Source organism: Nocardia ninae NBRC 108245, from assembly GCF_007990755.1.
In the GTDB taxonomy this organism is placed as follows: Bacteria; Actinomycetota; Actinomycetes; order Mycobacteriales; family Mycobacteriaceae; genus Nocardia; species Nocardia ninae.
In genome coordinates, this window is the sequence record NZ_BJXA01000013.1 from 1 (window position 1) to 115,343 (window position 115,343).

General features: G+C 67.7%; 93 protein-coding genes and 2 pseudogenes (1 of these 95 running past the window's edge). 42 read left to right on the top strand and 53 right to left on the bottom strand.

The genetic code is table 11. From position 1 onward, the window contains the following. A partial coding sequence (locus NN4_RS12265) for a class III lanthionine synthetase LanKC N-terminal domain-containing protein (RefSeq protein WP_222595033.1) occupies positions 1-1,346 on the bottom strand: 1,346 nt, incomplete at its 3' end. A 273-nt stretch (positions 1,347-1,619) separates the two neighbouring features. Between NN4_RS12265 and NN4_RS12270 the strand changes: the two genes are divergently transcribed. The 7 genes from NN4_RS12270 (at position 1,620) to NN4_RS12300 (ending at position 12,263) form a co-directional block, all read left to right on the top strand. Further along, positions 1,620-3,557 carry a potassium transporter Kup gene (locus NN4_RS12270; protein ID WP_147130048.1) on the top strand — a complete coding sequence of 646 codons (1,938 nt, stop codon included), beginning with the start codon at positions 1,620-1,622 and terminating at the stop codon, positions 3,555-3,557. A gap of 60 nt (positions 3,558-3,617) precedes the next feature. Next, on the top strand, positions 3,618-6,851 hold the full coding sequence (locus NN4_RS12275) for a CHAT domain-containing protein (RefSeq protein ID WP_147130049.1): 3,234 nt from the start codon (positions 3,618-3,620) through the stop codon (positions 6,849-6,851). Between the two features lie 269 nt (positions 6,852-7,120). Beyond that, the gene (locus NN4_RS12280) at positions 7,121-7,597 is read left to right on the top strand and encodes a Pycsar system effector family protein (RefSeq protein WP_486348124.1); all 477 of its coding nucleotides are present in this window, start codon (positions 7,121-7,123) and stop codon (positions 7,595-7,597) included. A 28-nt stretch (positions 7,598-7,625) separates the two neighbouring features. Then, entirely contained in the window at positions 7,626-7,991 is a 366-nt protein-coding gene (locus NN4_RS12285; protein ID WP_147130051.1) for a CATRA system-associated protein, read from the top strand. Positions 7,992-7,999: 8 nt separating this feature from the next. Next, on the top strand, positions 8,000-9,712 hold the full coding sequence (locus NN4_RS12290) for a CATRA conflict system CASPASE/TPR repeat-associated protein (protein WP_246180843.1): 1,713 nt from the start codon (positions 8,000-8,002) through the stop codon (positions 9,710-9,712). Further along, entirely contained in the window at positions 9,709-11,628 is a 1,920-nt protein-coding gene (locus NN4_RS12295) for a CHAT domain-containing protein (protein ID WP_246180844.1), read from the top strand. Before NN4_RS12290 ends, NN4_RS12295 begins: the two co-directional genes overlap by 4 nt. Before the next feature lie 59 nt (positions 11,629-11,687). Continuing rightward, positions 11,688-12,263, top strand: a complete 576-nt coding sequence (locus NN4_RS12300) for a TetR/AcrR family transcriptional regulator (protein ID WP_147130054.1) — start codon at positions 11,688-11,690, stop codon at positions 12,261-12,263. Positions 12,264-12,347: 84 nt separating this feature from the next. Here NN4_RS12300 and NN4_RS12305 read toward each other — a convergent pair whose 3' ends face one another. Then, the gene (locus NN4_RS12305) at positions 12,348-12,944 is read right to left on the bottom strand and encodes an HD domain-containing protein (protein ID WP_147130055.1); all 597 of its coding nucleotides are present in this window, start codon (positions 12,942-12,944) and stop codon (positions 12,348-12,350) included. A 142-nt stretch (positions 12,945-13,086) separates the two neighbouring features. Between NN4_RS12305 and NN4_RS12310 the strand changes: the two genes are divergently transcribed. Then, positions 13,087-13,854, top strand: a complete 768-nt coding sequence (locus tag NN4_RS12310; RefSeq protein WP_222595034.1) for a ferritin-like domain-containing protein — start codon at positions 13,087-13,089, stop codon at positions 13,852-13,854. Positions 13,855-13,931: 77 nt separating this feature from the next. After that, on the top strand, positions 13,932-14,270 hold the full coding sequence (locus NN4_RS12315) for a hypothetical protein (RefSeq protein ID WP_147130056.1): 339 nt from the start codon (positions 13,932-13,934) through the stop codon (positions 14,268-14,270). 50 nt (positions 14,271-14,320) lie between these two features. Here the strand turns inward: NN4_RS12315 and NN4_RS12320 are convergent, their stop codons facing one another. From NN4_RS12320 to NN4_RS12380, 13 genes are all read right to left on the bottom strand, one after another. Then, positions 14,321-15,850, bottom strand: a complete 1,530-nt coding sequence (locus NN4_RS12320) for a condensation domain-containing protein (RefSeq protein ID WP_147130057.1) — start codon at positions 15,848-15,850, stop codon at positions 14,321-14,323. 23 nt (positions 15,851-15,873) lie between these two features. After that, positions 15,874-17,172: an ATP-grasp domain-containing protein gene (locus NN4_RS12325; RefSeq protein ID WP_147130058.1), complete on the bottom strand. Its 1,299-nt coding sequence runs from the start codon at positions 17,170-17,172 to the stop codon at positions 15,874-15,876. Positions 17,173-17,200: 28 nt separating this feature from the next. After that, entirely contained in the window at positions 17,201-19,009 is a 1,809-nt protein-coding gene (locus NN4_RS12330; protein WP_147130059.1) for a non-ribosomal peptide synthetase, read from the bottom strand. Positions 19,010-19,035: 26 nt separating this feature from the next. Next, positions 19,036-19,293 carry an acyl carrier protein gene (locus NN4_RS12335; protein WP_135236392.1) on the bottom strand — a complete coding sequence of 86 codons (258 nt, stop codon included), beginning with the start codon at positions 19,291-19,293 and terminating at the stop codon, positions 19,036-19,038. Beyond that, positions 19,286-21,175 carry an HAD-IIIC family phosphatase gene (locus NN4_RS12340; RefSeq protein ID WP_147130060.1) on the bottom strand — a complete coding sequence of 630 codons (1,890 nt, stop codon included), beginning with the start codon at positions 21,173-21,175 and terminating at the stop codon, positions 19,286-19,288. The genes NN4_RS12335 and NN4_RS12340 overlap by 8 nt, the downstream gene beginning before the upstream one ends. A 24-nt stretch (positions 21,176-21,199) precedes the next feature. Further along, entirely contained in the window at positions 21,200-22,201 is a 1,002-nt protein-coding gene (locus NN4_RS12345) for a 3-oxoacyl-ACP synthase III family protein (protein WP_147130061.1), read from the bottom strand. Between the two features lie 21 nt (positions 22,202-22,222). After that, positions 22,223-23,695, bottom strand: coding sequence for a M28 family peptidase (locus tag NN4_RS12350; RefSeq protein ID WP_222595035.1), 1,473 nt, complete (start codon positions 23,693-23,695; stop codon positions 22,223-22,225). After that, positions 23,692-29,355 carry a condensation domain-containing protein gene (locus NN4_RS12355; protein WP_147130062.1) on the bottom strand — a complete coding sequence of 1,888 codons (5,664 nt, stop codon included), beginning with the start codon at positions 29,353-29,355 and terminating at the stop codon, positions 23,692-23,694. Before NN4_RS12355 ends, NN4_RS12350 begins: the two co-directional genes overlap by 4 nt. After that, positions 29,352-30,569: an MFS transporter gene (locus NN4_RS12360; protein ID WP_222595036.1), complete on the bottom strand. Its 1,218-nt coding sequence runs from the start codon at positions 30,567-30,569 to the stop codon at positions 29,352-29,354. Before NN4_RS12360 ends, NN4_RS12355 begins: the two co-directional genes overlap by 4 nt. Beyond that, complete coding sequence (locus NN4_RS12365; RefSeq protein ID WP_222595037.1) at positions 30,566-31,339, bottom strand: thioesterase II family protein; 774 nt, start codon at positions 31,337-31,339, stop codon at positions 30,566-30,568. Before NN4_RS12365 ends, NN4_RS12360 begins: the two co-directional genes overlap by 4 nt. Positions 31,340-31,405: 66 nt before the next feature. Beyond that, positions 31,406-32,635 carry a cytochrome P450 gene (locus NN4_RS12370; protein ID WP_222595038.1) on the bottom strand — a complete coding sequence of 410 codons (1,230 nt, stop codon included), beginning with the start codon at positions 32,633-32,635 and terminating at the stop codon, positions 31,406-31,408. Beyond that, positions 32,632-34,404 carry a non-ribosomal peptide synthetase gene (locus NN4_RS12375; RefSeq protein ID WP_222595039.1) on the bottom strand — a complete coding sequence of 591 codons (1,773 nt, stop codon included), beginning with the start codon at positions 34,402-34,404 and terminating at the stop codon, positions 32,632-32,634. The genes NN4_RS12370 and NN4_RS12375 overlap by 4 nt, the downstream gene beginning before the upstream one ends. A gap of 503 nt (positions 34,405-34,907) precedes the next feature. Continuing rightward, positions 34,908-35,681 carry a hypothetical protein gene (locus tag NN4_RS12380; RefSeq protein WP_147130063.1) on the bottom strand — a complete coding sequence of 258 codons (774 nt, stop codon included), beginning with the start codon at positions 35,679-35,681 and terminating at the stop codon, positions 34,908-34,910. A gap of 26 nt (positions 35,682-35,707) precedes the next feature. On the opposite strand from NN4_RS12380, the pseudogene NN4_RS12385 reads away from it, so the two are divergent. Beyond that, positions 35,708-36,958, top strand: a pseudogene (locus NN4_RS12385) (APC family permease); the annotation flags it as partial. Between the two features lie 42 nt (positions 36,959-37,000). On the opposite strand, the gene NN4_RS12390 reads toward NN4_RS12385, so the two are convergent. Beyond that, a complete protein-coding gene (locus tag NN4_RS12390; RefSeq protein ID WP_147130064.1) occupies positions 37,001-37,396 on the bottom strand; it encodes a DUF6223 family protein in 396 nt (131 codons plus the stop codon). Positions 37,397-37,609: 213 nt separating this feature from the next. Between NN4_RS12390 and NN4_RS12395 the strand changes: the two genes are divergently transcribed. Together NN4_RS12395 and NN4_RS12400 are read left to right on the top strand one after the other, a co-directional pair. Next, positions 37,610-38,716 (top strand): sensor histidine kinase, encoded by a 1,107-nt coding sequence (locus tag NN4_RS12395; protein ID WP_147130065.1) that lies wholly within the window; start codon positions 37,610-37,612, stop codon positions 38,714-38,716. Beyond that, positions 38,713-39,375, top strand: a complete 663-nt coding sequence (locus NN4_RS12400; protein WP_147130066.1) for a response regulator — start codon at positions 38,713-38,715, stop codon at positions 39,373-39,375. The genes NN4_RS12395 and NN4_RS12400 overlap by 4 nt, the downstream gene beginning before the upstream one ends. A 7-nt stretch (positions 39,376-39,382) precedes the next feature. Here the strand turns inward: NN4_RS12400 and NN4_RS12405 are convergent, their stop codons facing one another. After that, a complete protein-coding gene (locus NN4_RS12405; RefSeq protein WP_147130067.1) occupies positions 39,383-40,624 on the bottom strand; it encodes an oxygenase MpaB family protein in 1,242 nt (413 codons plus the stop codon). Positions 40,625-41,029: 405 nt separating this feature from the next. Between NN4_RS12405 and NN4_RS12410 the strand changes: the two genes are divergently transcribed. Both NN4_RS12410 and NN4_RS12415 read left to right on the top strand, forming a co-directional pair. Continuing rightward, positions 41,030-41,479, top strand: a complete 450-nt coding sequence (locus tag NN4_RS12410; protein ID WP_147130068.1) for a protealysin inhibitor emfourin — start codon at positions 41,030-41,032, stop codon at positions 41,477-41,479. A gap of 153 nt (positions 41,480-41,632) precedes the next feature. Further along, positions 41,633-42,097: an SRPBCC family protein gene (locus tag NN4_RS12415; RefSeq protein WP_186818379.1), complete on the top strand. Its 465-nt coding sequence runs from the start codon at positions 41,633-41,635 to the stop codon at positions 42,095-42,097. Between the two features lie 23 nt (positions 42,098-42,120). Here NN4_RS12415 and NN4_RS12420 read toward each other — a convergent pair whose 3' ends face one another. The 5 genes from NN4_RS12420 to NN4_RS12440 form a co-directional block, all read right to left on the bottom strand. Next, positions 42,121-42,933, bottom strand: coding sequence for an MBL fold metallo-hydrolase (locus NN4_RS12420; RefSeq protein ID WP_147130070.1), 813 nt, complete (start codon positions 42,931-42,933; stop codon positions 42,121-42,123). A gap of 246 nt (positions 42,934-43,179) precedes the next feature. Beyond that, complete coding sequence (locus tag NN4_RS12425) at positions 43,180-44,700, bottom strand: FAD-dependent monooxygenase (protein WP_147130071.1); 1,521 nt, start codon at positions 44,698-44,700, stop codon at positions 43,180-43,182. Between the two features lie 176 nt (positions 44,701-44,876). After that, positions 44,877-45,542: a VC0807 family protein gene (locus tag NN4_RS12430; RefSeq protein WP_147130072.1), complete on the bottom strand. Its 666-nt coding sequence runs from the start codon at positions 45,540-45,542 to the stop codon at positions 44,877-44,879. A gap of 18 nt (positions 45,543-45,560) precedes the next feature. After that, on the bottom strand, positions 45,561-46,184 hold the full coding sequence (locus NN4_RS12435; RefSeq protein ID WP_147130073.1) for a TetR family transcriptional regulator: 624 nt from the start codon (positions 46,182-46,184) through the stop codon (positions 45,561-45,563). 132 nt (positions 46,185-46,316) lie between these two features. Further along, positions 46,317-46,655 carry a hypothetical protein gene (locus NN4_RS12440; protein WP_147130074.1) on the bottom strand — a complete coding sequence of 113 codons (339 nt, stop codon included), beginning with the start codon at positions 46,653-46,655 and terminating at the stop codon, positions 46,317-46,319. A 328-nt stretch (positions 46,656-46,983) separates the two neighbouring features. Between NN4_RS12440 and NN4_RS12445 the strand changes: the two genes are divergently transcribed. After that, positions 46,984-47,865, top strand: a complete 882-nt coding sequence (locus tag NN4_RS12445) for a hypothetical protein (RefSeq protein WP_147130075.1) — start codon at positions 46,984-46,986, stop codon at positions 47,863-47,865. A 13-nt stretch (positions 47,866-47,878) separates the two neighbouring features. On the opposite strand, the gene NN4_RS12450 is transcribed toward NN4_RS12445, so the two are convergent. Together NN4_RS12450 and NN4_RS12455 are read right to left on the bottom strand one after the other, a co-directional pair. Further along, positions 47,879-48,676, bottom strand: coding sequence for a class I SAM-dependent methyltransferase (locus tag NN4_RS12450; protein WP_222595040.1), 798 nt, complete (start codon positions 48,674-48,676; stop codon positions 47,879-47,881). Positions 48,677-48,752: 76 nt separating this feature from the next. Then, positions 48,753-49,892 carry an LLM class flavin-dependent oxidoreductase gene (locus NN4_RS12455; RefSeq protein WP_147130076.1) on the bottom strand — a complete coding sequence of 380 codons (1,140 nt, stop codon included), beginning with the start codon at positions 49,890-49,892 and terminating at the stop codon, positions 48,753-48,755. Positions 49,893-50,105: 213 nt separating this feature from the next. Here NN4_RS12455 and NN4_RS12460 point away from each other — a divergent pair, with 213 nt between their 5' ends. Together NN4_RS12460 and NN4_RS12465 are read left to right on the top strand one after the other, a co-directional pair. Continuing rightward, positions 50,106-51,992 carry a S9 family peptidase gene (locus NN4_RS12460; protein ID WP_147130077.1) on the top strand — a complete coding sequence of 629 codons (1,887 nt, stop codon included), beginning with the start codon at positions 50,106-50,108 and terminating at the stop codon, positions 51,990-51,992. A gap of 72 nt (positions 51,993-52,064) precedes the next feature. Continuing rightward, positions 52,065-52,811, top strand: coding sequence for a MerR family transcriptional regulator (locus tag NN4_RS12465; RefSeq protein ID WP_147130078.1), 747 nt, complete (start codon positions 52,065-52,067; stop codon positions 52,809-52,811). 9 nt (positions 52,812-52,820) lie between these two features. Here the strand turns inward: NN4_RS12465 and NN4_RS12470 are convergent, their stop codons facing one another. Then, positions 52,821-53,174 carry a VOC family protein gene (locus NN4_RS12470; protein ID WP_147130079.1) on the bottom strand — a complete coding sequence of 118 codons (354 nt, stop codon included), beginning with the start codon at positions 53,172-53,174 and terminating at the stop codon, positions 52,821-52,823. A 206-nt stretch (positions 53,175-53,380) separates the two neighbouring features. Between NN4_RS12470 and NN4_RS12475 the strand changes: the two genes are divergently transcribed. The 3 genes from NN4_RS12475 to NN4_RS12485 all read left to right on the top strand — a co-directional run bounded on the left by NN4_RS12475 (position 53,381) and on the right by NN4_RS12485 (position 55,399). After that, on the top strand, positions 53,381-53,815 hold the full coding sequence (locus tag NN4_RS12475) for a hypothetical protein (RefSeq protein WP_147130080.1): 435 nt from the start codon (positions 53,381-53,383) through the stop codon (positions 53,813-53,815). Positions 53,816-53,995: 180 nt separating this feature from the next. Then, positions 53,996-54,871: an alpha/beta fold hydrolase gene (locus tag NN4_RS12480; RefSeq protein ID WP_147130081.1), complete on the top strand. Its 876-nt coding sequence runs from the start codon at positions 53,996-53,998 to the stop codon at positions 54,869-54,871. 30 nt (positions 54,872-54,901) lie between these two features. Next, the gene (locus tag NN4_RS12485) at positions 54,902-55,399 is read left to right on the top strand and encodes an SMI1/KNR4 family protein (protein ID WP_147130082.1); all 498 of its coding nucleotides are present in this window, start codon (positions 54,902-54,904) and stop codon (positions 55,397-55,399) included. An 81-nt stretch (positions 55,400-55,480) separates the two neighbouring features. Here NN4_RS12485 and NN4_RS12490 read toward each other — a convergent pair whose 3' ends face one another. After that, the gene (locus tag NN4_RS12490) at positions 55,481-55,864 is read right to left on the bottom strand and encodes a hypothetical protein (protein WP_147130083.1); all 384 of its coding nucleotides are present in this window, start codon (positions 55,862-55,864) and stop codon (positions 55,481-55,483) included. 301 nt (positions 55,865-56,165) lie between these two features. Between NN4_RS12490 and NN4_RS12495 the strand changes: the two genes are divergently transcribed. After that, positions 56,166-56,678: a DinB family protein gene (locus tag NN4_RS12495; protein ID WP_147130084.1), complete on the top strand. Its 513-nt coding sequence runs from the start codon at positions 56,166-56,168 to the stop codon at positions 56,676-56,678. Between the two features lie 274 nt (positions 56,679-56,952). Beyond that, positions 56,953-57,408 (top strand): YunG family protein, encoded by a 456-nt coding sequence (locus NN4_RS12500; protein WP_147130085.1) that lies wholly within the window; start codon positions 56,953-56,955, stop codon positions 57,406-57,408. A 104-nt stretch (positions 57,409-57,512) separates the two neighbouring features. On the opposite strand, the gene NN4_RS12505 is transcribed toward NN4_RS12500, so the two are convergent. Continuing rightward, complete coding sequence (locus NN4_RS12505; protein WP_147130086.1) at positions 57,513-58,691, bottom strand: NAD(P)/FAD-dependent oxidoreductase; 1,179 nt, start codon at positions 58,689-58,691, stop codon at positions 57,513-57,515. Positions 58,692-58,842: 151 nt separating this feature from the next. On the opposite strand from NN4_RS12505, the gene NN4_RS12510 reads away from it, so the two are divergent. Together NN4_RS12510 and NN4_RS12515 are read left to right on the top strand one after the other, a co-directional pair. Continuing rightward, the gene (locus NN4_RS12510; RefSeq protein ID WP_147130087.1) at positions 58,843-59,715 is read left to right on the top strand and encodes a helix-turn-helix domain-containing protein; all 873 of its coding nucleotides are present in this window, start codon (positions 58,843-58,845) and stop codon (positions 59,713-59,715) included. Between the two features lie 219 nt (positions 59,716-59,934). Beyond that, positions 59,935-60,951 (top strand): alpha/beta hydrolase, encoded by a 1,017-nt coding sequence (locus tag NN4_RS12515; RefSeq protein WP_147130088.1) that lies wholly within the window; start codon positions 59,935-59,937, stop codon positions 60,949-60,951. A gap of 47 nt (positions 60,952-60,998) precedes the next feature. Here the strand turns inward: NN4_RS12515 and NN4_RS12520 are convergent, their stop codons facing one another. Then, the gene (locus NN4_RS12520) at positions 60,999-61,682 is read right to left on the bottom strand and encodes a GntR family transcriptional regulator (RefSeq protein WP_147130089.1); all 684 of its coding nucleotides are present in this window, start codon (positions 61,680-61,682) and stop codon (positions 60,999-61,001) included. A gap of 118 nt (positions 61,683-61,800) precedes the next feature. Here NN4_RS12520 and NN4_RS46050 point away from each other — a divergent pair. The 3 genes and pseudogenes from NN4_RS46050 to NN4_RS12530 all read left to right on the top strand — a co-directional run. Further along, positions 61,801-62,322 (top strand): annotated as a pseudogene (locus NN4_RS46050) (YbhB/YbcL family Raf kinase inhibitor-like protein); the annotation flags it as partial. Continuing rightward, the gene (locus tag NN4_RS45690) at positions 62,302-62,835 is read left to right on the top strand and encodes an SRPBCC family protein (protein WP_425574286.1); all 534 of its coding nucleotides are present in this window, start codon (positions 62,302-62,304) and stop codon (positions 62,833-62,835) included. The pseudogene NN4_RS46050 and the gene NN4_RS45690, both read left to right, overlap by 21 nt. Positions 62,836-63,009: 174 nt before the next feature. Then, on the top strand, positions 63,010-63,369 hold the full coding sequence (locus tag NN4_RS12530) for a hypothetical protein (RefSeq protein WP_147130091.1): 360 nt from the start codon (positions 63,010-63,012) through the stop codon (positions 63,367-63,369). Between the two features lie 53 nt (positions 63,370-63,422). Here NN4_RS12530 and NN4_RS12535 read toward each other — a convergent pair whose 3' ends face one another. Beyond that, positions 63,423-68,876 (bottom strand): ATP-binding protein, encoded by a 5,454-nt coding sequence (locus tag NN4_RS12535; RefSeq protein ID WP_147130092.1) that lies wholly within the window; start codon positions 68,874-68,876, stop codon positions 63,423-63,425. A 321-nt stretch (positions 68,877-69,197) separates the two neighbouring features. On the opposite strand from NN4_RS12535, the gene NN4_RS12540 reads away from it, so the two are divergent. The 7 genes from NN4_RS12540 to NN4_RS12570 all read left to right on the top strand — a co-directional run bounded on the left by NN4_RS12540 (position 69,198) and on the right by NN4_RS12570 (position 77,115). Next, positions 69,198-70,079 carry an AraC family transcriptional regulator gene (locus NN4_RS12540; protein WP_222595041.1) on the top strand — a complete coding sequence of 294 codons (882 nt, stop codon included), beginning with the start codon at positions 69,198-69,200 and terminating at the stop codon, positions 70,077-70,079. A gap of 94 nt (positions 70,080-70,173) precedes the next feature. Beyond that, positions 70,174-70,623 carry an SRPBCC family protein gene (locus tag NN4_RS12545; protein ID WP_147130093.1) on the top strand — a complete coding sequence of 150 codons (450 nt, stop codon included), beginning with the start codon at positions 70,174-70,176 and terminating at the stop codon, positions 70,621-70,623. Between the two features lie 223 nt (positions 70,624-70,846). Beyond that, positions 70,847-71,683 carry an SDR family NAD(P)-dependent oxidoreductase gene (locus NN4_RS12550; protein WP_147130094.1) on the top strand — a complete coding sequence of 279 codons (837 nt, stop codon included), beginning with the start codon at positions 70,847-70,849 and terminating at the stop codon, positions 71,681-71,683. 91 nt (positions 71,684-71,774) lie between these two features. Then, the gene (locus tag NN4_RS12555) at positions 71,775-72,824 is read left to right on the top strand and encodes a 3-oxoacyl-ACP synthase III family protein (RefSeq protein ID WP_147130095.1); all 1,050 of its coding nucleotides are present in this window, start codon (positions 71,775-71,777) and stop codon (positions 72,822-72,824) included. A 3-nt stretch (positions 72,825-72,827) separates the two neighbouring features. Next, on the top strand, positions 72,828-73,769 hold the full coding sequence (locus NN4_RS12560; RefSeq protein WP_147130096.1) for a hypothetical protein: 942 nt from the start codon (positions 72,828-72,830) through the stop codon (positions 73,767-73,769). Positions 73,770-73,997: 228 nt separating this feature from the next. After that, entirely contained in the window at positions 73,998-76,022 is a 2,025-nt protein-coding gene (locus NN4_RS12565) for a LuxR family transcriptional regulator (RefSeq protein WP_147130097.1), read from the top strand. A gap of 163 nt (positions 76,023-76,185) precedes the next feature. Next, positions 76,186-77,115: a bile acid:sodium symporter family protein gene (locus NN4_RS12570; protein ID WP_147130098.1), complete on the top strand. Its 930-nt coding sequence runs from the start codon at positions 76,186-76,188 to the stop codon at positions 77,113-77,115. Between the two features lie 3 nt (positions 77,116-77,118). Here the strand turns inward: NN4_RS12570 and NN4_RS12575 are convergent, their stop codons facing one another. Genes NN4_RS12575 through NN4_RS12590 form a run of 4 tightly spaced genes read right to left on the bottom strand, consistent with a single transcriptional unit; the run spans position 77,119 to position 82,355 of the window. After that, the gene (locus NN4_RS12575; RefSeq protein ID WP_371865648.1) at positions 77,119-77,862 is read right to left on the bottom strand and encodes a PAS and ANTAR domain-containing protein; all 744 of its coding nucleotides are present in this window, start codon (positions 77,860-77,862) and stop codon (positions 77,119-77,121) included. 24 nt (positions 77,863-77,886) lie between these two features. After that, positions 77,887-78,660, bottom strand: a complete 774-nt coding sequence (locus NN4_RS12580) for a MerR family transcriptional regulator (protein WP_147130100.1) — start codon at positions 78,658-78,660, stop codon at positions 77,887-77,889. 30 nt (positions 78,661-78,690) lie between these two features. Beyond that, on the bottom strand, positions 78,691-79,536 hold the full coding sequence (locus NN4_RS12585; protein ID WP_246180836.1) for an alpha/beta hydrolase: 846 nt from the start codon (positions 79,534-79,536) through the stop codon (positions 78,691-78,693). A gap of 50 nt (positions 79,537-79,586) precedes the next feature. Then, positions 79,587-82,355: an outer membrane protein assembly factor BamB family protein gene (locus NN4_RS12590; RefSeq protein WP_147130102.1), complete on the bottom strand. Its 2,769-nt coding sequence runs from the start codon at positions 82,353-82,355 to the stop codon at positions 79,587-79,589. Between the two features lie 174 nt (positions 82,356-82,529). Between NN4_RS12590 and hrpB the strand changes: the two genes are divergently transcribed. Continuing rightward, positions 82,530-84,971 (top strand): ATP-dependent helicase HrpB, encoded by a 2,442-nt coding sequence (gene hrpB, locus NN4_RS12595; RefSeq protein WP_186818380.1) that lies wholly within the window; start codon positions 82,530-82,532, stop codon positions 84,969-84,971. A 130-nt stretch (positions 84,972-85,101) separates the two neighbouring features. Here hrpB and NN4_RS12600 read toward each other — a convergent pair whose 3' ends face one another. The 4 genes from NN4_RS12600 to NN4_RS12615 form a co-directional block, all read right to left on the bottom strand. Further along, a complete protein-coding gene (locus NN4_RS12600) occupies positions 85,102-85,548 on the bottom strand; it encodes an SRPBCC family protein (protein ID WP_147130103.1) in 447 nt (148 codons plus the stop codon). Then, positions 85,545-85,940, bottom strand: coding sequence for a nuclear transport factor 2 family protein (locus tag NN4_RS12605; protein ID WP_147130104.1), 396 nt, complete (start codon positions 85,938-85,940; stop codon positions 85,545-85,547). Before NN4_RS12605 ends, NN4_RS12600 begins: the two co-directional genes overlap by 4 nt. Positions 85,941-86,052: 112 nt before the next feature. Continuing rightward, positions 86,053-88,899 (bottom strand): ATP-binding protein, encoded by a 2,847-nt coding sequence (locus tag NN4_RS12610; protein WP_147130105.1) that lies wholly within the window; start codon positions 88,897-88,899, stop codon positions 86,053-86,055. 39 nt (positions 88,900-88,938) lie between these two features. Further along, positions 88,939-89,790, bottom strand: coding sequence for a phytanoyl-CoA dioxygenase family protein (locus NN4_RS12615; protein WP_147130106.1), 852 nt, complete (start codon positions 89,788-89,790; stop codon positions 88,939-88,941). Positions 89,791-89,834: 44 nt separating this feature from the next. On the opposite strand from NN4_RS12615, the gene NN4_RS12620 reads away from it, so the two are divergent. The 3 genes from NN4_RS12620 to NN4_RS12630 all read left to right on the top strand — a co-directional run bounded on the left by NN4_RS12620 (position 89,835) and on the right by NN4_RS12630 (position 92,828). After that, positions 89,835-90,413, top strand: a complete 579-nt coding sequence (locus NN4_RS12620) for a TetR/AcrR family transcriptional regulator (protein WP_147130107.1) — start codon at positions 89,835-89,837, stop codon at positions 90,411-90,413. 71 nt (positions 90,414-90,484) lie between these two features. Then, positions 90,485-92,152 carry a bifunctional 3'-5' exonuclease/DNA polymerase gene (locus NN4_RS12625; protein WP_147130108.1) on the top strand — a complete coding sequence of 556 codons (1,668 nt, stop codon included), beginning with the start codon at positions 90,485-90,487 and terminating at the stop codon, positions 92,150-92,152. A 22-nt stretch (positions 92,153-92,174) separates the two neighbouring features. After that, positions 92,175-92,828, top strand: coding sequence for a maleylpyruvate isomerase N-terminal domain-containing protein (locus NN4_RS12630; RefSeq protein WP_147130109.1), 654 nt, complete (start codon positions 92,175-92,177; stop codon positions 92,826-92,828). A gap of 9 nt (positions 92,829-92,837) precedes the next feature. Here the strand turns inward: NN4_RS12630 and NN4_RS12635 are convergent, their stop codons facing one another. Next, on the bottom strand, positions 92,838-93,839 hold the full coding sequence (locus NN4_RS12635) for a poly(ethylene terephthalate) hydrolase family protein (protein WP_147130110.1): 1,002 nt from the start codon (positions 93,837-93,839) through the stop codon (positions 92,838-92,840). 273 nt (positions 93,840-94,112) lie between these two features. On the opposite strand from NN4_RS12635, the gene rox reads away from it, so the two are divergent. Continuing rightward, positions 94,113-95,537: a rifampin monooxygenase gene (gene rox, locus NN4_RS12640; protein ID WP_222595042.1), complete on the top strand. Its 1,425-nt coding sequence runs from the start codon at positions 94,113-94,115 to the stop codon at positions 95,535-95,537. A gap of 195 nt (positions 95,538-95,732) precedes the next feature. Continuing rightward, complete coding sequence (locus tag NN4_RS12645; RefSeq protein WP_135236438.1) at positions 95,733-96,719, top strand: ABC transporter ATP-binding protein; 987 nt, start codon at positions 95,733-95,735, stop codon at positions 96,717-96,719. A 6-nt stretch (positions 96,720-96,725) separates the two neighbouring features. Here the strand turns inward: NN4_RS12645 and NN4_RS12650 are convergent, their stop codons facing one another. From NN4_RS12650 to NN4_RS12715, 14 genes are all read right to left on the bottom strand, one after another. Then, on the bottom strand, positions 96,726-98,303 hold the full coding sequence (locus NN4_RS12650) for a carboxylesterase/lipase family protein (RefSeq protein WP_186818381.1): 1,578 nt from the start codon (positions 98,301-98,303) through the stop codon (positions 96,726-96,728). A 5-nt stretch (positions 98,304-98,308) separates the two neighbouring features. After that, positions 98,309-98,737, bottom strand: a complete 429-nt coding sequence (locus NN4_RS12655; protein WP_147130113.1) for a RidA family protein — start codon at positions 98,735-98,737, stop codon at positions 98,309-98,311. Further along, positions 98,734-100,371: an AMP-binding protein gene (locus NN4_RS12660; RefSeq protein ID WP_147130114.1), complete on the bottom strand. Its 1,638-nt coding sequence runs from the start codon at positions 100,369-100,371 to the stop codon at positions 98,734-98,736. The genes NN4_RS12655 and NN4_RS12660 overlap by 4 nt, the downstream gene beginning before the upstream one ends. 35 nt (positions 100,372-100,406) lie before the next feature. After that, positions 100,407-101,573 (bottom strand): acyl-CoA dehydrogenase family protein, encoded by a 1,167-nt coding sequence (locus tag NN4_RS12665; protein ID WP_147130115.1) that lies wholly within the window; start codon positions 101,571-101,573, stop codon positions 100,407-100,409. 2 nt (positions 101,574-101,575) lie between these two features. After that, positions 101,576-102,427: an enoyl-CoA hydratase family protein gene (locus tag NN4_RS12670; protein ID WP_147130116.1), complete on the bottom strand. Its 852-nt coding sequence runs from the start codon at positions 102,425-102,427 to the stop codon at positions 101,576-101,578. Next, on the bottom strand, positions 102,427-102,969 hold the full coding sequence (locus NN4_RS12675) for a MarR family winged helix-turn-helix transcriptional regulator (protein ID WP_246180837.1): 543 nt from the start codon (positions 102,967-102,969) through the stop codon (positions 102,427-102,429). The genes NN4_RS12670 and NN4_RS12675 overlap by 1 nt, the downstream gene beginning before the upstream one ends. A gap of 1 nt (position 102,970) precedes the next feature. Further along, positions 102,971-103,750 (bottom strand): SDR family NAD(P)-dependent oxidoreductase, encoded by a 780-nt coding sequence (locus tag NN4_RS12680; protein ID WP_147130117.1) that lies wholly within the window; start codon positions 103,748-103,750, stop codon positions 102,971-102,973. 5 nt (positions 103,751-103,755) lie between these two features. Then, positions 103,756-106,098 (bottom strand): bifunctional salicylyl-CoA 5-hydroxylase/oxidoreductase, encoded by a 2,343-nt coding sequence (locus NN4_RS12685; RefSeq protein ID WP_147130118.1) that lies wholly within the window; start codon positions 106,096-106,098, stop codon positions 103,756-103,758. 109 nt (positions 106,099-106,207) lie between these two features. Continuing rightward, entirely contained in the window at positions 106,208-106,570 is a 363-nt protein-coding gene (locus tag NN4_RS12690) for a DUF6221 family protein (protein WP_147130119.1), read from the bottom strand. A 70-nt stretch (positions 106,571-106,640) separates the two neighbouring features. After that, positions 106,641-107,453: a siderophore-interacting protein gene (locus NN4_RS12695; RefSeq protein WP_147130120.1), complete on the bottom strand. Its 813-nt coding sequence runs from the start codon at positions 107,451-107,453 to the stop codon at positions 106,641-106,643. Between the two features lie 11 nt (positions 107,454-107,464). Beyond that, positions 107,465-108,481: an ABC transporter substrate-binding protein gene (locus tag NN4_RS12700; RefSeq protein ID WP_246180838.1), complete on the bottom strand. Its 1,017-nt coding sequence runs from the start codon at positions 108,479-108,481 to the stop codon at positions 107,465-107,467. Positions 108,482-108,648: 167 nt separating this feature from the next. Further along, positions 108,649-110,136 (bottom strand): dolichyl-phosphate-mannose--protein mannosyltransferase, encoded by a 1,488-nt coding sequence (locus tag NN4_RS12705; RefSeq protein ID WP_246180846.1) that lies wholly within the window; start codon positions 110,134-110,136, stop codon positions 108,649-108,651. 64 nt (positions 110,137-110,200) lie between these two features. Next, positions 110,201-110,833, bottom strand: coding sequence for a tetratricopeptide repeat protein (locus NN4_RS12710; RefSeq protein WP_147130123.1), 633 nt, complete (start codon positions 110,831-110,833; stop codon positions 110,201-110,203). A gap of 180 nt (positions 110,834-111,013) precedes the next feature. Further along, positions 111,014-111,499: a carboxymuconolactone decarboxylase family protein gene (locus NN4_RS12715; protein ID WP_147130124.1), complete on the bottom strand. Its 486-nt coding sequence runs from the start codon at positions 111,497-111,499 to the stop codon at positions 111,014-111,016. 168 nt (positions 111,500-111,667) lie between these two features. On the opposite strand from NN4_RS12715, the gene NN4_RS12720 reads away from it, so the two are divergent. Together NN4_RS12720 and NN4_RS12725 are read left to right on the top strand one after the other, a co-directional pair. Beyond that, positions 111,668-112,594 (top strand): RNA polymerase sigma-70 factor, encoded by a 927-nt coding sequence (locus tag NN4_RS12720; protein ID WP_147130125.1) that lies wholly within the window; start codon positions 111,668-111,670, stop codon positions 112,592-112,594. 225 nt (positions 112,595-112,819) lie between these two features. Then, positions 112,820-113,818, top strand: coding sequence for an Acg family FMN-binding oxidoreductase (locus tag NN4_RS12725; protein WP_147130126.1), 999 nt, complete (start codon positions 112,820-112,822; stop codon positions 113,816-113,818). Between the two features lie 60 nt (positions 113,819-113,878). Here NN4_RS12725 and NN4_RS12730 read toward each other — a convergent pair whose 3' ends face one another. Beyond that, on the bottom strand, positions 113,879-115,343 hold the 3' portion of the coding sequence (locus NN4_RS12730; protein ID WP_147130127.1) for a tetratricopeptide repeat protein. It continues 1,361 nt past the right edge of the window; 1,465 of the gene's 2,826 nt are visible here — the last part of the coding sequence; the start codon falls outside the window, past its right edge; the stop codon is at positions 113,879-113,881.

Sequence of the window (115,343 nt, forward strand, 5' to 3'; positions counted from 1 at the left end):
ACGATCGCCGCGAGGCGCGCACCGGTCGGCCGTGCGTCGGCCGCCAGTACCGGGTTGATACCGGCGGCGACGAAGAGGAGGGTGGCGCCGAGGCTGAAGCAATCGACTTCCGGACCCGGCGCGGGCAGCGGCTCAGCGGTGTCGCGCCCGGTCGCACCGAAGTATTCCGGCGCGCCGAATCCTGGTGTGCCCGCGATATACGCCGACTGATCGGTGCGCACCGTGCATTCCATATCGATCAGCACCGGGATGTTGTCCGGCGTCACCATGACATTGCTCGGCGCGAGATCGCGCAGCACATAACCCATTTCGTGCACCGTGGCGATCCGCTCGGTGAGCTCGCGGGCCAATTGCCAGACCTCGGCCACCGGGACCTGCCGCTCGCGCCCGGCGGGCCAGCGTTGCAGGCTGGTACCCTCGATCAGATCCTCGACGAGGAACACGTGCCCGGCGACCGTCACGACGTCGCGCAGTGCGGGGGTGATCCCGGTCGGGCCGAGCCGCCGCAGGATCGCTGCCTCGTGCCGCAACCGGTCTCGGGCATCCTGCCCGGTGGGGTCCGCCGCGATGTGCGGACGGGCCTCCTTGAGCAGCACCTGGTCGCCGGTGTGCTGGTCGCGGGCGCGGTAGACGCCGCCGCGATTGGAGTGCCGGATCGCCGCGGTGACGAGATAGCGGCCCGCGATGAGCACCGGGTCGCCGCGCTTGCGCGGCGGACCATTCTTCGCAGGCGGGTCGAACGGCGGGCTGGCCCAGGATGGCGGCGAGAACCACGGGTTCCGCGCGTCCGCGGTCGAGGTGCCGTCCGGTGCGCGCAGTTGTCCCTCGTAGAAACCCGTGTCGTCCAGTTCGCTGGGACCCGCGAAACACCCGAACCGGTAGTGCACCAGGCTGTCCGGCCGATAGCGGCGATCGGACAGAATCGCCGGGCCGGTGAGTCCGACGGTGGCCTCGTGCAGTTGCTCCGCGAGTATCCGCAGCTGATCGTCGTCGACCGGGTACACGGTGAGGAACTTGCCCGACTGCGCTCGGTCGGCCCGAACCCCGTTGAGCTCGGCGATGATTCGCGGAGTCGCGGCGAATTTGAATGCGCACTCGTGCGCCGCGAGCACCCGCGCCGCGTTGGCCAGCACCGCTGGCGCGGACACCGGAGTGGCGGAGACGTGCAACTTCCAGCCTTGTGACCGCGGCCGATGCCTCGGCGGGGTTACCGTGCACCAGGTTTCATCGACGCACAACCGCCACCGGATGCCCGCGGTCGACTCCGCCAGCACCGCCATCGCGATCGACCGATAGCCCGCCGTGACGGCCGAGTCCGCGGGCCGACCAGCAAGCACCTCGGTCATCGATGGATGCCCCTCATCCGGTACTACACAGCGATTTGCGGCAAAGCGTGCCCCGATGCTAATCGCCGGGTGGGGGAGCGTCGTGCCCATACTTCTGGTGTGCGGGCGATCGATGCGCCGGATGCCTGACCGGTCGGATCTCTCGGATTACCGGCCCAGCACGGTGCCGCGCCGCAGAGCGCTCGAGCCGGTTCGTCGACTCGCCGCGTGGCTACGGTGACGTGGCGGCGAACCACGGCACGATGGGTTGGAGCCGCGCAGCGAGGAGGCGTCATGGGCACAGGGGTCGAGGTCGGTCCGTCGTTGCGTCCCACCGGTGGCCGGACAGCGGGGGCGGCGATCGTGGTCGGGGCCCTCGGGGTGGTGTTCGGCGACATCGGAACCAGCCCGATCTACACCATTCAGACGGTCTTCAACCCGGGCGATCCGCATCCGGTGCCGATCAGCCCGGACAACGTGTACGGCGTTGTATCCCTGATCTTCTGGTCGGTGATGATCATCGTCACGCTCACCTACATCACGCTGGTGATGCGCGCGGACAACGATGGTGAGGGCGGGATCATGGCGCTCATCACCCTGCTGCGACGACTGGGCGGTAAGCGCGGCGGCCGGACCGCCACGCTGCTGGCGGGTCTCGGAATCTTCGGTGCCGCATTGTTTTTCGGTGACAGCATGATCACTCCGGCGATCTCGGTGTTGTCCGCGGTGGAGGGCCTGAAGATCGTGCAGCCCGGCCTGGAAGAGCTGATCGTGCCGATCACGGCGGTGATCATCATCGGGCTCTTCTCGGTGCAGCGGCGCGGCACCGCGGCGGTGGGCCGGCTGTTCGGACCGGTGATGATCCTGTGGTTCGCGACGATCGGGATCCTCGGTGTGTCCGGCATCGTGCGCCATCCGGAGATCCTGAAGGCGTTGTCGCCGGCCTATGCGCTGAGCTTCATGGTCGGGCACTTCGGTATCGCCTTCTTCGCGTTGGCCGCGATCGTGCTCGCGGTCACCGGCGCCGAGGCCCTCTACGCCGACATGGGCCACTTCGGCCGGAAGGCGATCACCCGGGGCTGGCTGGGGCTCGTGCTACCCGCCTGTGCCCTCAGCTATCTCGGTCAAGGTGCGCTGATCCTCGGTGACGAGAGCACCGTGGGCAGTCCGTTCTTTCTGCTCGCCCCCGGCTGGGCGCGGCTGCCGCTGGTGCTGCTGGCGACCGCCGCCACGGTGATCGCCTCGCAGGCCGTGATCACCGGCGCCTACTCGGTGGCTTCCCAAGCGGCGCAACTCGGTTACCTGCCAAGGTTGCGGATAGCGCACACTTCGGAGTCGACCATCGGTCAGATCTATGTGCCGTGGATCAACTGGGTGCTGATGATCTCGGTGTTGACGCTGGTGTTCGCCTTCCGCAGTTCGGCGGCGCTGGCCTACGCGTTCGGCATGGCGGTGACCGCGACGATCTCCATCACCACCCTGGTGTTCTTCTACCTCGCCCGGATCAAATGGCACACCCCGCTGTGGCTCGTCCTGCTCGGCGCGGTCCCGCTGCTCGCGGTCGACGCGATGTTCCTGTCGGCGAACATGACCAAGCTCGTGCACGGCGCCTGGCTGCCGCTGCTGATCGGGCTCACCGCGTTCACCGTGATGAGCACCTGGGCGCGCGGTCGCGACGTCGTCACCCGTGCGCGGGAGGAGAAGGAAGGCCCACTGCGCGCCTTCGTGGACGAATTGCAGCACCACGAACCACCTTTGCTGCGCGTCCCCGGCACCGCGGTCTTCCTCAACCGCGGCAAAGAGACCGCGCCGCTGGCGATGCGGGCCAATGTCGAACACAATCGCGTGCTGCACGAGCACGTGGTGATCATGTCGATCGACACACTTCCGGTACCGCGCGTGCCCGACGTATCGCGCACCGAGATCGACGCGCTCGGCTACGCCGAAGACGGAATCATCCATGTGACAGCACATTTCGGCTACATGGAAACCCCGAACATCCCGGCCACGCTGCGCCTGCTCGACCCCGCGCATACCGAAGGGCGTATCTCGGTGGCGGATGCGTCCTACTTCCTGTCCAAGATCGAGTTGAAACGCGGTCCAGCACCCACCATGGCGCAGTGGCGCAAGCGCTTGTTCATCGCCACCTCTTACATCACCGCCGACGCCGCGGAGTATTTCGGTTTACCGGGCCAGCGAACGGTGATCATGGGGGAGCGCGTCGAGGTGTAGACAGCGCTGTAAGCCGTTTGGGGGACACCGCTTTCGCGTGTGCATCAATACGCTTCCTCTGTGGATGCCGCGACAATCAACGACCGGGCGCTGGCACTGTATGCGGAGTTCGACCGAACCGGAGATGTTTCGGTTTTGCGCGCGATGGTTACCATGCTCCGCGACGGAGCCGCGGCGCTGAATGGGCACGACGACGAGGTCATGGCGCTGTCGAACCTGAGTCTCGCAGCCCGTCAATTGTTCGAACTGACCGGCGATGTGGCGATGCTGCGCGAGGCCGTGCGAGCAGGCCGGAGCGCGGTGGCGACCATGCCCCCAGCGGACCCCCGCATCGCGGTGTGCCTGACGAACCTGGGATCCGCGCTACGTTCGTTGTTCGAGGAAACAGGTGACATGGCGCTGCTGCTGGAAGCGGTGCAGGCCGGACGGGACGCAGTAGCCGCTGCGCCGGAGGATCACTTCGCCCACGGCGGGTCGCTGTCGAATCTTGCGATGATCCTGCGGGGACTGTTCGAGCGCACCGGTGATGTCGCGGTACTCGAGGAAGCAGTGCAGATCGGCCGGAGCGCCGTAGCCGCGATCGCGGTAGACGACCCGATTCGGCCCGGATGCTTGAACGACTTCGGGATGATCCTGCGGGAACTGTTCGAGCGGACGGGTGATGTGGCGGCTGTCCAGGAGGCCGCGCGGGTTGGTCGAGAGGCAGTCTCGATAGTGCCGGATGGGCACTTCCTAGAGGCCAGGCTGCGGTCCAACCTGGGGTTCACCCTGACCGGGTTGTTCGAGCGGACTGGTGATCTGGGCGTGATCGAGGAGGCCGTGCGGGTCAGCCGATCTGCAGTGGCAGCCGTCGGGGCCGACGATGCCTATCGAGCGGCGCTCGCGAGCAACCTGGAGATCGCGCTGCACGCTCAGTTCGACCGCACCGGCGAGGTTTCGGTCATCGAGGAGGCGGTGCGCGCTGGTCGCTCGGCGGTCGACGCAACGCCGCCGGACCATCCCGCCATGGCAAGGCGCTGGTCGAGCCTCGGCCTCGCGCTCAAATCGATGTACGAACGCACGGGTGAGGCTGCAGCGCTCGAAGAGGCGGTGCATGCGGGTCGGCGCGCGGTCGCCAGCGCTCCCGTAGATCACCCGGACCGAACGGTGTGCCTCGGCAATCTGGAGATCACGCTGCAGCGGTTGTACCAGCGTACGAAGGAACTGCCGATACTGGAAGAAGCGGCGTGCGTCAGTCGGGCAGCCTTGGCGGCCACCGAAGCTGACCATCGGCACCGGAGCGGACGTCTGTCGAGTCTCGGCGTCATCCTGCGGACGCTGCACGAGCGAACGGGTGATCCCGCCGTGATAGCGGAAGCCGTGCAGCTGGCTCGTGCGGGCATCGCGGCCACTGCGGCCGATGACCCCGATCGGCGGATGTACCTGTCCAACTTCGGTGGCATCTTGCAGCGAGCGTTCGAGCGGACCGGTGAACTATCCGTGTTGGTGGAGGCGGTGCAGGTGGGCCGCGATGCGGTCGCGGCGACCCCGGTCGACGACCCAGCCCGTGCCGGGTACCTGACGAACCTGGCGCTGGCCTTGCAGCGAATGTTCGTGCGTACCAAGGATGTGGCTTACCAGTTCGAAGCGCGTGACGTAGCCGGGGCAGCCGCGACATCACCGACATCACCGATCACCAAGCGCATCGCCGCCGGTCGAATGTTGGCGGGTATCGAAATGACACTCATGGCACCCGACGCCGCGCTCGGCGCTATCGAGGCCGTCGTGGCGTCGATACCGCAGATCGCTCCTCGGGCGTGGTCGCGCCACGATCGCGAACAGGGGCTCGGCCGGCTGGCCGGACTGGCGTCGGAAGTCTGTGCGATAGCGGTCGCTGCCGGGCGGCCCGGGCGTGCGGTGGAACTGCTCGAGCAAACCCGCGGTTTGCTGCTCAACGAGACAATCGAAGACCGCACCGACCTGACCGCCCTGAATCGGGCAGCACCGGAACTCGCCGCCGAATTCGATAGTCTGCGAGCGCAATTCACCACGATGGAAGAAGTCGCTCTGGTGTCGACGCAGCCCGATGGCGGCAGCGGTGGCGCCAGGCGCGCGAGCGAGGTCGGCGAGCAGCGCAAACGTGCGCTCCAGCAATGGACTTCGTTGTTGGAGCGCATCAGAGCGGTGCCCGGATTTGCCGAATTCCTGCTGCCACCCAGCGCTTCTCGATTGCGGCGGCAAGCCGACGACGGCGCGATAGTCATGGTCTACGCGGACAACGGGGGATGCGGGGCGCTCATTCTGCGGGACGTCCCGGGCGAAAACGTGGAGTCCGTGCCATTGCCGGACCTCACCCTGAAGACCGCCAAGAAGCAAGTAGACCGGTTGACCGCGGCGTTGGCCGCAGCGGACGAGTCGCCCGCCGACCAGGATGCCGCGCAACGGGATATCCACGAGATCCTCGGTTGGCTGTGGGACACGATCGCGAGCAGTGTGCTCGATCGGCTCGGCATCACCCTGATGGTCAATCCCCGACCGCGGATCAGGTGGTGCCCGGTGGGCGTGCTGGCATACTTTCCGCTCCACGCCGCGGGTCACCACACCGTGCCCGGTCGTCGTACGGTCCTGGATCGCACCGTGTCGTCCTACATCACCACGATTCGGCTGCTCGAACGGGCACGCGGCCGTACGCTGACCGCCGCGTCGACCGCGATGATCGTTGCTATGCCCAGCACGCCCGGCGTGCCCGGCGGGATGCCATTGCCGGGTGTGCATCGAGAGACTCGGCGGCTGACCCGTCTACTGGCCGGCCCGTTGATCCTCGATGGCCCCAACGCCACGCATGATGCGGTCGCTACCGCGCTGGCAGGGCACTCGATCGCGCACTTCGCTTGTCACGGCGTATCCGACCAAGCCCGTCCGGCGGACAGCCGCCTGTTGCTCTACGACCATGCGAGCGCGCCGCTCACCGTCACCGCTTTGGCGCGACTCGACTTGACCTCCGCTGATCTGGCTTACCTGTCGGTGTGCAGCACCACGCACACCACCGCGGCTCTGGTCGATGAGGCCATTCACCTCACTGCCGCAATTCATCTCGCGGGCTACCGGCACGTCATCGGCACGCTGTGGCCGATCAACGATGCGGCCGCCATACGTATCGCTGTCGATTTCTACACTCGGCTCACCAGGAACGGCACCCAGCCACCGCGGACCGAAGACGCCGCGTACGCGCTTGCCGAGGCGGTTCGCCGACTGCGCGACGACAATCCGATGATTCCCACGCGCTGGGCCGCCCATCTCCATCAGGGCGTATAGGAATCCGGCAACGGGGGATCGGCGGCCGCTGTAGGACGTTTGGGGGACATCGCATTCGGTCGTCCATCGATAAACTGTTGCTACGCAGAACCTTTCGTGATGCACGGGGGATGGTGATTCGGAAATTGACGTTGCTCGCGAGAGTACTGGCCGGACTTGGTCGCAAGGCGCGGCCAGATAGTCGGAATGAGCTTGTGCGGGAGAGTCTTTCCGCTCTCGGGGAGGTCGACAGAGACACGGTTCCGCCCTGGGAGGATGCCAAGTTGACCATGACGGAGTTCGGCAACTGGATCAAGAATGCCGACACCAAGCTGACCGTACTGGCGGCTGCCCTCGGCATCGTGATGGCCGCCGTCGCGTCGAAAGCTGATTCTTTTCAGAAGGCGCTCGCTAATCCCGAGTTCGACTGCAAGTGGACGTTGATCATGGCCTTGTTGCTGCTATTGGGTGCCATCGTGGTTACCGCCGGATACCTGTATGTGGCGCTCGTTCCGCGTATGACGTCTATGGGTAGCAACCGGTTTGCGTGGCCGAGCGTTGTTGCGGAAGGGCGGCCTCCGTGGAATCTGGAGCACCGATCGACGCTGGACGAGGCATGGTCGCAGAATCATGCTCTCGCCGGTATCGCCGGAAGAAAGTACGTGGCATTCAGAAAGGCGCTGCGCACCTTCGGGATAGCTCTGCTGTTGTGCGCGGTGTGCATCGCGCTCGCGACGTGGCAGGCAGCGCACGTGCATGGCCAGTAGCGGCGACCGGATAACTGAGGTGAGACATATGAGTGAACCTGTCGATGGGCCGGTGCCCACGCCGGGCGTACCGCCGCTCGATGATGAAACGCGGGACGACCTCCTCGATGTGCTGAGCGATCTCGCTGAGTGGCGGCTGCCACCGCCACGGTGGGAACACGTGGCGCAAGCAGTTGACGCCCTTGTCGAGCCGTTGATGAATGGTGACGCGCTCGCCGTCCGGGCAGCCATCGACGAGGTCGAGCTGATGGGTCCGGTCAGGGCCACCCGCATCGGCGCCGGCGACCGCTCGTCTGCGCCGAGCCGGGTGATGGATCGGGTGAACACTCTGGTGCACACGCTGGGTGGGGATCCGGCATCGGCCACCTCGATCGCGACCGACGAGCACGAGTAGGCGTGGCGATGGTCGAGGACGGCTTGGACGACCAAGAGTTGGTCGTGCACGTGTTCGCGCCGCTCGACGGCCCGTGGGCGGAGGCTGCGGAACAGCAACTGCGCGCGATCTGGACACGTAGCAGCGAGCAACTCGGAATCGACCGCTCGGTGGGTGCATTCGGTCTGCCGTCGTGGTTACCGGAGGGCAGACTGCACAGCGGAACGGGCGCGCCACTCGCGGTTGCGGAGGACCGCACTGGGGATTATCAAATGATCGCCCGGCGTGACCACGACATCCTGAACTTCTCCCTGGTGTTCGCCGCTCCGCTGGATACCGAAGGCCGTCGGCTGCGCATCGGATCGGCGGTGCCACCGGGCTGGCGCGAATTCGACCGGTGGTGGCGGCAGCTCTCTATCGCGGGCGTCGATGCCTTTCTCGGCACCGCTGTGCTGTACCAGGCGCAGATTCCGGATGAAAATAGCGTCGCCATGCCGCGGGCCGCGCAGTGGGCCTTGCCGTTCCGCTTGACCACGGAACCCTGGCTGCCGCAGCCGACCCCGGGCGGATCGGACCTGGTGGCATGGGAGTTCGGCTCGGTTGATACCGACCCGAACCGCATTCTCGTCGTCGGCGCACCCCGTGGGCGCGATGACGAGCTGAGTGCGTGGACCTGGAGTGACGGCGGGGTAGCGATGCCGCCGCTGGCTCGTTACCTCATGCACGCAGCCAAACTTCGATACCAAGCCCGCGTCCTCGGTGACGGGACACGGCTTCGGCAGCTGCAGCGGCGGGCCAAAGACCGAGTCATCGGGCTCGCTCCGGTCCTGACAGCCTCGGGTGCGGTGCCGGCGGCCACGGAGCAGATCCGGGCCTTGGCCGCCGATGAGGCGAACTTGGTTGCGACACTGGGCGACTTGCAGGACATACGGCACACGATCGAGATCGCCGAGCACAACATGCGGCTATCCATGCCGGCGCCGTGTCCCGCGGACCACGCTCTGGCCGAGCTGCTGCCACAACGGGTCAGCGACGCGTCTGACTACTTGCACACCGCGCTGGAGCGGGTGCGGCACATGCGAGAGCTGTTGGCGGCAAGGCGCATCGGACCTCAGGGCGCCCCGGCTGCGCCGGAATCAGTGCTGACAGAACCGGTTCCGGTTCCGGCCGCGACACCACCGCGCGGCCGGACCGAACTGCGCCTCGGCTTCGCCGTGGACATAGCAGGCTACAGCCGCCGGTCCGCCCCGGCGCAGAACGACGTCCAACGCAGACTGGCCGCCCTGGTCCGCGAGGTGGTGCGGGCGCTCGGACTCGAACTGGCGGAGACCGATCGGGAAGGCACAGGCGACGGAATGAAGGTGTTCCTTCCGCTGACGACCGAAATCCCCAACGCACTACCGACTTTGATGCGTGCATGGCATGAGTTGATCGTCATCGACAATCGGCGCTCACCGGATCGCATGCGGTTGCGCGCCTCGGCCGCCGTCGGCATGTTCGGCCCCGGTGACATCGGGTTCACCGGCGAGACGGTTATCGAGATCATCCGACTCCTCGACAGCCAACCGCTGTATCAGGCTCTGGCCGACAACCCGGATTCGGACTTGGAGTTCATGATCTCGGGCTGGCTGCACGAGGTGGTTGTCGAACCCGAATACCCACTCCTCGAGTCCTTTCGATTCGAGCGCCGCCGGGTGCAAACGAAGAACTACGACAAGGACGGCTGGCTGTGGGTCAGATGAGTCCGCAGCTGCCCTGGGGCGCAATGGATCAGGTCGCGCTGAGCGATCTGGTATTCAGCAAGTCTTACTCGAACGGATTGGCTCGGCAGGTGTTCAAGCGGAAGAAGAGCCGGATCGATCCGGTGTTGGTGCGGCGGGTGGAGCAGCTGAGGCAGCAGTTCACCCTCGCTGAAGGATCGGATTCGCTGGAGCAGGTTCGCGCGACGCTTGCCGAATTGAATCTGTTCGTCTTGGAATTCGTGCCGACGATGGGTACCGATCTGCGGAAGGCGTTGATCGGCACCGAGGTGCTGCGCTGGGCGATCATCCTGGAAACGCGACTACCGGAGTGTAATTGGTTCCGGGTGGCGATGATGGCGACGATGCATTCCGGCGCCTACGCACACGCGGTGGCGCAGTTCTGGCAGAACGACGAGACCCAGATGCCGTTGCGGGCGGCCAATCAGCTCGTCTTCGAGCTCGGCGCCTATGCCAACCACCGGTGTTCGATGCCCGCGTTCGCGCCGCTGCTGCTGGAAAACGTCTCGGGCAGTTTGTATCTGGCTACTCAGGTGATGACGGCGATCCGCGCTGTCGACCCCGACCCGCAGCGTCTGTTCGACCTCGCGCAAGAAAACCAGCGGTGGGTCGCCGATATCCAGTCGGAGGAATTCTGGGATCACCGGGACCGTGATACCCGAGTGATCAATCGGCGGCTCGAGGAGTTCCGTGCCCGCCAGGTGAAACTCGTCGAAGCCGCACCGCCCCACCGCATCACGCTCGAAGCCGATGTGCGGCACTGCGTCACCGAGCTGGCGGCCGTCCGCTCGGGCCGCGACATCGTTTACGTCGTCGCGACTCCGCTCGGCGGTGTCGCGTTTCGTACCTTCGGCGACACCGCGCGTATCGGCCGGACAGTCAGCGTCGACCTGCCTGGGTTCACGAGTCAGCAGGTGCAAGCGTGGCAGGTGCGCATCGTCGAGCTCTATCGGCGGCGAGAGTACGACGGTCTGGGCGCGGTGGCGCTGCACAACGAACTCAGCGAGATCCTGTCCGAACTCGGCGCGGCCACCTTGGCGGGGATCGGCATGCATTGGCCGGACCTACATGCCTTTGCGCTCGCGCCGGTCGGTGCAGCGGCCACGCTGCCACTCGGCGGTGCATTGGTGGACGGGCGACCCGCGCAACTGCACTTCGACATGACCGTCGTACCCAACGCCAGCATCTTTCTCACCGCCACTCTGCATGCCAGACCGGTTTCCCGCGCGGCGGTGGTTGCCGTGGATCCGTCGACAGGCGATGATTTCTTGCCGAAGGTCGGGCCGGAGGGTGACGCGATAGCCGCGATACACCAGACACATTCGGTGAATCTGCGACCGAGCAGGACGCCTATACCGGACGACGACGAACCGATCCGCGTCCGGACCATGGCACCGAGCAGGCAACGCGAGATCGCGGATGATCTAGTTCTTTACCCTGCCGCGCCGCACCCGGACGGCGGCATCCTGGACGGCATCGAGCGCGCCGCCATCGTGCACCTCGCGTGCCACGGCGTACTGGTCGAGGAGCCGGTGTTCAACTCGGTGCTGCTGCTCGGCGAGAATCCGATATCCCTCAGTGAGTTCCTCATTCGGCCGGTGGCGCCGGGCGGGGTGGTCGTCCTGTCGGCCTGCTACGTGGGCGGGGTCGTGACGAGTCTGCCGAACGAACTGCTCGGCTTCCCCGCCGTCTTCCTGTCGGCGGGGGCGCGCACCGTGATCGCCTCCGCGATACCGGTGGTCGATTCCCGCGCGACGATCACCTTTCTGGAAGATCTCCATCGCGGACTGCGAGCGGGCGAGGAAGGGCACGTCGCGCTGCGGTCCGTCATCTCGGCGTCGTACGCCCGCGGCGACAACTCCTTCATCTGGGCCGGATTCACCGCATATGGCGCCTGACCACCTGAGGTAAGACATCCGTCTACGACAAATGTCTAAGACGCTGATAGCCTCGCAAGATGGGAAATCGCGAAGACCTGCTGGCCGGAGCGCGCAAGGCCGTGCTCGAGCGTGGCCTCGCCAAGACCACCGCGCGTGATATCGCCGGAGCCGCCGGCGTGAGTCTCGCGGCCATCGGGTATCACTTCGGGTCGAAGGACCGGCTGGTCACCGAGGCGATCGCCGAGTCGGTCGGCGGCGGGGTGGGTGACAGCATGGAGGCGGCGATCCGGGCCGGAGGCGCGGGCAAATCGCTGTGGGATGCGTTGGGGCCCACCTGGACCGGTCTGCTCGAGGTGCTCGACAGCAGCCATGAGGCGCTGTTGCTGAGTGCGGAGAATGCCCTGCTCATCGCGCGGTCGCCGGAGTCGCAGGAGTACATGGCAGCGGCCATCCAGAGTGCGTTCGACGATCTCGCGACTACGTTGCGCGAGGTGCATCCCGAGCTGTCCGTGGAGCAGGCGCGAGCCGTCGGGACGCTGTACTTCCTGTTGTTCCAGGGACTGGCGATGACGCATCTGACCGCACCGGCCGCTGCCGCGGCGGTGGATGGCGAGCAGATCGCCCTTGCCGTGCAGACGTTGCGCGACATGTAGTCATCTCGTGTCGCTCAGTCGGGCGGCCACCTGCGCGTTGATCTGGGCCAGTACCGCCGTGGAAGGGGGCTGCCCGACGTGTGGTCAGCGATCGAGCGGGTTTGTCGCGATGCGGGTGGCGATACCGCTGCGCAGCGCAGCGGCGGGGGAACTGTGCGGTTTCCGTTCGGCTTGGTTCTGGAAGCAGGTGCGGAATTCTTCGGGGAGGCCGGCGCGGGGGTGGCTCTCCAGGACGCTGCGGCGGAACTCGGCGGGGAGCGCCGTACAGTCGCGACCAGAGATGTCCACTGAGGTCCCGTATGCCAGGAGATGCCCTTCGGTGTCGACGGTGACGTCGACACTGTCCGCCATATGGGCGACGATCACCTCGGAAACCCGCACGCGCCGCGGCACGGGCCAGCCGGCGGCGGCGCCGAAGACCCAGGCCAGGTGACCGCCCGCGACCTCGAACGAGAGACCGTGGTTGTCGAACTCCTCGACCAGGCCGAGATCGTGCAGCAGCGCCGCGACATACAGCAGTTCCGCGTCGAAGGCGATGCCGTCGAGCCGCGCATGGCCTGCGGCCCACAGGTACGAGCGGACCGAGTGGTTGTACAGGGCAGGCGTGCAGTAGGCGGCCGCCACCTCGGTGGCGGCGCGGCAACTCGCGGAGTCGGGGATCGTCAGGTCCTGGAGCTTCACGAACTTATTGTGCCAGTGGGTTCTCTGCACAGGATCTCCACGTTCGGCACCGAAGACCTGCACAATCGTTGTCTAGGTTGGCCTGCAGGTATCCGGAGAAGCTCGCCGCCGGTGGCGGCGGGCCGACGCGTATGGAGGTCTTGTGCAGGGTGAGTTTTCCCGGTGGGCAACGGAGTTCGAGGCGAAGGTGGTGGCCAGGGCGGCGGCGGGGGAGCCGGACTGGAATCGGGGAGCGCACCTCGATCCGGCGGTCGCGCGCAGCGTGCAGCGGTTTCAGGTCGGCGAGAGCGGGGACGGGGCGAATCTGATTGCGAAGGCCGAAGCCGCGGGCGACCCGGTGTACGCCGCCGCGGTGCGATTGTTCGTCGCCGAGGAGGTCAATCATGCCCGGATGCTGGAGTTGCTGCTGAAGGCCGGTGGGGCGCAGACCATTCGCGGACACTGGAGTGACGCGGTGTTCGTGCAGCTGCGGCGGGCGCTGGGTTTGCGGCTGGAGTTGATGGTGCTGATGGTCGCCGAGGTGGTCGCGCTGCGGTATTACCGTGCGTTGCGCGACGGCACCGACGACGCGCTGACCGCCCAGGTCGCCGGGCTGATCCTGAACGACGAACTGCGGCACGTGCCGTTCCACTGCCACCGTCTGCGGCTCGCGTTCGCAACGGCCTCGGGTCCGGCCCGGGTCATCCCGGTGCTGCTGTGGTGGATCGTGCTGATCGGCGCGACCGTGGTGGTCGCCGCCGACCACGGACCCGCGCTGCGCCGATTGGGCGTCACTCGAACCGGTTTCGTCCTCGACGTGATCGGTTTGTTCAAGGGCATTGTGCCGACCGCTGTCTCCGTCGAGTCGGTGGCCATTACCAGCAGCGGGACCGAGGCGCGGCGGGCCACGCTCAGTTTGTTGAAACATTGATCATGATCGGCGCGAGATGCGCCGCCGCGCAGCGTTTTTGGCGCGCCTGACCGGTTTGTTCTGGCATGGTGTCAGATGTGACCGAGTTCAGCGACAGGGGCAAGCTGATGTACCTGGTCGAAATCTCCGAAGCCGACCGCTCGAGCCCGCTCTGGTGGCAGGTGAGCAACACGGGTGGCGCAGCGCAGGTGGCGGCGGCTCTGGTAGAGATGGCGGTGCGCTTGGAACTCGAGCTGCCCTACCATCCGAGCGAGGTCCGCTGCTGGTACCGCTACGAAGTGCGCTGGCCCGACGGGGGAATCCTGGAAGGCTTCGAGGGCGCGGTCGAGCCGCTGCTCATCCCCGATGACCTGCGCGCACTGGCGCGCTCGGTGATCGCGGTGACCGTGCGCGACCGGCGCCGGCGCAGCGAGTAGCGGGGGCTGAACGGCGCTGGCCTCGGGTGGTCGCCCGAGGCCAACCCTGCCTAGCGCGGTCGGGACAACTCGTGGATGTCGTGCAGTAGCGCCTTCAGCAGGCGTGCGGGCAGGTCTTCGCCGAAGCGTGCGGTGTCGGCGGTGACGTGCACGCTGAGGCCGTGTCCGCGGCGGTCGTCGAGGAGTTCGACGCGGACGGGCAGGCTGGTGTGGTCGCGCATATCCTCCTCGGCCGCGATCAGGCCCGCGGCGAGTAGTTCGTCGCGCGGGTGGAAGCGGACGTAGTTGAACATGACGTGGTAGGGGTCGCCGCCGAGCAGTTTGCGTACCTCGGAATGCGGGAAGCGGCGGTGGGCCAGTAGCCGGTTCTCCGCCTCGAAGGCCCGCCGGGCCGTGTCCTGCCAGTCGCCGTCGCTCAGTTCCAGGCGCAGCGGCAGTTGATTGAGGAACAGACCGAGGGTGACATCGGAGCCGGTGCGCTCCGGCCGTCCGTTGAGCAGCAGCCCGACCACCGGTGCTTCGGTGTTCCATACCTCGCCCACCGCAGCGCAGTTCGCCGCCAACAGCAGGCTTTTCAGTGGCAGACCCCACTGCGCGGACAATTCTTCGAGGCGCCGGGTGTCGGCTTCGGGCACCGCGGCACTTACTTTGCGATGCACCGGAACTTCGTGCCCCGGGTCGGGCACAGTGCCGGCCAGTTCCCGGAACAGATCCGCGGAGTCGGCCGCCCGCATGGCTTCGCGTTCGAGGCGGATGAACTCCGAATACGGCACGGGCTCCGGGAATTGGGGCGGTTGCCCGTCGAGCAGGCCCGCGTAGGTACGCACCAGCTCGTTGCAGAACACCGCCTCGCTCCACCCGTCGAGTATCGCGTGATGGAACGAGTAGGACAGCGTGAAAGCGCGAGTATCGGTGGTGGTGGCGTGAACTCGCACCAACGGCGCGGTCTCCGGATCGAACGGTTGCGCGAGCTCCGCCATGATCTGCTCGTACCGTTGGGTTTTCACCGTGTCGTCGAGTCCGCGATGGTCGTCGGTGGACAGTGGGATCGGCGCGGACCGCTGCACCAACTGCATCGGCTCGCTGAAGGTAGCAAGGTCGAAACGGCTGCGCAGCACGGGATGTCGCGCCGACAGCAGGTCCAGGGCCTGTCGCAACACCGTGGGCTCCAATGGGCGGTGCACGGTCCGCGAGACGACATCGAGATAGAAAGCGCCGTCGCTGATCAGGCTCTCGTGAATGAGCCCGAGTTGCAGGCGCGCCGCCGGATACGCCTGGTCGACATCGTCGGGTATCCGTGCCTGATCCAGCAGGGACAGTAGGTCGTCGGTGTCGGCCGCGGCCCGGTCGGCGGACCTGGACAGGGCCGCGCAGGCGCCGCGCGGGGTCGGATTGCGGAACAGGTCGAGCAGGGTGAGCGCCAGGCCTTGCTCCTGCGCCGCCCCGAGCACCTTCAGCGCGAGCAGAGAATCGCCGCCGAGGGAGAAGAAGTCGTCGTCGGGGCCGACCTGGTCGACGCGCAGTACTTCCTGCCAGATGGCGGCGAACACGTCCTCGGGCGCCGCGGTGTTGTCGTTCATCGAGAGTTCCTTCCGTAGCGAGGTCACAACTGGCCCAGTTCTGCGGCGGTGACCGTGCGGGTGTGCGCCGGAGCGTCCGGCGAAGCCGGGAAGTCGAATCGGTAGCGCAGGGTCGACTCGACTTTCGCTGCGAGGACGGCCAATTCGCCGATATCGCGGGCCTTGCCCATCACGATGTCCATCTCCCGGGTCTCCACTCCGCCGGGAAACAGCGTGCCGGGCCGGGCGTATGGTCGATGCAGGGTGACGCCGGGAAGCTGCTTGACGGCGTCCACGCCGTCGACGGCGACCAGCGTGGCGGGCAGGCGCGGCGCGGGATGGAACAGCTGGAAATAGGCCGTCCCTTGGTAAACCGTTGGGGTACTTACCGATTCGCCGAGCGCGATGTGCCCGGCCAGCTCGATCAGATCCAGTCCCAGTGCGCGCCTGGCGAGTTCGTTGATGCCGCCGCCGAGTCGTCCGTTGACCTCGATCAACCGTGGCCCCTGCGGGGTGAGTTTGACCTCGGTGTGGGTGAGCCCCGCGACGACACCGAGCGCCTCGACCGCCTGCCGCGCCAGCGTGCGCACCTGCTCGTCCTCGTCCGGGCCGAGCGGCGAGGGCCAGAACCGGCCCGTCTCCCGAAACGGCGGCACCATCGGGAATTTGCCGGTGACGGCCAGATCGTGAATGTGCCCGTGCTGCACCACGCTTTCGATGGAGACGTAGTCACCGAACGGACCGCAGTCGCGCCCGGTCAGGTACTCCTCGAGGACGAGGGTGCCCCCGGCCATCAGGCCGGGCCGGTCCTGCGCGAGCAGCGTTCGCGTGAGTTCGAGGCCGGCGGTCGCGTCGTCGATGTAGAAGGTGTTCCGGCTGCCGCCGCCGTGTGCCGGTTTCAGCACGGCGGGCAGTCCGGTCGCGGCGACGGCGGCGGGCCAGTCGGACTCGACGTCGACGCGGTGACAGCGCACGGCGTCGACGCCTGCGTCGCGCAGCGCGGCCCGCTGCTGCCACTTGTCGGTCAGCACCCCGAGGGTCCGCCGATCGTGGAACGGCAGCCCGAGCTCATGCGCCAGCTCGACCGCCAGACCGAGACCGCGCTCGGTGTAGGTGACCACGCCGCCGGGCCGGTGCGCGCGCACCGCGTCGGCAGCGAGCGCGGGCGACTCCGCCCACAGCACCGAACCGAATTGGGACAGTAAGGGTTCCATCGTGCGGGTGTGCTCGTTCGGTTCGAGAACGAAGACACAGTTCGCCCACCCCGCCAATCCGACGGCGATATCACCCGGATGCGCGGCGCCGTCGTCATAGACGACCACCAGGGTCGGGCGTTCGCTCATGACAACCTGCCTTTCCACCGGAGCCGATTCACAGCTCGACGACCGTGACGGCCCGGCCGGAGGTCGGGACCGGGGCGGCCGGGCCATCCAGCGCGGCGGCCAGCTCGGCGATCGAGGCGTGCGCGTAGATCTGGGCGATGACCAGTGCCCGATAGTGCCGCCGCAGCCGCGCGAACACCGTCAGCGCTTTGAAGGAATCTCCGCCGATCTCCATGAACCGCTCGTCCCGCCCGATCTCGGCCCGGCCGAGCACCTCGCACCAAATCCCTGCCACCAGTTGCTCGGTCGGGGTGCGCGGCGGATCGGTCAGTCGGATGAGGGTAGGCCCGCTGTCGGCGAGGGCGCGCAGAGCGGCGAAGTCGGCCTTGCCGTTCGGGGTGACCGGAATATGCGGGACCGGCATGATCCGACTCGGCACCAGCGCGGACGGCAGCTCGTCGCGCAGCGACCGGATCAGCTCCGCCGGTTCCGCGGTTCCCACTACGTAGGCCACCAGCTCGAGCGGCTGGTCCGGGCGTGCGCGCTCACCGGTCACCACGGCCTGCCGCACACCGGGCGAAACCAGCAGCGCTGCTTCGACTTCCCCCGGCTCGACCCGATTGCCGCGGATCTTGATCTGCCGGTCGGCCCGGCCCAGATAGTCGAGCGAGCCGCCGGGCTCGCGGATCACCAGGTCGTCGGTGCAGTAGAACCGGGTGTCCGAGGCGTCGAGCCGCACGAACTTGGCCTCGGTGCGCGTGGTGTCGCCGAGATATCCCAGTGCCACGCATTCGCCACCGAGGTACAGCGTGCCAGGTGTTCCGTCCGGTACCGGAGCCAGATCGTCGTCGAGCACCACGGCGCGCACGCCGCTCAGCGCGGTGCCGACCGGAACCCGCGGGCGATGCGCGTCCGCGGCGGTCACCCGGTGCATGGTCGCCAGAATGGTGGCCTCGGACGGGCCGTAACCGTTGTGCACCTCCAGGTTCGGCCGGGCGCGCAGGATCGCGGCGGCCAGTCGCGGCGGAAAGGCCTCGCCCGCGACCACGAGCAGGCGTTGCGGCAGTAGCACGGCGAGATCGCCCTCGGCGGCCAGCGCTTCGAGTTGGGACGGCGTGTAGGTGAGGCAGTCGGCGGGGTGCGCCGCCAGATCCGCGGCCAGTGCGACCGGATCGAGAGTTGTTTCGCGCGGATACACATCCAGCCGGGCACCGGACAGCAGCGCACCGTACACCGACACCTTGCCGAGGTCGGCGGCGAAGGTCGTGGTGAGACCGAAGCTGTCGATGGGCACGGCAACCCGCTCCCAGAAAGCCGCGCAGTAGTTGAGCAAGGCACGATGGGATACCTGAACGGCCTTCGGGGTGCCGGTCGATCCGGACGTGCACACCAGATAGGCGACGTCGTCGCGGTGCAGGCCGAGGGCGAGGTCGACGGGCGCCCCCTTGGCCGCGTCGGTGAGCACGTGCACCGGCAAGCCGTCCTCGGAAAGCCGCGATCGGTTCCGCGTATCGGTGAGTACGGCTCTGGCACCGGTGGTTTCGAGCAACGCGCGCAGCCGCGGGTCCGGATCGGCCGCCTCGAGGTGGACGTACGCCGCGCCGACCGACCACGCGCCGAGTACTCCGGCGAGGCAGCGGACGGACCGATCCATCAGTGTGGCAACGACATCGCCGCGGCCGATGCCCTGGCCGCGCAACCAGGCGGCCACCGCGCCTGCGCGGCCGGCGAGTTCGCGGTAGGTGAGCTGAATATCGCCCTGCCGCAGGGCCGGACGATCAGGTAGTTCCGTGGCGAGATAGGCGAAGGTGTGCGCCGCGGTCGGGGACTGTCGCAGCGTCGCAGACAGGGTCGACATGGAGAACTCGATTCGATCGGGGTAAGTCAGCGGAGACGGGGTAGGGACGCCGGACGGGCGGTGGCGATCAGGTCGGCCAACGCCGCGACGGTCGGGGTCTGGAAGTAGGTCTTGAGATCCAGCCGGATCGCGAAGCGGTCTTCCAGCGCGGTGAACAGGCGCAGCGCGGTGTGACTGGTCCAGTTGTCCAGCTCGTCGAACCGCCGCTCGTCGGTGATCTGCTCGGGCGGCAGATCGGTGACCGTGGAAATCAATTGGGCAAGCGTGGTTTTCGTATCAGACATGGGGTTTCGTCCATTCGTCGGTGTGGACCGAGATCCACGCGGGGGCCAGGGCCGGACGCGGGTCGAGCGGGAGAATCCGCCGCGTGCTGCCGTCGGGATCCGGGTCGCGGTCGGCCGTGACGAAACCGGCGTCGGCCAGGAACTTCTCGGCCGGTCCGTTGCGGCCGCTGCTGCGGAAGGCCGCCTCCAGCCGCACCACACCCGTCGCGACGGCCTCGTCGATCACCGTTTGCAGCACCGCGAACTCGATGCCGCGCGCGAAGACCCGGCAGCTCATCACGGCGTTCTCGATGAGCCAGTGGTCGGTGTGCTCGGCGATCCACAACGCCCCCACGATGCCCTCGCGGCCGAACCGATCGCTGACCTCGAACCCGAGCACGGCGTGCTCGGCGGAGCCGGCCATCCGGCGCGTCTGCTGCGCCGAATGCGCGCGCCCGGTGAGATTGAACTGATTGGTGCGCCCGCCGAGCTGCACGATGCGCGGCAGCAGGTACTCGTCGGCTCGGCGGATGGTTACCTCGATGCCGAGATCGGTCAGGTAGCCGTCGAGCGCGGAACGGCTGCTCGTCCACTCCTGCCTACGCACCCTGGCTCGATACAGGTCGGTGCGCTGCCGGTCGGTGTCGGTGGTGGTGAGCACGGTGAAGTGGTCGCCGGACAGCAGCGCGCCGAGGTGCCCGGCCGGGTCGCCTGCCAGCGGCACGACGGTGACCTGCGGCAGCGCGCGACCGACGAGCTCGCATTCGAACGCCGAGTCGTCGGCGAAGACCAGGCTGTCCAGCCCGAGATTCAGCTCGGCCGCGATCGCCGCCAGACTGCCGTCCTTGGGTTCCCAGTTCGCCTTGACGGCGACGAAATCATCTGTGCGAATGAGCATTTCGGGATGCTCGGTGAGCACCTGTGTCACCAGGTCCGGATCGTTCTTGCTCGCGACCGCGAGCAGCACGCCCTGATCACGCAGCGCCAGCACCGCCCGCTGCAACTCGGTGTAGGCATTGCCCGGGTACATCGAGCCGAGCTCGATGTTCTCCGGCCCGTCGTCGCCGAGCACGCCGCCCCACAGGGTGTTGTCCAGGTCCAGCACCAGGCACTTCTTGGCGCGGCCGGTCAGCGCGCGGGCGTACCCGGCGACCTGCCCGGCGTACAGCTGCTCGACCGCGGGCGACCAGGCCATGCTGCCGAAGCGGTACAGCCGATCGTCGCGCAACGCGACGGCGGCGTCGGTGAGCAGCAGCTCCAGGTCCACTACGTCGACGTTGTCGATGCGATCGGCGAATTCGATTAGGCCGCTGTTGAGTTCGCGCCAGGCCCGGCCCAGCCGCGCGCGCGACCGGTAGGCGTTGACGGTCCGCCATCGGATCTGCGGCAGCGGCACGGTGTGCGCGAGCACGGTGCCGGAGGTGCGCGCCGCGAAGGCCGACACCGCCGTACCGAACAGGTCGAGGCGCTGCGCGAGGAGGTCGCGCACGGTGTCGAGGTCGGTGGGATCGGCGTCGCGGGGGAGGAACAGCTCCTCGTGGATCGGGCATACCGTGAGATCGGGTGCGAATCGCGTCAAGGCGGAGTCCGGATCGCTCAGCTGCATGAGCAGTTGATCCGGTGGCGTCAGGTGGAACTCGGGGTCGATGCCCACGGCGAGCAGCGAAATGCGTAGCAGCGGAACCAGATTGTCGGCGGTGAAGGAACCGGCCACGGCCACTCGCAGCGGATGCGATGTGGTGCCCGGCCTGCGCACCAGCGCGGAATCTATGCGCGCGAGCAGCCTGCCCGCCTCGCGGGCGGTGCCGATATCGGGGGTCTGCGCCAGCGCGGCTGGCAGTGCGGGATCGGGCTCGGCGCCCGGCTCAGTGAGCCGCCGGACGCGGTCGAGTAGGTCGTCCACGACCCTCCTCTCTTTCGTTGTCGGTCAGATGCGGAGCAGGGTGCAGGCCCAGTGCATGCCGGTGCCCATGCTCAGCAGGGCGACGATGTCGCCGGTGACGAGTTCGCCGGTGGCCAGCAGCCGCTCCAGGCTCAGTAGTTGATCGGCCGGGCCGAAATGCCCGTGGTCGCAGGCGATCTCGACATTGGTGCGATCCAGCGGCAGGCCGAGCGCCTTGGCCAGATCGGCGAAGGCGCCGGCATTGTCGTGCAGATACAGCACCCGCTCGATCTCGCCGAGTGTGACATCCGCACTCGCGCAGGCGCGTTCGACGACCTCGCGGTTGCGTGCGTGCAGTTGCTCGACGAAGGCGAGTGCGGCGCGGCCGTCCCCGTCGAAGTAGGTGTCCATGCGGTCGATCAGTCCGGCGATGGCGGGCCGCCCGGCGCCCGGAGCGAACGGGCGAGCGGCGCCGCCGATCTCCATCCGCATGAAGTCCGCGTAGCGGCCGTCGGTGACGACCTCGGTCGCCAGCCAGCGGCACGCCGGGTGGTCGCGGCGCAAGACCGCGGCCGTCGCACCGTCCGAGCTCAACGAGGTGCTCGTTTCGACACGGTCCCAATAGGTTTCACAGATTCGGTTGGCCGCGATGACCAGTGCGGTCCGGTATCGGGGGTGGGTGGCGAACTTTCCGGCGACGATGTCGAACGCCGCCACGCCGCCACCGCAGGCCTGACTCAGCAGGATCGCCTCCGCCTGGCGGGTGTCGAGGCGACCCGCTACCGCGGCGGCGGGATCCCAGTACAGGTATTCGGCGATATCGGTGATCGCCAGGATCACCAGATCGACCTCGTCCGCCGTGATTCCGGCGCGCCGCAGCGCGGCCTCCCCGGCGCGCACGGCCAGATCGGTCAGGCCGACCTCCGCCGGTGCGCGGTGCAGGCGGCGGTAGCCCCACTGCCGCACCTTCTGGTCGTCGCCGGCCAGTTCGTCGATGGTGACGGGTGCGCCGAGGGCGTACCCGATCCCCATGATGCCCAATGACATTCGTCGTCCCCTTCGGTGTGGCTAGCGCACGCCGTTGACGTCCTCGGTGGTGACGGCGAACCGGCCTGCCGACCACGCCATCGCGCGCCCGAACTGGTCGAAGCTGGTGCGATTGATATTGGCGAGGTTGTCGCAGCCCTGGTGGTAGCAGCGGTCGAGCATCTGGCCCTCGATGCCGCCGAACAGCCGCACCCACTCCGCCGATTTGAGGGTGTCCGAGCCGCCGTTGACGCCGCCCGCGGGAATGCCCGCCGTGATGAACGGGGCGTGGTCGGAGCGCCCGTCCAGGACCAATCCGACCGTCGGCAGATTTTGCCCGGCGAAGTACCCGTTGATCAGGGTGGAGATCTGATCGGAGCCGACCGGTGCCGGACCGTTCGCGGTTTTGCCGTTGTACACCTGGCGCGCGAAGTTGTCCGAGCCGATCATTTCCGCGTTCAGATAGAGGGCGGTGTTCTTGCGCTGCTCGGGCGTGAGCTGATCGATGTAGAACTGCGCTCCCGCGAGCCCCTTCTCCTCCGCCGCCCACCAGGCGAACCGCACCTTGTTGCGGACCTGATCGCGGTACGGAGCCATGCGCAGCGCGGTCTCCAGCGTCATCACGGCGGAGGTGCCGTTGTCGTTGACGCCGGGGCCGGTGTCGACCGAGTCCAGGTGCGCGCCCATCACGATCATGTTGTCCGCACGGCCGGTGGGGGTGTCGGCGATCAGGTTGTAGGTGTTGGTCAGAATCTCGTTGCCGCGCAGGTCGAGGGTGACCTGCACCGGCCCGGCGGCGACATCGGCCTGCAACTGCTCGGCTTCGCCCCGCGGCAGCGTCGCGGTGGGGATGCGGGCGTCGGCGGGCGGCACCATCCGGTAGCGCAGATTGAGCGTCGGGTCCGGCGCGTCGCCATTCATCAGCATGGCGGCGGCGCCGACCTCGGCGGCCACCAGCTGCTTCTGGGTGATGAAACAGTCGCCCACCCGGACCAGCACGATCTTGCCGCGCACATCGCTGTTCGCGTAGTCGTCGACGGTGCAGCCGGTGTCCTTGCCCGTCGGCAGACTCACCGCGGCGTTGAAACCACCGTCCGGGGTGGAGCGGGAGAATCGGGCGATCACCGGGTGCAGCGGGCGGGCCTGCGGTGCGGTCACCGAGCCGGTCTCGGCGCGAATGTCGTAGTCGGGGAAGCTGAATTGCTGCCGTGTGACCTGGTAACCGGCGGCGGTCAGGGCCGCGGTGAAGTACTGGGCGGTCGCCTCGTAGCCGGGCGAGCCGGATACCCGGTGTCCGCCGAAGGTCGTGGTGAGGTTGGCGAGGGCGGCGAGGTGTGGCCACGCGCCGTCGCCGGTGACCTCGGCCGCAAGACGGTCGGCCAGGGCGTTGGCACCGGTGTCGGCGGAGGCTGCCCCCGTGTGTCCGGCCAGGACGGCCGCGGCTGCCAGTAACACCGCGCCGGTCAGCGCAAAGGGCTTGCGCCGCATGGAAAGTCGGCGGGACGGTTTTATCATCTGGCAACTCCTGTGTTCTGGTGACTCGGTGAGACAGGCACGGCCGAGGCCGCGCCGAATGCTTCCGCGAGCGCGAGAATGCGCTCGGGGGTGAACAATTCGCCGCTGTAGCGCCACTGCACCCGGATCCGGTCGGCGACGAGTCTCGGATAGACCTCGAGCGCGCAGGGTCTCGGCATGTCGGCGGGCCGGTCGCGGCCGACGAGTTCGTTGTCGGCACCGGTCAGCGCGCCGTCGCGTTCGTCGGACAGGAAAGCTGGTGTGCCCCAGAAGGAGAACAGCACGTCCGGTGTCCGGATCTGATCCAGTGCGGTGCGCACGGCGGCATCGGGGTGGAACCTGCGCAGGGGTTCGAAGTCGAAACCGCGTCCGGGCACCGATCGCAGCTGTGCCGCCACGAAGGCGGCGTGGTCGGCCGGGGTGCGCCGGCCAGGCAGGCCGAGCGCGAAGGGATAGGTCGTGTTGAAGAAGCCGACGGTGCGGCCGAGATCGAGATCGTCGAAGAGGTCTTCGCGGCCGTGGCCGACCAGCTGGATGGCGACCTCGCCGCCGCGCATGTCGAGCCAGTGCTGCATCGCGGCGCCCAGTGCGGCCAGCAGCTGTTCCGAGCGGCTGAGGCCGGAAACCAATGCGGGGGCGGGGAATTCGGTGACCAGCTCGGCGGTGTTGCCCTCGATGCCGAACGAGTCGCCGGCCACGAGACGCCGTTGCATGCCGTCGCCCCAGGAGCGATCCAGCCAGTAGCCGGCATCCAGGGTGTCCGGGCGGGTGCGGATCAGGTCGGCGAGTCGGCGGGCCCACTCGAAGTAGCTCGCGCTGGGTGTGGGCAGTTCGGCGGTGCCCGCTCCGGTGAGGAGGGCCGAAAGGTCTTCGGTCAGTACGTTCCACGAGTAGAGGTCGACCATCGTGTGGTGGATCACCAGCACGAGCTGGTCGTCGTGTCCCGCCGGGGTGTGGAACATGCCCGCTCGGCAGACCGGGCCGTCGGACAGGCTCAAGGTGCTGTGCAGCTCGGTGGCCGCGTTGTGGATCTGGTGTTCGAGATCGACGGGATCGGCTGCGGTGAGGTCGAATTCGGTGACTGCCGGAGGTGCCCCCGTGGTCAGTAGTTGCCAGCTGGCCTCGATCGAGCGCAGTTGGGCATGCAGGACGGGGTGTCGGTCCGCGAGGGCCTGCACTGCGCGCTCGACGGTGGCGGTGTCGATGTCGCGGCGCAACGTGTAGCGCACGCCGTGGTTCCAGTAGTCCGGGTTGGGCACGCCGCGGCCGAGGAACTCCAGCTGCGGTGGGGTCGGGTCGACTGTCGTGGGTGCTTCCGCTTCGACCGGTGCCGGTGCGGTTGTGGCGGAATCGGTTTCACGCTCGGGGATGGTCTCGGCAACGGCGGCGACCGTCCGGAGCCGGAGAATGGCCCGGGGCCGCAGGGCGATTCCGCGGGTGCCTGCCTCGGCGGCGATGGCGATCGCGGAGATCGAGTCGCCGCCGAGATCGAAGAAGTCGTCCTCGATGCCGACTCGGTCGCGCCGTAGGTAGCGTGACCACAGCTCGCAGAGCTGTTCTTGCAGAGCATTATTCGGCGCGACGTGTGCGGCGGCCGTCGACGTGTCGATGTCCTGCACTTCGGCAGGAACCTGTTGTGCTGCTGGTGCGATGCCGATCGACAGCGTGTGCGCCGGCGTGTTCGGATCCAGCGCCGCCAAGCGGTCCAGCAGTGTGTGGTACGAGTCGAACCAGGCGTGGATCGTGTCGGGGCGGAACATCGTCGGGTCGTACTGCACCCGGCAGCGCAGCTGGCTGCCGTATTCCAGCACGGTGACCGCGAGGGGGAAGGCCGCGCCGCCCTGCCCGACATCGAGCAGCTCTACCGCCGGGCCCTCGGGACCCAACTGTCGCAATGGCTCGACGCCGCTGGTGACGGTGAACATGGTGGCCGCGAGCGGGTCCGCCGAGTTCGGGCGCGCGATTCGCCGGAGCCGGTCGGTGGGCAGGTCCTGGTGGTCGAGGGCTTGCAGTGAGGCCGTGCGGACCGCGGTGAGCAAGGCGGTGATCGACTGTTCGGGCTGCACCGTCGCCCGCACGACGAGCGTGGTGGCATAGTTGCCCACCACCTGCTCATCGATCGGTTTACGCCCGGCCGCGGGCACCGCCACGCAGACCTCCTGCTCGCCGGTGAGCTGGCGGAGCAGTGTCATCCAAGCTGTCAGTAGCACCGTGTGCAGGGTGCAGCGCTCGCGTCGGGCGAGTTCACGCAGTCTTGTGGCGCGATCGCTGTCGATGGGCAGGGCTGATTCTTTTGTGCCACTCGGCGTTTCGCCGGCATCTTGATCCACCGGCAGGGGTACGTAGCGCGTGCCGGACAGATACTCCGACCAGAAGGTGGCGAGCTCGGCTCCGGCCGGGCCGTCCAGGAGCGCTTGCTGATCGGTGACGTAATCGAGGTAGCGGCGCTCCGGCACGGGCAATGTGCCTGGGTCGCTGGCCAATTCGGCGAACAGCAGGCCCCACGACCAGCCGTCGACGAACAGATGATGGAAGGTGAGGAGCAGGATCTGTTGGTCGCCGTCCCGGAACCGGGCTCGCACCAGCTGGTATCGGCCCGGTGGGCCATCGGGTGGCAACGGTTCGGCGACCAGCTCTCGTAGGTGGTCCAGCAGATCTTCCCGGGCGTCGGCCGCGGTGTGAACGGTCAGTTCGAGCACCGTCTCGGTGAGCGCCACGCGGGTTTCGTCCGCAGGAGTGACTACCTGACGTGGGCCATTGGGGGAGTTGACGATCCGGGCGCGCAGCATCGGATGCCGTGCCACGACGGCCTGTAGGCGCGCGGTCAGCGCTTCGACGTCGACTGCTCCGTCGAGTAGTAGGGCGGCGGGCACGTTGTAGGCGCCGGTGTCGGGGTCGAGCTGATCGGCGGCCCAGATCGCCAGCTGCTGTCCGGACAATGGTCCTTCGTCGGGCGGCGGAGCATTGCCGCTGAGCGGAATGCTGGGGAAGTGGTCTGTCGTCGGCTCGTCATCCGTTGGGGTGGAGGCAGTCTCACCCACCAGCTCCGCGACAGCGGCTGCGGTACCGGCCAGATCCGGGTAGTCGTAGAGGTCGAGCACACCGAGATCCGTGCCGAACCGTTCGTTGATCCGAGCTACCAGCTGTGCCCCGTTGAGCGAGGTGCCGCCGATGTCGAAGAAGTCGTCCGACGGAACCACTTCCGGCTCTTTGAGGACCTCCCTGGCCAGGGCGAGCACGATGTCGGCGACGGATTCGGTCGAGGCGGGGGGCAGGGGCATCGCTGCGGCGGCGGTGGTCGGGGTCGCTGGTGCGCCGGTGGTGGTCGGCGTTGTTGATGCGGCGGCCGTCGGGGCTATCTGTGCGCCGGAAGCTGGGATCGTCGTCGGGCCGGGCGGTGCGGTCGTGGTTACGCCTGATGCTGCGGTCGTCGGCGCGCCGGATGCTGCGACCAGCGATGGGGCAGTGGTCGCAGCGACCGATGGGGCGGTGGCCGCGCCGATCGGTGCGGCGGCGGCGAGCGCTTCCGCGACGGTAGGCCAGCAATGGACCTCGGCCAGCGGTGCGACAGGGAGCTCGAGCCGACGGCGCGGCGGTCGCCCGAGCACTCGGCGCCAAGCTATCTGGTGTCCGGCTAGATACAGTCGACAGAGCGCGTGCGCTGGGGTCGAAGCGACCGTGGCGGCGGGTTCGGCGGCCAGCAACGCCGACAACGCGCTACCCGGCGCGAGATCGATGATCACCGGATCGGCCAGCCCGGCCAAGACCGTACGCAACGTCTCGGCGTTCGGCGGCGTCGGTGTGCCGGGGTCGGCGGCCAGCGCAGCAGGCAGGTTGTCGTCACCGCGGAGTACCCGAGCTGCCGTCGCACCGACGCCGTGGGACAGTAGCAGCTCAACCGTGATCCCGGCATCGGTGAGGACTCGATGCGCTCCGAGCAGCCAGACGAGCCCCCGCTGCGCGGGCGTCCAATATTCCCTTGCCACAAAGCGTTCGGCCTCGGCGACGACGTCGGCGAATCCGGGGAAAGCGCCGGCGACGGTCAGTAGGTCCTCGGCCGTCACGTCACCTGGGTCGCCGAGCGCGACGACCACCGGAGCCGGATCCGGCGATGCCGACCGGTCCTCGGGTGGCGCGGCCAAGCTGTCCGTGAGCCGATCGAGCAGTTCCTTCGCATCGTGCACCACCCAGGCGTGCCGGTGCATGAAATGCGCACGCCCGACCGACAACACCTCAGCGGCGGCAGCCAGATCGAAGCCGGCCGGATCCGCAACCACCTGATCGTGCAGACGCTGTACCTGGGCGCGTAGGCCGGCGCTGTCGCGTGCCGACAGCACGACGACCTGAGCTCCAGGTGCCGCAAGGTCCGTGTCCGGCAACGGGTCCGGTGCCGCGACGATGACGTGCGCGTTGGTGCCGCTCAGCCCGAAACTGCTGACGGCGGCGTAACGCGTGCTAGTCGACGGCCACGGTTCACGACGATCGGCGAGGCGTAACGGCGCTGAAGTCAAGTCCAGCAATGGATTCGGCTGCTCGAAGTGCGCTGTCGGGAATATCTCCTCGGCCCGGAACTGCGCGATGACGCGGACCAGTCCCGCGAACCCGGCCATACAACCGAGGTGACCGAGGTTCGCCTTGACCGAGGAGACCGCAGGACCGCGGCCCTCGATCCCGGCGTACGCGTCGATCAGCCCCTGGATCTCGATCGGATCCCCGATCTTCGTGCCGGTGCCGTGTGCCTCGACGTAACCGATTGCGCCAGCGGCGATTCCGGCATCACGCAGTGCCGCGGTGATGACCTCGGTCTGCGCCTGCGGGCTCGGCGCGGTGAGTCCCGCACCGCGCCGCGCGTCCTGGTTGACCGCGCTACCGCGCAGCACCGCGTACACGGTGTCCCCGTCGCGCAGCGCGGCGTCGAGCCGTTTGAGCAGAACGAACCCGCCGCCTTCGCCGTAAGTGGTGCCATCGGCGTTCGCGTCGAACGGTCGGCACCGATCCACTGCGGACAGCACGCCCATACCGTCGCTGCCGTGCTGCGGGAGTGCGCCCAGCACCAGTTCATACCCGCCGACCAGGGCCGAATCACATTCGGCCCGTGCGACTTTCCAGCGTGCTTCGTGCAGTGCCACCAGGAACGACGAGCAGGCGGTGTCCACCACCTGCGCTGCGCCGCGCAGATCCAGGTGATAGGCGATCCGCCCGGCGGCGTAGGCGTGCAGGCTTCCCGTGGTAGCAGGACCGAGCCTGCGGTCCGCGGCGGGCAGCAGATCGGACAGGCTCGGATGCGGCCCGCCGTAACCGCCGACCACTACTGCGGTATTCGTCCCGGCCAGCTCGGCCTGCGCGTAACCCGCATGCCCGATGGCGCGGCACGCCAGCTGAAGCATGCGCCGCTGCCTCGGATCGATCAGTTCGGCTTCGGCCTTGGACAGCCCGAAGTACCGGTAGTCGAATCCGGTGATGTCGTCGAGCCAGCCGCCGTCGCGGTCGGTCGCCGACCGGGTCACACCGGTGGCAGCCGCCCGCGTCGCCGGGAAGCGGCGCATGGCGTCGCGACCGTGCCGCAGCAGCGCGGTGAGCGACTCCCAGTCGGCGCAGCCGGGTAGCTCGAAGGCGACGCCGATGACGGCGACCGCCGGGGTATCCTCGCCGGTTCTCATAGCCGTGTCACCTCTTTCTCCGTGGTCATCGCCCGGACATCGGGCAGCGCGATAATCGCCAGGTTCACCACCGCGACCAGGACGGCCATGGTCAGCAGGGGTACGGCGTTGCCGGTCACCGCGGCGATCGGGGCGGCGACGGCCATGCCGAGCGGGCGGGCGGCGAAGGACAGCAGGGCGTCGTAGGAATCGGCGCGGGCCAGGGCTTCCGGCGGGAACTGTTGCTGCATCGTGGTCTGCCACAGCGTGTTCAGCAGCCCGACCCCGAGCATGGCGGCACCGTAGGCGAGCGCGTCGACCCAACCCGGCGCCAGCGCCGCGAAACTGATCATCGGCAAGGCGAACAGCGCGCCGCACGCCGAGGTCACCACCAGCGGACGCCGCACCCGCAGCCGCGGCGCGACCAGCGCACCGATCACCAGCCCGGCCATGCCTGCCTGGTAGATCAGCACCCAGGACAGCTCGCCGCCCAGTGACTGCACGGCGATCAGCGGGCCGAGCGTCATGAGTACGCCCGCAGTGAGATTCGAGACGCCGTGCCCGATCAGGTTGGACCAGAACCACGGTCGGCTGCGCACCTCGAGCCAGCCGTCGGCGAGCTGCCGGAAGAAGGTCACCGGATGCTCTACCACCGGACGCGGTGCGATCCGGAGCCTGCCGAGAGTGCAAGCGGCCACCACGAATAACACGGCGGTGACGACGAATGTCCAACCGGGACCGACGGTTACCGCGAGTACGCCGGCCACGCCGGGCCCCGCGACCAGGGTGACGCCGCGCACCACGCCGAGGTAGCCGTTGGCGCGCAACCGATGTTCCGGCGGAACCGTCGCGATGACCAGCGGCGACATCGTCGGGGTGCCGAAGGCGACGCCGACGCCGGTGATCGCCGAGAGGATCACCAGATCGGTGATTCGGACGATCCCGCACAGCAATTCGATGCCGATGACGAGTTGGGCGAGCCCACGCGTCATGTCCGCGGCGAACGCCACCTTCTGCGGCGCGAACCGGTCGGCGAGCACGCCGCCGATCGGCAGCAGCAGCAACTGCGGCGCCAACTCGGCGGCGAGCACGAGGCCGAGGTCGCCCGCCCGGCCGGTGGCGTCGAGTACCGCGAGGGTGAGCGCCATCGGCACCAGCGCGGTGGCCAGGAACGACAGCGTGCGCCCGAGCAGCAACCGGCCGAAGCCGGGTACCTGCGCCATGGTCTTCCTCATTCGCACGCCCCGCGCTGCGGCGCGAACGGCTCGGAAAGGTGCCGTAGCAACGGCTCCGGTGCGCTGAGGAAGTCGTAGTGGCCGCCCGCGACCAGCGGGAACCGGACATCGGTGCCGTAGTGCTGCCAACCGCGCAGCTCGTCCGGGGTGACCTCAGGGTCGTCGGACCAGTGCAGCACGGTGATGGGGAACGGCACCTCGATCGGCGCGAGTCTGCGATAGACCCGGTTGGCCGCCAGATCCTCGCGCAGAATGGCCAAACCGAGTTCGATCAACTGCGGCTGCACCTGTCCGCCGCGGGTGATGGTGAGAAACTCCAGTTCCGCGCGCAGTTCGTCATCGGACATGTCCAGGAAACGATCGTGCGGGCAGTCGTGCGGCGCCACCTGGGCGGAGACGAACAGCCGCTGCGGAATCGGCAGGCCGCGCTCGGCGAGCAGCCGCGCGGTTTCGAAGGCGGGCAACGCCCCGGCGCAATGCCCGAAGAAGGCGAACGGTCGATCCAGATGGGGCAGTAGCGATTCCGCGAGCGCCTCGGCCAGCGCCGCATAGGTGCCGTAATGCCCTTCGCGCAGCCGGTTTTCCCGGCCCGGTAGCTGGATGGCGCAGATCTCGATGCCACCGATGCGCCGCGGCCACTGGTTGAACATGGATCCGCCGACCCCCGAATACGGGAAGCAGAAGATCCGCGCGGACGCGTCCTGGTCGGGTAGGCGGAGCAGCCAGCGGGTCATGGGTGCGGCATCGTGCAGGGTGGTCTCGGACGTCACTGAGTTACATCCCTTCGTCGTGGCACTGAGGATTGTGTTGTGGCGCTGCGGTTTTCGCCGGACCGCTCATCCGGTCCGGATCAGGAAATGCGTCATACCGGCGATGAAAACCGACGCCAGATGCTGCGGTGGCGCCATCGGCTCGATAGTGGTGAACCGCCCGGCCAGTTCTTCGAACAGCACGCGGAACGTCAACCGTGCCAACGGTGCGCCGAGACAATAGTGCGGTCCGTGGCCGAACGCGATGTGCCGGTTGTCGGTTCGGGTGACGTCGAACCGGTACGGGTCGGCGAAAACCGATTCGTCCCGGTTGGCCGAGCCGATCCAGACCGCGACGGCCTCACCCGCCTCGACCAGCCCGCCGCTCAGCTCTGTGTCGGCGCTCGCGTACCGCAGGAAGCTGTTGGCGGGCGAGGTCCAGCGCAGCCCCTCCTCGACCAGCCGGGGAACCAATGCGGGATCGGCACGCACAGCGCGCCATTGGTCTTCGTGTTCGGCGAGCGCGAGCATGGTGCCGCTGACGGTGTGCGGTGTGGTGGCATTGGCGCCCAGCAGCAGGCTGTAGCAGTTGTAGACGACCTCGTCGTCGGTGAGCGGCGCGCCGCCGGCCTGCATGCTCATCAGATGTCCGATGAGGTCGGCGCGGGGCTGATCGCCGCGGTGGCGTTTGACCAGCGCGCCGAAGTAGTCGAACAGCTGATGATGGGCGATCGCCAGGGTGGCCGACCCGCTGCGGACCCGGAACTCGGGATCCTCGGGTGCGGCGGCCATGGCCGTCCACCGGATCAGGTTGTCCCAGTCGGCCTCCGGGATGCCCAGTAGCGCACCGGCCACCGTCATCGGGAGTTCATACGCCTGCTGTGCGACATCCCAGCTGCCGCCGTCGCGTGCCGGAGCCAGAAACCGTTGCACCGCAGTGCGAATGGACTCCTGCCACGCGGCGACCGTCCGTACCGAAAGTTGCGGTTGGATCGGGCGCCGAAGCTCGGAATGTCGCGGCGGATCAGTGGATACGAGCATCTTGCCCGCGGAGATGTCGCCGTGCCCGAGTTGGGTGAGCACGCTGCCGCGTTCGGAGGTGAAGGCGCGATGGTCGCCGAGCACCCGGCAGGCGTCCGCGTGCCGGGTGACCGATCGGAAAGATCTTCCGTCGGACAGTATTTGGCGATGCAGCGGAGCGTCGGCGCGCATGGCCGCCCACACCGGATGCGGGTCGCCGGTGGCGAAGAAGTGTGGATCGAAGAGGTCGATCCCGTCCAGTTCGGTGGCCGCACGGACGTCGGTGCTGATCTTCACGCGCTCCGCTGCCCTTGTTCGACGGCGGCCGCCAGGCCTGCCGGGGTCGGGTCGAGGTAAAAGGTGACCGGCGAGACGGCCACGCCGTACTCGCGCTCGAGGTCGGCGGTGATGCGCACGCCGAGCAGCGAATGCCCGCCGAGTTCGAAGAAGTCGTCGTCGGCGCCGATGCCCGCGATGCCGAAATAGTCGGTCCACAAGGTGGTTACGGCTGTCTCCAGCGCGGTGGACGGCTCGCGGTAGGCACTGGTCAGGTGGGGGCGTTCGGTGGGCTGGTCGGCGGCGAGTGCGCGCCGGTCGATTTTGCCGTTGGCGGTCAACGGCAGGGCGTCGACGATGCGGATCAGCGTGGGTACCGCATATGAGGGCAAGGTTTCGGCGAGCGTTCGGCGGACGTCCAGGGTGGACAGTTCAGCGTTCGATTCGCCGACAAGCCAAGCAGCCAAGCGTTTTCCGCCGCCGCGCTGGTCTTGCGGGACGACCGCGAGGGTCGCGACGCCGGGCAGGGCGGCGATCGCGGCTTCTACCTCGCCGATCTCGATGCGGAACCCGCGGATCTTCACCTGGTGGTCGATCCGGCCCAGATAGTCCAGGGCGCCGCTCTGTTGCCGACGGACGAGATCGCCTGTGCGATACATGCGTTCGCCCGGCGTGTGGGCGACCGGGTCGGCGACGAAGGTTGCCGCGGTCAGGCCGGGGTCGCCCCAATACCCGTGCGCCAGACCGGTTCCCGTCGCATACAGCTCACCGGCCGCATCGTCCGGTACCGGGGCGAGCCGGGCATCGAGTACGCGCACGCCGGTGCCGCGGATCGGGTGGCCGATCGGCACCGGCCCGGCCGGTGTACCGGTCACGGCGTGGCAGCAGGTGAAAGTTGTGTTCTCCGTCGGCCCGTAGCCGTTGATCACCGTCGTGTCGGTCAGTGTGGTCACGGCCCGGTGGACGTGTGCGGGGGACAGCACGTCGCCGCCGGCGAGCAGATAGCGCAGGCTGCGCAGTTCGTCGAGGCCGCCCTCGGTGACCTGTTGGAACAGGCCCGCGGTCAACCAGAGCACGGTCACCCTATGGTGACCGACGAGTTTGGTCAGATCGCTGAGCGAGAGCTCGGTGTCGGGCGCGAGGACTAGTTGCGCGCCGTTGAGCAGCGCTCCCCAGATTTCCAGGGTCGAGGCGTCGAAGGCGATCGGCGCGAATTGCAGAAAGACGTCATCCGTTGTGACGGAAAGGAAATCGGGGTCGACCACCAGTCGCGACACCGCTCGGTGCGGCACGCACACACCCTTGGGCGTGCCAGTGGAGCCCGAGGTGTAGGCCAGGTAAGCCGGGTGCAGATCGGTAATGGTGACCGGCGTGGGCGACTGGGCGGGGCGGTCCGCGTCCAGCGATACCGCTCGACAATTCGCGGGCAGTTGTGGTGCTGAATCCTCGTGTACCAACACGATTCGCACGGCCGATCGGCGCAGGACGAGCTCGCGGCGCTGCCTCGGCGATCGCTCGTCGAGCGCGAGGTATCCGGCACCCGTTTTCAGGATGGCGAGTAAGCCGACGATGGTGGCGATCCGGCGGCGCGCAGCCAATGCCACGATGTCGCCCGGGCGTACGCCGCAGTCCTGCAGATGCCGGGCCAGACCGTCGGATCTACGGTCGAGTTCGGCATAGGTGAGTTGTCCACCGTCGCCGATCACAGCCACCCGTTCGGGGTGCTGTTTTGCCAGCAGCGTAAATCGTTCGCCGATGACCGACGGGCATGCCAGAGCGTATTCGTCCACAATCAGCCTCACGGTCTCGGGGGTCGCCCGAGACTTTCGTACAGAGAGATCTCACCGGGTCTGGAATTCGGTAATACACCCGGTGCTGGATATTTGCGGAAAGTGTGATCGCGGATGGTGATCGCGCTTTCCGGGAAATGCGCGGCGGGCGGCCTCGACTGCTCGAGGTCGACGTCAGCGCGGGGTGCGGTCGGTATCGACGCTGGTCAAGCGAGCGGACCCTGAGCTACGGATCCGACGGTCGTAACCGCGATAACGCGTGAATGCGCGAAGCGGAAATAGTAGACATATCATGACCCCCTATGAGCATGTAACTTTCCCTAGTTCCGGCTGGAATCATTAGAATCGATCCTATGAATTTGCGACAGAAGAACGTTATGTGACCTGCGTCACATAACCCCCAATTCGGGGGTAATTTGTTCCGCCACTGCCGATTTCGAACTACGCCCTTATAAGAGTTCGTATATCCATTACAAGCCCACAGTTCTTGGGGGAGGTAATGATTATCGTTCCGAATCTTTGAAGACCGGTTGGTTCTTTCGAGGCGAGGAGGCACTTGGGGGTAGCCGACGGCGCTGGTCCGCTGAGAGCCAGTAGTTGGGTTTCTTCGATGCTCGGCTGAACCGTGGAACGCGGCGAAGACGCGGGGGAGCACCCAGGTTCATCGCCCGCCGGGTCTCGTTCGGAATGCACAGGTCGATCCAGAGGCGTTGGACGCCTCGGCTATTCGCCCGCCGAACGGCGTCGGCCGCGAGCGCCTGATCCATGAGCGGCCGCCCCATCACCTGTGCCATCCGGCGGTTACCCCGATAGATCAGGCGTCGGTACCGCACCACCAGCAGCGTCAGATGGCTGATCACGAACACCAGCACGCTGGATAGGAGCACCAGCCACGGCGGCATGCCGCCGACGATCCCAGCGAACGTGACGAGCCCGATAACCGCTGCTTCGGCGAATCCAAAAGTGCGCCAAGCATTGTCGCGCCGCTCGGCGGCCAGCAGATCGGCGAACACCACGGCCCCCGCGAGTGTGCTTTCTTGCTCCGCCGCTGGAAGCCCATCGAACGCGGGACCGACCACGATGACCGGCTGCCCCCTTCGCCAGCGCAACCGCACACGGTCGCCCCCCGCCACGACGCGCGGCGCCGGCACCCCGAATGTCGTCGCGAGTTCATCGATGCGGGTACTGATCTGATCCAGGTCCACGGCCCCATCATCTAGTACAAGGCGCAGGTCGTCCGCCGGAGCGGGGCCGAACAGCTCTGCGGTGGTGACCACCGGCGGAGTCTGATCGAATGGGCACCATGGTGCCGAAGGCAACGCTGACGAATACCCCGGATGAGCTGCGGCGGAGTTTGGGCGTGTCCGACGCCGTCGTGGTCGGGCTCGGCGCGATGATCGGGGCCGGGATCTTCGCCGCGCTGGCTCCGGCGGCGCGGGCGGCCGGGTCGGCGGTGCTGCTCGGGCTGGCGATCGCGGCGCTGGTGGCTTACTGCAATGCGACGTCGTCGGCGAGGTTGGCGGCCCGGTATCCGGCTTCGGGCGGTACGTATGTGTATGGGCGCGAACGGCTCGGCGAGTTCTGGGGGTATCTGGCGGGGTGGTGTTTCGTGGTCGGCAAGACCGCTTCGTGTGCGGCGATGGCGTTGACCGCGGGTGTCTATGCGTGGCCGGAGCATGCGCACGCGGTCGCCGCGGCGGCAGTGGTCGCGTTGACGGCGGTGAACTATCGCGGCGTGCAGAAGTCCGCGCTGCTGACCAGGGTGATCGTGGCGGTCGTGCTCGTCGTGCTCGCCGCGGTGGTTGTGGCGGCATTCACCGCCGAGACCGCCGACCTGGCGCGACTGGAATTCGGTTCTGATATAACCGTTTTCGGCGTGCTTCAGGCGGCGGGACTGTTGTTCTTCGCCTTCGCCGGGTACGCGCGCATCGCCACCCTCGGCGAGGAGGTCCGCGACCCGGCTCGCACCATCCCGCGCGCGATCCCGCTCGCACTGGGCATTACGTTGCTCGTCTATGCGGTCGTCCTGATCGCGGCACTGACAATCCTTGGGCCGCACGGCTTGTCCGAGTCCAGCGCGCCGTTGACGGACGTGGTGCGGTCGGCAAACGCGGGCTGGCTGGCGCCGGTGGTGCGGGTCGGCGCGGTCGTCGCCGCGCTGGGCGCGCTGCTGGCGTTGATTCTCGGTGTCTCGCGCACCACGCTGGCAATGGCCCGCGACCGGCACCTGCCGCACGCGCTGGCGGCGGTGCATCCCCGATTCGCGGTGCCGCACCGCGCAGAGCTCGCCGTCGGGGCGGTCGTCGCCGTCGCCACGGCGACCGTGGATGTTCGTGCCGCGATCGGGTTCTCGTCGTTCGGCGTCCTGCTCTACTACGCCGTCGCCAACGCCGCCGCATGGACTTTGACCCCTGCCGATGGGCGGCCGTGGCGGGTGATTCCCGCGGTCGGTTTGCTCGGCTGCCTGATCCTTGCCTGCACCTTGCCGATGGCGTCGGTGCGGTCCGGTGCGGCGGTCGTTGCCATCGGCGCGGCGATCTTCGCCGTCCGCAGGCAAGTGCTCCGCCGCCCGAAACCCGGACTCGGCAGGGACGACTCAGGCGGTGCGGCGGGAGCGAATCAGGCCGAGCCCGCCCAGGACCGCGCTGGCCAGCCCGACCAGCAAGCCGACGAAGGCCCCGCCCAACCCGTTGCCGGTGCCGAGACCGCCGTCCGAGGTGGCCACGACCAGCCCACCGATGACCATGGCGATCAGCCCCGCCAGTAGGGCGATCAGGGCGGCGGTCCCCGCGCGGAGGCGACCGGTCAGCGCGAGCCCGCCGATGATCACGCCGGTCAGTCCGACCAGCGCGGCGACGATGGCGCCCACTCGACCCGAGCTCATGGTGGTCACGCTGGCGGCCATCGGCTGAGCCGAGGCCTGCGCGACCGCCGGGACAGCGAGTGTCGAAGCGGTGAGGATCGCGGTGGTGAACAGGTGCCGGATGGACATGACGTGCTCCTTCGCAGAAATGATGTCGCTCGATCATGTCCGCTCGCCCTAGCGCCGAACATCGTGCAGGCGTGGGCAATTCGCGCTGCCGCCGCTGCCGTAACCGACTACTGCGGACGCCGTAGCGAGCCGCGGAACTACTGCGTGTGCGGTAGCCCGATGATCATCCGTACGCGGGAGTCGTGCGCGCGCCGCTCCGGCTAGGGTGCCTACATGAGCAGGGAACGGGTCGCCGACTGGGCGATCGCTGCCGGCGTGGCGGCGGCCCTGCTGGCCACCGGGTTGTCCAAGCACCACGCCGCCACCGATCTCGACCCGATCGGCTACGCGTCGTTGATCATCGGCGGATTGGCGCTGGCCGCCCGCCGCACCGCTCCGCTTGCGGTCTTGGCCGTGACCGGGTTGTGCGCGCTGGGTTATCAAGCCGTCGGTTTCGACGTGCCTGCCGTCGCGTTCCTGTTCGCCGTGTACGCCGCGGTGCGAGCAGGCCATCGTTGGATCACGGTGGCGGCCTCGGTGACCCTGCTCGCCGCGCTTCCGCTCGCGGCCCTGGTCTCGCTGCACGACGCCGGCGCCGCGTTCGCGCAGGCCCGGGATGCGCTCGAGATCGCCTGGTTGATCGCGGCCGGCGCGGCGGGTGAAGCACTGAGGCAGGCCGAGCGGCGCGCCGACGAAGCCGAGCGCACCCGCGAAGAGACCGCGCGACGCCGGGCCGACGAAGAACGACTGCACATCGCACGGGAACTGCATGATTCGCTCACCCACCAGATCTCGGTGATCAAAGTGCAATCCGAGGCCGCCGTCCACGTGGCCCGCAAACGCGGTGAAGAGGTGCCCGAGGCGTTGCTCGCGATTCGGCAGGCCGGTCGCGAGGCCGCCAGGGAACTGCGCGCGACCCTGGAGGCGTTGCGCGACGACAGCACCACCCCGCCGCAAGGACTCGCGCACGTCCCCGAACTCGTGGCACGGGCGCGGACGACCGGCTTGGACGCGAGCCTGACGATCGAAGGTCAGCGCCAGGACGTGCCTGCCGCGGTGGACCGGACCGTCTACCGGATCGTCCAGGAGTCGCTCACCAACGTAGCCAGGCACGCCGCGGCCGCGACGGCGTCGGTCCGGATCGACTACCGGCCCGACGCCCTGGTCGTCCGAGTCGACGACGACGGCACCGCCACCACGACCACTGCGTCGGCGCCCGGCGTCGGGCTGCTCGGGATGCGCGAACGAGTCACCGCCCTCGGCGGGCACCTGCGCGCGGCACCACGCAGCGAAGGCGGCTTCTCCGTGCACGCCGAACTACCCGTGGACCGGACGTCATGATCCGGGTCCTGCTGGTCGACGATCAGCCGCTGATCCGCAGCGGATTTCGCGCACTGCTCGAGCTCGAGGACGACATCGAGGTGGTGGCCGAGGCCGCCGACGGGAGCCAGGGCCTCCTGCTTGCCCGGGAACACCTGCCCGACATCGCCCTCATCGACATCCAGATGCCGGTGGTCGACGGCATCGAGGCGACCAGGCGCATCGCCGCGGACCCGGCCCTGGCCGGGGTGCACGTCGTCATCCTGACCAATTACGGCCTGGACGAATACGTTTTCGATGCGCTGCGTGCCGGGGCAGCAGGCTTCCTCGTCAAGGACATCGAACCGGAAGACTTCCTGCACTCCATCCGCGTCGCCGCGCGCGGTGACGCCCTGCTCGCACCGTCGATCACTCGCCGACTGATCGACCGGTACGTCAGCCAGCCGCTCGACCCGGGCGTCAGTGCGGCACTGAACGAACTCACCAACCGCGAACGGGAAGCGGTTGCCCTTGTGGCGCAGGGCCTTTCGAACGACGAGATCGCGGACCGGATGGTGATCAGCCCGCTCACCGCGAAGACCCACATCAATCGGGCGATGACCAAGCTCGATGTCCGGGACCGGGCCCAACTCGTCGTTCTCGCTTATGAATCCGGCTTGGTGGTCCGGCGCAACCCCTGACTGGAGCTCAGCGCGGCGGTCGGCTCATGTCCCGATTCATCTGGGGGAGTTCGATACTGATCGGCATGCGCAGTTCGGCCAGGTAGATCAGCGCGGCCTGGCGGAGGAATTCGTCGAAGAGCCAGTACACATCCGGGGCCAGCGGGACGACGGGCAGCAGGCCCTCGCGGACCGCGATGAAGGGGCCCCAGCTCACTCGCAGCAGCGGGTCCCAGAGCGGTTCCCTGGGGATGGCCAGACCGTCGGCGATCTTGTCACCGAGCAGGAAGCGGGTGAACGCGCCGAGGACCGGCTTGCTGAGGATGGCGAGGTCGAGGTTCACGCCGAGCCGCAGCAGCCGGTCGGCCAGCGCGGTGCCCTCGGGGGTCGGCATCAGTATCGGGTCGAGTACCTGTGCGGCTTGGGAATTCGCGTCGGCCCACGAGTTCGGGATGTACTCGTCCCGGACGCCGAGCAGGTGCGCGCACACCTGCCAGGAGTGCAGGAACGCGGCCGACTCGTGCGCCGGGATGGGCACCCGCCATGCGGTCAGATGTTTCATGACGGTCGTCGGCAGGCTGTGCCAGGTGACCATGATGTCGTTCTGGCTGATCGGAATGTCCTCCTCGGCGGAGTGCACCCAGTGCGGCGACTGCGGCAGCAGGTGGCGCACGGCGGCATGCACCAGCCGGGTCTTGACGCAGGTGACGATCATTTCACCATCGGGGGCATAGGCATTCGCGGTGCCGATGTCGTAGCCGAGTTTCGCGGTCTTGGAGATACGGTCCTTCAGATCGTGGCCGCCCTTGGAGTAGTAGACCGCCCGCGCCTCCTTCGGAATGACGGTGCTCATCATGCCGCTGGCCAAGCCGTACAGCACGCCGAGGTAGAGACCGCGCTTCTTGTTGAACTCGACGGCGGTGCCCAGCTTGCCGTGGTCGGTCCACTGCGGTAGCTGGCGGGCGTACTCCATGAAATCTCTTAGTTCCGTGGGCAATCCGGCGGGCAGGGGCTGGCCGTTTCTGGTCCACGTGCGCAACAGCGCGTTCACCGCGGGGACTTCGCCGCGGTCGAGCAGCCCGGCAACCACGGGGTCCGCCTCGGCATCCCACACGGTCAGCGGGTCGGCTCCGGTGCCGCTGCCCGCCACCGAACCGTCGGGTGACCAGGTCCACGGTTCCGCTCGGGCGGGCGTCACCATTGCCAAGGCGCCCAACGCGCCCAGTGCGCCGCTTGCCTTCAGTGCGTTGCGTCTGCTGAGTCCATCCATGTCGCCACTCCTCGCCGAGTCCAGCCGCCACCGGGTCGGCGCGGAGCACTCGGGTAGCGCTGGTCCGCGCCTTTCAGTGGAAGAATGGTTATTAACTTATCAAGGTTGTGAATGCGTTGTCCCGGCTTTGGAAAACAAGTCGCCGTGCGGACTGTTGCTTTGGCTTTGCCGGTCAAAGTTGCTATGTGCTGGCTTTTTTCGGGCAAGTTTGATCTTGATAGCGCCGCGCGACCGGGTGGCGTCGGTGGCAGACATAGTCGCGCTGCGTCGGTATTCCGGATCGTGAGTATCGATAACCATCAGTCACTTTACGGGTCTGTTCGTGGCTTCCCCACTGGAACGGGCCGGGTCAACTGGGGACGAAGTGGCATTGTCGCGGCGCACCCGTGGCGATAGTGTGCGGCTATGAGCGTCTCTCGGTCCCGCCGTGGTCTCGCGCAACCGCTGTTTCTGTCCGCCGCCGTGATGTGCGTGCTGTTTCTCGCCTCGGCGGCCTGTGGCGGCGTCGGTGAAACGCAGCCGGGGACAGACTCTTCGGGAGTAGCCAGCGTCGAGGTGAACCAGACGGGCGGCTTCGCCGGGGTCAACGAGTTCTACACCGTCGACGACAAGGTCGAGAGTCCGCGGCGCAGTGAGTTGTTCGACATGGTCGCCGGGCTACCGTTCCGGTCCCTGCAGGAGGCCTACACCGGGCCGAACGGCTGCCGCGACGCGTTCTCCTACACCGTGACCGTGATCTACCGCGACGGCACCAGCAAGCGCGTCGACGCCGAGGAATGCGGTGAACCGCCGCGCGAGCTGACCGACGTCATCGCGTTGACCAAGGAGATCGGGTACCGCGGCAGCGGCAACTGACCATCGACGCCCACCGGCCTGCGTCCAGCGGGCTGGTCGCCCTTCGCGAACGGTTGCGCATGGTTGAATGATGCCCGACCGCACCCAGTGTGTCCCGATGGACTGCTGAGCGAGGCCAAGGACCGGGTTGTTGCCCCGATTCAGGAGGTCGTCGTGGGTGAAAGATTCGAAGTTCTGCTGCACGGGCCCATCGAGGCCGTTTTCGACTTGATCACGCAGGCGAGATTCTGGCCGCAGTGGCACCCGTACACGCGCGCGGTCGGTGGTGTGACCGAGCGGCCCTTGCGGTTGGGTGACACCGTCTATGAGCACGGTGTCACCGACGGCGTCGACTTCCATTTGTATTGGGAGGTGCGCGAGTACGAGCGTCCCCACCGGATGACGCTCTACGACCGCGGCTACGACGCCACCCTGACCTACACCTTCCAGGAACGTGGCGAGCAGACCGTGTTCAGCCGCGAGCAGTGGATCGACCCGGTGTGGGCCCCCGGCGTCGCCGAGCAACCGGCGTCGTTCAACGATCGTCTCACCGAGGCGTCGGAAGCCGCCGTCAGCTGGCTGGCCGATCACATCAATGGACTGCTCGCGGCTGAACGGACCAGTATTCCGCCACGTTGAGATCGGTTGGTGGAGTTAGAATCTCAGGTCAGGTGGTCGAATTCCCCACTGACCCAACCGATGTAGCGGTCGGCGGAGCTGCGGACGACGGCGCGGGCGTCACCGTCGATGGTGCGACCGAAATTGTCGTAGATGCGGTCGAACTCGAACTCCTCGACGGTGCGCGCGATGCGGGCGACGACGTTGGCCGACAACGGAATCCGGTTCGGATAGCTGCGCATGAAGGCGACCGACGAGCGGTCCGGGTTGGCCTGCACGGTGTCCGCGCTGAACAGCACGCCCTTGCCCCCGGCGCCCGCCGCCCAGTGCAGGACCGCGCTGCCCGGGAAATGCCCGCCCAGCTGGCGCAGTGTGACCCCGGGCAGCGGCTCGAGCTGACCGGACCACGGTCGGATCACCGGATCCGGGCGCGCGATCCACTCCAGGTCGGGTTCGGCGACGAGCACCGGCACCCCGCCCAGCGCCCGGCTCCACTCCACCTGCACGCCGTAATGGTGCGGGTGACTCGGCACGATCGCGACCACCTCACCGAGCTCACGGACCCGCCGCGCGGCATCCTCGTCGACGTAACCGGTCACGTCCCACAGCAGACTGCCCGCAGGCGTCCGCAGCAGATGGGATTCCTGTCCGATGCCGAACTCCGGTTCGGTCGTCAAGCCGAACAGGTCCGGCTCCAGCTCGCGCAGCGCGACCTTGTGGCCGTCCGCGGCGAGCTCGTCGAGGGTGGTCCACTGCTGGCCCTCGGCGGGCACCCACTGTCGCTCGTCGGCGCAGATGCGGCACAGCTGCGCCTCGCCCTCGTGCTCGACCGCGCAGGTCCGACAGATTTTCCACATATTCACCTCGTCTGTTCGGTACACCCATCACTGTTTGTACACGGCGGATGAACCCGGCGCAGTCGAACGACCCGAGCGGCGACCGGCCGTCGCCAGCGGACTGGCGACGGCCGGATCACGGTGCCGCTCTGCGGGATCCGGCCGTCACCGACCGGCTCATCGCCAGCAGCGGCGACAACCTGAAGGCCGACCTGCGCAGCCTCGCGCCGGTGCTTCGAGGTGCAAGCGAACTCGGCACCGTGCCTATCAGGGCGTGCCGAACCAGCTGACGAGTGCTTCGCGCAATGCGGCCGCTGCGGTGTCGGCGGATTCGTCGATCGTTGCGGCCCAGGCGATGTGGGCGTCCGGGCGGATCAGCAGGGCATCCGCCGGGCGGTCATCGGTTTTGGCCGCGCGGATATCGATCCGGTCCGCCCATTCCCGGGCGATCTCGCGCAGCTCCGCCCGGTCGGCGAGGTCGAGCAGGACCGGCCGTGCGGTGCGCATGAGTTCCGCGACGCTGGTGACGCCCTGGTCGGTGTGCAGGGTCAGGTCGGGCGCGAAGGTGCCGGCGAGGGCGTGCGCGTCACCCGGCGCCGGATAGCGGATGTCGTTGTGGCCGACCAGGTTTCCCATCCGACGCAAGGCGGGCTCGTCGGTGAGCAGTTCCTGGAAGACCTGCCGGAGCGCCTGGGCGGCCGCATCGTCACCGCGGCGCAAGGCCACCTGGGCGCGGGTCTGGACCAGGGCCCGCGCGCCGGCGAGGTGGCGCTCGTCATGGTAGGTGTCCAGCAGACCGGTCGGTGCCCAGCCGTGGATGACGGCGCCCAGCTTCCAGGCCAGATTGACCGTGTCGAGCATGCCGACATTGAGCGCCGTGCCGGTGGCGGGGAACAGGTGGGCCGCGTCGCCGGCCAGCATGATCCGCCCGGCGCGGTACCGCTCGGCCTGCCGATCCTTGAAGGTGTAGCGCGACAACCGAATCGGTTCTCCCATCGGGAGCTCCCCGCCGAGTACGCGACGCGCACTGTCGGCGAGTTCGGTCAGGGTCAGCGGCTCGTCGTCGTCGTATTCGGCGGACTCGTCCTCGGTGGTCTGCATGAACAGCACCCCATCGGAGACGGCGAATGCGAACACGCCGTTGTCGGTGTGCGTGAAGCCGGCGTGGATCGTGCCGAGCCCCGGGACCTCGATGTCGCCGTTGTCGAGCACCGTCACCGAATCGGGCACGGTGACCTGGCCCAGCCGGTTGACCTCCGGATAGGTGGTGCCGGGGAAGGAGATACCCGCCATGTCACGGATCCGGCTGCGCCCGCCGTCGCAACCCACCAGGTAACGCGCGGTCACCTGGTACAGCCCGTCCGGCCCGCGCACTTGCGCGGTCACCGTGGCGTCGTCCTGACTCACGGCGACCACCTCGTGGCCGCGGCGGATTTCGGCGCCGAGTTCGCCCGCGCGATCGTCGAGCAGCCGCTCGATCTCCCGCTGCGGGATCGGCAACGCCCGCATCGGCGGCTCCGCCATCTGGGTGAAGTCCAAATAGATGTTGCCGAAAGGGAATCGGGGGGCCAGGTGCGGATCGCTGCTGGCCGCCTCGAAGCGGTCCAGCAGGCCGCGGTAGCGCAGCAGGTCCAGGATCCGGCCGCCGATACCGCTGGCCTTCGGGATGTCGCGGATGTGCGGCTGTCGTTCCAGCACCAGCGATCGGACTCCGGCCAGGCGCAGTTCACCGGCCAGCATCAGGCCGCTCGGGCCCGCGCCCACGATGATCACGTCGATGTCCGTCACTCATTACTCCATTTCCGCAGGTTCTAGCTTCGGCCGAGGAGTATGCCGGACAAACGGGGCCTTGCCGCAAGCCCCGGGGTCCGCTATAAGTTAGGAGTGGAAAGGGGTAAGTTCACTTCTTTTCCCGTTCGCCCGCGCAAGCCGGGCTCGAAGTGAGCCACCGTTCTCAGCCCGGTTCAGGCCTTCAATCCGTGCCTGGTGACGTAGAAGTTGTGGAAGACCATGACGGCGGCCAGGACGGCCAGCCATTGCACGGTGCTCACCAGCGGAATCGCATCGATCGGCAGGGTGTAGGCGAGTAACACCCGCACCAGCGCGTCCAGCGTGAAGACCGTGCCCCATACCGCCGTCAGTACCCGCAGGTGGTGGCGGAACCGGGAGTCGCTGTCCCAGCGTGCATCCCACTCCCGATAACCCTCCTCGCCGATCTTGGCCGTGACGATCGCTCGGGACGCGGTGCGCATGAAGGGGCGTTGGGTGGCCAAAGTGCCCAGTATCCACAGGCCCAGCACGCCGAAAACCCAGCTGTCGCGCACCATGAGTGTGCGGGGGTCGCCGGTCACCAGAGTCATCACCGTGCCGACCACGATCAGCGTGAGGGTGAACAGTGCGATCGTGTCGAGGCGACGCTGCCGTATCGCGCCGTAGGCGAGAAACCCGCCGATGAGCAACGCGGGCGCGATCAATGCCAGCCACGGGTTCACCCCGGCGGCGCGCAGGGCGTAGTAGCCGCCGAGGGGGAGTGCCAGCTCCACGATCAACTGGCGGAAGAGGTGGCGGCGCACGGCGGCTCGTTTGTGCTCCGCTGTGCGGTCGGCGGTGAGCGTCTGCGGTGAGTTCATGTCAGCTCCGGATCACGTTTACGCGCGGGTGGCGCGTTCGAAGAGTTCGGCTAGTTCGCGGGCGCAGGCCGCGGCGTCGAAGTCGGGATCGTCGGCCGCGCGGGCGACGGCCGCATCGCGTGCGGCGCGAATCGCGAGCGCCATGACCGCAGGGTCGAAGTCGCGAAAAGCCCCCGCCCGCTGGGCTTCCCGGATCCATTCCTCCTGGCCGCGGGCGATGTCGGCGACGTGTTCCAGCAAGCCGAACGCCTGTTTGTCGTCGGGGCGGACGTTGGCGACGATGCTCGCCAGTGCTCGCTGATGGTGGGGATATTCGTCGAGCAACGCCAGGCTGGCCGCGAAGTAGGCACGCAGCCTTGCGTGGTATCCGGCCTCGGGTTCGAGTTTGGCGACGACGAATTCCGTGTTCACCCGCACGATTTCGGCGGTCACCTCACGGATCAGATCGTCCTTGCCGCGGAAGTGGTAGGAGATCATGCCGGTACTGCTCAACCCCGCCTGCTGCGCGATCTTCGCGAACGAGGTATTCGGCAGGCCGTGCTCCGCGATCACCTCGATCGCGGCATTCACAATCTGCGCCCGCCGGGCCGCCTCGGTGAACGTTCGCGCGCCTTGCTTGCCCGAGCCACTGTTTGCTTGCATGAGCAAAACGGTAGCCGTTGTTGCTTACGTAAGCAAGAGTTGAGTTAGGTGAGCAAAATATGCGGGCTCAGGCGTCGAGTGGGGTGCCAGAACTCAGCGGTCAGGACCCGGGACGCGCTCGGCCGGCCTGGCTCAGGACACGAAGGTTGCGGAGGTGACGACGACGTCGGCGTAGCTGAGGTACCAGCCGTTCCAGGTGTCGGCGACGTTGATCTGGATGCCGTGGCCGGTGGCCGGACCGTCGGTGATCAGCCACAGGCCATTGCCGTAACCGGTTGCCCTGCTGACGCTTCCGTCGGACCAGGCGAATTCGGCCGCACTGACCGCACCCGGTGCGCTCCATGGGATCGTGGCGGTGAACCGACCGGAGTCGATGCCCGGCAGCAGTGGGCTGGCGCACTGGTGCAGCGCGGCCTCTCGGTGGATGGACTGTCGCGCGCTGCCGGTGCCCGGAATCAATCGGCCTGTCATCACGCTGCCTTGCCGGCAGGCCGTATTGCTGTCGCTCGACGGCTCCGCCGGACTTTGCGGCGCACTCAGCGCCGGTATCGCGCACAGAACCGCTACCAGCACGCTTCGACGAATAAGCACGGCGCCACCTCCTGCGACGGGCAGACCGGCGCGGCCAGGCAAGTCGAATACCGATGGCCTCGCCACGTACAGCACTACTGACTCGATCAGCAGCTTAGCGGCCGGCGTGCTGCGCTCGACCGGTTTCGGCAGCGAGCCTCTCGGCCGGGCCGTGGGGGAATCGGTCATATCGGTCGGCTAAGGTGCGACCCTCTGAAGGAGGGGAAATATGAAGACTTGGCGCGACCTGGACTCTGCCACGCGAAAGGCATTGCTGCGTGGTGAGCCTGCCACCGATCCCGAGATTGATCGAATCGCCGTGGCGCATGCGGAGAAGGTGCTGAACCGTTCGCAAGTTCGGGGAGTCTTGGTTGGTCTCGTGGGTGGTACGGCCATGGGATTGCTGCTGGGAACACTCATGGTGGTGGCAGGGCTGCCGTTCTGGGTGTTCGTGTTCGTGGTCATCGTGTTGGCCATCGGAGTCATGTTTGTCATGGCACGACACAAGCTCGCACTGATCCGGCTGCTGAACGTCAGCCGCGGTGTGGTTCGAGAGCCGGTCATGCCCGGATCCGCCGAGAAACTGGAGATCCGGATAACCGTCCTCGGCGCCGTACGCATCGCGGGCCCTTACCTGTTCATCGTCGCCGTTCTGCTCCTTGTCGGGGTGCTGTGGACGAATCCGTGGTTGATCGGCGTTGCCGCCGTCGTAAGCGTCCCCGTGCTCGCCTACACCGGCTACCTGCTGGCCTGGGCTTTGCCGAAACACCCAGCGGCCGTCCTCGATGCGAACGGCGTGCACACGCCCAGGATGGGACTGAGTGTCGGCTGGGAATCCTTCAGCGAGATCAGCGTCGTCCCCCTGCGCGCATCAGCGCGCGACACCCGGCAGGTGATCGCCTTCATGCTGCACGACGACCAGGTCTACCTTCGCCAACTCCCGAGCTGGCAAGCCTTCGTCTCCAGAATGAACAAGAAGATCTACCTGTCGCCCCTGGTCATCATGGATGCCATGGTCGACAAGCCTACCGCCGAAATCGCCGCCACAGCGGCTGCGCTCTCCGGCCTACCCGTAACCCAAGCGGCGCAAGGTGTTCGGAAGCCCAGCTGATCGAGATCCGCGCCTAACGGTGCGCGGTGACCAGCCAGGCGCGCGAGTCGAACCACACGCCGTCGGCAGTGTGGTGCTCGGCCATGGTGCTGCGCAGACGGTCGAGTGCGCGCTGGGTTTCGTCGGCGGCGAGGCGGCTGAGCAGATCGGTCGTCATGTGCAACACACGGACGGCGTCGACGCCGGCGTCCGGGTCGGCGCCGTAATAGATGGGCTCGCGCAAGTCGGTGATGGAGATGTCTTCGAATCCGGCAGTGGTGAGAATCTCCTGCACCCGCGCTGGATCGCCCAGCGAGAAGGCACCGGTACTGGTGGCGGGCGTGGCATTGCCGGTAAGAGCCCGGTGGATCGCGCCCACCCATTCTTGTTCGGCGCTGTCCTGCCACACCAGTTGCACCAGTCGCGCTCCGGGCTGCAATGCGCGCCCGATGTTGGTGAACGCCGCGACCGGGTCGGCGAAGAACATCGTGCCGAAGCGGCTGGCAGCGCGGGTGTAGTGCTCGGGTGGGAAGGGATAGATCTGCGCGTCCGCCTGCTCGAACCGCACGTTGGGAATCTCTGCGGCGGCGGTGAGCCGGCGGGCGTGCGCCAGCATCACCGGCGAGATGTCGACACCGAGCGCGCTGCCCTGATGCGCGAGCTCGGCGCTGTCGCGGGTGAGCTGCCCTGTGCCGCAACCGATGTCGAGCACGCGGTCGCTCGGTCCCACGTCGAGGGCTTCGCTCAGCCACCGGTGGTAGCGGCGCAGCTCGGCGTCGTAGTCGAACATGGTGTTCGAGGCCGGTTCCGGTTGATTCCCGCGGTCGATCATGGAGCCATCATGACAGCAGCGCGCGGTTATCGGATCGTACTCGGGGATGCGTCGAGCGGAGCTGGGCCGTGTGGAGTCACGTCGACTGACGCCGTAGCCGCGCCGCCAACCACAGCACGACACCGTAACCGAACGCCGCGTCGGCGTTGGACACGAGCGCTGCGGTCGGAAAGACGACGGCGTGCCGCAATCCCGCATCGGCCAGCGCCCGGATGCGCGCCAAAACCTCTCGGGGCGTGCCGATCACGAGCCAATCGTGCAGCACCTCGTCGGGCACCTCGGCGATCGCCGCCTGCACCTCGGCCTTGGTCAGCTGGTGCGGCATCAGCTCGATGAGACCGCGGAAGCCTTCTCCGAAAGGATGTTTCGCGCCGTGGCGCGCCCACACCGCGTCCGGTGCGAGCAAGCCGAGATAGCGGACAGCGGGCGCACGCAGCAGCCGCCGGATACCGGACGGCGTTCGCGCGGTGAGCATGGAGATCATTTGGGCGGGCACGATCGCCTCGGGGTCGCGACCCGCGGCGCGAGCGGCGGTGTGCACCACCTTCAGTCGGCGCTGGTATTCGTCCGGTGACAGGGCCTCCCACGGGTACCACCCGTCGGCGTAGCGTCCGGTCAGTTCGAGCATCCGTGGTCCGTGCGCGCCGATCCAGATCTGCGGCATCCGGCCAGCCGGCGCGGCCAAATCCATTGGCGCGCTGTCGATTTTATAATGCCGACCGGAGAACTCGATGGATTCCGTTGCGGTCAGTGCTGCGCGGAGCACCTGGAGTGCCTCCTCCAGTCTTTCGACCGGGCGATTCCAGCTGAACCCGTACGGATCGAGGTTTTCCCGCTCGCCGGATCCGATGCCGAGGATGGGCGGCACCTTCGTCATGTGCGCCAAGGTGAGAAACGTCTGCGCCAGCAGCACCGGATGCCTGCGATGCGGATCGGTCACCCCGACCCCCAACTGCACCTTTCCCGCCCCGGCGGCCAGATGGGCAAGCAGCGGAGCGTAATCGAACTGCTCGTCGGGGCTGCGGACGACTTTCGCCTGCGGGGTGAAGTCGGTATCCCAGATGGCTCGTGGAAAGACACTGATCAGGTGGTCCGGCGCCAGAACTGAATCCAGCTTGCCCAATCGGGCCATCCGCACCACGAATCGTGCGGCGCTCAATGGCGGATTCACCCCGGCGAGCGTGCCCACTGCGAACGACTTGCGCGAGTCCGACACTTCGGTCCCCTCTCGACCAGCATGCCCCCACCAGGCACCCCACCGATTATCCCGACGCACCCCGCCCGCGTCCGGTGATTCAACCGGCTGGATCACAACTCTCGCTGGACTTGACTATGCCGCGACGGCATGGCTTCGACTGGTGTCGATGGCGGCGCGCAGGTGCCGATAAATGCGGTTCCTGCGGGCATCGACCCAGATGGAAGGACAGCTATGGCGTTACCGGAATTGCTCACGGTGGAAGACCTTTTCAGCCCGCCCGTTCGGTCGGCGGCGTCGATCTCGCCGAACGGAACTCGGCTCGCCTTCCTGGCTCCGTGGCAGAACCGGCTGAATGTGTGGGTGCAGGACCTCGACTCGGCCGAGGAACCGCGGTGCGTGACGGCCGACAGCAACCGCAGCATTCACGACTACCGCTGGACCGACGATCCGCGATGGCTGCTCTACACCCAGGACGACAATGGCGACGAGAACTGGCATCTGTACCGCGTCGACCTGTCGGATCCGGCGGCCGCGACGGTCGATCTCACCCCGTTTCCTGGTGCGCGGCTGTTCGGTCTCGAACTGCCACGAGGCAGGCCCGGCATCGCGATCGTCACGCTGAACTCCAGGAAAGTCGAAGAGTTCGACGTGTACGAACTCGACATTGCCACCGGAGAACTGACGATGCTCGCGCAGAACCCGGGTCGCGTTTCCGGCTGGAAGGTGAGTCATCGCGGTGACCTGTTCGCCACCTCGATGACCGACGACGGTGATGTCGAACTATCCCGGTATGACAGTGCCGCAAGTGAATTGAGTCGAGTCGCGGTGTGGGACGGTGCCGACTACCCGGTGGGTGTCTCGCCGATCGAGATCACTCCGGACGGCGCGGGGGCGTGGGTAGGGTCCAATCGGGGCACCGATCGGACCCGGCTGGTTCGGCTCGACCTGGATACCGGGCAGGAGGTCGAGCTCGACAGCCATCCCAGCTTCGATCTCGATACGCGCGCGGGTGCGAGTCCCGGTTTTCCGGCGCCTCTCATACTCAGTCGGCGCGCCGGAAAGCTCATCGGGGCAAGGTATCTCGGCGAGCGGCAGGTGATCCACGCCCTCGACCCGCACTTCGCCGAGGTGCTGGCGAACGTGGCGAAGTTGTCCGACGGCGACATCAGCGCACTGTCCTCGGACGACAGCGAGCAGCGGTGGGTCGTGAGTTTCGAGCACGATCGTGAGCCCGGTGTCACCTACTACTACGACCATGCGACGGGCGAGAGTCGGCTGCTGTTCCGGCCGTATCCCCATCTGGACCCCGCAACGCTCGCGCCGATGACGCCGGTCACCATCCCGGCGCGCGACGGGCTCAGTCTCCCTTCGTATCTCACGCTGCCGGTCGGTGTGCCGCCGACCGGTTTGCCGTTGGTGCTCCTGGTGCACGGTGGTCCGTGGACACGGGACAGCTGGGGGTTCGACGGGGCGGCGCAGTTGCTGGCCAATCGCGGATATGCAGTGCTGCAGATGAACTTTCGCGGATCGACCGGGTATGGCAAGGCGTTCGTCAAGGCCGCCGTCGGCGAGTTCGCGGGCAAGATGCACGACGATCTCATCGACGGCGTCACCTGGGCGGTCGAGCAGGGGTATGCCGATCCGGCGCGCGTCGCCATCTTCGGCGGTTCCTACGGCGGCTACTCGGCGTTGGTCGGTGTCACCTTCACCCCGGAGGTCTTCGCCGCCGCCGTCGACTACTGCGGTATTTCGAACCTGGCGAACTTCCTGCGGACCATGCCGGTGTTCTCCCGGCCCTTCATGGCCAACAACTGGTACCTGTTCGTCGGGGATCCCGAGGTTCCGGAGCAGGCGGCGGACATGGTGGCACGTTCGCCGATCACCAGGGTGGATCAGATTCGCACGCCGCTGCTGGTTGCCCAGGGCGCCAACGATGTTCGCGTGGTGCAAGCCGAATCCGACAACCTCGTCGCGGCGCTGCGTGCGCGCGGGGTCGAGGTCGAATACATCGTGAAGGACGACGAGGGGCACGGTTTCGTGAATCCCGAGAACACGATCGAACTGTTCCAGGCGATCGACCGTTTCCTGGCGCGGTACCTGGGTGGGCGGATCGAGTAGCCGGACCGCCTGGTGGCCGCTGACCGGGAGCAATGCTTGACTATGCCGTAACGGCACAGTGTGTAGTGGGGGATGACGGAAGGAGTGACGGTCGTGGGGTGGAGCACTCGTGAACTGGCCGAGCTCGCGGGCACCAGCCTGCGGACCGTGCGGCATTACCACGATGTCGGACTGCTCGATGAGCCCGAACGCCGTGCCAACGGCTACAAGAGTTACGGCGTGGCCCATCTGGTCCGGGTGCTGCGGATCAAACGCCTCTCCGGGCTCGGCTTTTCGCTGGCGCAGATCGCCGAGATGGACAACCTCGACGAGCATCCGCAGGAGGCGCTGCGGACGCTGGACACCGAACTCGCCGAAACCATCGACCGGCTACAGCGGATCCGCGCCGAGGTCGCCCGGATCCTGGACCACCAGGAGGCGACCGACCTGCCGCCCGAATTCGCCGCGGTGCAGCGAGCGGATATGTCCGACGCGGACCGCTCACTCGCGTTCGTGCTTTCCCGGGTGATCGGTCCGGCGGGGCGGCAGGCGGTGGCGCGAATGCTGGAAGATCCCGAGGTCAGTGCCTTCTCGACCGAATTCGACAACCTGCCCGCCGATGCGGATGAGCAGCAGCGCGAGGAGGTCGCGCAACGCATGATTGAGGGCGGCCGTAAGTTGTACGCCGCGCACCCGCGGGTGCTGACCTGGTTCGACGATGCGCCGCGCGGCACCCGCTTCGCCGCGAGCACCACTGCTGAGGCTGTGTTGGAGGTGTACAACGCCGCACAGCTCGACGTGCTTGCCCGCGTCGGCCGGGAGATCACGCCGCCGAGCTGAACCCGCAGGTCAGTAGTACTGGACCAGGCAGAATTCATGGCCTTCCGGGTCGGCGAGCACGACGACCACACCCTCGTCGTAGTCGTGCCGCTCGCCGGTGTCGCGGCCGCCGAGGGCGATGACCTGGGCAATGCCCTGATCGATGTCGTCCACCGCGACGTCCAGGTGCAGGCGTACCTTGCCGTGCTTCGGCTCGGTCACGGGCTGGAAGACGAGGCGGGGTTGTGGATCATCGAGTTCGCCGAGATAGATCCAACCGGGCTGGGACGGCCCTTGCGGACGGTCCAGTAGTGCGCTCCAGAAACCCGCGACCCGTTGCACGTCGACGCAGTCGATGGTTACGCCGATCCAGCGGTTCGTCATTTCGTCGGTTCTCCTGTGCGGTAGACGATCTCGCCGGTCAGGCACGCGCTGTTCGCGAACTCCGCCGGGTATGTGAGCATGCCGTCCATGTCACCGGGAAACTGTCGCCTCGGCAAGTCGGCGGACACCGTGCCGTTTGCTGAGGTGCAGGCGGCTACGTTTCGACACCGGTGCACCGGGTAGCTCGGACGGCGAGGAGGTTGACAATGACCGACGCAAAGGACACCTGGGATCCGCCGCAGGACACCGGCGGCCCTGACGCGGTGGAGACCGACCCGGCGGCGCTGAACAGCGCCGAAGACCTGGACGAAGACAGTCTCCGGGTGGATCCGTTCGAGGAAGGCATGGACCCGCCGGAGCACTGGTCCGGTGTGGACAAATACGGCATGACGCCGCGTGAAGAGGCCGAGGCGCGGCCGCTTGCCGAGCGTCTCGAGGAGGAGCAGCCCGATCTGGTCCCGGAGCCGCCGCCGGAATCCGGGCCGTCCGAAGCCGCGGCGATGACCGTCGTCGACGAGATCGCGGCCGACGCCGACGACGTTGTCGCGCCGCACAGCTACGAGGAAGATCTGGGCATCGAGGCCGATATCGCGGGCGGGTCCGTCGCGAACGAGATCCGTCGGCCGGAGCCGCCGGAGTAAGTGTTGCTCGGCTAGCGGCGATGCAGCACTGGCGATGAGGGTCCGAGTTCGGTCGGCGGGGCGCGCTGCCAGATGGGTTGTCCCGGTATTCCTTTCGGCAGCGCGCCTTCCGCTACGGTTGCGCGCACACGCGATCGACGGGACCGATGAGTTTTCGACGCGGGCACCGTCAGTACGGATATGACGAGAACAACACACACCCTCGAGACCGCCGACTTCGCCATCGTCTACGACGTGCACGGGCCGCTACCCACCGCGGATGGACGCCCGCCGCTGGTCATGGTCGGCCTGCCAATGGACGCCACCGGTTTCACGACGCTGGCCTCGTATTTTCCCGATCGCACCGTGGTCACCTACGACCCGCGCGGTATCGGGCGCAGCACTCGCAAGGACGGCCGGGTCGACAATGTGCCTGAGGTCCACGCCGCTGACCTGCACGCCCTGATCGAGGCGCTCGGGACCGGGCCGGTCGAGATGTTCGCCAGCAGCGGTGGCGCGGTCGTCTCGCTCGCACTCGTGACCGCCTACCCCGATGACGTGTCCACCTTGGTGGCACACGAGCCGCCGCTCATCTCCGTGGTCCCCGACGCCGCCGCAGCCGAGCGCGCCCGCGCGGGTTACCGAGATGCCTACGAGGCCAAGGGATTCGGCGCAGGCATGGCGGGCTTCATCGCCATGACCTCCTGGCAAGGCGAGTTCACCGACGACTACTTCGCCCAGCCCTCAGCCGATCCCGCCATGTTCGGCCTGCCCAGCGAGGACGACGGCTCCCGCGACGACCCGCTGCTGTCCGACCGATCCTGGGCCGTCAGCAGCTACCGCCCCGACATCGCCGCCCTCACCGCCGCCCCCACCCGAATCGTCATCGCGGTCGGCGAAGAGTCCCTCAACACCTTCACCGGCCGAGCCCCCGTAGCCGCCGCCGAACTCCTCGGTCGGCAAGCCACCGTATTCCCCAGCCACCACGGAGGTTTCGCCGGCGAAGAATTCGGCTACCCCGGCCAGCCCGAAGCCTTCGCCCGCAAACTCCGCGAGGTTCTGGACACCACTGAGTAGTCAGCTCGCGCCGTTTGTAAGCTTCGCGCTGTGGCGACGGTCGATCAGGTCATGGCATCGTTCTGGAGTGACTCCGACTACGGTGTTCTCGCTCCGCTGACGGATGCGGCGGTTCGGGATGCAGAAGAGCAGTTGCGGGTGCGGCTGCCTCCCGCGTTGGTGCGGCTCTTGCGGGTGCGCAACGGTGGGACCGTCGCCGAACAATGGAATGCGTCGCCACTTCCGGTGCCGTCGTTCGCTCGAAGCGACTATGCACGGTTCGACATGGTCATGGGGATCGGCCGTTCCGACGACTTCCAGACGATGCTGGACACGCCATACCTGGTGTCGGAGTGGGGTCTTCCGTCGCCGATCGTGCTGCTGGATGGTGACGGGCACAGCTGGGTCGGACTCGACTATCGCAGTTGCGGGCCTCGCGGCGAACCCACCGTGACGTACTTCGATGCGGACCAAGAGGATTCGTTGCTCCTAGCGGCCGACTTCGAGACGTTCCTGGCCGGTTTGACTGCGGCCGAGTCCTTTTGGTGATATTCAGGACTCGACCGCAGCAGCCGCAGGTGCGCCATCTATCGGGCCGATCAGGTGTGGGGTGCAGGGTGTTTCGGCGGATCAGGCCGGGCACGCCTGAGCGACCTCGATGTAGTTGGGGCCCCAGCTGCGGTAGGCGGCGCCGCCGTGGCCGGTTTCTTCGTAGGCCATGAGGCCGTGTTGTCCGGCGGTTTTGGGGGTCCATTGGATGCTGACTTCGCGGATGTCGGGTTCGTGGACGGCGGTTCCGATGAGGATGCCGTTGTCTTCGAAGCTGACGATGCCGCCGACGCCCCAGTAGGGGTTCACGTCGACGGTGATGGTGTAGGTGCTTCCCACAGCGTGGTTCGTGCCGGAGACGGTGGGGTAGGCGGGCTCGGCAGACGCCGTCGGCACTGTGTACAGCGCGGCGACGAGTACTGCGAGACCGATGCCGCCTCGGCGGATCATGGTTCGTAGCGACAAGGTGGATCTCCTTTTGCCTGGTGACACAACATCATTCGGGGCCGGACCGGGGAGGCGGATGATGAGGCGCGACAGTCCGCATGGAAGCTGAACCCGATGGGCTGGCTGAGCGCCGGCGACGTACGCGGGCGACTCGTGCGCTGACGATCGATCACAGCGACTCGCATCTAACCCCCCATATCCCTTGCGGCAGACGCACTCCCAAGGCGCCGACCCGTCAGGACCTCGACCCGCCCTGTTGGCGGACCCCCGTATAGATAGTGGCACATAGTGGCCGGATCTGACGGGGCATGATGGCCGGATGGAGTCGAATCAGCGCAGTGAACCAGGTCAGGTTGCCGGAGAGTACGAGACGCTCACCGGGTTCCTGCGATTTCAACGAGAGACGCTGGCTTGGAAGTGTTCCGGGCTTACTCCGGAACAGCTTCGGCTGCGGGCGGTGCCACCTTCGGCGCTGTCGCTCCTCGGACTGGTTCGCCATTTGACCGACGTGGAACGGACCTGGTTCACGCGGGTTTTGGAGGGTGACGAAGCGCCGCTTCTGTATTGGGGCGAGGATTCCGCTGACGACACCGACTTCGAGGTCGAGGGGGCCGATGCTGAGGAGTCGATTAGGTTGTGGGAGAAGGAATGTGCTCGTTCCAGGGAGATCGTCGAGGCGAGCGGATCGCTCGATAGAGTCGGTACGCGTCGGTCATCCGGTGCCACGTACAGCTTGCGATGGATCCTCACTCACATGATCGAGGAGTACGCGCGCCACAACGGGCACGCCGACCTGCTGCGGGAAGTCATCGACGGTCAGACCGGTGAATAGCTGCGGGTCGCTGTCTCCGAAAGGGCGCCCGGCCCGCACGTTCGCGAGTGCCGACACGCTGAATCCACGGTGCTGTACTCCTCCGCCACCGTGTCCCGCTCGCCCGCGGACCCCGTGTCGAGAGGAACATGACGGTGCCGCTACTCGCGCTTCTGCGCCACCGTGTCCCGCTCGACCTCCGATCCCGTGTCGAGCGGGACGTGGTGTGGGAGAGCCCGCGCTTTGATGTTGGTCGGCTGGTGAGGGTGTCGGTGGGGCGTGGGATGCTCCCGATGTGACCGTTTGGGACCTGCTCGATATCGATCGGGCGCTGCGCGCGAGTTGGGCGGCCGATACCTGCTCAGCCGATGATGTAGCCCGTGCCGCTTGGCAAGTCGACAATCCTGCCTGGGGGCATTGCGACATCACGGCCTTGATCGTCAACGACATCTTCGGTGGCGATCTGATGACGGGGGAGGTGTGGCTCGGTGCGGAGCAGCACGGGTTTCACTGTTGGAACCGTTTGCCCAGCGGCATGGAACTCGACCTGACCCGTGAGCAGTTCCGGCTCGGTCAAATCATCACTGCTGCAAGCGCTGTCGAGCGCCCACGTGACCGACTACCGCGGCGATGGGACGAGTACCTGCTCCTGCGCGAGCGCGTCATCGCCCATCTCGGCCACCTACCCGAACCCGCCGAGTCGGCAATCGCCCGTAAGGGGCGTGATCGATCTGGAGCGCCCCGCGGCTGATTTACCCCGCAACGACCGATCAGCCAAAGATGTTGCAGCAGTGCCGGATTTTGATACCACATCTAGCTCGCCCCGGGCAGCCAGAGCGTGGTCCAGTCGGTAGCTCAACGAACGGACAACACCTCGCTCCGCCTGGCCTGCAACAGCTCTCGACGCTTCTCATCCTTGATCCACCTCAATGAACCAGGCTTGCGCGCCTCGTCCGCGAGGTGTTTCAGCGTGTGCCGGCACACGAACTCCTTGAGCTTCGCGGCAGGGCCGCCGGCGAGGTGGAACTTGGTGGCGGTGTCGTCGTTGGCGGCGAATTGGAAGAGCCCGGCGCGACGGCCCAGGCTGAGGCACTGCCCTGCGAAACCCAGGTTGATGGGTGCCGGTTGCTGATCGGCGATCCGGCTGAGCACCGTGTCGGCGGCGTGTGCGCCGATCCGCGTTGCGCTCTGGCAGCTCATCCGGAACGGCAGGTTCGACGGTGCCGCTGAGTCCCCGGCGGCGACGATGTGTGCGTCGTCCACGCTGGTCAGCGTCTCATCGGTGAGCAGCCTGCCCACCGCGTCGGTGCTCAGCCCGCTGCGTACGGCCAGGTCGGGTACGCCGAATCCGGCGGTCCAAATGGTCACCGCGCTGCGCAGCGTGTGGCCGCCGCTCAGCCGCACCACGTCGGGCGTGACGGCGGTAACCGTCGCGGCGGGACCTTCGAGCACGGTCACCCCGAGTTTCGCCATCCGCTTGGCCACCGAGCGCCGGCCTCGCGGATGCAGATACGGGCCGAGCACCGAACCGCACACCAGCGTCACCCTGCGACCTTGCTCGGCCAGCTCGGCGGCGACCTCGATGCCGGTCGGACCGGCTCCGACCACCGTCACCGCGGCCGTCGCCGCATCGAGAACCGGCCGCAACCGCTGAGCCTCTTCCAATGTGCCCACGGGATAGGCGAATTCGGCCGCCCCGGGCACTTGCGGCTCAGCGCTCCCGCTGCCCACCGCGTAGATCAGGTAGTCGTAGCCGACCACCCCTCCGCTGGCCAAACCCACTCTGCGCGCGGCCACGTCGACCTCTGTCACAGTGTCTACGACCAGCTGAACACCCTCAGCCAGGATCTCCCGGTAGTCGACGACCGCGTCGCCGGACCCAGCCACCAACTGATGCAGGCGGATCCGCTCGACAAAGTGCGAACGCGGGTTGATCAGCGTCACGGTCACGTCGCCGCGCTGCGTCAGTCGGTTGGCCGCCAGCACACCGGCGTACCCGCCGCCGATCACGACCACATCGGTGTTCCCAGTCATGGTGTCTCCTTACTTGCCGGGGTTCGGGAATAGGACACTTGGCGACCGACTTTTGTGACAGGTGTGAGGCAGGCCACGCCCGGGAGCGTGGACCGCGACCTGTCGGCACCGGTGCCACGCTGATCACGCCGTCGACTCGTACGATGGCGGCATGCCCGTCGAGCCTGTTCGTGTTGCTGGGGCCGAGGTGGATGTCGCTGTCCCAGCATGGCCGGGACGGGTGGCGGGGGTCAGTATGGCCGGGTTCCGTAGCCGGGCACAGAGTCCGGTCGAACTGCCGATGGTGCCTTACCCGGCTCTGACGGTGTTCATCGATTTCGGTGACGTGTTTCTCGCTGAGGCGGCCAGTGGTGTGCGAATGCATGGCGGTGGTGTCGTCGGTCTCGGGCCTGCCGGTGTGCGCGGGTGCGGGCGGGAGGTCGACCTGCTGCAGGTGCGGTTGTCTCCGGTGGTCGCGCATGCGGTGCTGGGCACGTCGTCGGAGTTGGCGGGGACGGTGGTTGCCCTCGATGAGCTGTGGCAGGGCGATGCCGTACGCCTTCGGGAGCAACTGCACGCCACCCGATCCTGGGATGAACGATTCGCGATCGCGGAAACCATGCTCGGTCGTCGGCTGGGGGAGGGGCGGGTGGTGCATCCGGAGGTCGCCTACGCCTGGGCGCGAATCATGAAGAGCCGGGGGCAGATTCGGGTGGAGCGATTGGCCGAGGAGGTGGGCTGGAGCCGCAAAAGGTTGTGGTCGCGGTTCCGTTCGCAGATCGGGCTGACGCCCAAGCGTGCCGCGCAGCTGGTTCGGTTCGACTATGCGGCGCACCGTCTTGCGGGAGGGGACAGTGCCGCGTCGGTGTCGGCCGAGAGCGGTTATGTCGACCAGTCGCACCTGTATCGGGATGCCAGGAGCTTTGCCGGGCTGACGCCGACGGCGCTTGCGGTCGCGCCGTGGTTGGCAGTCGATCCCGTCGCGTGGGCGCCCCGGTCCACGCGCGGCGGCGGTGCCGCCGCTGAGCGCGTGACCGTCCGCTGAGCGCGTCGCTGTGCTGAGCGGGTGACACCGCGCCGACGCCCGCGACACAACGCCGACACCTGCGACCTACATCCGGCCTCGCGGACCCGAACTCCGGAGCGGGAACATTTTTCCAATACAACCGGTCGGATTCCGTCGATGCTGACTCTCATGTCCGCAAACACGCGCTCGACACCGGCTGTCCGGTCGGCCGACGCGGTGCCGTCGAGGAGGAATGACATGAACGCCGTAACTGGCATCGAACGCCCACCGCTCGGTTACCGGCTGCTGCACACGGTGCAGAAGGAGCCGGACTGGTCGACGATCACCGACGAAGAACTGATCACCTACCGCGACGCGGCGAACCGCAAGGCAGCTGCCCGCCTGAGTCGAGTGATCACCGGATTCCCGGATCGTCGTGCCACGATCCGTTGGCAGGAGGTGACACTGGCCGACAGGACGGTCCAGGTCAGGGTGTACCGCCCCACCGCCGAGCATGCCACCGCGCTGCCGCTCGTCCTGCACGTGCACGGCGGCGGATTCGTGGGGACGGCACCGCAATGCGATTGGGCGAACAGTCATTTCGCCGCGCGACTGCCCGCGATCGTCGTCTCGGTCGAGCACCGCCTCCTCGCGCCGGGGAGCCCACTCTCGGCGGCCGTCGACGACGGCTGGGATGTGCTGCGCCACCTGGCAGAGAACGCTGCGGACTGGGGGATCGACGCGGCAAGGATTGCGGTGGCGGGGGAGAGCACCGGCGCATTGATCGCCGCACTCACCGCGATCCGAGCCAAAGCCGCCGACCTACCGCTACGAGCCCAGGTATTGACCAATCCCGTTGCCGACGTGACGGATTCGATGTTCGACTACCCCTCCATGGTCGAGCACGCGAACAGCCCGGGGCTGACCGTCGCGAGGTTGCGGCTGTTCCGCGAATTGGCAGTCCCCGAGGGAACAGATCCCCACGCGGTGTCACCCCTCCACGCCACCGACCTGAGCGGACTGGCCCCAGCCCTCGTCGTGGTGCCGACCATCGACCCGGTAGCCGACCACGGTCGTCGTTATGCCCAGCGGCTGGGCGAGTTCGGCACCCCCGCAAGACGTTCCGAACATCGCGGAGCCCCACACGCCTTCCTCGCCCTGCCCGGCGTGGTCCCACAGGCCAAGGCCGCACGCGCCGAGATCACCGAGTTCCTCGACGGGCACCTAGCCGAATCACAGTCGACCGCGCGTCCGACGAAGGCGACGGCACGATAGTCCCCGATTCCACGGGACCGGCTGACTGTGGCGTTCGCCGAAGCCTGTCAGTCGGCGGCGTCCGTAAGTGCCGCTGCGGTCAGCGTGAGGTGCTGGGTCAGGGTGGCGGCTGCGGTGTCGGGGTCGCGCGCCAGGGCGGCTTCCTCCAGCTTGCGGTGTTCCTCGTCACCGTCCCGGTCGGGGTTGCGGCGGGAGGACCAGCGGCGGGCGAGTTCGCTTGCGGTCCACAGTCGGTCGAACGTTTCCAGGAGGACGGGGTTGCCGCAGCCTTCCAAGAGGGTGCGGTGGAAAACGCGGTGGGCTTCGGACCAGGCGTCGCTGTAGTACTCGCCTTCGTCCGGCACGTACGGCGGGGTGCGGGACAGGCGGTGGTGGGCCGCTCGGACGCGCGACTCCCAATCGAGGTCGCCGCGTTGGATGGACATGCGCAACAGGACCGGCTCGACAGTCCGGCGGGCCTCGGCGATCTCCTGCCAGCGGCGGTCGGAGAAGGCCGGGACGGCGAAGCCACGGTTGGGCAGCCGGTCGGCGAGGCCTTCGCCGACCAGCCGGACGAGCGCCTCGCGCACGACGGCCAGGCTCACACCCTGTTCCTTGGCGAGGTCCTGCGGTTTGAGCGCGTCACCGGGGGCGAATCTTCCGCGCATGATCGCGTCCCGCAGGTGCGTGTAAATCTGCTCGGTGAGCATCTGCTTTCCCGATGAGGTCGAGGAGTGGGCCGTCCGGGTCATGCGTCAAGCATAGACGATCGGAGGGATAATCGATTATCTGTGTTAGGGTCGATCCTGTGGCGGCGTCCTGATCGGAACATCCCGCCACTCCACAGCACGGCCTGAAAGGAACGACGCGATGAGCGCCAACGACCCCTTCGCTCGCCTCCCCGAGGCGGCCTCCTTCACTGTCACCAGCGCCAACGTCACCGACGGCGCGCCCTGGTCACTCGAGCAGATGTCCGCCGGCGTCCCCGGTGGTAAGGACATCTCCCCGCACCTGTCCTGGCGCGGCGCACCGGACGGCACCAAGAGCTACGCCGTCACCGTCTACGACCCTGACGCCCCGACCGGGTCCGGGTTCTGGCACTGGGCGGTCGCCGACATCCCCGCCACCGTCACCGAACTGCCCGAGGGTGCGGGCGACGACACCGGTTCGGGCTTGCCCGAGGGCGCGATCCAACTGCCCAACGACGCCCGCGCCGCCCGCTACTTCGGCGCCGCCCCGCCCGCCGGTCACGGTCCACACCGCTACTTCGTCGTGGTGCATGCCCTCGATGTCGAGTCCATCGGTGTCCCCGCCGACGCGACCCCGGCGCTGCTCGGCTTCACCATGGCGGGACACATCCTCGGTCGCGCGGTGTTGACCGCCACGGCGGAGACGCTGCCCGAGGGCGAGACCGCTACGGCCGTAGGTAAATCCACCGAACGAGTCGAGGTCTCCCGCCTCATTCCCGCCCCCGCCGCCACCATCTTCGCGGTCCTCACCGACCCGAAGGGCCACGTGGACATCGACGCCTCCGGAATGCTCCTCGACGCCGAAGGCGAACCGGTGCAACAACCCGGCGACCGATTCCTCGTTCACATGGACCGCGAAGCCCTCGGAGATTTCCCGCTGGGCAAGTACGACGTCGAAGTCGTTATCACCGAACTCATTCCGGACAAGGAGATCGCCTGGACCGTGCAGGGCCAGATCCGGCCTCCGGTCCGGCACGTCTACGGCTACCGACTGGAGCCCGCCGAGGGCGGCACCCTCGTCACCTCGTACTACGACTGGTCACAAATCAGCGAGGAGTGGAAGTCGCGCCTGACTTTCCCGGTGGTCCCCGAGTCCGCCCTCAAAGCCACCCTCGGCATCCTCGAACGGACCGTCCGCCGCAGGACCGCCGCCTGACCAGGGCCTGAAGGCCTCGCACGGGACACGCTCGGGTCGCAACCGGCTCGCCGGACCGCGCCCCGAGCATCCTCGACCCGGAACGCGAAGCCCCCAGCAACATTTCGTGGCCGGTTTATCCAAGCATTCCCCACCACCTATGCCGGATCATGAACGTTGGAGTGGGGAGTACAAATGACCAATAGATACACCGCAGAACAACTGCGGGTGCTGCTCGAGCGCGGCGCCGACTCAACGAACTCGATCACCGATCGCATAGCGATTCACGTGCTGCACCGTGCGGGCTTGCTCGGAAAACAATTCCTGGGCAACTACATCAGCATCGAGACCGTTGCCCAGGGCGGCGATCAAGTGCGCCTCGCATTCATCCGCGATTGGTCCGCCCTCGCAGACCAAGACGAGCGCCTCAGCCGCACCGAGCGACGCTGCCTGGAGCTGGCCGCCTGCATCGCCCTGAGCGTGCCGCACCCTGCCACCACCGGAAAGGTCACTCCCGCAACCCCGCTGAAGATGCACGTCTGCACCCAGAACTGAAAATGGCACACCATGATGCGGGAGACCCGCACCATGGTGTGCCATTTCATCGATCAGGCGGGCAGTCCGGCTTCGATCGTCTGGATGATGCGCGGGCGGAGCTCTGCGGTGCTGATCACGGCATCGACCGAGCCGACCTCGACAGCGCGCTGAATGTTGTGCACGCGGTCGAATTCGGCGGCGACGTTGCCCAGTTTCTCGGTGCGCACCGCGGACCGGGCCTCGTCGAGTTCCGCGGTGAGCGTCGCCCGATCGGTGCCGGAGGCGTTCGCGGCGCGCGCCGCGAGGTCCCGGACCCGAGGATCGGCGGCGGTGCGCGCGTTGACCTCGCCGGCGAACACCACCGCGGCGGCCGGCGCACCGCCGAGCACGGAGGCGAACGATCCTTCCAGCGCGAGCACGGTCATATTCGGGTTCAGCGCCTTCGAGAACACCACGAACGCGCCACCGTGATACCGCGAGATCACGCAGAACACAATGGGCCCTTGGAAGTTCACGATCGCCCGGCCGATCTCGGCGCCGTACTCCAGCTGGAGTTTGCGCATCGATTCCGGCGACCCGTCGAAGCCCGACAGGTTCGCGAGCACCACCAGCGGCCGGTTGCCGCTGGCCGCGTTGATCGCCCGCGCGGCCTTCTTCGACGACTGCGGGAACAGGGTGCCCGCGGTGTAGGTGTCCGGGCCGTCGGTGGACGGGTAACCGCGCCGCGGCACCCCGCGTGACTCGATACCGAGCAGGCACACCGGGATTCCGCCGAGGTGCGCGTCCTGCACCACCGCCGTTTCGGCGTCGGCCATGCCGGCCCAGCGTTCCAGCACCGGGTGGTCCTGGTCGGCGAGCGCCCGCATCACGGTCCGAATGTCGAAGGGCTTCTTGCGATCCGGATTGGCCGCCGCGGAGAAGATCTGACCGACGGTGGTGAAGTCGCTGTCGGCCAGCAGATGCGGGAAGTCGGAGACGTCGCGGTCCACCGGATCGCTGGTCTGCGAACGTCGCGGCGTCTGCTCACCGGGCGCGATGTAGGTGTGGTCGTAGTGCGACATCAGCACTTCGCGGGCCGCGGCGAGATCCGGTGCCCAGTACTGCGCCTGTCCGTTCGGGCCCATCACTCGGTCGTAGCCACCGATACCGAAGTTGTCCTCGGCCGACACGCCACCGGAGAAGTCCAGCGCCTGCTTGCCGGTGAGCACCATCGCGGAGTCCGGTGTCATCACCAGGATGCCCTTGGTGTGCATGAGCATTGTGGCTTCGGCGTTCCAGTACGGCTGCGCGCCGACGTTGATGCCGGAGACCACGATGTTGATTTCGCCGCCGTCCTGGGTGAATTCGACGATCCGCTTGAGCGCGGCCGCCACCCAGTCCATGTTCTCGGTACCGGACTCCATCGAGATCCGGGCACCGGAGGACAGCGCGTACCACTCCAGCGGCACCTGCAACCGGTCGGCCAGATCCAGCGCCGCGATCACTCGGCGGCATTCCGGTTCCGACAGTGCACCAAGCGATTTCGTCGGATCGCCGAGCAGGACCACCCGGGTGACACCCTGCGGATGCTGCGGGGTCGGCGTGCTGACCACACCGGCGACGATCGCCGCGGTGTTGCGACCCTTGGGCCGGTCGACCGGCACCAGCACATGGTCGGCGTCGAGGTCGTACTCGGTGAACTCGCCGAGCAGCCCGGTGAGCTCGTAGGGGTACACGGTGTTGCGGCTGCTGGCCCGCAGCACCTTCTGCCGGTACGCGTCGAGCGGCTCGATCACGTCGTCGGCCCGCTCACCGATGGTCACCTCGGTGAGGTCGAAGCCGATGCGCACGGCGACCTTGGTCAGCTCGCCGGTCTTCGGATCACGCTGGCGCGCGATGAGCAGGATCTCTTCGAGCCCGGCGCCCGCGGTGGTCGGCCGCACGTGCTTGACGACCGTCTCCAGCTCTTCCGGCGTGACATCGATCGGCGGCCAGATGTACATCACGATGCGGTTGGTGTTGAACCGGTTGGCCGACGGCCGCAGCGACTGCGCCCGGCGGATCGAGTCGAGGCAGGTGGCGATGGCGATCTCGGCGGTCGGCAGCGCGAGCAGCCTGCCGTCCTGCTCGCGCAGTGCGGCCAGGTCCCGGACCTGCGCGAACGCCATGAGGCGCTCGTCGGACGGGTTGTCCTTGGCGACACAGCGGAACAGGTACACCTCTTCGTCGTCCGAGGACGGCAGCCGGGTGAGATCGAACTTGCGCAGCCGCTGCATCTGCATCCGCTGGGCGATGTACGGGTGCAGCCCGCGGATCAGTCGCTCCTCGGCCATACCGGTGGCCGACGGACGGAAGGTGAAGTGGTGGTGCATGACCGCGCCGCCGCTGCCCGCCACCGCGACGGTGATCCGGTGCACCTGGCTCGGCAGCTGATGCGCGCCGAGCACCTCGTGCAACGCCGCCGCCATCGCGTCGAAGTCGGCGGGCTGCTTCTCCCAGCTGAGGTAGATGTCGGCGTCGATGGACGCGGAGCCGCGGGCCAGTTCGGTGAGCCCGCGCAGCGTGTCCGCCAGCGCGTCGAAGCGCACGGCCGCGGAGACCAGGCTCAGGCCGCGGCGCTCGGCGATCACGAAGGTGCAGCCACCCACCTCGTGGGTGCGTACCCCCTCGAGACCCTTGTTGCCGTAGTACCGACGGGTCAGTACCTCCAGCATGACCGTGTTGTCCTGGTTGCCGCGCACCAGCCGCTGGCCGAGCAACCGCACCAGCGGCTCGGTGCTGCGCACCATGTCGGAGATGCGCTCGGCGCGATCCGGCGAGTCCGGGTGCGCGTCCAAGTGGCGCAGGTGCTTTCGGATGTTGGTGTAGACGCGGGCCCGGTTGCGCCGCAGCAGCGGCTGGCCGTACCAGGCGTACACCACGCCGCGCGCGAGGTCGGCGATCACCGGGAAACGCACCTGGGTCGCGGCCACCAGCCGCTCCAGCGCCAGGCCGACCGGCTCACGCAGCGCCCGGTCCGGCATCGGCTCGCGCAGCCACTCGCGCAGCAGCGTGGTGATCACGGTGACGGTGTCGGACGGGCGTTGCTGGGCGAGGAAGATCCGGAAGACCGCCGCCTCGAGCTCGGGCGTGCGCTCCAGTTCGGTGACCCCGTAGTGCCCGAGCGCGTTGGCGAGCTTGGCCTGGAACGACTCCGGCAGCCCGGCCCGTTCGACATCGAGGCTCTGCAGGTAGGTGTGGAAGTACTCGCGCGCGCTGTGCACGTGGCTGTACTGGCCGTCCTCACCCGAGGAGCGGTTGTGGCTCAGCTCGGCGAGGTCGGCGAACACCTCCATCAGTTCGAGTTCCTCGGCGAGCGGCCTGCGACCGTCCGCGAGCGCCGTCTGGCGCGCGGTGAGGTAGTCGTCGAGCACGCGGCGATCGTCGTGCGGGTCGACGTCGTAGCCGAGCAGCAGGCTGCGCAGATCCTCTTGGCCGCGGGTGGTCAGCTCGTGCGGCTGGATCCGCGCGGACCCGACGGGCAGGTCGAGCTCGACCGTGCCGACCGCGGCCTCCTCCGCCTCGTCTCCGTCGCCGAGCGGCTCGAGCCACAGCAGCGGCGCGCCGGTCTCCACCTGGCTGCCGACGGACACGACGCATTCCTTGAGCCGCGCCTTGAACGGCGCGCGCAGCACCGTCTCCATCTTCATGCTCTCCAGCACGAGGACCGGTCCGCCTGCCTCGACCTCGGCGCCGACCGCGAGCGGCGTGGCGACGACCAGTGCGGGGGCAGGGGAGCGGACCACGCCGCCTTCGTCCCGGCTGATCCGGTGGGTCACCCCGTCGACGTCGACGAGATGCACCGGGCCGTGCGTGCCGGTGGTCAGCCGGTAGCGGGTGCCGTTCACCATGATCTGCCCGGTGTGCCGGTCGAAACGTTCGAGATCGACGTCGGCGGTGCGGATGTCACCGGCCGCCTCGATGCCGATGCGGAACCGGTGGGCGCCGATGCGTGCGACCCGCACGCGGTAGCTCGCGCCACGCAGCTTGAGATCGAGCGGCCGTCCGCTCTCGTGCTGGACCTGCGGACGCCCGCCGGACGCGGTGGACAGCAGCCGGTGCCGTTCGGCCCGCTCCTCTTCCTCGTACGCGTCGATGGCGGCGGCGGCCAGCGCGATGGCGGAGTGCCGGTGCGAGACCAGTCGTCCCTCGCCGCGGACGCGGTCGATCCAGCCGGTGTCCGCGCTGGCGTCGATCACCTCGGGCTGGTTCAGCAGGTCGAGCACGAAGCTCTTGTTCGTCGCGCCGCCCTCGATAATGACCCTGGTCTGCGCCACCGCCCGGCGCAGCCTGCCGAGCGCTTCCTCGCGGTCGCGGCCGTAGGCGATGATCTTGGCGATCATCGAGTCGAAGTCGGCAGGGATGGTGTCGCCCTCGCTGACGCCGGTGTCGACCCGGATGCCGGGGCCGGCGGGCAGATTCAGCCGCGCGATGCGGCCGGGGGCGGGGGCGAAGTCGCGGTCGGGATCCTCGGCGTTGAGCCGGGCCTCGATGGCGTGACCGCGTTCGATGGGCATGTCACCCTCGAGCTTGCCGCCGGAGGCCACGTGCAACTGGGCCCGGACCAGGTCGAAACCGGTGGTGTACTCGGTGATCGGGTGCTCGACCTGCAGTCGGGTGTTGACCTCGAGGAAGGCGAACAGCTGGTCACCGGGGTGGTAGAGGAACTCGACGGTCGCCGCACCGCGGTAACCGACGGCGATCGCCAGCCGCTCGGCCGACGCCTTGAGCTCGGCCGCCTGCTCGGGGCGCAGCACCGGTGAGGCCGACTCCTCGATCACCTTCTGATTGCGCCGCTGCACCGAGCAGTCGCGGACGCCGAGCGCCCACGCGGTGCCCTGACCGTCCGCGATCACCTGCACCTCGACGTGCCGGGCGCCGGTGACCAGGCGCTCCAGGAACACCACGCCACTGCCGAACGCGCGCGCGGCTTCCTGACGGGTGCGCTCGTAGGCGTCGACCAGGTCGGCGTCGTTGGTGACGACCCGGATGCCGCGCCCGCCGCCACCGGCGGTCGCCTTCAGCATCAACGGGTAGCCGATCTCGGCGGCGGCCGTCATCGCGGCTTCCACGGTCTCGACCGCGCCACGGCTCCACGGCGCGACCGGCACGCCGACCTCCTCGGCGATCAGCTTCGCGCCGATCTTGTCGCCGAGCTTGCGCATGGCGTCCGGGCTCGGGCCGATGAAGGTGACACCGATCTGTTCACACAGTTCCGCGAACGCCGGGTCCTCGGCGACGAAACCCCAACCGACCCAGGCGGAGTCGGCCCCGGTCTCCACCAGCGCCTTTTCCAGCGCCTTCAGATCCAGGTAGGGGCGGGCGGCGGCCGGACCGAGGTCGTAGGCGATATCGGCTTCGCGCACGAACGTCGCGTTCCGGTCGACATCGGTGTACAAAGCGACGGTTTCGATCGGTCGCGCGGTCGCCGCGGCCAAGTCTCGGACGGCGTGGATGAGGCGCATGGCGGCCTCTCCCCGGTTCACGATGGCGATGCGGCTGAACACTCGCCGACTCCTTCCTCTCCTGAAAGCTGACCCGTTGATCGGGTGAGGTTTGCAACTCTCGGTCCCGCGTAGTGTGCACCTCAACTACAAATATGTGCACACCCGATCGGGTGTTACCGGTCCGTAGGTTGTGGGAACCCACCATATTTGGCTCGATCAGGCCGATTCCGGTGTCCGGCGCGGTCCGGAATCACCCTCGCACAACGATGATTCACCTCGCTCGGGGATTCGGCGCAACGCTGTGGGATTCCCCTGGGTCCGGTGTCCAAGTCGCCCCGGATGCCTCCGGCCGGGTTCCGGCACCGGGCCTAGGCTTGGCTGGTGGTGTTCGACTCGCCTGACTTCGATCTCGCACGGTACGCGGACTTCGACATGCCGGCCTATGTGCGGCGCACCTACTGCAGTTGGCACGACGCGAGCTGGCGGTCGCTGCTGGTGCAGTGCTTCGACCATGTGCGCGAGGCGGACGACCTGCCGATGCCCGGCGCGGCCGATCTGCATCTGGTGCTCTACGTGGCGGGCGACGTGGCGATGCGCAGCCGGGCCGACGGGAAACCGATGCGCAGGCGCTGGGTCCCGGGCGATCTGGAGCTCATCGTCCCCGAGTCACCGAGCTTGCGCGCTTACCGGGCGGCCTCGGCGATGCGCACTGTTCAGGTGCACATTCCGTCCGGGACCGTCGAACGGGTGGCCGCCGAGCTCGACGGTGGGAAGCCGGACTTCGAGGCGCTGGCGGCCGCCGTGCACGCGGGTGATCCGGTGGTCGAACAGCTGATCCGAGCGCTGCCGGCCGCCGACGGCACCCACGACATGTATGCGGAGTCCGCAGCGACGTTCCTCGCGACGCACCTGCTCACCCGCGGTCGGCACGCGCCGCCGCCGGGCCCGGAACACGCGGCGGTCCGCGCGAGCGTCGCCGTCATGCGGGAACGGTTGGCCGAGCCGCTGACGTTGGCCGATATCGCCGCCGAAGTGCATCTGAGCGTCTATCACTTCATCCGGGTGTTCCGGGAAGCAATCGGCGAGACACCCCACCGGTTCCTCACCCGGTTGCGCATCGAGCAGGCGCAGCGGCTGCTGTCCACCACCGACCTCACCGTCGGGCAGATCGCCGACCGGTGCGGTTTCGCGAGTCCGGGCGCGCTGTCGTCGGCGTTCCTGAGCCAGGTCGGCGTCCGGCCGTCGGTGTACCGCAACATCTGACCGATACGCGGCAATTCGGCGCATCGCTGCGGGGCGGGCCCGTCGCTTAGTTTCGAAGCAGGCTGGCAACCTGTGAGCGAAAGGACGGCGGATCATGCAGAGTTACGACGCGACCGCGACCTCGGCGGCATCGCCCGCCATTGTCTGGCGCCTGCTGCTCGATGCCCGGACGTGGCCGGTCTGGTCGACCGTCGACGCCCTGGTGCCGGAACGTTCCAGCGGGCTCGATCCGAACGGCCGTGACGGCGTCGGTGCGGTGCGCGCGTTCCGGACCGGGCGGACGGTGACCGGAGAGCGGCTGACCGGACTCGTCGAGGAGAAACAACTCACCTACGAGGATGCGTTCAACTGGAGTCTGCGCAACTACCAGGCGGTCATCGATCTCGTGCCCGCCGCGGACGGCGGCACGATCATTCATTGGTACGGAACGTATTCCGCGCGCTGGGGCACGGGCTGGCTGCTGCAGCGTGTCATGCGGCGCGTCATGCAGCAAATGGCGGATGGCCTTGCCGCGCACGCGGCGGCAGCGGTAGTAAAAGAATGAACTGATTCCGGCGCCTGTCTCGCCCGCCGTTGTGCGCCAACCCCTATCAACCCCTACCCGTAGGCGCGTGAGCACGCGCACGGCAGCGCCGACCGGCCCGAGCCGACCACGCGCGACCTGCGCGATTCTGTAGATGTTGTTCCGGCGCAGCATCTTTCAGTCATGTAGCAACCCCTATTCGACGCCGCCGACCGGCCGAAATCGTGTGGCAGGGTGATCGGGTATGAAGACGATCCTGATCACCGGGGCGACATCGGGTATCGGCCTCGCGGCCGCACAACAGTGCGCCGCGCAGGGGCATCGGCTGGTCCTCGTCGGACGAAATCCGCGGAAGCTGGCCGATGCGGCGACCGCCGTCCGGGCCGCCGGTGCGGGCGGCGTGGACACCCTCGAATGTGACTTCGCCGCGCAGGCGTCGATTCGTCAGCTCGCCAAAAGTGTGCTGGCGCAATACGACCGGCTGGATGTGCTCGCCAACAACGCGGGCGGCTACCAGAAGAATCGCGTCGAGACCGAGGACGGCATCGAGACCACGTTCGCCGTCAACTACCTCGGCGGCTTCCTGCTGACCGAACTGCTCATCGATCTGATGGTGCGCAGCGCTCCCTCGCGCGTCCTGTTCACCTCCTCGGTGCTGCATTTCGGCGCCACACTGGATTTCGACGATCTCGGTCTCGCGCGCAAATACTCCGGCGAGCAGGCCTACAGCCGATCGAAACTCGCCACCATCCTGTACGCCAGGGCGTTGGCACACCGTGTCGAGGGAACCGGGGTGACCGTCAACGCCTTTCACCCCGGCGCGGTGGCGACCGGCATCTGGGATTCGATGCCGTGGTTCGGGCAGCCGCTGGTCGCGCTGGCCAAGCGGCTGTTCATGATCACCGCCGAGGAAGGCGGTCGCACGCTCACCTATCTCGCGACCCATCCCGAAGTAGCCGCGGTCACCGGCGCTTATTTCCAGAAGAACCGCATCAAGACTCCGTCGCGTCGTGCGCAGGACGACGCGCTCGGACAGCAGCTGTGCGAGGTGAGCGCGACCCTGGTCGAGTCCGCCGACTAGGCGCAGCGGCTAGGCAGTCCACGACAACGTTGTCGAAAGTCCAAGCGACACATGATGTTTGTCATCGACTGATCTGCAGAAAGCAGGGGCTATGCAGCGTACGCGTTTCGAGTCGATCGGCTCGTACACTCCCGAAACCGTCCGTTCCACCGAGGAATTGATCGACAGTCTGGCGGTGCCAAGGTCGCTCGATCTGGAGCGGATCACCGGGATCAAGAATCGGCGGGTCTACGACTCGCGTCCGGATCACTATGAATCATCTTTCGACTTGGCCTTACAGGCCATCGACGATTGTCTGCGACATTCGGATTACCGCGCGGACGAGCTGGACATCATCATCTCGGCCTCCATCACCCGCACCCGCGGCAAGGACGTCTTCTGCTACGCGCCGGCCTTCGCGCTGATGCTCGGCAACGCGATCGGCGCGACATCGGCCCGGCATTTCGACGTCTCGAACGCCTGCGCGGGCATGATGACCGGGGTGCTGGTGCTGGACCGGATGATCAAGGCCGGGGTGGTGCGCAACGGTCTGGTGGTCAGCGGCGAACAGATCACCCCGATCGCGGAGACCGCGGTGCGGGAGATCAGCAAACCGTACGATCCGCAATTCGCGGCACTGACCGTCGGGGACGCGGCGGTGGCGGTCGTGCTCGACGATCGCGGCGACGACCACGACGAAATCCACTACGTCGAATTGATGACCGCCGCGGGCGGGGCCGAGCATTGCCTCGGCATGCCCAGCGACCAGTCCGCGGGCATCGCGCTCTATACCGACAACCGGGCGATGCAGAACGAGGGCAGGTACCTGCAGGCGATCAACCGCATGGACGCCTTCCTGAAGGAGACCGGGCGCACCTGGGAGAGTGAGAAATACGACTACTGGATCCATCATCAATTCAGCGGACCGGTCATCGAGTATCTCGGGCACTTGACCGAGCAGCACTTCGGTACCCCGATGCCGCAGGCCCTGAATGTGCTGCACGAGTACGGCAATACGGCCTCGACCTCGCATTTCCTGGTACTGCACGAGTATCTCGCGCAGCAGAAGATTCCCAAGGGGTCGAAGGTCCTGATGATTCCCGAGGCGTCCGGCATCGTGTCCGGTCATCTCGCCGCGACAATTTCGCGTCTGGAGGCCTGAGCCATGGGTACCACGATTGTCGCCGCCGCGACGAACACCGATCTCGACACCGGCAGCTATTTCGAACTGGCCGCCCGCGCGGCCCGCGCCTGCCTGGCCGGCTCGGATGTCTCCGTGGACGAGATCGGCATGCTGATCAACGTGGGAGTTTTCCGGGACGACAATATTTCCGAGCCCGCCGTGTCCGCGCTCATTCAGAAACGGATCGGCATCGGCCTGGAATACCAGCCAGGGCGGGTACCCGCGTTCTCCTTCGATCTGATGCACGGCGCCACCGGCCTGCTGCACGCCATCAGCACCGCGGAATGCTTCCTGGCCACCGGTGAGGTGGAGTACGCGCTGCTGGTGGCGGGGGACACCCACCCGTCGACGCAGCGCTACGTCGCGGGGTTCCCGTACACCACCGGGGCCGCCGCGGTACTGCTCGGAAGCACGCCCACCGCAGGCGGATTCGGCCGCTTGCATACTCAGGAGACCACCGGGTCGGCGGAGCCGTCGGCCTGGGTATCGCTGGAAGAGGCCGGTGCACACGGACGCTCGGCCATGCGCGTCCGGCACGGGCTGGAAGATCCGATCACGCTCGCGGCGGCGGCAGTTCGTGACTGTGTGGCCGAGGAAGGCCTCGACAGCGACGATTTCGCCGAGGGGCGAGCGGTTCTGCTCGCTCCGGCCCCCGCACTGGGATTCCGGGCCCGCCTCGCCGAAACGCTGGGGCTGGTACCGGAATCGGTCGTCGGCGTCGCCCCGGTGATCGGCGATCCGTACACCGCGGCGCCGGTCCACGCGTACCTGAACGCGCGGGAATCCGGTGCGCTCGGCCAGGCTGGCACGGTGCTGTTCCTGGCCGCCGACGACGCCGCGGCGGCCTGTCTCACCTATCACCCGCAGCCGACGGCAGTGGTGACCGGGCGTAGGGTCAGCGCCGCCGAGAGCGAAAGATGTTGATGTAACTAACATTCCGCCATATCGTTCGGCGCCGTGCCCGTGATCTTGTTGCCGCGAATCGAGGACAGGTCGCGGTGCGGCGACCTACGCTAGTGGCACCGGCTGGATCAATGGGGCGTCCAGGTATGCCCCCGCTGCGACGATGCCGCGTCTTCAGCGCACCCGAGTTGTCTCTTCGATGGTGCCTTCCCCAGTCGGGCACGCCTCATCGACGAAGGGGACTCGGGTATGCACGGGCAGATCGAGCGCGAAAAGTGGTCGTTACTACACAGATCCGAGGTCGGTCGGGCCATGGCCGTGCTGGGCAGCGCTAGCACGGTCGGCTTGGTCGCCGAACTGCTCGCCGCCGACGAGGCGGCGGTGCGCACAGCCGTCCGCCGGCTTGCCGTCGGCTCGTCCGGGCGGGCGTTGTTCGATCTCGACATCGGTGACCGTATTCTGCGCGACACCCCGGCGGAGGTGCGCCGGGAACTGCATCGTCGTGCTGCGAAGCTGTTGCATGACAAAGGGTTTCCAGCGGCGGTAGTGGCCGATCACCTGGTTGCCGCCGGCGCCACCGGGCATCCGTGGGCGGCGGGGGTGCTGCTCATCGCCGCGGCGGAGGCGTTGGCGAACGACCAGATCGACCGTGCCGTGCAGCGACTGGAGTTGGCCTACCGGGTGACTCGGGACGCGGCCGAGCGCGCCACGATCGCGATCCGGCTGGTGCGCGCCGAGTGGCGGCTCAGCCCGTCGAATCGGACGCGGAACTACACCAGGGTGCGCGCGGCCATCCGTGCGGGCCGGGTGCCGATGGCGGGTCTGCCCGCCGCCGCCATGTTCCTGCTCTGGCACGGGCAGACGCAGTACGCCGACCAGGCGCTCGGACAACTGGATTGCAGCAGGCTCGACGAGGCGGCACCGAAGATCGACTTCCTGTGCGCCTGGCTGCGGTCCTCGCATCCGCCGCACGCGCAACGGCATCAGCGGTTGCTCGCGGCCCAGGCCCGGCGACGTCCGGCGGTCGCGGCGCGACCGTCACCGCATCTACTCGGCGCGCAGCTGCTGAACGGCCTGTTCGACGGGTGTCCGCCGGAGGCAACCGTAACCCTCGCCCAGCGTTTGCTCACCTGTCATCGGCTCGCCGCGAGCACCGTGGAAACCCTTGCGGCAGCGGTGCATTGCTTGATCTACACCGACCGGTTGGACACGGCTGCCGCCTGGTGCGACTCGCTGCTGGCCGAAGCCGAGGCGCGGCGGGCACCGACCTGGCAGTCGATCTTCGCCGGGCTGCGCGCGGAAACGATGCTGCGCAAAGGGAATGCGCGGGCCGCGACCGATGACGCCATGCTCGCGCTGAACGTGGTCCCCGCCGAACACCTCGGGGTCTGGATCGGCATCCCGATCGCGGCGCTCATTCGCGCGCACACCCTGGCGGGCAGGCACGCCGACGCCGAGGCGCAACTGCGCAGACCGGTGCCCCGCGCGCTGTTCGAGTCCCGGTTCGGCCTGCTCTATCTGCATGCCCAGGGCCATCACCAGCTTGCCGTCGGCTGCGCCGACGAGGCGCTGCGCACCTTCCGCCGCTGCGGTCACCTGATGCGACGCTGGCAGATGGACTATCCCTGGCTGGTGCCGTGGCGCAACGACATCGCCGCCGCGCACCTCGCGCTCGGCGAACACCGGCACGCCCGCGCCGTCGCGAACCGCCATCTCGACCTGCTCGGCGCCGCGAGCCAGCACCGCACCGGCGGGGTATCGCTGCGCCTGCTCGCCGTGGCCGCCGACCGCTACCAGCGGGTCCGCCTGCTCCGAGACGCCGCGGCGATCGCCCGCTCCGGCGGCTGCGACCTCGAATTGGCCACGGTCCTAGGCGAACTCGGCGCCGCGCACCGCGCCGTCGGCGACCACGACAAGTCCCGCACACTGATCCGCGAGGCCACCCGGCTCGCCGACTCCTGCGGTGCCGACCCGCTGCTGCGCGACCTGCGCGGCGACCGTCCGCCGCGCACCGCGCCCATCGCCCGATTACGCACGCACGCCCACGGTCTCGACGCCCTCAGCCCCGCCGAACGCCGCGTCGCCGAACTCGCCGCGCACGGTAAACGCAACCGCGACATCGCCGCCGCCCTCGACATCACCACCAGCACCGTCGAACAACACCTCACCCGCGTCTACCGCAAACTGGACGTCGCCCGCCGCACCGAACTGGCCTTCGTCCTCGGCGCGGTACGGCGACCGACGACCGGCTCGTCCGTCGCCGTCACCCGATAGGTGCGCCGCTGATCTTGCGTCCCTCGCGCACTTCTGGCAGTTTCGGTAATTGTCTCGGTGCGTAGCTCGATGTGAGTCGCCTCGCCCTCGTGCGCACGCGCCGAGGCAGGCCGGTGACAGCGATCGGTTCTGTCGGCGGATTCGATCGAATGGTGAGGACACCATGGACTCTGCACTCATCTCCGTGGGCTTGCCGGTGGTTTTGATAATCATCATGTTCGGGCTCGGGCTTTCGCTCACCGTCGAGGACTTCACCCGAATCGCGAAGAGCCCCAAAGCCGCCGCCATCGCGCTGGTGTGCCAGCTGCTGGTGTTACCGATCGCCGCGTTCGGTCTGGTCAAACTGTTCGATCTGGCGCCACTGCTCGCGGTCGGCGTGATGCTGCTCGCGGCGTCGCCGGGTGGCACCGCGGCGAACCTGTTCAGTCACCTGTTCCACGGTGACGTCGCGCTCAATGTGTCTCTCACGGCAGTTAATTCGATCATCGCGGTGGTCACCGTCCCGCTGGTCACCAACTTCGCCATCGATCACTTCGACCCCGGCGAGTCGGGCTCCGTCGGTTTGCAGTTCGGCAAGGTCGTCCAGGTCTTCTCGATCGTGCTGATCCCGGTCGTGCTCGGCATGCTGGTGCGCAGGTTGTCGCCCGACTTCGCCCACCGGATGGATCGGCCGGTGCGCATAGGTTCCGCGCTCACCCTGACCCTCGTCATCCTGGCGACCATCGTCGACCAGCGCGCCGACATCGTCCCCTACGTGCAAGCCGTCGGGGTCCCCATGATCCTGTTCTGCTTCATCAATCTGAGCGTGGGCTACACCGTCCCCCGACTCCTCGGCGTGCAAGGCCGCCAGGCGATCTCGAGCTCGATGGAGGTCGGCATCCACAACGGTGTCATCGCCATCACCATCGCCGTCAGCGTGCTCGGCAGTATCGAAATGGCGATCCCCGCAGCCGTTTACGGTGTCGCGATCTTCCCGATCGCGACGGCTTTCGGTTGGCTCGTCACCCGGCGCCGGTCACCCGAAACCCCAGCCGAATCCAGCCCAGCAGTGGGTGATTCCGATGCGGCGCTCGGGGATTCTTCCGCGCGCTGATCGTCAGCGATGGTGGGTGGTCGTTTCCTGCGCCTGTGCGTGCACCGTCAATAGCAGGCGGTCGAAGGTGGTGCGTTGCGGTAGTGGGCCGCCGCCCATCTGAGTGATTGCGGTGACGAGCAGCTCGGCCAGCCGGCGCAGCTTGGTGTTGGTTTCCTGGGATCGCCATTGCAGGACGCGGAAGGCCTGTTCGGCGTTGATGCCGTATACGAGCATCAGTGCGCCCTTGGCTTGTTCGATCACCTCGCGGGCCTTGATGAGGTCGGGCAGCAGTTCCTCGGCGAATTCCCGCCGCCCCTGTTCGACGGAGTCGCTCACATCGACGTAATACCCCGTGGTGCCGACGACCGCGCCGTCCTCGTCGAGCAACCGGTCACCGACCACGATCACCGAGTGCACCTCGCCCGCGGTGTCGATGATCCGGTGCTTGCTACAGAACGGCTGGCCGGTACCGATCGCCTCGGCCAACGTGGCCGCCACCTGCGCCCGATCCTCCGGATGCTCGTGCGAGAGCACCAACTCGCTCGTCAACACCACTGCCCCCGGCGCATACCCATGCATCACCGCCACTTCGTCCGACCACTCCCACCGCTGATCCGCGAACCAAAAGCGAAAGCTGCCAACACTTTGTGGCCGACCGGCAACCTGCCCGAGCGCATCCGCACACCCCCGACCGCCCTGCCCGAACTCCGTCACAACGCCAACTATCGAAGCGAACCACCCCCTGCCGCGAGGGTCCAAGGTCACCAACAAAGCCGATGGTGTGTTGCGTTATCGCGGCGGGTCGACCCGTTCGAGCTTCGTCCAGCCCGTCCAACCGCGCTCGCGCAGTAGCTCGATCAGGCGGTGGATGGATGGGGCGGTGTCGCGGGCGAGGGTGTCCAGGAGGGTGGCCAGGGCGGGGTCGATGTTGCCGCCGACGTATTCGTCGCCGTGGTTGTCGGCTAGTCGGGTGAGGTAGGTGGATATCTTGTCGACCAGGGCGATGAGGATCAGGTCGTTGTCGGTTTGGTCGAGGGCTTGGCTGAGGGTTAGGTAGAAGTCGATCAGTGGGGAATCGGCGAGCTGGGATTGCTTGCGGGCCATCAACTCTGGGATTCGGTCGGGGGAGTGGGCGGATAGGGGGATCCAGCCGTCTCGTTCGACTTGGATTATGCGTTCGTCGACGCCGAGTGCCCGGAGGTGATCGAGAAAGTCGACTACCTCCGGGGGGAGAGCCAGACTTTCTCCGGCGGTGAGGCGGGCGATGCGGTCTCGGTGTTGTTGGCGCAGCTCGATTTCCGCCTGTAGGCGTTTATCGATGTCCACTACTGCTGCGGCGAATTCTTGTTCGTCGGCCTGGAGCAGTTCTCGGACGCGCGCCAGGGGGACGCCGGCCTCGGCGAGGGTTCGGATTTTGATCAGTTCGACTACGGCAGCGGCGTCGTAGCTGCGATAGCCGGAGTGGTCTCGTGCCGGTTCCGGCAGTAGTCCCTTGGCGTGGTAGTGCCGGACCGCGCGCACCGTTACGCCGGCGTAGGACGCGAGCTTGCCGATGGTGAGCATCGAACCAGTCTCCCTGAACGGCGAATCGGTTCACGAAGTCGCTTGTTCGGCCGCAGTGTGTGCACTCCGGATGATGCGTGCGATGTCGGGAGCGTGCGTGACGACCAGTCCGTGCGTGGCATCGAGCAAGGAGGTGGTGATATCCGGCCGCTCGCGGACGAGTCGCTCCATACCCGCCCGCCAGAGCCGATTGTGCCGCGGTGCACGCCCTTCGCCGCTGTCGCCGGCCATCGCGGTCGCCATGATCAGGTGGATCGGACAGTCGATCTTGCGGTAAAGGTTCAAGATTCCAGCCCCGACCACATCGATCTCGAGGTCGATTCCGGATCGGATCACATCCAGTTCGAGATTCAGGTCGAGTATTTGCTGGGCGTTGAGCAACACCTGACTCGGGGTTCCCTTGATGGTCTCCTGCTGAGTCACCACGTATTCCCACAGTGCGCGGAATTCCGGCAGGTCGGCCTGGGTGATGAACGGTGCGGGCAGCGGATTCGCTCCGTCGATGAGGATGAGCCCGCTGACGGTGTCGGGATATTCGGAGGCGTAGTGCAGGATGAGGTCCGCGCCGTACGAGTGGCCCGCGAGCAAGGGGGCGGTGGGCAGGCCCAGGCGTCCCACCGCTGCCATCACGGCCCCGAAGTCGCCGAGGAACGCGTCGAAGGCGTACTGGTCCGCGGGCGAGGAATAGCCGTGGCCGCGTAGGTCGAAGGTGAACACCTCGAAGGCGCGGCGCAATAGCTCGACCAGTTCGTGCAGTTCGGCCTGTGTCGAAGTGAGACCAGGGCACAGCACCAGCGGCCGACCTTCGCCGCCCCGAGTCACCGGAATAGTGACACCGTCGTGGCGGACGGTGAATTGTTCGGTTTTCGTAGTCATACCGACCATGCTGAACGGTTGACCCTGGGTCAAGGTCAAGCTGAGTCGGCTCAGGTACCGGAACCTCGAGCAGGTCGGCGGGCCAGTGCGTGCAGGACGCCGTCGGTGGTCAGGGCGAACAACCAATCGCCCGTGACCGACATGGCAGAGGTGACCGCACCGCCGAAGTCATACTGGTTCAACAGCTTTCCGGTGCGACGGTCGAGCACGACCAGACGTCCGTCCCAAGTTCCCGCGTAGACAACGGTTTCGGTGGTCGATACGTGCATGGCGGGGGCATTCGGTGCGGCGGTGCAGCCTGCGGCTACGCGCGCGGGGTCGTCGAGCGGACCGGTGCCCGGTAGGTAGCCGACTCCGGTCTCCCACACGGGCTCGGCCGGATCAGGTGCCTGCGTATCGAATGCGCGGACCTTGCCATCGATCGATGCGACGTAGACCAGCTGCCCGCGAGTGGCGGGGGCTGTCACGGGCGGCGGCCCGGGTTCGCAAGCGCTGCCGGGGATTTCGGCATGCCAGAGCGCACGTCCGTCGCGCGGGTCATGACCGGTCAGACCACCGGCCGTCATGGAGATCAGCTGACGATCATCGTCGGTGAGCGCGGGGGAGGAGTGGCTGAACAGTCCGCCCGCCGTGTCGACGGAGTAGCGCCGGGTGCAGGTGGTCAGGTCCATGGCGATGAGGGTTTGGCTGGAGCCCGAGTGGAGGTAGGCCACTTTCGCGTCTGTGCCGCGCACCGCGGTGCTGTGGAACTCGCCCCACCCTGCCGGTGCGGTGAACCCACCGCGGAGCCGCTCTCCGGAAGTTGCGTCCCGGCAGACAATTTGGTCGTACTGCTGATAAACCGCGACCGCACGACGCTCGGGCAGCTCGAAGACACTCACCGGACCACCGGCCCGACCGTAACGGCGCACGGTCTGTCCGACTCGGTGCTCGTCATCGATGGTCTGCCACACCACGGCACCGGTTTTCACGTCCAGCGCGTACACCCGGCCGACACCGGTGGTGAGGTACACGCGACCACCCTGCACGGTCGGGAAGGACTCCGCATCGCCGTCCAGATAGGTCCGCCACAGTTCGCGACCGGTATCGCGGTGGTAGGCCAGCACCTGGTGATACGGGGAGGCGAAGGCCTGGGACGTGGCGATCACGGTGTCACCGGCCACGGCGGCCCCGTTGAGGTGGAAGTGCTCGCCGGTATCGGCCGACCACCGCTGGTCCAGCACGGCACCCGGGTCGGCGGCCGCTGCGGATCCGCCTGATTCGGCACCTCCTTGGCGGGGCCATTCCGCTCCGGAAGCCGGTGCCGCCTGGTCCGTAACGCCGAAAGCTCCTTGCATGACAGGCCATGACCGACCCGCGGTATCGACAGAGGTCACCTCGATGCGGTACTTCCCGGGCCGCAGATCCGGGATGCCGCCATGTGCCGCAGTCCAATTGGCGCGCACGGGCGGGCACGGCTCGGCCTGCCCACCGGGCGGGGTGTAGCAATTCACTGTGCCGGGACGCGCAGTGCTCGCGCCGAACCGCAGATCCGCCCGCCACACCTCGCCGCCGCGGTCGTTGCGCACCAGGACCTGCGCGTTCGCCGGAGTCCGTCCGGCATCCTCGATATGGAGGTCCACCGGGACCGGCGCACCACCGCGATGCACGCTGTCGGGTGCGGGACTCACCAGCGCCGTCCGGTTGTGCACGAAGAACTGCCGGTGCGTGCCGGAGACATAGCCGACGTCCTCGTTCGGCGGCGTCGCGCGATCGTCGGTGATACCCGCGAAGTCCAACAGCTGATAACCGGGCCGCGCACCGTCGATGCCGTAGGTGGCTCCCATGTTGTTCACCTCCACCGACCGGGCAAAGGCGCCGCGACGAAACTCGCTCTGCTGGTTGTGACCTGCCGCGAACATCCGGACGTCGTAGCGGGCGAGCTCGTCCATCGTCGGCTGGATCGCCTCTCCCGCACCGTATTTGGTGAACAGCGACCGGTGTGCGAAGACGAACACCTGTTTGCCGACGGCATGGCGTCGCAAATCCTCACGCAGCCAGCGAAGTTGGGGAGCCAGACCGGACGTGTCGTAGTTGTTCTCCAACACCACGATATGACGGCCGTTGCGGTCGAAGCTGTACCACTCCGGCCCCATGTTCCGCCGGTAGACCTCCATGCTCGCGGCGTACCCGGTCGCGGTTCCGGTGCCGCCCGCGTCGTGGTTGCCCATCACCGGATAGAACGGGCGGCCGAAGCGTCCCTTGGTCAGTCCGCTGCGCAGGATGTCGTAGCTGCCCTGGCGGCGTTCGGGCGCGGTGTAGTCGGTGACGGTGATGTCGCCGGTCGCGATGGCGACGGTGGCCTCCCGGTTGCGTGCCATCGCCTCGACCTGCCCGGTCCATTGGGCCCGCGTGGCAGCGGCGGAGGCGTCGCTGCGATTGTCGGTTTCGCTGTCGGACAACATCATCCACGTCTCGCGTGGATCGGCCGCGTGCTTGTCGGGAACCAAGGCGAAGTCGATGCCGTCTTGCCGGGGTGTGCCCTCGTCGAGCGCGCGGAAGTAGCGGGGGACCGAATCTTCCCGCAGCGCCGGGGTGTACCCATCCGGTGAGACGACCTGGACCAGATCGGTTTCCCGGCGCTTCGGATCTATGCGCAGCCGGTAGTCGCCGTCCTTGCCGGTCTTCGCCCAGACCGAGCCGTCGGTGACCGACACGTCCGGCAATCCCTGCTCCCCGCTGTCGCGGACGCCGTTGCCGTTTCGATCGTCGAAGACCGTGCCGCGCGCCTCGGTCGAGGCGTCCGCCGCCCCGTCTGCCGGTCCCGTCGCGGTGATCATTGTGAGGATGATGAACAGACATAGCAGGCATTTCCGCACGGAAATAACGCTAGGGGACCGGTGACCGCAGTGCGGCCGTCTCCCGCTACAGTTCGCCCGCTGTACCGCCGATGTTCCCTTCGCGCTGTAGGTGGCGAACTGCCGCCAGGGACGCGCGAGGCAGACTGTTCGGTAATGAAACTGCCTGAACTTCCCGATCTGCCGGTCCGCGGCGCGCTCGACCGCATCGTCGCGACGTTGGCCGAGCGCGAGACGGCGGTGCTGGTCGCGCCGCCGGGGACCGGGAAAACGACCTTGGTGCCGTTGGCGTTGGCGGCGGGGACCACCGGGCGGGTGCTGGTGGCGGAGCCCAGGCGGTTGGCGGCTCGGGCTGCGGCCGGACGGATGGCCGCGCTACTGGGGGAGTCGGTCGGCGAGACCGTCGGTTACTCGGTCCGCGGGGATCGGCGAGTAGGGAAACAGACTCGGATCGAGGTCGTCACGTCGGGATTGCTGGTGCGACGGCTGCAGGGCGATCCCGAGTTGGCGGGCGTGGATGTGGTTGTCCTCGACGAGTGTCATGAGCGGCATCTCGACGCGGATCTACTGCTGGCGTTGCTGCTCGACGCGCGGGCCGGGTTGCGCCCGGATCTGCGGGTGCTGGCGACCTCGGCGACCGTTGCGGCGGAACGTCTTTCGGTGCTGCTGGGCGGAGCGCCGGTGCTGCAGGTTCAGGGCCGGGCCTATCCGGTCGACCTGACGTATGTTCCGCCGCTGCCCCGGGAACGGGTGGAAGCGCAGGTCGCTCGCGCCACCAGGGCGGCCCTCACCGCTACCGCGGGTGACGTGCTCGTCTTCCTGCCCGGCGCCGCCGAAATCCGCCGGACGACAGCACTTCTCGGCGACGTGGACGGGGTGGACGTGGTTCCGTTGCACGGCAGGCTGTCCGCAGCCGGACAGGACACGGCGTTGCGGTCCGGGGCGCGGCGGCGCGTGGTGCTGTCCACGGCGGTAGCGGAGTCCAGTTTGACGGTCCCCGGTGTGCGCGCGGTGGTGGATTCGGGACTGGCGCGGGTGCCGCGAATCGATCGGGGACGTGGACTGTCCGGTCTTGCGACAGTGCGGGTTTCGGCGGCGGTGGCCGAGCAGCGGGCCGGTCGGGCCGGGCGCGAGGCGCCGGGACAGGTCTGGCGATGCTGGCCGGAACACGAGCACAGCACGCTGCCCGCCTATCCCGAGCCGGAGATTCGGACGGCGGATCTGACGCGACTGGCATTGGAGCTGGCGTGCTGGGGCACGGCCGACGGACAGGGCCTCGCCTGGTGGGATGCCCCGCCACCCGGCGGTTTGGCCGCAGGCCGAGAGGTGTTGCGCGCGTTGGGAGCCGTGGACGACGACGGCGCGGTGACCGACCGTGGGCGGCGCATCGCCCGGATCGGGTTGCATCCTCGATTGGCGCGGGCGCTGCTCGACGGAGCGCCCGTGGTGGGTGCACAGGCGGCCGCGGAAGTGGTCACCGTACTCGACGACGACACGCTCATCTCCGGAGTCGATTTGGCAGCCGGTCTGCGTGTGCTGCGCCGCGAACGTCCGGCGCGCTGGCGGCGTGAGGTCGAGCGGCTGGCCCGCTTGGTCGACCCGTCGGACGGCGCTGATGACCCGGCTTTCGTTGTCGCACTGGCTCATCCGGAGCGACTGGCGCGCCGCCGCGGTGCGGGATCGTCGAGCTATCTCATGGTCGGCGGGACCGCGGTGACGCTGCCGCCCAGTTCGGGATTGGGTGATGCGGAGTGGCTGGCGGTCGGTGTCGCCACGCGCGATCCGGGTCGTTCCGACGGCTGGATCCGGTCGGCCGCCGTCGCCGACGAACAACTGGCCCGCCGTGCCGCGTCGAACCTGCTGACCACCGCCGAGGAGGTCGATTGGATCGACGGCGAGGTGGTCGCCCGGCGAATCGAAGGCCTCGGCTCGATCGTGTTGTCGGAGAAGCGAATCCATAATCCCGATCGCCAATTGCTCAGCGCTGCGGTGCATCGCGGACTGAACTCGACGGGTCTGGGCCTGCTGCGCTGGGATGCCGAAGCCATCGCCTTACGACAGCGCCTCGAATTCCTGCACCGCACCCTCGGTATCCCGTGGCCCGCGGTCGACGACGAATCGCTGCTCGCCGCCGCCGACACCTGGCTCGGCCCCGAACTCGCCACCGCCCGCAGCCGCGCCGACCTCGCACGCATCGACGCCGGACAAGCCCTGCGCCGCCTACTACCCTGGCCGGACGCCACCCGCATGGACGAACTGGCACCCGAACGCCTCGCCGTCCCCTCCGGCAGCCGCCCGCGCCTCGACTACTCCACCGACCCGCCGGTCCTCGCGGTCAAGGTGCAGGAAGTCTTCGGCTGGACCGAAGCACCCCGCCTGGCCGACGGCCGCGTCCCGATCGTGCTGCACCTGCTCTCACCCGCCCAACGCCCGGTCGCGGTCACCGCCGACCTGGCCTCGTTCTGGCACACCGGCTGGCCGCAGGTCCGCGCCGACCTCCGCGGCCGCTACCCCAAACACGCCTGGCCCGAAGACCCCACCACCGTCCCCGCCCACCGCGGCACCGCCCGCAACGCAACCGGCCGACCCCGGAGTTGAGCACTTGCCGCGAGCGAGCTCTGTGATGGCGATGCGGGCCGCCCTCGAAGTTGCTCCCGCGGTCGAATCCTTCGGACTCCGGGCACCACTGAGTCTCGCCGCAGCGCAGTAGTGTGCCGACAGAGTTCGCTTATCCGCCAGTCGACTCGGCCAGACCGCGCAGCGTCGCCAGATCGTGAGCAAGGTTGCGCCGCAACATATATGCGAGCAGTGGCCCGAACGCACGCTGCAGGCCGTGCGGCGTGACGCGCAGTTCGAGACGGGCAAGGCAGCGGTCAGGTGTCAACGGACGCACCATGCGTGCGCCTTCGGCGTCAGCACCGGAAGTGGTGCGCCAAGTCATCCGAACGCCGGGATCCACGGTGACGACCTCCCCACCGTTGTGCCAGGTTCGGCCGGCGAGGCGGAGTTCCTCGTCGGTTCGCGTACCGGGCGTGGCGATGCCCGGCGGTTCCGCCGTCATCGCGACAACTCCGGTGCGCCAAGCGCTGTCATTGGCGTAGTCGGCGAGCAATGCCCAGACGGTCGAGGCCGGCCGGTCGATCACCATCTCGGCGCTCAGATCGAAGGTTCTCATCGCCGCACCCCCAGCGCCGTTAGCATGGCGGGGGTGTCGATGTAGGCGTCGTAACCGGCGATCAGGCCGTCGCGCACATGCCAGACATGGACCTCCGGCAGGTCGAACGTGACGCCATCCGGAATGGTCATCCCGGTGGTGCGCCCGACCTGCACCACGTCGTCACCCGCGGCGAACAGCTGCTCGGAAATCACCGTGCTGTCGATATGCGCGAGCAGGGTGGTGAAGAACCGCACCGCACCGGAATATCCGTGATGATGGCCGCCCCATGGCAGTTCATCCGCCTGGGTGATTCCGATATCAGGGGCGAACAAGCGCGGGATCACGCCGAAGTCGCGGGTGTCGAAGGCTCGATACACCTGCGCGATGAGGTCGAGGCTGGAATGCGGCATGGTTGAGGTTCCTTGGTCGCGTCGGCTCGAGCGGCACAGTGGGTGACCGCTCGAATCCACTGTCGCGCCCGGCCGTTTCAATCCCGCTACAAGAACCCCGAGCAACCTGTGGTCAGCGCGCGTCAGCGGCTCGCACGACGGACACCATCTGCGCCCAGGTCATCCGCCTGCCCGATTCTTCGGCGACACGGCGTTGCTCCTCGTTCAAGGACCGTTCCATCCGGTCGATGAGATCGGGATGAGCGAAGTGCAGATAGCGGCGCGGATCCGCGCCGACCCGTGCGGAGTGATGGAGGGCGGCCGCGCGGAGCTGTACCGCCGCCTGAGGCGACGCCAACACCAGCAGCGCGTAGGCCCCGGCATGCACGGCACCCAGCGCGTCGGCGATATTCGACTGTGCGGCAAAGACAGTCAGCGCTCGATCGATGGCGGCGACGGCCTCACGCGCCGCGACCGTGTCGTCCACCGACGTCAGGATCGACCACGCCAGCGCGACGTCGGCCATGCCTTGACACCACAGGTGACCGCATTGCGCACTGAGTTGTCGAGCAGCGCGCAAGTAGTCGAGAGCCTCGATGCGATTGCCCGCCAACAACAGTGCGATGCCCTGACCGAACTGAGCGCAGCCGCGAATCCAGTCCGGTGTCGGCAGCCGATCGACTTCGGTGACGAGCCGATCGGCCGCCACCCGTGTCGCCGCAGCATCACCGAGCGCACTCACCGCGATAGCCCGATACATCAACCCGTGTAACCACAGCTCCCGCTCGGCATCGGCATTGCCGAGCAGATCGAGAGCGGCGTCGGCCCGAGCAAGCGCTTCGCGGGGATCGCCCGCGTGAAAGGACACGATGGACAGTGCGAGCAGCCCACGCACCCGATCCATGCCTGCGGCGTCCCCGGCCGCGGCGAGTGACGTCAGGATGAAATTCCGTCCCTCTACCAGCACTCCGAGGCTGCTCCACGCGAAGTGCAGTGCCGCCGCCGACCGCAGCGCCGCCACCGGGCAATGCTCGAGGTCGTGCTCGAGCGCGGACTTGATATTGGGCAACTCGGCGGCGAGAGCACGGTAGGCCGTGCCCGCGTCGTGTCCGGTCAGCAAGGCGGACTGCTCGGCCACGAATCCACGCACCCAGTTCGCGTGTGCGGCCCGCGTTGCCTTCGAGTCGGGATCGGTGACCCGGCAGTACCGGCGCATGGTTTCCAGCAGTCGGTAGCGCGGCCCGTCAGGGCCGATATCGGCGGTGATGACCGAGCGGTCGAGCAGTGCCGCCAGCGTGGCGAGCACGCCGGTATCGGGGTCGACGGGGCGGACGGCTTCGGCGGCCTGCCAGGTGAAGCCGCCCTCGAACGGCCACAGCCGCAACAACATCGACCGATCGGTCTCGGCGAGATGCTCGACGCTCCAGCCGATCGCAGCCTGCAGGCTGGCATGGCGCGACAGCGACCCGCGCGGGGTCGGCCCGAGCACATCCATCCGGTCGTGGATGTGTGCGGCGATCCCGCGCAGCCCCAACGTCCGTTCCCGGGCGGCCGCGAGTTCGATCGCCAGCGGCAACCCGTCGACCGTTGTGCAGATCTCCCGCGCGGCCGTCAGATCCGAGTCGTCGGGTTGCCATCCCGGCCGTGCGGCGCGCACCCGATCGAGCAACAACCGGACCGCGGCACCGTCTGTCCCGTCCGCCGCTTGGACCGGCAACGGCTCGAGCACCAGCACCTGTTCGCCGTCGATGCCCAGAGGTTGTCTGCTGGTCGCCAGGACGCGCAGTTCCGGACAGCTGTCCAGCAACATGATGGTCAGTTCCGCGACGGGGCCGATCAGGTGTTCGCAGTTGTCGAGCACCAGCAGTCCCGGTCGCAAGGTCAGCGCGCGCCGTACCAGCGTGGCCGGGTCTCCGGTGACATGGACCAGACCGAGCGCGGTGGCGACCGCGACAACGACACCGTCCGGATCGTGCACATCGCTCAACCGCACCAGCCACCGGTCGGGCGCGTTCTCGACGGCGGCACAGTATTCGACGGCCAACCGGGTCTTGCCGATCCCCGCCGATCCGACCAGGCTGACCAGCCGTCCCATCGACACCAGTGCGCCGATCTGTGCCAACTCCGCGCGGCGCCCGACGAACGAGGACAGCGGACGCGGGATGACCTGCCGCTCCGGCGAGACCGCGGCACCTGCCGGAACAGGCGGTGGCGCAGGCGATTCGACCAGCAAGAGCTGTGGGTCGTGATCGAGCATGCGCTGCTCCAGCTTGCGCAAGGCCGGGCCGGGTTCGACGCCGAGCTCGTCGACCAGCAGCTCTCGGACCCGGCGGAGCTCGGCCAGCGCCTGGGCCTGCCGACCGCTGCGGTACAGACCCAACGCGAGCAATTCCCAACGCCGTTCCCGAAACGGTGTCGCGGTGACCGCCTCGATGAGATCGGCCACCGCCGCGGCGGTGTGCCCGCCGGCCAGTCGCGCCGCTTGCAGCTCTTCGACCGCGACATCGCGCAGTTCGATCAACCGTGCTCGCTCGGCCGAAAGCATTGGGGCTTCATCCAATTCGAGCCACGGCAGGCCCCGCCACAGCGCCAGCGCCGCATCGAAGCAGCGCGCCGCGGGCTCGGCCTCCGCCGCGGTGCGCAGCGCTACCCCCTGCGCGACCAGATCCGCGAATAGATGGCTGTCGGTCCATTCCGGCGGCACCGCCAGCTGATAGCCGAACTCGCTGCGCCGCAGGCACTCCCGTGCATCAGCGCCGATGGCCGTCCGCAGCCGCGACGCGATCACTCGCATCGTCGCGACGGCCTGCTGCGGCTGATCGGCCGCCCACACCAGCTCGGCCAGTGCCGCATCGGGGACGGGACGCCCCACCGTCGTAGCGAGCGCCGCGAGGAACCGCCGCGGCACTCGGCCACCCAGGTCGACGACGCGGCCGTCCACCTCGACCACCAGCGGGCCGAGCACCCGGACAAACAGCACGTCCCGAGCGTAACCGGCGAGGCTCAGGCACGGGCTTTCTCAGAGTCCGCCATCGGATTCCAGGAGGCGTTTGGGGTGCATGCCGTCGACTTGGCCGATGAATGGTGGATGGATGCTGTAGCCGAGCATGCGGCGAATGTCTTCCGACACGGCGCGCACGGTGTCGCGGGTGATCGACAGCGTGAAGGCCTCTTGGGGGCGTAACCACGGTTCGCAGTATTGGGCGGTGACCGCCAAGCGTGGCTGCTGTGTGCGGTTGGCGCCGCCGCCGTGCCACAGGGTGCCGAGGAAGAATACGCACGAGCCGGCCTGCATCACCACGGGTTCGCGCTCCGACTCCTCGGGCATGCGGTGGCCCCAGCGGTGGCTGCCCGCGATGATGTCGGTGGCACCGTTATCGGTGGTGAAATTGTCGATCGCCCAGATCGTCGCCGCGCCCAGGGCGGCGCGCGGGCGGGGCAGCGGGTAGAAGCCGTCGTCGGTGTGCAGCATCTGCGCCTGCTCGCCGGGGAGGATGTTGATCACCTGCAGCATCGACAACAGGTAGTTCGGCAGCAGCAGCCGATCGAGCAACGCCAGGATTCGGGGATGGTCCGCGATCCGATCGCAGGTGCGGGTCTTGTTCAACACGCTGTACACCCGCTGGGTGGTCGGTCCCTCGAATCGGTTCCGGCCGCGCCGATCCAGCAGCGGCGCTACCGCTTCCCGGATTTCGTCGAGCTCGGGCTGGGTGAGCAGATCGGGCAGAATCACGTAGCCGTCGCGCTCGACCGCGGCCAGATCCGCCGCGACGACCGCCGCGTCGATGTGTTCGCCGCTGCTCGCGGTCCGGCGATATGTTCCCGCCAAATCGCCGCCCAGGTCTGCCAACGACGACACTTCGCTGTTCATAGCGGCTCCTCGGAAACATAACTGAGTTCGGTTATGATTCGACTGTGGCACGCGCACCGATCGGACGTCAACAATTACTCGACGCCGCCCGCGACGAACTGGTCTGCGGCAACGGTGTGCTGGAACTCAGCGCGCTCACCCGCCGGGCCGGATTGAGCACCGGCGCGCTCTACCACCACTTCGGCTCCAAAAGTGGTCTGCTGGCGGCGATTTACGATGCGTTCTACGAGGGACTCGGTCACGCCATCGCCGACGCCCAACTGCCCGCCGAGGCCGACTGGGCCACCCGCGAACGCACCCGTACGTACCGCTTCGTCGCCTACCACTTCGCCGACCCGCTGGCTCCGGTCCTGCTCGATCGCACCGCCCTGGACCCACAGCTCACCGAACTCGAATCGGTGTACATCCAGCGCATGAGCGATAACGCGGCCGACAACATCCGCAGCGGCCAAGCTCGCGGACAACTGCCCGCCGACCTGGACGCCGACAGCGCGGGCGCCTTCGTCATCGGCGGACTTCGCCACGGGATCGCCCAGCAACTCCGCACGACGCCACCCTCCGACGTTGATCAGACCACCGAACGACTCTGGCGTCTGACCGCCGCGGCCCTCGGAATCGTCTGAGTAACAGGAGCGGACACGCGGCTCAGGGCGCCCTCGGGATTCGTGTCGGACCTCGGTGCGAGACTCTGGACGTGCGATGGGCGGTGGCGGAGACGGGTGACGGGGGCGCTCGGCTGTGTCCGCTCGATCAGGAGGGGCGGCCTGCGGGGCCGGTGGTGTGTGAGCCGTCGTTTGTGGAGGCGGTGCGGGCGCGGCCGGAGGTCGAGCGGTGGGTGTGGCGGTCGACGGCGGAGATCTATCGGTCGTTGCTGGCGGCCGGGGTGCGGGTGGAGCGGTGCTATGACGTGCAGGCTGCGGAGGCGCTGCTGATCGGGCATGAGGAGGGGCAGTCGGGTCAGGCGCGGTCGCTCGCGGCCGCTTGGGCGCGACTGCACCGGCTGCCGGTTCCGGCGGACGCGCCTGCGCGGGCAGCCGAGACTCAGCCGTCGCTGTTCGAGTCGGGTCCGGTACCGCTGCCGCCGGGCACGGACGAGTTCACGGCGCTGCTCGAGGTGTATCAGGGGCAGCTCGCACGGACGGCGAAGACCGAACATCCGGAGCGGATGCGGTTGCTCGTCGCCGCCGAGTCGGCGGGCATGCTGGTGGCCGCGGAGATGTCGCGAGCCGGGATCCCGTGGCGCGCCGACGTGCACCGCGAATTGCTGGACAAGCTGCTGGGTGAGCGCTTTCCCGGCGGGTTGGAACCGCGCCGGATGGCGGAGTTGGCCGACGAGGTGTCGCGGGCCTTCGGAACGGGCGTGCGGGTGCGGCCGGATCTGCCCAACGACATCATCAAAGCTTTCGCCCGCGCCGGAATCTTCTTGTCCTCCACCCGAAAATGGGAGCTCCAGCAGATCGATCACCCTGCGGTGGCGCCGCTGCTGGCCTACAAATCGCTCTATCGGCTGCACACCGCCAACGGCTGGTCCTGGCTCGAGCAGTGGGTGCACGACGGCCGCTTCCGCCCCGAATACCAGCCCGGTGGCACGGTTTCCGGCCGCTGGACCACCAATGGTGGTGGCGCGCTACAGATCCCGAAGGTGATCCGGCAGGCGATCCGCGCGGACCCCGGCTGGACGCTGGTGGTCGCCGATGCCGACCAGATGGAGCCGCGCGTCCTCGCCGCGATCTCCCGCGACCCGGGACTGATGGAGGTCGCCGGTCGCGGCGAAGACCTTTACGCCGACCTGGCGGCCCGGGCCTTCGGCGGCGACCGTGCCCTCGCCAAAATCGCTCTGCTGGGCGCCATTTACGGCCAGACCTCCGGTGACGCGCTCACCCACATGGCCGAACTCCGGCGGCGCTATCCGGCGGCGGTGGCCTATGTCGACGAGGCGGCGCGGGCCGGTGAGGAGGGGCGGCTGGTGCGCACGTGGCTGGGCCGCACCTGCCCGCCGGTGTCCGCCGCCGACCAATCGGACCTACCGCAGGAGGAAGTCCGGGGCTACGGCAGCACCTCCGCGGCGCGTGCCCGTGGCCGCTTCACCCGCAATTTCGTAGTGCAGGGCAGCGCCGCCGACTGGGCACTGCTGGTGCTGGCGGGCTTGCGGCAGGCGATGACCCAGGCCGGGCTGCGCGCCGAACTGGTCTTCTTCCAGCACGACGAGGTCATCGTGCATTGCCCGACGGAGGAGGCCGCGACGGTCGCCGCGGCGATCACCACCGCGGCGGAGAACGCGGGCCGGATCGTCTTCGGGCCGACGCCGGTGCGGTTCCCGTTCACGACGGCGGTGGTGGAGTGCTACTGGGACGCCAAGTGACGATGTTGCTAACTTGGCCACCGTGGAACTCTTCGCACTTTCTTGGGCGGCGTTGCGCAAGACCGTCGCCGAACTCTCGGATCAGGACTTCGAGCGACCGTCCGGCTGTACCGGTTGGCTGGTGCGAGACCTGGTGTGCCACTTGATCATCGACGCGCAAGACGTCTTGATCACCCTGGTGACGCCCACGACGGCCGAGCCGACCAGGGACGCGGTGACGTATTGGCAGGTCGTCGAACCACCCACCGGTGACGACCCGCTCGACGCGCTGATCGTCCGGCTGGCCGCCGCATACGAGGACCCGAACCTGCTGAAGTTCCACCTGGACGATGTCGGCGCCGCCGCAGGCCGCGCCGCCGAACTCGCCGATCGCACCGTCCGGGTGAGCACCCAGGACCAGGTGATCACCGTGGGCGACTACCTCGGCGCGTACGTCATGGAGTGGACCCTGCATCACCTCGACCTGATCGCGCATCTCCCCGACGCCGCCGAACCACCCACCGAAAGCCTGGCGCGCGCCCGCGAAATGCTCGAAAAGATCGCCGGCACACCGTTTCCCGCGTCATTGTCCGACAAGGATGCTTTGCTGATCGGCACCGGACGCCGGACCCCGACCGACGCCGAGCGAGCCGACCTCGGTGCACTGGCCGCGAAACTCCCACTCGCCCTTGGCTGATCCGGCTTCTCAGGAAGGAAGGTGGTCGGCGCGCGCATTGCGGAGCGCGTAGTCGACCGCCGGGTCGGCGCGGAGCTTCCAACCGGGACCGGTGAAGTAGCTCGCCGCGGTCTTGTCGCCGTCGACCAGGTAGCGCAGCCACGCCAGCGTGATGCTCGCCGTCGGGTTGTGTGCCGCATCGTCGAACGGTGTCCAGTGGGTGACACCTTTGAGGCACACCAGGATCGCGGGGGCGTCGAACTCGAGCTCGTACTCGACCAGGCGCGGGAGGAAGTGCGGGACAACGAAATCCGCCGAGCCGGTGAGGTACAGCGTCGGGACTTTGACGAGGAACGACGCCGCGACCGGTCCCGGCTCGGTGGGCACCGCGCCGATGATCCGGAAGTCCGGATCGATCAGCTGGTAGATGTTCGGTGGAATGCCCGCGCCGTTGATCGCGGCGCCACCGCCACCGGAGTGGCCGCCGATCACGGTGCGGCCGAGATCGAGCTTGCCGTACAACACGTTTCGCGGATCGCGGTTGGCTGCCGACAGGGTCGCGGCGGCGGCCAGGGGCAGTTCGTCCAGCGAGTTGATCAGGTCGTGCGGCATCGCGACGACGAAACCGTTGCTCGCCCAGAGTCGAGCGCTGGCATCGTAATTGCCTGGCTCGGAAGTGAATCCGGGAATCCAGACCACCGTCGGCACCCGGGTCATCGTGGCGATGTCCTTCGGGTAGTAGAAGTCCACGCCGACCGGCGAGTCCAGGCCGCCGGGGAATTCGCGCGTGCAGGTCATGTCCGAATGGTTGCCGAGCGCATGGCCGACGGCGTTGTATGCGGCGTACAGGGCTTGGCACGGATACACGGCCGCGGTGCTCACCGCCTCGTGCGCACCGGCGGGCGCGTATCGGCTCAGCGGGACGGCGCCGGGATCGAAGGCCTCAGCGGACGCATCGAACGGCACCCCGGCGAGTAACGCCGCTGCCGAGAAGAGCGCGGCGACACCGCGCCGAATTGCGAACCGAGACATACGCCACCCTTCGTAGGCCGCACAGTGGGCTGGCCCTGACGGCTGACGGTCGATCAAGCGAGCAGTGAACCGAACTAGGCCAACCGTCCAGTTTCTTGAGCACATCGAATCGGTGAATGCGGCAAGAACTCGAGTTCGCGGCCGGTGAGACCCGCCGGCATATATCGCTTGTGGCAAGCGTGCGAACTGCCGCACAATGGGCGGCCAATGCCAGGACCTGCGGAAATCCGGAATCGGTGCGACGCGTACGCCGGAACGAGAATTGGGTGGTTCATGTTCGATGTGATCATTGCCGGGTGCGGGCCGACCGGTGCGATGCTGGCCGCCGAACTGCGGCTGCACGATGTACGGGTACTTGTTGTGGAGAAGGAAACAGAGCCGACGGCGTTTGTCCGAATAGTCAGCCTGCACATGCGCAGTCTCGAACTGATGGCGATGCGCGGACTGCTGGATCGGCTACTCGAACGTGGAAGACAGCGCTCGGTAGGCGGAATCTTCGCCGCCATCAGCAAACCCGCGCCCGAAGGCCTGGATTCCGCGTACGCCTATCTGCTGGGCATCCCGCAGCCGGTCATCGAACACCAACTCGAAGAACATGCGACCGCACTCGGTGCGCAGGTCCGGCGCGGTGCTGCGGTGGTCGCTTTCGAGCAGGACGATGCGGGCGTGACCGTCGAACTGGCCGACGGCGAGCGCCTCCGGTCGCGTTACCTCGTCGGCTGCGACGGCGCCCGCAGTACGGTGCGCAAACTGCTCGGCGTCGGCTTCCCCGGCGAACCCGCCCGAACCGAGACGCTGATGGGTGAGCTGAAAGTGGTTGTGCCGCAGGAGGAAATCGCCGCTAAGATGGCCGAAATCCACCAGATCGATCGGCGATTCATGATGCGGCCCTTCGGCGAAGGGGTCTATAGCGTCGTCGTCCCCGCTGCGGGAGTAAGCGATCGGGCGGAACCGCCCACCCTCGACGACTTCAAACAACAGCTGCGTGCCATCGCCGGAACGGATTTCGGCCTCCATTCCCCGCGCTGGCTGTCCCGCTTCGGCGATGCCACCCGCTTGGCCGAGCGTTATCGGATCGGCCGGGTGCTGCTGGCCGGCGACGCGGCGCACATTCACCCACCCATCGGGGGTCAGGGGCTGAATCTGGGCCTGCAGGACGCGGTCAATCTCGGATGGAAACTGGCCGCACAGATCCGCGGCTGGGCACCGGAAACGCTGCTGGACACCTACCAGGGCGAACGTCATCCGGTCGCCGCAGACGTTCTGGACAACACCCGCGCTCAGACGCAACTGCTGTCCACCGAACCGGGCCCGCAGGCCGTGCGCAGGTTGCTCACCGAACTGATGGACTTCGACGAGGTGAACCGCTACCTGATCGAGAAGATCACCGCGATCGGCCTCCGCTACGACTTCGGCGCGGGCCCCGACCTGCTCGGCAGGCGGCTGCCCGATATCGACCTGAAACAGGGCCGCCTCTACGATCGGCTGCGTCAGGGCCGTGGCCTGGTGCTCGACCGCACCGAGCGGCTGACCGTCAACGGCTGGTCCGACCGCGTCGATCTGATCGCGGATCCCGCTGCAGCACTGGATGTTCCAGCCATCCTGCTCCGGCCCGACGGCCACGTCGCCTGGATCGGCGAGCACCAGCAGGACCTGGACGAGCACCTCGCCCGCTGGTTCGGCAAGACCGCCAACTGATTTCACGGGCCGACCGGCCGTCGCGATAAGTTGCCAGACCTGTCGCCGCACTACATCTGCGCACCGCACCGGTTGCCGGAATCGGCTCTTGCCCGCCGCAATGCCGGTTTACAGTAGATCGACGGTCCAGTACGAGATGTCGGGTGCGTCAGGTAACGCCGGTGGATTCTCGTCGGAATTCGATGGAGGTCTAGCATGGGCGTCGCCGTCAGGGCTGAAGGTTGTACGAAATCATTCGGTGCGCAGCGCATTTGGCAGGATGTTTCACTGACGCTGCCGTACGGCGAGGTGAGCGCGCTACTGGGCCCGTCGGGCACCGGTAAGTCCGTCTTTCTGAAATCACTGATCGGCTTGCTGCGCCCGGAACGCGGCGCGATCTTTATCGGCGACACCGATATCATGCGCTGCTCCAACAAGGAGCTCTACGAGATTCGTAAACTGTTCGGCGTGCTGTTCCAGGACGGCGCGCTGTTCGGCTCGATGACCCTCTTCGACAATGTCGCGTTCCCCCTTCGTGAGCACACGAAGAAGTCGGAGTCGCAGATCAAGAACATCGTCATGGAGAAACTGGAGCTGACCGGTCTGCTGGGTGATGAGAACAAGCTACCCGGCGAGATCTCCGGCGGTATGCGCAAACGCGCGGGTCTGGCTCGCGCCCTGGTGCTCGACCCGCAGATCATCCTCGTCGACGAGCCGGACTCCGGCCTGGACCCGGTGCGCACCTCGTACCTGAGCCAATTGTTGATCGACATCAACGCGCAGATCGACGCGACGATCCTGATCGTCACGCACAACATCAATCTGGCCCGCACCGTGCCGGACAATATCGGCATGCTCTTTCGCCGTCAGCTGGTCATGTTCGGCCCGCGCGAGGTGCTGCTGACCTCCGACGAGCCGGTGGTCAAGCAGTTCCTCAACGGTCGCATGCAGGGCCCGATCGGCATGTCCGAGGAGAAGGACGAGGCCCAGATGGCGCGCGAGCAGGCGATGTTCGACGCCGGGCACCACGACGGCGGCGCCCAGGAGGTCGAGGGCATCATTCCGCAGATGCAGGCGCAACCGGGTATGCCGGTGCGTCAGGCGGTGCTGCGCCGCAAGGAGCGGGTCCGCGAGATCATGCACACCCTGCCGCACGCCGCCCAAGCGGCGATCCGCGAATCACTCGACCGCAAAGACAACTGACCGAGGTCAGCGGCCCGAAAGTCCTTGCCAGATCTGCCGGGACGCCGCCAAGGGGTCTGCCGCCACCATGGGCGGGGTATCCCAAATTCGCGTCAGTGCCCCGTCGGTGGTGAACACGGGCCAGCCGGGGTCGCCGTCCGTGGCGAAGGAGATCCACGAGGACCGCAGCTGCTCGGATAGTCGCAGCAGGCTCTCCGAGGGTCGGGCGCCGCCGAGCACGAACGAGGCGAGCGGACTGTCGGTATTGCCGAAGGTCACCGGAATATCCGCCACATGACAGGCGCCGAGCGCGCCACCCAAAGCCGGACTGGCCCAGGCGAAGTCGTAGACGTAACTGCGCCCGCCCGCGGCCGTGTGCGCCTCTGCGAGCCAGATCGCGGGCATCCGGAACATGGCGTCGGAATACATGACCACGTAGAGCTCGGCGTCCGTCGAGCCCGGGTACGCCGCCCGATAGGCGGCCGGTGCCGAGGCGGGCAGGCCGAGATGCACTGCGGTGGTGGACAAGTCGACCGTACGCAGCGGTGTCGGACGGCGCGCCTTCGGTAGTCCGTGGCTGCGCATGCCGTGGGCGGTGATGCGCGCGAAAGTCGGCAGCGCCTTGATCATCGCTGATGCACTGGGTTTGATCAGCCCGCGACTCAACGCGAACAGGGTGAACTCGTCGCGGGTCGACCCGGTGATCAGGTCGATGTCGCGGGCGACACCCGAGCCGAGCGCGAGCCAAGGTTTGTCCACCACGGTGACGCCGTCGATCACGGGAGTGAAGGCGGTGATCGCTTCCGGCGTGGTCCACGCGCCAGGGTCGGCCTCCATCGCGGCGAGCGGCTCGTCCTGCACGGACAGCAGCGCCAGCGGTGGCTGCGTCGCCAGCTCGGCCGGCGCGACCCCGAGGGCGGCGGCGGTGAGCTCGGCGATCCGCTGCGCCTCGTGCTCGGGCAGCAGGCGGGCCGCCGGGCTCTGCACGATGGCGCGCCGGAACAGCCCGCGGGCGGCCGGCGCGGAAAGCAGTGCGGCGATGGACAGTCCGCCGCCGGATTCGCCGAAGAGGGTGACATTGCCCGGGTCGCCACCGAAGGCGGCGATATTGTCGTGCACCCAGCGCAGCGCGGCGGTCTGGTCGAGGAAGCCGCGATTGGCGGGATGGCCGGGGACGAAGCCGAAGCCTTCGAAGCCGACCCGATAGTTGAACGTCACCAGGACGACGCCGCCGCGGGCCAGCGTCGCGCCGTCGTGCGCCGGGTCGCTGGAGGAGCCCGCTTTCCAGCCGCCGCCGTGGATCCACACCAGCACCGGCAGCCGGTCGCCGGTGCCGCCCGGCGTCCAGACGTTCACGCTGAGGCAGTCGAGTCCGTCGGCTGGCCGCCACAACGGCGGTGTGCCGGGCGTCAGCGGCAACTGCGGCGGCGCGACGCTGTACTGGAGGGCAGGTCGGATGCCGTCCCAGCTTTCGGGCGGGGCAGGGGCGCGCATGCGCAGCGGCCCCTCCGGTGCTGCGGCGTACGGGATGCCCTTGAATACCGAGAGTTCGCCGTCCCGGCGACCTTCGACGGCACCCGCGGTGGTGGTGACGACAACTCCCACGAAACTCACTCCTGCTCTGCCGGAACGTCATCGGGGTCCGGCGGGTCCGGAATTACCGCGGTGACCTCGATCTCGACCTTGGCGTCCTTTTCCACGAGGCGACTCACCTCCACCGCGGTCATCGCCGCCTGGAAGCTGCCGATGATCTCCCGGAAGGCCACCCCGATCTCCCGATAAGCTTGCACGTAAGCGTCGACATCGGTGACGTACCAGGTCATTCGCACGATGTGCGCGGGCTGCGCGCCCGCCTCGGCGAGCACCGCCACGACATTGCGCAGCGCTTGGCGCGCCTGGTCGGCGATATCGGGCGACCGGATCACGCCGTCCGCGTCCCAGCCGATCATGCCGGCCACGAACACCAATTCCCCGCGTGCGGCAACGCCGTTGGCGTACCCCCGCGGACGTGGCCAGCCGGGCGGCTGTAATACCCTCATTCGTCGGCTCCCGAATCACTCTGCACCGCAGCGGGTTCCCGCAGCCGGAAGCGCTGTAGCTTGCCGGTCGGGGTGCGCGGCAGGGCATCGACGAACGCGATGGCCCTCGGATACTTGTACGGGGCCACCGCCTGTTTCACGAAATCCTGCAACTCCGCCACCATCCCGTCGTTCGCCTCGACCTCCGCGCGCAACACCACGTACGCCTTGACGATCTGACCGCGATCTTCGTCGGGCACGCCGACCACCGCACAATCGACCACCGCCGCATGCCCGGCAAGCGCGTCCTCCACCTCGGGTGCGGCGATGTTGTAGCCGGACGACACGATCATGTCGTCGGAGCGCGCCTGATAGTGGAAGTAGCCGTCGACGTCGATCGAGTAGGCGTCGCCGGTGTAATTCCAGCCGTCGCGCACATAGACCGTCTGCCGATCGTCGGCGAGGTAGCGACAGCCGGTCGGCCCGCGCACCGCGAGCAGTCCGATCTCGCCGGGGCCCAACGTGTTTCCCGCCTCGTCCACGATGCGCGCCTGATATCCGGGCACCGGTAGACCGGTCGCGCCGGGCCGGGCATGCGCCTCGTCGGCGGCGATGAAGATGTGCAGCATCTCGGTGGCGCCGATGCCGTCGATCAGCTCGAGGCCGGTGGCGGTGCGCCAGCGGGCCCGGGTGCTCGGCGGCAGCGGTTCGCCCGCCGAGACGCATTTGCGCAGCGAGGTGCCGCGTAGGTCGTAGCGGGCGAGGATCCGATAGGAGGTGGGTGCGGTGAACAGCACGGTCGCGCCGAACTCGGTGATCGCGTCGAGCAGCAGTGGGGGAGTGGCCTGTTGGAGCAGCACCGCCGAGGCGCCCACCGACATCGGAAACAGCAGCAGCCCACCCAGGCCGAAGGTGAAGGCCAGTGGCGGGCTGCCGATGAACACATCGTCGGGTGCCGGGCGCAGGATGTGCTGCGGGAAGCAGTGGCAGATCGCCAGCACGTCGCGGTGGAAGTGCATGGTGGCCTTGGGAACTCCGGTGGTGCCGGAGGTGAAGGCGATGAGGCAGACGTCGTCGGCGGCGGTGGCCACCGTGTCGAACCGGCCGTCGTGGCGGGCCATCAACGCTTCGAGCCCGTCGTCGGAGGTGCTGTGGAAGTAGCGGACCCGGTCGAGCGTCGGGCACGTTGCCGCTACCGCCTCGATCCGGGCGGACAGTGCGACATCGCAGAGCGCGTGCGTGATTCGCGCCTTCTCGACGATCTGGGTGAGCTCCTTGACCCGTAGCAGCGGCATGGCCGTCACGGCGATGCCACCCGCCTTCACGACGGCGAACCAGCAGGCCGCGAGCATGGGCGTGTTCGGGGCATTCAGCAGCACCCGGTTGCCCGGCACCAAGCCCATGTCCTGCACCAGCACCGCCGCGATGCGGTTGGCCCGGTCGTTCAGGTCCGCGTAGGTCCACCGCGGTCCACCCGGCGCCTGCACGCACAGGCGGTCGCCGTTGCCGTCGGTCAGGTGGCGTTCAAGTAGTTCACTCGCGCAATTGAGTTGGGCCGGGAACTGGAGTTCGGGCAGGTCGAACAGGAGGTCCGGCCACTGTTCGAGCGGGGGCAGGTTGTCACGGGCGAAGGTATCGAGGTGCGCGCTTGTCATGGTCGAACCTTGTGGGAGAGAAGGAAAATCGTGGGTCAGGTGTTCGCGGTGTCGCGCAGGAGTTCGCGGGCGATGATCAGCTGCTGCACCTCGGTGGCGCCCTCGTAGATGCGCAGGGCCCGGATGTCGCGGTAGAGCCGCTCGACCGGCCGGTCGCGGACCACCCCGAGGGCGCCCCACATCTGGACGGCGGCGTCGATAACCCGTTGGGCGCCTTCGGTCGCGGCCATCTTCGCCATGGCGGCCTCACGGGTGACGGATCGTCCTTGGTCGCGCTGCCAGGCGGCGCGATAGGTGAGCAGGGCGGTCGCGTCGATCGTGGTGGCCATCTGCGCGAGTTCGGACCTGGTCAGCTGGAAGTCGGCCAGTACGCCGCCGAACATCTGCCGCGACGTCACCCTGGTGAGCGCCTCGGCCATGGCGTGCCTGGCGAAGCCGACGGCGGCGGCCGCCACCGAGGTCCGGAAGATGTCGAGGGTGCGCATCGCGAGGCCGAATCCCGCACCCGCTTCGCCGAGTCGTTTCGTAGCGGGTATTCGGCAGCCGTCGAAACGAAGCCGGGCCAGCGGATGCGGGGCGATCACGTCGATCCGTTCGGCGATGTGCAGGCCGGGGTTGTCCGCGTCGACGAGGAACGCCGAGATGCCCCGTGCGCCTTTGTCTTCCCCCGTCCGGGCGAAGACCACGTAGAAGTCCGCGATACCGCCGTTGGAGATCCACGTCTTCTCCCCGTCGATGACGAACTCGTCGCCGTCGGCGCGTGCGGCGCACGACAGCGCGGCGGCATCGGAGCCCGCGTCGGTCTCCGAGAGCGCGAACGCCGCGATCGCCGTACCGGCGGCCACCCCGGGCAGGTAGTGGCGCTTCTGCTCCTCGGTGCCCGCGAGACTGATCGCGCCGGAGCCGAGTCCCTGCATGGCGAACGCGAAGTCGGCGAGCGCGTCGTGCTCGGCCAGTATCTCGCGCGCCAGACATACTGTGCGCGTGTCGATCCGGTCGTGAATTCCGCCGAACTCGGTTCCGGCGACGGCGTGTCGCAGCCAACCCGCATCGCCGAGAGCACGAACCAGCTGACGGCAGCGATCATCGAGATCGGCGCCACCGCCCTCGGCCAACTGATCGGCGGCCCAAGCACGCAGTGTGGCAGCCAGTTTCCGGTGCTCGTCCTCGAAAAAGGGCCAGTCCCAGTGTTCTTCGGTCATCGCTAGTTCCCTTCGAACTTCGGGCGCTGCTTGGCCCGGAACGCGTGATAGGCGCGCGCGAAATCCTCGGTGAGCATGCACAGGGCCTGGGCCTGGGCCTCGGCTTCGATGGCCTGATCCACCGTCATCGACCACTCCTGGTGCAGCATGGTTTTGGTGATGCCCTGGGCGAAGGTCGGCCCCTCGGCCAGGCGGCGCGCGAGCTGCCCGGCGGCGTCGAGCACGTCCTCCGGTTCGGCGAGCTGGTTGAAGAACCCCCACGCGTACGCCTCGTCGCCGGTCATCGCGCGGCCGGTGTAGAGCAGCTCGGAGGCGCGACCCTGTCCGATGATCCGCGGCAGCATCGCGCACGCCCCCATATCGCACCCGGCGAGCCCGACCCGGGTGAACAGGAACGCCGTGGTGCTGCGGGCGGTGCCGACGCGCAGATCGGACGCCATCGCGAGGATCGCGCCGGCCCCGGCGCAGACTCCGTCGACGGCGGCGACGATCGGTTGCGGGCAGGCCCGCATCGCTTTGACCAGGTCGCCGGTCATCCTGGTGAACCGCAACAGCTCCGGCGCGGGCAGCGCGATCAGCGGGCCGATGATGTCGTGCACGTCGCCACCGGAGCAGAAGTTCGCCCCGGCGCCGTGCAGCACGATCACCGTGACATCGTCGGCATAGGCCAAGCGGCGGAACAGATCTCGCAACTCGGCATAGGAGTCGAAGGTCAGCGGATTCTTGCGCTCCGGGCGGTCGAGCACGATCGTGCCGACACCCTCGCGCACTTGCCAGCGGAAGTGGGTGCTCGCGTAGTCGGCGAGCGTCGTGCGGTTGGCGGCGCGCAGGGCGGGGTCGAGGTTCTGGGTCATCAGCGGTCCCGGTGGTTCGGTAGTGGGGCGTGGTTGTCGGCGTGGTCTGCCGTCGCGGCGAGGTGGACGCGCAGCCTGCCGAGCAGGTCGAACAGCGCCTGCTCGTCGCCGCGGCCGAACCCGGCGAACATCTCGGTGAGCCAGCGTTCGTGTTCGGCGGCCATCTCGTCGAAGCGGGCGCGGCCGAGGTCGGTGAGCCGGACCAGCGTCGCGCGCTTGTCGATCGGGTCCGGAACCCGGTCGACCCAGCCCTCGGCGACCAGCTGATCGGTCAGGCCGGTGACATTGCCGCCGGTCACCATGAGATAGCGGGACAGCGCGCTCATCCGCAGGCCGTCGTGGTGCCGGTCTAGCTGGGCCAGGTAGTCGAAACGGGGGAGCGTGGTGGCGAACCGCGTCCGTAGCCGGGTGCGGATCTCCTGCTCGATCTCGTTGGTGGTGGCCAGCAGTCGCAGCCACAGCCGCACATCGAGGTGGTCGCCGGATATGGTGCGGGCCTCCATGCCGATGCGTTCGTCGCCGAGCTCCGGGTGGGTGGTCACCTCACATCACCTCCCCGCCGCTGATTGAAATCGACTGTCCGGTCAGCGAAGCCGCGCCGTCCGAGCAGAGCCAGGCGACGGTGTCGGCGACCTCGTCCGGCTCGATCAGCCGGCCCTGCGGGTTGTGCCGGGTGAAGGCGGCGCGCGCGGCTTCGGCACTGCGGCCGGTGGTTTCGATCACGTGGGTCACGCTCTCCTGCAACAGGTCGGTGTCGGTGAAGCCGGGGCAGACCGCGTTCACCGTGATCGGCGTGCCCGCGAGTTCCAGTGCCAGTGCGCGGGTCAGCCCGATCACGCCGTGCTTGGCCGCCGCGTACGCGGTGACGTACGGGTAGCCGCGCAGGCCCGCGGTGCTGGCGACGTTGACCACCCGGCCCCGCCCGGTCGCGCGCATGTCGGCCACCGCGTTCCTGGTGCAGAGGAAGGTGCCGGTGAGGTTGACGGCGAGCATGCGCTGCCACAGCTCGTCGCTGGTGCGTGCCAACGGTGCGCTGGCCGCCTGACCGGCGTTGTTGATCAGGATGTCGACCGCGCCGTGTAGCTCGCGGGCTTGGTCGAACGCGGCGGTGACGGCGGCCGGATCGGTGACGTCGCACGCGATGGCGAGCGCTTGGGCCGACTTCGGCAGCCCGGCAACGGTTTCGGTGGCGCGCGCCAGATCCCGCGCCACCAGGGTGAGGCGGGCGCCGTCGTGCGCGAGCCTGCGGGCGATGGCGGCGCCGATGCCGCGGGAGCCGCCGGTGACGAACGCGTGCCGATCGGCAAGACCGGGCTCGGCCATGCCGGTCATCCTTTCCCCGCCGCCGCGGCGGCCTGCTGGCGCTGGATGTTCGCCTCGAATTGCCGCTTGGCGGCGCCGTACTGCTTGGGCCAGGCGAGCTCGGTGTAGCCGATCCTGGCCGCCTCGGTGAGGGTCCAGGCCGGGTTGGCCAGATGCGGGCGGGCGATGGCGCACAGGTCGGCGCGACCGGCGGCCACGATGCTGTTCACGTGGTCGGCCTCGGAGATCGCGCCGACCGCGATGGTGGGGATGCCCGCCTCCTGGCGCACCCGGTCGGCGAACGGTGTCTGCCACATCCGCCCGAAGGTCGGTTGCTCCTGCTTGGTCACCTGGCCCGAGGAGCAGTCGATCAGGTCGGCACCGGCCTGTTTGAAGCACCGCGCGATCTCGACGGCGTCGGCCGGGGTGATGCCGCCCTCGGCCCAGTCGTGCGCCGAAATACGCACCGACATAGGCAGTTCCGTCGGCCAGGCGTCCCGCACTGCCTTGAACACTTCCAGCGGATAGCGCAGCCGGTTCGCCAGCGACCCGCCGTAGGCGTCGGTGCGCTGGTTGGTGAGCGGTGAGATGAAGCTCGACAACAGATAGCCGTGCGCGCAATGCAATTCGAGCCAGTCGAAGCCTGCCCCGGCACCGCGGCGGGTGGCGTCGACGAATTGTGTTGTCACCTCGTCCATGTCGGCCCGCGTCATCGCCCGTGACCACTGGCTGATGCCGGGCAGGTATTGCTGCGGCGAGGCCGAGATCAACGGCCAGTTCGGCTCGTCGTCGTCGGGGGTGAGCGGTTGATCGATGCCGTCCCACATGCGGCGGGTGGAGCCCTTGGCGCCCGAATGACCGATCTGCAGGCCGATTTTCGCGTCGGAGTTGTCGTGTACCCAGTCGACGATGCGCTGCCATGCTTGTTGCTGTTCGTCGGTGTACAAGCCAGGGCAGCCGGGCGTGATCCGGCCCGTCGGGCTGACGCAGGTCATCTCGACGAAGACCAGCCCGGCACCGCCTTGCGCGCGGGCGCCGAGGTGCACCAGATGAAAGTCGCTGGGGACGCCGCCGACGGCGGAGTACTGGGCCATCGGCGAGACGATCACTCGATTCTTCAGCGTCACCGACCGGGCCGTGTACGGCGTGAACATCGGTGGGACGGAAGGCTCTTCGGCGGTGCGCGAGATTCCCGCCCGTGCGTCGAACCAGCGTTCGTAATTCTCCAGCCAGCCCTTGTCACGCAGCCGCAGATTCTCGTGACTGATGCGCTGGCTGCGAGTGAGCATCGAGTACATGAACTGCTCGGGTTCGAGTTGGTCGCAATAGCGTTCGCCGCACACCTCGAACCACTCCATGGCGTTCCAAGCCGCGTTCTGTAACCGGAGCGCGTCGATCGAGCGGATCTGCTGGTAGTGCTCGAGAACTGCGGGCAGGTCCGCCGGTGTGTCGCCGTGTTCGCCGAGTTGGCGGACCAGTTCGATGGCATCTTCGAGCGCCAGCTTGGTGCCGGAGCCGATGGCGAAGTGGGCGGTGTGTACGGCGTCGCCCATCAGCACCACGTGGCTGTTTCCGGTTTGCAGCCACCACTTCTCGCATTTGACCCGCTGGAAGTTCTGCCACCCCGAGCCCGGCAGGTGACGGGAGTTCGTCATCAGCTTCTCGCCCTGCAGGTTGTCGGCGAACAGCCGTTCGCAGAACGCCACCGACTCGTCCGGGCGGGCCTGGTCCAGGCCGTGTGCGCGCCACACGCGCTCCGGTGCCTCGACGATGAAGGTGCTGGTGTTCTCGTCGAACTTGTAGATGTGCGCCTGGATCCAACCGTGTTCGGTCTGGACGAAGTCGAAAGTGAAAGCGTCGTACGGCTTCTCGGTGCCGAGCCAGATGTAGCGGTTCGGGCGCGTCACGAGGTCGGGCACGAAGACGTCCCGGTGCTCGCCGCGGATCTTGGAGGAGATGCCGTCGGCGGCGACGATCAGGTCGGCGTCGGGGAACTCGTTGGCGGAGTTGACCTCTCGATCGAACTCGAGCTTTACCCCGACCTCTTCGCACCGCGCCTGCAGGATGTTCAGCAGTTTCTTGCGGCCGATGCCGACGAAGCCGTGCCCGCCGGAGCGCAGCACGCGGCCCTTGAACCGTAACTCGATGTCGTCCCAGTGGTTGAACGCCGATTGGATCCGGTCCGCGGTGGCCCGATCCCACACCCGCATGTTCTCCATGGTGGCGTCGGAGAAGACCACGCCCCAGCCGAAGGTGTCGTAGGGGCGGTTGCGTTCGACCACGGTGACCTCGTGATCGGCGTTGAGCTGCTTCATCAGCAACCCGAAGTACAGGCCGGCGGGTCCGCCGCCGATGCACACGACCTTCATGCGCTCTCCTCAGAAGTCGCGGTAGCCAGTACTTTACAACTAAAGCTTTAGGCATAAAGCATTTTCACCGGATCGGGGAGCTGTGTGCGGCGGTGTCACGCCATGACGCCTACCAGGGTCTGCGGATGCGCCGCGGGCTGGCGAACCAATCCTGCTGGTAGTCGGGGTGATCGGCGTACGGCTGCGCCAAGGCCCGCAGGATCTCCTTGGCCAGCTTCTTGGACTCGTCGGCTTTCGAATCGCCGAACAACCAGGAGAACGCGGCTTCTTCGTCCAGCCAGGACCAGTCGTCTTCCTCTGCCTTCTTCTTGTGATCGCGTTCCAACGCCGCCAATACCGCGCGTTTGGCGGCACATTCGGCGAGGATGCGCCGGCTCGACCAAGGGCCTTGCCCGCCTCGGTGCTCGGCGGCGCGCGCCTCGGCTTCGTCGTCCAGAATGCGGGCTCGTACGAAATGCGCCAGGGATTTCATGAATTCACGGTAGATACGGGTGCGCAGGGTAGGCGTCGGTCGAAAGGAGGACCGGGATGGACCGGCGGCGTCATTCGTTGCGCAGGTCGTCCTCCGTGGCGCCGAGGCGCCAGTAGCCGCGAAAGGTCACATCCGCCTTAGGGATCCGTCGTTCGGTGACGAGGTGGCGGCGCAGGGCGCGGACGACGCCGGATTCGCCGGCGATCCACGCGTAGGGCCGCCGTTCCGGGAGTGCGGCGGCGCGGACCGCGTGCACGATGCGGCCACGGTCGCGGTCCTCGTGCACCAGCCAGGTGATCTCGGCGTCTGCCTCGGTGGGCAGTTCGCGGCGATCGGCCTGGTGCGGGACCTCGATCCAGACCTTGGCGACGGTGCCGGCGGGCAGCGATTCGAGGATGCTTGCCGTCGCGGGCAATGCCGTCTCGTCCGCGGCGAGCAGGACCCAGCCGGCCTCGCCGGGCGGGCGGAAGGCGACGCTGCGGTTGTCGCTGTCGCATGGTCCGAGGATGGTGACCCGATCGCCCGGCTGCGCCCGCGCCGCCCAGCGTGCGGCCGGTCCGCCGTCGGCGTGCGGGACGAAGTCGATATCCAATTCGGCAGTGTCGGGCCGATGTTCGCGCGCGGTGTAGGCGCGCATCACCGCGCGAACGGCCGGGTCGGCGGCCCGCCATTCGGCGAACCAGTTGTCCCCGGCGTCGACCGGTACCCAGGGCCTTTGCTGGCCGGGGTGGGGCAGGAACAGCGACAGGCTCTGATCGCGGCCGCCGCTGGCGAAGCCCTCCAACGGCGCACCGCCGAACACGATGCGGAGCTGGGACGGGCTGAGCAGTTCGGTCCGCAGGACCGGCACGTTCTCGAAGAAACGAAAAGGCTGGGCGCGCATGGGAATCCTTGTCAGGTCACTTTGCCGGAGCGGCGGACGGCGTCGGCCAGATCCTCGAGCAACGGTGCGACACCGGCGTGCGAGAACCGGAAGATCGGTTGCCAGCCGACGACCTGATCGGCCCGCACCGCGGGCAGGCCGCGCCAGACCGGATTGGCGGCAAGCGCTTCCGGCGACAACGTGCCGGAACGGCGGTCGAGCAGGATCAGGTCGGCCCGGTATTTGTCGGTGTGCTCCCAGCTGAGCTCCTCGAAGAAGCCGTCCGGGGTGACGTTGTCCGGGGTGACCATGTCGACGCCCAACTCCGCGAAATAGCGCAGGTCGGTGGACATTCGCGGGTCGGAGACGTAGAAGATCCCCTGCGCGGCGGAGGCAGCCATCACGCGCAGGCCGGGTTGCTGCGCGGCGGCCTCGCGGATCGCCTGGGACGCGGCGTCGAATCGGGATTTGGCCTGGGTTGCCTTGGGCGCGTTCAGGTCCGCGCCGAGTGTGCGCGCGAGCTCGGCGTAGCGCGCGATGATCTCCGGCAGTGTCCGGCGTGCGATGCGTACCGTGGCGACATTCGGATTGATCGCCAGAATCTTTTCCTTGCTCTCGTCCGGGATGTACCAGAGCCGGTCGGGCACATACATGTCGGTGACGAGGAGATCCGGTTCGAGCGCCGCGTACTTCTCGACGTTGAACTCGCCCCAGTTGTTGCCGAGCACGGTCAGTTTGCCGAGGTCGAGATCACCCGCCAGGGGCGCCGGTTCGCCTGCTGTCGTGCGTGTTTCACCGAAGACCCCGACGATGCGGTCCTGCAGGCCGTAGTCCGCCAGCAGCGCGGCGGAGCCGGCGAACGCGACGATGCGGGACGGGACCTCCTTGGTGTGGATGGTGTTGTTCCGATCATCGGTGAACGACCAGCCGCCCGGTCCGGTGTACTGCTCGTCGGCGGGCCGGCCGGTGCACGCGGTGACAGCGGCGCCGAGCCCGACTGCGCAGGCGGTCGTGAGCAGGCGGCGGCGGGAGATATGGATTGTGTCCATGGCGGCCATTAGAACGACCCATCGCCGGTTAGGCAAGCCTAACCTGAATGAGGTTGATCACGGGCGGAGCGGTGGGGTGTGCCGATCTCGGGCCAATGCTGTTGCTGCGGAAGATGACCGGGCCAGACCATCCCGGACCGGCGGACTGCGCGGCTGTGGTGCAGACCTCAGCGCCAACTCGGCAGCCACAGGTGCTGCTGCCAACTCGACACGGTGATCGGCAGCCCGGCGAGGATCGGGTAGTTCCAGGCGAAGTTCGCGACGACCAACCCCAGATATAGGCAGACCAGCAGCAGGCCGGTGTCGCGGCGTTCGCGATGATCGGTCGCGCGGCCGAGGATCTGCCCGAGCGCCAGGGCGACCAGCATGATCAGGAAGGGGGCCATGGCGGTGGCGTAGAAGTAGTACATCTGCCGGTCGAGCACGGCGAACCAGGGCAGCCAGGCCGCCGCGTAGCCGGTGAGGGCCGCGATGTAGCGCCAGTCGCGGCGGGTGATGGACTGCCATAGCGCCCAACCGAGGGCGGGCACCGCCAGCCACCAGATGGCGGGCGTGCCGATCAGCATGATCGCGCGCACACACTCCGATTGCCCGCATCCGGTGGTCTGTGCGGGCTCGGGAAAGTGGTAGAGCATCGGCCGCAAGCCCATCGGCCACGTCCACGGCTTCGACTCCCACGGATGGCGGTACCCGGCGGAATTGGTCAGATGGGTGTGCACGTCCAGCATGGCGGCGTGGTGGAACCACAAGGAGCGCAACGTTTCTGGGACGAATGAGAAGAACCCGCCGCCCGCGACGGCATGTCGGTTCACCCCGGTCTCGCTGCCGAACCATCCCGCGTAGGACGCCAAGTACACGCCCAGCGCCACTATGACCAGCGCGAACGCCGCGGGTGCCGCGTCGCGCACGATCGTGCCGAGGAACGGGCGCCGCGCTCCGTAGTGCCGCCGCGCGGCGGCATCGAAACCCAGACACAGGATTACGAAGAAGACCAGGAAATACGCGCCGGACCACTTTGTGCCACAGGCCAACCCGAGCAGCACGCCCGCGCCGAACCGCCACCAGCGCACGCCGAGGCGAGGCCCATACGCGGACAACGAAATCCGGCCCTCGGCCTGCGCCATTCGCGCTCGGACCTCGTCGCGATCGACGATCAGACAGCCGAACGCCCCGGTGACCAGCACCGCCAGGAAGATATCGAGCATGCCGATCCGCGACGAGACGAACGTGACGCCGTCGGCGATCATCAGGATTCCGGCGATGGCACCGATCAGCGTCGAGCGCGTCAGCCGCCGGACGATCCGAATCACCAACAGCACCAGCAGAGTTCCGGCCACCGCCGCCGAGAACCGCCACCCCAGCGGTGTGTAACCGAACAGCGCCTCGCCCACGGCGATCAGCAGCTTCCCGACCGGTGGGTGGACCACGACCACGTACCCGGGATTGTCTTCGATGCCCATCCCGTTGTGCAGCATCTCCCAGGCCTGCAACGCGTAGTACTTCTCGTCGAAGACCGGCACCCCGGCGTCGGTCGTCGAGCCGAGCCCAGCGAAACGTGTCACCGCCGCGAGCAGCGTCAGCACCGCGGTGACCCACCAACCGCGTGCGGTATCAGCCGAATCGGCTGCGAGCTTCGGCCCCGACGGATTGACTATCGGACGAGCCGACCACCGCTCGAGCACCGAACCGACCACCACCCGACCCTACGCAAGGGTCGATTCAGTAGACCAAATTCGCGCCGAAATCAGGGACAACCCCGATCAGGACGAGTTGACTCCACCGGTCCAGGCGGCCGTTGTGCATCTCCCAAAACCTGCGGCACAACTGGAAATACTCCAGGACGACCTGGCGTTCACCGTGCTCCAGCAGGTCTTTGGCCAGGCTCATGTTCGGTCCGAAGGTGTCCATCTGCGGCGAGCCGGGACTGTTGCCTGCGGCGAGCAGGTGCCCCTTGGCGTCGTGGACGCGCCCCTCGCGCAAAGCGATTCGGCCGAGCACCATGTTGGCGTCGTGGATGGCGTTGCCGTAATTCCAGTTGTCGCGGAACCCGGGCGCCATCGCCAGCAGCTCCTGCGCGTAGTCGCGGGCCGCTTCGATATCCCCGTCGGTGAAACTGTCTTTCGCCAGATCCGGCAGTGCGTAGAACCTGTCGGAGGTGGTTCCCGACGCCTCCGCGGTCGCGATGCCGGGCAGTGACGGCAAGGTCGCGACGGCTCCCACCATCGCTGCCGCGGCCAGCGCCGCTACCACGATCCCGGCCACCGCCCGTGGCCGTAACGACCGGACGGCGGTGTGCTGCTTCGGCTTCGGCTGGTCGTCGAGCGCGGAATAGATGGACGGGTGCTCTGTCATCTCGGCCTTACCTGATCAAAGACGGGTGCGCGCCGCTCGTTCGGATCGCGGAGCTCAGCTAGAGCATCGCGCGATCCCTACCTGCACCCATAAGTTTTCGATCATCCACCGATCACCTGCCGAACGGCGCGAGCCCGGCCCGGATCGAATGATCCTGAGCCGGGCCGCAATCCGCCCGGGTCAGTTGGCCATGGTGGCGAACATGCCCGGCTCGTAGGACCCGCCCTTCTGGTGCACGATCACCGCGAGCCGGTTGGCCGCGTTGATCATGGCCACCAGCGCGACCAGTGCGACGGTCTGGTCGTCGTCGTAATGCTTGCGTACCTGGGCCCACGTCTCGTCGGACACACCCTGGTGGGCGTCGGCGAGTCGAGTGCCCTCTTCGACGAGCGCGAGCGCGGCCTGCTCGGCCTCGGTGAACACGGTGGCCTCGCGCCAGGCGGCCACCAGATGCAGCCGGACCGAGGTTTCCCCGGCCGCCGCGGCGTCCTTGGTGTGGGCGTCGATGCACCAGCCGCAGCCGTTGATCTGGCTCGCGCGCAGCGACACCAGTTCCTGGGTGGACTTCGGCAGCGGCGACTGCTGGATCGTCAGACCGACGTTGGCGAACCGCTTGGCGATCTTGCTGCCGATTTCGGTGCTGAACAGGTCGATACGGGGTTCCATGACTGGGTCCTCACTGGTGGTGTTGAACTGAACGACCATGAGATGCCGAGGGGTCGGTCCGTGTGACAGGCGCGGTGCCGTGACGTGTGACACAAGCTTCAGGTGTCACAAAACCGTGGGCCCCGGTGTCTGGTGCGTGACACAGTCGAGAGCGAAGAGGAGTCATCCATGGCAGGCACGTCGCAGCACCCGGCCGAAGATCGCCGCGAGGGCGATCGCCCGGACGCCACCGCCACTTTCGTCGCCCATCGCAATCTGCTGTTCACCGTCGCCTACGAGATGCTCGGCTCGGCCGCCGACGCCGAAGACGTGCTGCAGGAGACCTGGTTGCGGTGGGCCGGGGTCGATCTCGACACAGTGCGGGATCAGCGCGCCTACCTGGTCCGGATCGCCACCCGTCAGGCGCTGGTCCGGCTGCGCACCCTCGGCCGTCGCAAGGAGTCCTACGTCGGGCAGTGGCTGCCCGAACCGTTGCTGACCGCGCCCGATGTGGCCGAGGACGTCGAGTTGGCCGAGAGCGTGTCGATGGCGATGATGCTGGTGCTGGAGACGCTCGCGCCCACCGAGCGGGCCGTGTTCGTGCTCCGTGAAGTGTTCGATCTGCCGTACGAGGAGATCGCCGAAGCCGTCGACAAGACCCCGGCCGCGGTGCGCCAGATCATCCACCGGGCCCGCGCTCACGTAAGCGCGCGCCGACCGCGCGGGGTGGTTTCCCAAGCCGAGACCAAGGGCGCGCTCGATGCTTTCCACCGGGCCGTCGAAACCGGTGATATGCAGGGTCTGCTCGATATTCTCGCGCCGGATGTCGTCTTCTTGGGCGACGGTGGTGGTATCAAGCAGGCCGCGCTGCAACCCGTCATCGGGGCCGCCCGGGTCGCTCGCTTCCTGTCCATCGGCCTGCCACGGGTCCGCGCCATGATGACGATCGAGCCGGTGCAGGTGAACGGCTCCCCGGCGCTGCTGCTCCGGCACGACGGCGCGGTCGACAGCGTCATCGCGCTGCGCATCGACGACGGGCTCGTCACCGGGCTCTACTCCGTGCGTAATCCGGAGAAGTTCTCGCACATGGAGCGGGAGACCGCGTTGCGACGCTGATCGTTTTCGCGTATCGACGGCCCGGCGCCGCCGTGTCCACCGAGGACCGGCGGCGCCGGGCCGTCGTGGTCTGTGGTTGCGGGCTCGGGCACTGAAGTGACATTCACCTCGATGACAGAACAGCGTCCCGTGGCGACACTGGAGAACGGCGTCGGTCACGAATGGCCTGGTCACCGAGGTGTGACGCCTCTCGAATATTTCTATGCGGAAGGGTAGCTCGAACTCATGGCACCGTCGGGGCCGACCATGGACACCGTCAAGATCGCGCTGGAGATGGCGGTGCGCGCACCGTCGATCCACAACACCCAGCCGTGGCGGTGGCGGATCCGTGATCGGGAGATCGAGCTGTGGGCCGACCCGAAGCGCCAGCTGGTGGCGAGTGATCCGCGGCAGGGCAAGCTGGTGGTGAGCTGCGGCGCGGTGCTGCATCATCTGCGCGTCGCCCTGGCGGTTGTCGGCTGGTCCGCCGACGTGACGCAGCTGCCCGACCCGGCGGAGCCGGACCATCTGGCGACCATCGGGCTCACACCGCATCAGCCCACCCAGGCCGACATCGAGCTCGGCGCCGCAGTACTACAGCGGCACACCGACCGCCGCGGCTACCGCTCGTGGGAGATCCCCGCCGGTCACCTCCGGACCATCTCGACCAGGGCGGCGAAGTTCGGTGCCGTGGTGCGCCACGTCCCGGACGGCCTTCGGCGCCGGTTGGTGCAGCCGTTCCACGATGCCGTGACCCGGCACGCGGCCGACCTCGACTATCAACTCGAACTCGTCGAATGGAGTGGCGGGCACCGGACCGAAGACGGCGTGCCCGGGTCGAATGTCCCGCGCCCGCACCAGTGCGACCAGATTCCCGCCCGCGTGTTCGCCGACGCCGATCTGATCGACGATCTCACCGAGCCCGACGCGGCGGAATGGTTGGTGATCTGCACCCCGCACGATGACCGTTCGTCCCAGCTGCGCGCCGGCGAGACCACCAGCGCACTGCTGCTGGAAGCCACCCGCCTCGGACTGTCCAGCTGTCTGCAAACCGAGCCGCTCGGCCTCCCCGAACTGCGCGACGACATCCGGTCGCAAGTGCTCTACGACTGCGCCTTCCCGCAAACTATGATCCGCATCGGCTGGGTGCCGACCGATTCCGCGCCGCTACCGTCCACCCCGCGGCGGCCGATCGAAGACATTATCGACGTAGATCCGTTGGCCGCCACCACTTTTGGGCGCTGAGCAGGCCGACCGTGGGAGCTGCCGGCGTTGTCTCGCGCGACCGCCTATCGGTTGGCTGGCTCACTCGTTGCCTGCACGCGTGGCAGCCAGGGCGCTGGACAGGACCTCGTGCAGCGGATTGTCTTCCTCGACTTCGGTGAGTGCCTTGCCGAGGACTGCTGCGGCATCATCGGCGCGGCCCAACTCGAGCAGGATCCGGCCGTGCACCAGATCGGCGCGTAGCGCGGGCTCGATGGCGTCGATGGTGCGGAAGTTGGTCGCAGCGGCCGCGGCACGCAGCGCGGCATCATCCAGGCGGTCATCGGCGAACAGGATTCGCGCGGCGTTGTAGTCCAGCCGGGCTCGATGCCAGGTGAGCAGGTTCGGATCGGGCTCGGTGTCGGCGAAATCGCGCATAGCCTGATCGGCAACGTCGAGCGCGGCCAGCGCGGCGGCCGACTCACCACTCCAGTGCAGCGACAGTGCAGCGCTGTAGCGGCAGTAGGCAACTCGCAGCGGGTCGTTGTCGAGCACCGCCGCGTCAGCGGCCTGCCGGTAGTGTTCGGCGGCGAGGGCATCGCGATCGAGATTGTCGAGTAGGTCGGCGGTTTCGGCGAGGATCTCCGCCACGGCGCCGTGTTCGTCTCGGGCACGGTGGAATTCGACGATCTCCTCGTACAGGGCGAGCGCCTGATCCGGTTCGCCGAGTTGGCGATGCAAGCCCGCGAGCAGATAGCGGCACTGATGAGCCGACTCGTCCTGGCCGAGCCCCGCCCAGCTCGCGACGGCCTCCTCGGCGAGGTCGGCGGCGTCGAGCAGTTGCCCGGTCGCCCGGTAGGCGATGGCCAGATCCCACAGACAACGAGCGACCTGGGGCAGACCCTCCGTCCGGCCGATCGCGACCGCGGTGAGCAGATCGTTGATGGCCTCGCCCGGCCGGTCCAGGTCGTTGAGCACGGCACCGCGCAGGCCGTGCATCGCCACCCGCAGGTCGGCGGGTGCGTCGGCGGCCAGGCTCGCCAAGGCCTCGTCGGCGGCGGCCAGCGCGGCTTCGGCCTCATCGCGGCTGCGCAGCAGCACGCCGAGGCGGAAGGCCGAAGGCGCGACCATACGGGGGATTCCGGCTTCCTTGAAGGCCGCCACGGCCGTGCGCGCGGCGTCGATCGCGTCGTCGAGTTCTTCGGCGCTGTGGATGTGCCGATGCATTCGGTGCGCCGCGACGTCGCCGATCAGCACCGGGTCGCCGGATTCGGCTGCGGTGGCGGCGGCCTGCGCGAGCAGGGACTCGGCCTCGGTCAGGTGCTCGGCCGCGGGCTCTTCGGCCTGTAACAGGCCGCTGGCCAATCGGATAGCGGACCAGACCTGCCCTTCGAGTTCGGGGCGCTGGATCAGATAGGCATACGAAGCACGCAGCAGCGCCGATCCCTCCGCGACTCGATCCTGCATGCACAGGTACTTGCCGAGGCAACCGAGAGCGACCTGGCGACCGTTTTCATCACCTGCGGCCTCGTACCGCTCGATGGCTTGCCACAGTAGCGATTCGGTC

What these genes read in the sequence shown, in the direction of transcription:
- NN4_RS12270 (WP_147130048.1), top strand. Translation starts at nt 1,620, where the DNA reads ATGGGCACAGGGGTCGAGGTCGGTCCGTCGTTGCGTCCCACCGGTGGC.
- NN4_RS12360 (WP_222595036.1), bottom strand. Translation starts at nt 30,569, where the DNA reads ATGAGGAAGACCATGGCGCAGGTACCCGGCTTCGGCCGGTTGCTGCTC.
- NN4_RS12410 (WP_147130068.1), top strand. Translation starts at nt 41,030, where the DNA reads ATGAGCGTCTCTCGGTCCCGCCGTGGTCTCGCGCAACCGCTGTTTCTG.
- NN4_RS12320 (WP_147130057.1), bottom strand. Translation starts at nt 15,850, where the DNA reads ATGAACGACAACACCGCGGCGCCCGAGGACGTGTTCGCCGCCATCTGG.
- NN4_RS12505 (WP_147130086.1), bottom strand. Translation starts at nt 58,691, where the DNA reads ATGACTGGGAACACCGATGTGGTCGTGATCGGCGGCGGGTACGCCGGT.
- NN4_RS12645 (WP_135236438.1), top strand. Translation starts at nt 95,733, where the DNA reads ATGGGCGTCGCCGTCAGGGCTGAAGGTTGTACGAAATCATTCGGTGCG.
- NN4_RS12660 (WP_147130114.1), bottom strand. Translation starts at nt 100,371, where the DNA reads ATGACAAGCGCGCACCTCGATACCTTCGCCCGTGACAACCTGCCCCCG.
- NN4_RS12655 (WP_147130113.1), bottom strand. Translation starts at nt 98,737, where the DNA reads ATGAGGGTATTACAGCCGCCCGGCTGGCCACGTCCGCGGGGGTACGCC.
- NN4_RS12690 (WP_147130119.1), bottom strand. Translation starts at nt 106,570, where the DNA reads ATGAAATCCCTGGCGCATTTCGTACGAGCCCGCATTCTGGACGACGAA.
- NN4_RS12695 (WP_147130120.1), bottom strand. Translation starts at nt 107,453, where the DNA reads ATGCGCGCCCAGCCTTTTCGTTTCTTCGAGAACGTGCCGGTCCTGCGG.
- NN4_RS12515 (WP_147130088.1), top strand. Translation starts at nt 59,935, where the DNA reads ATGAACGCCGTAACTGGCATCGAACGCCCACCGCTCGGTTACCGGCTG.
- NN4_RS12325 (WP_147130058.1), bottom strand. Translation starts at nt 17,172, where the DNA reads ATGAGCGAACGCCCGACCCTGGTGGTCGTCTATGACGACGGCGCCGCG.
- NN4_RS12450 (WP_222595040.1), bottom strand. Translation starts at nt 48,676, where the DNA reads ATGATCGACCGCGGGAATCAACCGGAACCGGCCTCGAACACCATGTTC.
- NN4_RS12460 (WP_147130077.1), top strand. Translation starts at nt 50,106, where the DNA reads ATGGCGTTACCGGAATTGCTCACGGTGGAAGACCTTTTCAGCCCGCCC.
- hrpB (WP_186818380.1), top strand. Translation starts at nt 82,530, where the DNA reads ATGAAACTGCCTGAACTTCCCGATCTGCCGGTCCGCGGCGCGCTCGAC.
- NN4_RS12590 (WP_147130102.1), bottom strand. Translation starts at nt 82,355, where the DNA reads ATGATCACCGCGACGGGACCGGCAGACGGGGCGGCGGACGCCTCGACC.
- NN4_RS12335 (WP_135236392.1), bottom strand. Translation starts at nt 19,293, where the DNA reads ATGTCTGATACGAAAACCACGCTTGCCCAATTGATTTCCACGGTCACC.
- NN4_RS12420 (WP_147130070.1), bottom strand. Translation starts at nt 42,933, where the DNA reads ATGTGGAAAATCTGTCGGACCTGCGCGGTCGAGCACGAGGGCGAGGCG.
- NN4_RS12665 (WP_147130115.1), bottom strand. Translation starts at nt 101,573, where the DNA reads ATGACCGAAGAACACTGGGACTGGCCCTTTTTCGAGGACGAGCACCGG.
- NN4_RS12285 (WP_147130051.1), top strand. Translation starts at nt 7,626, where the DNA reads ATGAGTGAACCTGTCGATGGGCCGGTGCCCACGCCGGGCGTACCGCCG.
- NN4_RS12670 (WP_147130116.1), bottom strand. Translation starts at nt 102,427, where the DNA reads ATGACCCAGAACCTCGACCCCGCCCTGCGCGCCGCCAACCGCACGACG.
- NN4_RS12495 (WP_147130084.1), top strand. Translation starts at nt 56,166, where the DNA reads ATGGAGTCGAATCAGCGCAGTGAACCAGGTCAGGTTGCCGGAGAGTAC.
- NN4_RS12545 (WP_147130093.1), top strand. Translation starts at nt 70,174, where the DNA reads ATGCAGAGTTACGACGCGACCGCGACCTCGGCGGCATCGCCCGCCATT.
- NN4_RS12720 (WP_147130125.1), top strand. Translation starts at nt 111,668, where the DNA reads ATGGCAGGCACGTCGCAGCACCCGGCCGAAGATCGCCGCGAGGGCGAT.
- NN4_RS12710 (WP_147130123.1), bottom strand. Translation starts at nt 110,833, where the DNA reads ATGACAGAGCACCCGTCCATCTATTCCGCGCTCGACGACCAGCCGAAG.
- NN4_RS12585 (WP_246180836.1), bottom strand. Translation starts at nt 79,536, where the DNA reads ATGACTACGAAAACCGAACAATTCACCGTCCGCCACGACGGTGTCACT.
- NN4_RS12510 (WP_147130087.1), top strand. Translation starts at nt 58,843, where the DNA reads ATGCCCGTCGAGCCTGTTCGTGTTGCTGGGGCCGAGGTGGATGTCGCT.
- NN4_RS12345 (WP_147130061.1), bottom strand. Translation starts at nt 22,201, where the DNA reads ATGTCATTGGGCATCATGGGGATCGGGTACGCCCTCGGCGCACCCGTC.
- NN4_RS12605 (WP_147130104.1), bottom strand. Translation starts at nt 85,940, where the DNA reads ATGCCGCATTCCAGCCTCGACCTCATCGCGCAGGTGTATCGAGCCTTC.
- NN4_RS12560 (WP_147130096.1), top strand. Translation starts at nt 72,828, where the DNA reads ATGGGTACCACGATTGTCGCCGCCGCGACGAACACCGATCTCGACACC.
- NN4_RS12395 (WP_147130065.1), top strand. Translation starts at nt 37,610, where the DNA reads ATGAGCAGGGAACGGGTCGCCGACTGGGCGATCGCTGCCGGCGTGGCG.
- NN4_RS12725 (WP_147130126.1), top strand. Translation starts at nt 112,820, where the DNA reads ATGGCACCGTCGGGGCCGACCATGGACACCGTCAAGATCGCGCTGGAG.
- NN4_RS12680 (WP_147130117.1), bottom strand. Translation starts at nt 103,750, where the DNA reads ATGGCCGAGCCCGGTCTTGCCGATCGGCACGCGTTCGTCACCGGCGGC.
- NN4_RS12700 (WP_246180838.1), bottom strand. Translation starts at nt 108,481, where the DNA reads ATGGACACAATCCATATCTCCCGCCGCCGCCTGCTCACGACCGCCTGC.
- NN4_RS12565 (WP_147130097.1), top strand. Translation starts at nt 73,998, where the DNA reads ATGCACGGGCAGATCGAGCGCGAAAAGTGGTCGTTACTACACAGATCC.
- NN4_RS12280 (WP_486348124.1), top strand. Translation starts at nt 7,121, where the DNA reads ATGACGGAGTTCGGCAACTGGATCAAGAATGCCGACACCAAGCTGACC.
- NN4_RS12480 (WP_147130081.1), top strand. Translation starts at nt 53,996, where the DNA reads ATGACGAGAACAACACACACCCTCGAGACCGCCGACTTCGCCATCGTC.
- NN4_RS12520 (WP_147130089.1), bottom strand. Translation starts at nt 61,682, where the DNA reads ATGACCCGGACGGCCCACTCCTCGACCTCATCGGGAAAGCAGATGCTC.
- NN4_RS12300 (WP_147130054.1), top strand. Translation starts at nt 11,688, where the DNA reads ATGGGAAATCGCGAAGACCTGCTGGCCGGAGCGCGCAAGGCCGTGCTC.
- NN4_RS12435 (WP_147130073.1), bottom strand. Translation starts at nt 46,184, where the DNA reads ATGCAAGCAAACAGTGGCTCGGGCAAGCAAGGCGCGCGAACGTTCACC.
- NN4_RS12350 (WP_222595035.1), bottom strand. Translation starts at nt 23,695, where the DNA reads ATGATAAAACCGTCCCGCCGACTTTCCATGCGGCGCAAGCCCTTTGCG.
- NN4_RS12580 (WP_147130100.1), bottom strand. Translation starts at nt 78,660, where the DNA reads ATGCTCACCATCGGCAAGCTCGCGTCCTACGCCGGCGTAACGGTGCGC.
- NN4_RS12295 (WP_246180844.1), top strand. Translation starts at nt 9,709, where the DNA reads ATGAGTCCGCAGCTGCCCTGGGGCGCAATGGATCAGGTCGCGCTGAGC.
- NN4_RS12555 (WP_147130095.1), top strand. Translation starts at nt 71,775, where the DNA reads ATGCAGCGTACGCGTTTCGAGTCGATCGGCTCGTACACTCCCGAAACC.
- NN4_RS12615 (WP_147130106.1), bottom strand. Translation starts at nt 89,790, where the DNA reads ATGAACAGCGAAGTGTCGTCGTTGGCAGACCTGGGCGGCGATTTGGCG.
- NN4_RS12715 (WP_147130124.1), bottom strand. Translation starts at nt 111,499, where the DNA reads ATGGAACCCCGTATCGACCTGTTCAGCACCGAAATCGGCAGCAAGATC.
- NN4_RS12430 (WP_147130072.1), bottom strand. Translation starts at nt 45,542, where the DNA reads ATGAACTCACCGCAGACGCTCACCGCCGACCGCACAGCGGAGCACAAA.
- NN4_RS12390 (WP_147130064.1), bottom strand. Translation starts at nt 37,396, where the DNA reads ATGTCCATCCGGCACCTGTTCACCACCGCGATCCTCACCGCTTCGACA.
- NN4_RS12465 (WP_147130078.1), top strand. Translation starts at nt 52,065, where the DNA reads ATGACGGAAGGAGTGACGGTCGTGGGGTGGAGCACTCGTGAACTGGCC.
- NN4_RS12400 (WP_147130066.1), top strand. Translation starts at nt 38,713, where the DNA reads ATGATCCGGGTCCTGCTGGTCGACGATCAGCCGCTGATCCGCAGCGGA.
- NN4_RS12445 (WP_147130075.1), top strand. Translation starts at nt 46,984, where the DNA reads ATGAAGACTTGGCGCGACCTGGACTCTGCCACGCGAAAGGCATTGCTG.
- rox (WP_222595042.1), top strand. Translation starts at nt 94,113, where the DNA reads ATGTTCGATGTGATCATTGCCGGGTGCGGGCCGACCGGTGCGATGCTG.
- NN4_RS12290 (WP_246180843.1), top strand. Translation starts at nt 8,000, where the DNA reads ATGGTCGAGGACGGCTTGGACGACCAAGAGTTGGTCGTGCACGTGTTC.
- NN4_RS12355 (WP_147130062.1), bottom strand. Translation starts at nt 29,355, where the DNA reads ATGAGAACCGGCGAGGATACCCCGGCGGTCGCCGTCATCGGCGTCGCC.
- NN4_RS12330 (WP_147130059.1), bottom strand. Translation starts at nt 19,009, where the DNA reads ATGTCGACCCTGTCTGCGACGCTGCGACAGTCCCCGACCGCGGCGCAC.
- NN4_RS12600 (WP_147130103.1), bottom strand. Translation starts at nt 85,548, where the DNA reads ATGAGAACCTTCGATCTGAGCGCCGAGATGGTGATCGACCGGCCGGCC.
- NN4_RS12570 (WP_147130098.1), top strand. Translation starts at nt 76,186, where the DNA reads ATGGACTCTGCACTCATCTCCGTGGGCTTGCCGGTGGTTTTGATAATC.
- NN4_RS12530 (WP_147130091.1), top strand. Translation starts at nt 63,010, where the DNA reads ATGACCAATAGATACACCGCAGAACAACTGCGGGTGCTGCTCGAGCGC.
- NN4_RS12685 (WP_147130118.1), bottom strand. Translation starts at nt 106,098, where the DNA reads ATGAAGGTCGTGTGCATCGGCGGCGGACCCGCCGGCCTGTACTTCGGG.
- NN4_RS12475 (WP_147130080.1), top strand. Translation starts at nt 53,381, where the DNA reads ATGACCGACGCAAAGGACACCTGGGATCCGCCGCAGGACACCGGCGGC.
- NN4_RS12405 (WP_147130067.1), bottom strand. Translation starts at nt 40,624, where the DNA reads ATGGATGGACTCAGCAGACGCAACGCACTGAAGGCAAGCGGCGCACTG.
- NN4_RS12440 (WP_147130074.1), bottom strand. Translation starts at nt 46,655, where the DNA reads ATGACAGGCCGATTGATTCCGGGCACCGGCAGCGCGCGACAGTCCATC.
- NN4_RS12635 (WP_147130110.1), bottom strand. Translation starts at nt 93,839, where the DNA reads ATGTCTCGGTTCGCAATTCGGCGCGGTGTCGCCGCGCTCTTCTCGGCA.
- NN4_RS12470 (WP_147130079.1), bottom strand. Translation starts at nt 53,174, where the DNA reads ATGACGAACCGCTGGATCGGCGTAACCATCGACTGCGTCGACGTGCAA.
- NN4_RS12550 (WP_147130094.1), top strand. Translation starts at nt 70,847, where the DNA reads ATGAAGACGATCCTGATCACCGGGGCGACATCGGGTATCGGCCTCGCG.